111 protein-coding genes (1 of these 111 running past the window's edge) are annotated in these 115,343 nt (G+C 40.3%); 59 read left to right on the forward strand and 52 right to left on the reverse strand.

Annotated features, from left to right (window positions below):
* Positions 1-90 precede the first annotated feature (90 nt).
* Both ACF8D3_RS00010 and ACF8D3_RS00015 read left to right on the forward strand, forming a co-directional pair.
* Positions 91-765, forward strand: a complete 675-nt coding sequence (locus tag ACF8D3_RS00010; RefSeq protein ID WP_392469438.1) for a hypothetical protein — start codon at positions 91-93, stop codon at positions 763-765.
* Positions 766-798: 33 nt separating this feature from the next.
* Positions 799-1,134, forward strand: coding sequence for an ankyrin repeat domain-containing protein (locus ACF8D3_RS00015; RefSeq protein ID WP_392469440.1), 336 nt, complete (start codon positions 799-801; stop codon positions 1,132-1,134).
* 275 nt (positions 1,135-1,409) lie between these two features.
* Here ACF8D3_RS00015 and ACF8D3_RS00020 read toward each other — a convergent pair whose 3' ends face one another.
* Positions 1,410-2,105 (reverse strand): TIGR04219 family outer membrane beta-barrel protein, encoded by a 696-nt coding sequence (locus ACF8D3_RS00020; protein ID WP_392469441.1) that lies wholly within the window; start codon positions 2,103-2,105, stop codon positions 1,410-1,412.
* A 130-nt stretch (positions 2,106-2,235) separates the two neighbouring features.
* On the opposite strand from ACF8D3_RS00020, the gene ACF8D3_RS00025 reads away from it, so the two are divergent.
* The 3 genes from ACF8D3_RS00025 to ACF8D3_RS00035 all read left to right on the forward strand — a co-directional run bounded on the left by ACF8D3_RS00025 (position 2,236) and on the right by ACF8D3_RS00035 (position 5,649).
* Entirely contained in the window at positions 2,236-3,678 is a 1,443-nt protein-coding gene (locus ACF8D3_RS00025; RefSeq protein ID WP_392469443.1) for an aldehyde dehydrogenase family protein, read from the forward strand.
* A gap of 381 nt (positions 3,679-4,059) precedes the next feature.
* Positions 4,060-5,538: a sodium-dependent transporter gene (locus tag ACF8D3_RS00030; protein WP_061393158.1), complete on the forward strand. Its 1,479-nt coding sequence runs from the start codon at positions 4,060-4,062 to the stop codon at positions 5,536-5,538.
* Between the two features lie 9 nt (positions 5,539-5,547).
* Positions 5,548-5,649 (forward strand): methionine/alanine import family NSS transporter small subunit, encoded by a 102-nt coding sequence (locus ACF8D3_RS00035; RefSeq protein ID WP_004878224.1) that lies wholly within the window; start codon positions 5,548-5,550, stop codon positions 5,647-5,649.
* Between the two features lie 56 nt (positions 5,650-5,705).
* Here ACF8D3_RS00035 and rsmB read toward each other — a convergent pair whose 3' ends face one another.
* Positions 5,706-7,013, reverse strand: a complete 1,308-nt coding sequence (rsmB, locus tag ACF8D3_RS00040) for a 16S rRNA (cytosine(967)-C(5))-methyltransferase RsmB (protein WP_392469446.1) — start codon at positions 7,011-7,013, stop codon at positions 5,706-5,708.
* Complete coding sequence (gene fmt, locus ACF8D3_RS00045; RefSeq protein WP_392469448.1) at positions 7,010-7,972, reverse strand: methionyl-tRNA formyltransferase; 963 nt, start codon at positions 7,970-7,972, stop codon at positions 7,010-7,012. The genes rsmB and fmt overlap by 4 nt, the downstream gene beginning before the upstream one ends.
* A gap of 210 nt (positions 7,973-8,182) precedes the next feature.
* Between fmt and ilvD the strand changes: the two genes are divergently transcribed.
* The 3 genes from ilvD to ACF8D3_RS00060 all read left to right on the forward strand — a co-directional run bounded on the left by ilvD (position 8,183) and on the right by ACF8D3_RS00060 (position 12,293).
* Positions 8,183-10,012, forward strand: coding sequence for a dihydroxy-acid dehydratase (gene ilvD, locus ACF8D3_RS00050; RefSeq protein ID WP_007479809.1), 1,830 nt, complete (start codon positions 8,183-8,185; stop codon positions 10,010-10,012).
* A gap of 180 nt (positions 10,013-10,192) precedes the next feature.
* Positions 10,193-11,482, forward strand: coding sequence for a hypothetical protein (locus ACF8D3_RS00055; protein WP_004878218.1), 1,290 nt, complete (start codon positions 10,193-10,195; stop codon positions 11,480-11,482).
* Between the two features lie 79 nt (positions 11,483-11,561).
* Positions 11,562-12,293 (forward strand): sulfite exporter TauE/SafE family protein, encoded by a 732-nt coding sequence (locus tag ACF8D3_RS00060; protein ID WP_392469450.1) that lies wholly within the window; start codon positions 11,562-11,564, stop codon positions 12,291-12,293.
* 3 nt (positions 12,294-12,296) lie between these two features.
* On the opposite strand, the gene ACF8D3_RS00065 is transcribed toward ACF8D3_RS00060, so the two are convergent.
* A complete protein-coding gene (locus ACF8D3_RS00065) occupies positions 12,297-13,196 on the reverse strand; it encodes a LysR family transcriptional regulator (RefSeq protein ID WP_392469452.1) in 900 nt (299 codons plus the stop codon).
* A gap of 124 nt (positions 13,197-13,320) precedes the next feature.
* Complete coding sequence (locus ACF8D3_RS00070) at positions 13,321-14,223, reverse strand: LysR family transcriptional regulator (RefSeq protein ID WP_392469454.1); 903 nt, start codon at positions 14,221-14,223, stop codon at positions 13,321-13,323.
* A 128-nt stretch (positions 14,224-14,351) separates the two neighbouring features.
* On the opposite strand from ACF8D3_RS00070, the gene ACF8D3_RS00075 reads away from it, so the two are divergent.
* On the forward strand, positions 14,352-15,107 hold the full coding sequence (locus ACF8D3_RS00075) for an SDR family oxidoreductase (RefSeq protein WP_392469456.1): 756 nt from the start codon (positions 14,352-14,354) through the stop codon (positions 15,105-15,107).
* 43 nt (positions 15,108-15,150) lie between these two features.
* Here ACF8D3_RS00075 and ACF8D3_RS00080 read toward each other — a convergent pair whose 3' ends face one another.
* From ACF8D3_RS00080 to ACF8D3_RS00090, 3 genes are all read right to left on the reverse strand, one after another.
* Positions 15,151-16,446 carry a solute carrier family 23 protein gene (locus ACF8D3_RS00080; protein WP_007479805.1) on the reverse strand — a complete coding sequence of 432 codons (1,296 nt, stop codon included), beginning with the start codon at positions 16,444-16,446 and terminating at the stop codon, positions 15,151-15,153.
* A 309-nt stretch (positions 16,447-16,755) separates the two neighbouring features.
* The gene (ppc, locus tag ACF8D3_RS00085; protein WP_392469458.1) at positions 16,756-19,437 is read right to left on the reverse strand and encodes a phosphoenolpyruvate carboxylase; all 2,682 of its coding nucleotides are present in this window, start codon (positions 19,435-19,437) and stop codon (positions 16,756-16,758) included.
* An 84-nt stretch (positions 19,438-19,521) separates the two neighbouring features.
* Positions 19,522-20,145 (reverse strand): TetR/AcrR family transcriptional regulator, encoded by a 624-nt coding sequence (locus ACF8D3_RS00090; protein ID WP_392469459.1) that lies wholly within the window; start codon positions 20,143-20,145, stop codon positions 19,522-19,524.
* Between the two features lie 153 nt (positions 20,146-20,298).
* Between ACF8D3_RS00090 and ACF8D3_RS00095 the strand changes: the two genes are divergently transcribed.
* From ACF8D3_RS00095 to ACF8D3_RS00120, 6 genes are all read left to right on the forward strand, one after another.
* On the forward strand, positions 20,299-21,399 hold the full coding sequence (locus ACF8D3_RS00095) for an efflux RND transporter periplasmic adaptor subunit (RefSeq protein WP_026094225.1): 1,101 nt from the start codon (positions 20,299-20,301) through the stop codon (positions 21,397-21,399).
* Positions 21,400-21,401: 2 nt separating this feature from the next.
* Entirely contained in the window at positions 21,402-24,530 is a 3,129-nt protein-coding gene (locus ACF8D3_RS00100; protein ID WP_392469461.1) for an efflux RND transporter permease subunit, read from the forward strand.
* Positions 24,531-24,662: 132 nt separating this feature from the next.
* On the forward strand, positions 24,663-25,040 hold the full coding sequence (locus tag ACF8D3_RS00105) for a hypothetical protein (RefSeq protein WP_061397155.1): 378 nt from the start codon (positions 24,663-24,665) through the stop codon (positions 25,038-25,040).
* 143 nt (positions 25,041-25,183) lie between these two features.
* Complete coding sequence (dnaJ, locus tag ACF8D3_RS00110) at positions 25,184-26,296, forward strand: molecular chaperone DnaJ (RefSeq protein ID WP_007479798.1); 1,113 nt, start codon at positions 25,184-25,186, stop codon at positions 26,294-26,296.
* Positions 26,297-26,411: 115 nt separating this feature from the next.
* Positions 26,412-27,233, forward strand: coding sequence for a 4-hydroxy-tetrahydrodipicolinate reductase (gene dapB / locus ACF8D3_RS00115; protein WP_023012746.1), 822 nt, complete (start codon positions 26,412-26,414; stop codon positions 27,231-27,233).
* A gap of 102 nt (positions 27,234-27,335) precedes the next feature.
* The gene (locus ACF8D3_RS00120) at positions 27,336-27,983 is read left to right on the forward strand and encodes an START domain-containing protein (protein ID WP_392469464.1); all 648 of its coding nucleotides are present in this window, start codon (positions 27,336-27,338) and stop codon (positions 27,981-27,983) included.
* Positions 27,984-28,018: 35 nt separating this feature from the next.
* Here the strand turns inward: ACF8D3_RS00120 and ACF8D3_RS00125 are convergent, their stop codons facing one another.
* Positions 28,019-29,206 (reverse strand): MFS transporter, encoded by a 1,188-nt coding sequence (locus ACF8D3_RS00125; protein WP_136456903.1) that lies wholly within the window; start codon positions 29,204-29,206, stop codon positions 28,019-28,021.
* A 2-nt stretch (positions 29,207-29,208) separates the two neighbouring features.
* Positions 29,209-30,015: a 2,5-didehydrogluconate reductase DkgB gene (gene dkgB / locus ACF8D3_RS00130; RefSeq protein ID WP_392469466.1), complete on the reverse strand. Its 807-nt coding sequence runs from the start codon at positions 30,013-30,015 to the stop codon at positions 29,209-29,211.
* Positions 30,016-30,151: 136 nt separating this feature from the next.
* Between dkgB and ACF8D3_RS00135 the strand changes: the two genes are divergently transcribed.
* Positions 30,152-31,054, forward strand: a complete 903-nt coding sequence (locus ACF8D3_RS00135) for a LysR family transcriptional regulator (protein ID WP_392469468.1) — start codon at positions 30,152-30,154, stop codon at positions 31,052-31,054.
* Here ACF8D3_RS00135 and ACF8D3_RS00140 read toward each other — a convergent pair.
* Positions 31,002-31,412 carry a hypothetical protein gene (locus ACF8D3_RS00140; RefSeq protein ID WP_061524391.1) on the reverse strand — a complete coding sequence of 137 codons (411 nt, stop codon included), beginning with the start codon at positions 31,410-31,412 and terminating at the stop codon, positions 31,002-31,004. The two genes, ACF8D3_RS00135 and ACF8D3_RS00140, sit on opposite strands and share 53 nt — an antisense overlap.
* A gap of 90 nt (positions 31,413-31,502) precedes the next feature.
* Here ACF8D3_RS00140 and ACF8D3_RS00145 point away from each other — a divergent pair, with 90 nt between their 5' ends.
* Positions 31,503-32,918 carry a PLP-dependent aminotransferase family protein gene (locus ACF8D3_RS00145; protein ID WP_392469470.1) on the forward strand — a complete coding sequence of 472 codons (1,416 nt, stop codon included), beginning with the start codon at positions 31,503-31,505 and terminating at the stop codon, positions 32,916-32,918.
* On the opposite strand, the gene ACF8D3_RS00150 is transcribed toward ACF8D3_RS00145, so the two are convergent.
* From ACF8D3_RS00150 to ACF8D3_RS00180, 7 genes are all read right to left on the reverse strand, one after another.
* Positions 32,915-33,940 (reverse strand): NAD(P)-dependent alcohol dehydrogenase, encoded by a 1,026-nt coding sequence (locus ACF8D3_RS00150; RefSeq protein ID WP_004878190.1) that lies wholly within the window; start codon positions 33,938-33,940, stop codon positions 32,915-32,917. The genes ACF8D3_RS00145 and ACF8D3_RS00150 overlap by 4 nt on opposite strands.
* Before the next feature lie 36 nt (positions 33,941-33,976).
* Positions 33,977-34,531, reverse strand: a complete 555-nt coding sequence (locus ACF8D3_RS00155; RefSeq protein ID WP_061516132.1) for a DNA-3-methyladenine glycosylase I — start codon at positions 34,529-34,531, stop codon at positions 33,977-33,979.
* A gap of 37 nt (positions 34,532-34,568) precedes the next feature.
* Entirely contained in the window at positions 34,569-34,814 is a 246-nt protein-coding gene (locus ACF8D3_RS00160; protein ID WP_007480799.1) for a hypothetical protein, read from the reverse strand.
* A gap of 9 nt (positions 34,815-34,823) precedes the next feature.
* On the reverse strand, positions 34,824-35,321 hold the full coding sequence (locus ACF8D3_RS00165; protein ID WP_392469845.1) for a M23 family metallopeptidase: 498 nt from the start codon (positions 35,319-35,321) through the stop codon (positions 34,824-34,826).
* Between the two features lie 75 nt (positions 35,322-35,396).
* A complete protein-coding gene (mutY, locus tag ACF8D3_RS00170) occupies positions 35,397-36,434 on the reverse strand; it encodes an A/G-specific adenine glycosylase (RefSeq protein ID WP_392469473.1) in 1,038 nt (345 codons plus the stop codon).
* 493 nt (positions 36,435-36,927) lie between these two features.
* Positions 36,928-37,665, reverse strand: a complete 738-nt coding sequence (locus ACF8D3_RS00175; protein WP_392469475.1) for a dienelactone hydrolase family protein — start codon at positions 37,663-37,665, stop codon at positions 36,928-36,930.
* A 162-nt stretch (positions 37,666-37,827) separates the two neighbouring features.
* Complete coding sequence (locus tag ACF8D3_RS00180; protein WP_004878181.1) at positions 37,828-37,986, reverse strand: DUF1328 domain-containing protein; 159 nt, start codon at positions 37,984-37,986, stop codon at positions 37,828-37,830.
* Positions 37,987-38,177: 191 nt separating this feature from the next.
* Here ACF8D3_RS00180 and ACF8D3_RS00185 point away from each other — a divergent pair, with 191 nt between their 5' ends.
* The 6 genes from ACF8D3_RS00185 (at position 38,178) to ACF8D3_RS00210 (ending at position 45,368) form a co-directional block, all read left to right on the forward strand.
* The gene (locus ACF8D3_RS00185; RefSeq protein WP_004878180.1) at positions 38,178-38,630 is read left to right on the forward strand and encodes a YcgN family cysteine cluster protein; all 453 of its coding nucleotides are present in this window, start codon (positions 38,178-38,180) and stop codon (positions 38,628-38,630) included.
* A 103-nt stretch (positions 38,631-38,733) separates the two neighbouring features.
* Positions 38,734-39,897: a PQQ-dependent sugar dehydrogenase gene (locus tag ACF8D3_RS00190; RefSeq protein WP_392469477.1), complete on the forward strand. Its 1,164-nt coding sequence runs from the start codon at positions 38,734-38,736 to the stop codon at positions 39,895-39,897.
* A gap of 26 nt (positions 39,898-39,923) precedes the next feature.
* Positions 39,924-41,102 (forward strand): class C beta-lactamase, encoded by a 1,179-nt coding sequence (gene ampC / locus ACF8D3_RS00195; RefSeq protein ID WP_392469479.1) that lies wholly within the window; start codon positions 39,924-39,926, stop codon positions 41,100-41,102.
* 91 nt (positions 41,103-41,193) lie between these two features.
* The gene (locus tag ACF8D3_RS00200) at positions 41,194-42,468 is read left to right on the forward strand and encodes a replication-associated recombination protein A (protein ID WP_017196846.1); all 1,275 of its coding nucleotides are present in this window, start codon (positions 41,194-41,196) and stop codon (positions 42,466-42,468) included.
* A gap of 105 nt (positions 42,469-42,573) precedes the next feature.
* On the forward strand, positions 42,574-43,458 hold the full coding sequence (yddG, locus tag ACF8D3_RS00205; RefSeq protein WP_392469481.1) for an aromatic amino acid DMT transporter YddG: 885 nt from the start codon (positions 42,574-42,576) through the stop codon (positions 43,456-43,458).
* Between the two features lie 170 nt (positions 43,459-43,628).
* Positions 43,629-45,368: an amidohydrolase gene (locus tag ACF8D3_RS00210; protein WP_392469483.1), complete on the forward strand. Its 1,740-nt coding sequence runs from the start codon at positions 43,629-43,631 to the stop codon at positions 45,366-45,368.
* Between the two features lie 60 nt (positions 45,369-45,428).
* Here ACF8D3_RS00210 and purC read toward each other — a convergent pair whose 3' ends face one another.
* Genes purC through dapA form a run of 3 tightly spaced genes read right to left on the reverse strand, consistent with a single transcriptional unit; the run spans position 45,429 to position 47,696 of the window.
* Entirely contained in the window at positions 45,429-46,148 is a 720-nt protein-coding gene (gene purC / locus ACF8D3_RS00215) for a phosphoribosylaminoimidazolesuccinocarboxamide synthase (RefSeq protein WP_007480821.1), read from the reverse strand.
* A gap of 36 nt (positions 46,149-46,184) precedes the next feature.
* Positions 46,185-46,787, reverse strand: a complete 603-nt coding sequence (locus tag ACF8D3_RS00220) for a hypothetical protein (protein WP_017196845.1) — start codon at positions 46,785-46,787, stop codon at positions 46,185-46,187.
* A 15-nt stretch (positions 46,788-46,802) separates the two neighbouring features.
* Positions 46,803-47,696: a 4-hydroxy-tetrahydrodipicolinate synthase gene (gene dapA, locus ACF8D3_RS00225; RefSeq protein ID WP_004878166.1), complete on the reverse strand. Its 894-nt coding sequence runs from the start codon at positions 47,694-47,696 to the stop codon at positions 46,803-46,805.
* Between the two features lie 290 nt (positions 47,697-47,986).
* Between dapA and pncA the strand changes: the two genes are divergently transcribed.
* The 3 genes from pncA (at position 47,987) to ACF8D3_RS00240 (ending at position 50,019) form a co-directional block, all read left to right on the forward strand.
* The gene (gene pncA / locus ACF8D3_RS00230; RefSeq protein ID WP_392469485.1) at positions 47,987-48,619 is read left to right on the forward strand and encodes a bifunctional nicotinamidase/pyrazinamidase; all 633 of its coding nucleotides are present in this window, start codon (positions 47,987-47,989) and stop codon (positions 48,617-48,619) included.
* A gap of 93 nt (positions 48,620-48,712) precedes the next feature.
* Positions 48,713-49,177: an Lrp/AsnC family transcriptional regulator gene (locus ACF8D3_RS00235; RefSeq protein ID WP_004878164.1), complete on the forward strand. Its 465-nt coding sequence runs from the start codon at positions 48,713-48,715 to the stop codon at positions 49,175-49,177.
* A 203-nt stretch (positions 49,178-49,380) separates the two neighbouring features.
* Positions 49,381-50,019, forward strand: a complete 639-nt coding sequence (locus ACF8D3_RS00240; protein ID WP_007480826.1) for a YitT family protein — start codon at positions 49,381-49,383, stop codon at positions 50,017-50,019.
* A 74-nt stretch (positions 50,020-50,093) separates the two neighbouring features.
* Here the strand turns inward: ACF8D3_RS00240 and glmS are convergent, their stop codons facing one another.
* From glmS to ACF8D3_RS00280, 8 genes are all read right to left on the reverse strand, one after another.
* Positions 50,094-51,932: a glutamine--fructose-6-phosphate transaminase (isomerizing) gene (gene glmS, locus ACF8D3_RS00245; protein WP_061393137.1), complete on the reverse strand. Its 1,839-nt coding sequence runs from the start codon at positions 51,930-51,932 to the stop codon at positions 50,094-50,096.
* A 12-nt stretch (positions 51,933-51,944) separates the two neighbouring features.
* Positions 51,945-53,309: a bifunctional UDP-N-acetylglucosamine diphosphorylase/glucosamine-1-phosphate N-acetyltransferase GlmU gene (gene glmU / locus ACF8D3_RS00250; RefSeq protein ID WP_392469487.1), complete on the reverse strand. Its 1,365-nt coding sequence runs from the start codon at positions 53,307-53,309 to the stop codon at positions 51,945-51,947.
* 22 nt (positions 53,310-53,331) lie between these two features.
* Positions 53,332-53,853: a phosphatidylglycerophosphatase A gene (locus ACF8D3_RS00255; protein WP_004878160.1), complete on the reverse strand. Its 522-nt coding sequence runs from the start codon at positions 53,851-53,853 to the stop codon at positions 53,332-53,334.
* Positions 53,831-54,748 carry a thiamine-phosphate kinase gene (gene thiL / locus ACF8D3_RS00260; protein WP_392469490.1) on the reverse strand — a complete coding sequence of 306 codons (918 nt, stop codon included), beginning with the start codon at positions 54,746-54,748 and terminating at the stop codon, positions 53,831-53,833. Before thiL ends, ACF8D3_RS00255 begins: the two co-directional genes overlap by 23 nt.
* A gap of 15 nt (positions 54,749-54,763) precedes the next feature.
* Entirely contained in the window at positions 54,764-55,213 is a 450-nt protein-coding gene (gene nusB / locus ACF8D3_RS00265) for a transcription antitermination factor NusB (RefSeq protein ID WP_004878158.1), read from the reverse strand.
* Positions 55,214-55,216: 3 nt separating this feature from the next.
* Entirely contained in the window at positions 55,217-55,687 is a 471-nt protein-coding gene (gene ribE / locus ACF8D3_RS00270; protein ID WP_004878155.1) for a 6,7-dimethyl-8-ribityllumazine synthase, read from the reverse strand.
* An 11-nt stretch (positions 55,688-55,698) separates the two neighbouring features.
* The gene (ribBA, locus tag ACF8D3_RS00275) at positions 55,699-56,820 is read right to left on the reverse strand and encodes a bifunctional 3,4-dihydroxy-2-butanone-4-phosphate synthase/GTP cyclohydrolase II (RefSeq protein ID WP_004878154.1); all 1,122 of its coding nucleotides are present in this window, start codon (positions 56,818-56,820) and stop codon (positions 55,699-55,701) included.
* 161 nt (positions 56,821-56,981) lie between these two features.
* The gene (locus ACF8D3_RS00280) at positions 56,982-58,292 is read right to left on the reverse strand and encodes a hypothetical protein (RefSeq protein WP_392469492.1); all 1,311 of its coding nucleotides are present in this window, start codon (positions 58,290-58,292) and stop codon (positions 56,982-56,984) included.
* A 61-nt stretch (positions 58,293-58,353) separates the two neighbouring features.
* Here ACF8D3_RS00280 and serB point away from each other — a divergent pair, with 61 nt between their 5' ends.
* From serB to ACF8D3_RS00295, 3 genes are all read left to right on the forward strand, one after another.
* The gene (serB, locus tag ACF8D3_RS00285) at positions 58,354-59,574 is read left to right on the forward strand and encodes a phosphoserine phosphatase SerB (RefSeq protein ID WP_392469494.1); all 1,221 of its coding nucleotides are present in this window, start codon (positions 58,354-58,356) and stop codon (positions 59,572-59,574) included.
* A 405-nt stretch (positions 59,575-59,979) separates the two neighbouring features.
* On the forward strand, positions 59,980-60,315 hold the full coding sequence (gene aciT / locus ACF8D3_RS00290) for a ciprofloxacin tolerance protein AciT (protein WP_004878149.1): 336 nt from the start codon (positions 59,980-59,982) through the stop codon (positions 60,313-60,315).
* 148 nt (positions 60,316-60,463) lie between these two features.
* The gene (locus ACF8D3_RS00295; RefSeq protein WP_312101520.1) at positions 60,464-60,943 is read left to right on the forward strand and encodes an SCP-2 sterol transfer family protein; all 480 of its coding nucleotides are present in this window, start codon (positions 60,464-60,466) and stop codon (positions 60,941-60,943) included.
* A gap of 45 nt (positions 60,944-60,988) precedes the next feature.
* Here the strand turns inward: ACF8D3_RS00295 and dtd are convergent, their stop codons facing one another.
* Positions 60,989-61,429 (reverse strand): D-aminoacyl-tRNA deacylase, encoded by a 441-nt coding sequence (gene dtd, locus ACF8D3_RS00300; protein WP_257735895.1) that lies wholly within the window; start codon positions 61,427-61,429, stop codon positions 60,989-60,991.
* A 151-nt stretch (positions 61,430-61,580) separates the two neighbouring features.
* On the opposite strand from dtd, the gene pncB reads away from it, so the two are divergent.
* The 3 genes from pncB to asd all read left to right on the forward strand — a co-directional run bounded on the left by pncB (position 61,581) and on the right by asd (position 64,785).
* Positions 61,581-62,786, forward strand: a complete 1,206-nt coding sequence (gene pncB, locus ACF8D3_RS00305) for a nicotinate phosphoribosyltransferase (RefSeq protein ID WP_004878143.1) — start codon at positions 61,581-61,583, stop codon at positions 62,784-62,786.
* A gap of 302 nt (positions 62,787-63,088) precedes the next feature.
* The gene (locus ACF8D3_RS00310; protein ID WP_061397188.1) at positions 63,089-63,937 is read left to right on the forward strand and encodes a sulfurtransferase; all 849 of its coding nucleotides are present in this window, start codon (positions 63,089-63,091) and stop codon (positions 63,935-63,937) included.
* Complete coding sequence (asd, locus tag ACF8D3_RS00315) at positions 63,934-64,785, forward strand: archaetidylserine decarboxylase (protein ID WP_392469495.1); 852 nt, start codon at positions 63,934-63,936, stop codon at positions 64,783-64,785. The genes ACF8D3_RS00310 and asd overlap by 4 nt, the downstream gene beginning before the upstream one ends.
* Positions 64,786-64,868: 83 nt before the next feature.
* Here the strand turns inward: asd and ACF8D3_RS00320 are convergent, their stop codons facing one another.
* Together ACF8D3_RS00320 and ACF8D3_RS00325 are read right to left on the reverse strand one after the other, a co-directional pair.
* Complete coding sequence (locus tag ACF8D3_RS00320) at positions 64,869-66,413, reverse strand: anti-phage dCTP deaminase (RefSeq protein ID WP_392469496.1); 1,545 nt, start codon at positions 66,411-66,413, stop codon at positions 64,869-64,871.
* A 434-nt stretch (positions 66,414-66,847) separates the two neighbouring features.
* Positions 66,848-67,732 (reverse strand): LysR family transcriptional regulator, encoded by an 885-nt coding sequence (locus ACF8D3_RS00325; protein ID WP_392469497.1) that lies wholly within the window; start codon positions 67,730-67,732, stop codon positions 66,848-66,850.
* Positions 67,733-67,825: 93 nt separating this feature from the next.
* Between ACF8D3_RS00325 and ACF8D3_RS00330 the strand changes: the two genes are divergently transcribed.
* Positions 67,826-68,278 carry a PACE efflux transporter gene (locus tag ACF8D3_RS00330; RefSeq protein ID WP_007481446.1) on the forward strand — a complete coding sequence of 151 codons (453 nt, stop codon included), beginning with the start codon at positions 67,826-67,828 and terminating at the stop codon, positions 68,276-68,278.
* Between the two features lie 97 nt (positions 68,279-68,375).
* Here the strand turns inward: ACF8D3_RS00330 and ACF8D3_RS00335 are convergent, their stop codons facing one another.
* The 4 genes from ACF8D3_RS00335 to ACF8D3_RS00350 form a co-directional block, all read right to left on the reverse strand.
* Positions 68,376-68,843, reverse strand: a complete 468-nt coding sequence (locus ACF8D3_RS00335) for a DUF2147 domain-containing protein (protein ID WP_019385660.1) — start codon at positions 68,841-68,843, stop codon at positions 68,376-68,378.
* Between the two features lie 120 nt (positions 68,844-68,963).
* Positions 68,964-70,322, reverse strand: coding sequence for a phosphate regulon sensor histidine kinase PhoR (phoR, locus tag ACF8D3_RS00340; RefSeq protein ID WP_004878136.1), 1,359 nt, complete (start codon positions 70,320-70,322; stop codon positions 68,964-68,966).
* A gap of 8 nt (positions 70,323-70,330) precedes the next feature.
* Entirely contained in the window at positions 70,331-71,041 is a 711-nt protein-coding gene (phoB, locus tag ACF8D3_RS00345; protein ID WP_004659793.1) for a phosphate regulon transcriptional regulator PhoB, read from the reverse strand.
* 249 nt (positions 71,042-71,290) lie between these two features.
* Positions 71,291-71,965, reverse strand: a complete 675-nt coding sequence (locus ACF8D3_RS00350) for a TetR/AcrR family transcriptional regulator (protein WP_007481442.1) — start codon at positions 71,963-71,965, stop codon at positions 71,291-71,293.
* Between the two features lie 189 nt (positions 71,966-72,154).
* On the opposite strand from ACF8D3_RS00350, the gene ACF8D3_RS00355 reads away from it, so the two are divergent.
* Positions 72,155-72,982, forward strand: a complete 828-nt coding sequence (locus ACF8D3_RS00355; RefSeq protein ID WP_004878132.1) for an SDR family oxidoreductase — start codon at positions 72,155-72,157, stop codon at positions 72,980-72,982.
* A 65-nt stretch (positions 72,983-73,047) separates the two neighbouring features.
* Here ACF8D3_RS00355 and ACF8D3_RS00360 read toward each other — a convergent pair whose 3' ends face one another.
* Positions 73,048-74,415, reverse strand: coding sequence for an MATE family efflux transporter (locus ACF8D3_RS00360; RefSeq protein ID WP_061393128.1), 1,368 nt, complete (start codon positions 74,413-74,415; stop codon positions 73,048-73,050).
* A 98-nt stretch (positions 74,416-74,513) separates the two neighbouring features.
* The gene (locus tag ACF8D3_RS00365) at positions 74,514-75,668 is read right to left on the reverse strand and encodes a pyridoxal phosphate-dependent aminotransferase (protein ID WP_061516454.1); all 1,155 of its coding nucleotides are present in this window, start codon (positions 75,666-75,668) and stop codon (positions 74,514-74,516) included.
* 319 nt (positions 75,669-75,987) lie between these two features.
* Here ACF8D3_RS00365 and ACF8D3_RS00370 point away from each other — a divergent pair, with 319 nt between their 5' ends.
* Positions 75,988-76,425: a hypothetical protein gene (locus ACF8D3_RS00370; protein WP_061393126.1), complete on the forward strand. Its 438-nt coding sequence runs from the start codon at positions 75,988-75,990 to the stop codon at positions 76,423-76,425.
* Between the two features lie 332 nt (positions 76,426-76,757).
* Here ACF8D3_RS00370 and ACF8D3_RS00375 read toward each other — a convergent pair whose 3' ends face one another.
* The 3 genes from ACF8D3_RS00375 to ACF8D3_RS00385 are packed head-to-tail and all read right to left on the reverse strand — an operon-like array spanning position 76,758 to position 79,217.
* Positions 76,758-78,065: a DUF445 domain-containing protein gene (locus ACF8D3_RS00375; RefSeq protein ID WP_004878124.1), complete on the reverse strand. Its 1,308-nt coding sequence runs from the start codon at positions 78,063-78,065 to the stop codon at positions 76,758-76,760.
* Between the two features lie 17 nt (positions 78,066-78,082).
* The gene (locus ACF8D3_RS00380) at positions 78,083-78,640 is read right to left on the reverse strand and encodes a CC0125/CC1285 family lipoprotein (protein ID WP_061393125.1); all 558 of its coding nucleotides are present in this window, start codon (positions 78,638-78,640) and stop codon (positions 78,083-78,085) included.
* Between the two features lie 37 nt (positions 78,641-78,677).
* A complete protein-coding gene (locus tag ACF8D3_RS00385) occupies positions 78,678-79,217 on the reverse strand; it encodes a DUF924 family protein (RefSeq protein ID WP_004878121.1) in 540 nt (179 codons plus the stop codon).
* 192 nt (positions 79,218-79,409) lie between these two features.
* Between ACF8D3_RS00385 and gshA the strand changes: the two genes are divergently transcribed.
* The 5 genes from gshA (at position 79,410) to ACF8D3_RS00410 (ending at position 86,303) form a co-directional block, all read left to right on the forward strand.
* Positions 79,410-80,987, forward strand: coding sequence for a glutamate--cysteine ligase (gene gshA, locus ACF8D3_RS00390; RefSeq protein WP_061393124.1), 1,578 nt, complete (start codon positions 79,410-79,412; stop codon positions 80,985-80,987).
* Between the two features lie 18 nt (positions 80,988-81,005).
* Positions 81,006-81,503 (forward strand): disulfide bond formation protein B, encoded by a 498-nt coding sequence (locus ACF8D3_RS00395; RefSeq protein ID WP_007481429.1) that lies wholly within the window; start codon positions 81,006-81,008, stop codon positions 81,501-81,503.
* Between the two features lie 165 nt (positions 81,504-81,668).
* On the forward strand, positions 81,669-84,515 hold the full coding sequence (locus ACF8D3_RS00400; RefSeq protein WP_392469499.1) for a type VI secretion system Vgr family protein: 2,847 nt from the start codon (positions 81,669-81,671) through the stop codon (positions 84,513-84,515).
* Between the two features lie 2 nt (positions 84,516-84,517).
* Entirely contained in the window at positions 84,518-85,834 is a 1,317-nt protein-coding gene (locus tag ACF8D3_RS00405) for a LysM peptidoglycan-binding domain-containing protein (RefSeq protein ID WP_392469501.1), read from the forward strand.
* Positions 85,824-86,303, forward strand: a complete 480-nt coding sequence (locus ACF8D3_RS00410) for a hypothetical protein (protein WP_007481421.1) — start codon at positions 85,824-85,826, stop codon at positions 86,301-86,303. Before ACF8D3_RS00405 ends, ACF8D3_RS00410 begins: the two co-directional genes overlap by 11 nt.
* Before the next feature lie 285 nt (positions 86,304-86,588).
* On the opposite strand, the gene ACF8D3_RS00415 is transcribed toward ACF8D3_RS00410, so the two are convergent.
* Positions 86,589-87,935 carry a hypothetical protein gene (locus ACF8D3_RS00415; RefSeq protein WP_019385652.1) on the reverse strand — a complete coding sequence of 449 codons (1,347 nt, stop codon included), beginning with the start codon at positions 87,933-87,935 and terminating at the stop codon, positions 86,589-86,591.
* A gap of 263 nt (positions 87,936-88,198) precedes the next feature.
* Between ACF8D3_RS00415 and ACF8D3_RS00420 the strand changes: the two genes are divergently transcribed.
* From ACF8D3_RS00420 to urtE, 7 genes are all read left to right on the forward strand, one after another.
* Positions 88,199-88,789, forward strand: coding sequence for a YqiA/YcfP family alpha/beta fold hydrolase (locus tag ACF8D3_RS00420; protein WP_392469503.1), 591 nt, complete (start codon positions 88,199-88,201; stop codon positions 88,787-88,789).
* Positions 88,790-88,803: 14 nt separating this feature from the next.
* A complete protein-coding gene (gene parE, locus ACF8D3_RS00425; protein ID WP_130132802.1) occupies positions 88,804-90,687 on the forward strand; it encodes a DNA topoisomerase IV subunit B in 1,884 nt (627 codons plus the stop codon).
* Between the two features lie 261 nt (positions 90,688-90,948).
* The gene (gene urtA / locus ACF8D3_RS00430) at positions 90,949-92,229 is read left to right on the forward strand and encodes an urea ABC transporter substrate-binding protein (protein WP_004878113.1); all 1,281 of its coding nucleotides are present in this window, start codon (positions 90,949-90,951) and stop codon (positions 92,227-92,229) included.
* Positions 92,230-92,322: 93 nt separating this feature from the next.
* Positions 92,323-93,957, forward strand: a complete 1,635-nt coding sequence (gene urtB, locus ACF8D3_RS00435) for an urea ABC transporter permease subunit UrtB (protein ID WP_392469504.1) — start codon at positions 92,323-92,325, stop codon at positions 93,955-93,957.
* A gap of 4 nt (positions 93,958-93,961) precedes the next feature.
* Entirely contained in the window at positions 93,962-95,032 is a 1,071-nt protein-coding gene (gene urtC, locus ACF8D3_RS00440) for an urea ABC transporter permease subunit UrtC (RefSeq protein WP_004878108.1), read from the forward strand.
* Positions 95,033-95,860 carry an urea ABC transporter ATP-binding protein UrtD gene (urtD, locus tag ACF8D3_RS00445; RefSeq protein WP_019385647.1) on the forward strand — a complete coding sequence of 276 codons (828 nt, stop codon included), beginning with the start codon at positions 95,033-95,035 and terminating at the stop codon, positions 95,858-95,860.
* A gap of 9 nt (positions 95,861-95,869) precedes the next feature.
* Positions 95,870-96,568 carry an urea ABC transporter ATP-binding subunit UrtE gene (gene urtE, locus ACF8D3_RS00450; RefSeq protein ID WP_392469505.1) on the forward strand — a complete coding sequence of 233 codons (699 nt, stop codon included), beginning with the start codon at positions 95,870-95,872 and terminating at the stop codon, positions 96,566-96,568.
* A gap of 213 nt (positions 96,569-96,781) precedes the next feature.
* Here urtE and ACF8D3_RS00455 read toward each other — a convergent pair whose 3' ends face one another.
* The 3 genes from ACF8D3_RS00455 to ACF8D3_RS00465 all read right to left on the reverse strand — a co-directional run bounded on the left by ACF8D3_RS00455 (position 96,782) and on the right by ACF8D3_RS00465 (position 99,001).
* The gene (locus ACF8D3_RS00455; RefSeq protein ID WP_392469506.1) at positions 96,782-97,522 is read right to left on the reverse strand and encodes a hypothetical protein; all 741 of its coding nucleotides are present in this window, start codon (positions 97,520-97,522) and stop codon (positions 96,782-96,784) included.
* Between the two features lie 71 nt (positions 97,523-97,593).
* Entirely contained in the window at positions 97,594-98,139 is a 546-nt protein-coding gene (locus tag ACF8D3_RS00460) for a GNAT family N-acetyltransferase (RefSeq protein WP_392469507.1), read from the reverse strand.
* A 136-nt stretch (positions 98,140-98,275) separates the two neighbouring features.
* Complete coding sequence (locus ACF8D3_RS00465) at positions 98,276-99,001, reverse strand: outer membrane protein OmpK (RefSeq protein WP_004878102.1); 726 nt, start codon at positions 98,999-99,001, stop codon at positions 98,276-98,278.
* Positions 99,002-99,374: 373 nt separating this feature from the next.
* On the opposite strand from ACF8D3_RS00465, the gene ACF8D3_RS00470 reads away from it, so the two are divergent.
* The 5 genes from ACF8D3_RS00470 (at position 99,375) to ACF8D3_RS00490 (ending at position 103,857) form a co-directional block, all read left to right on the forward strand.
* Positions 99,375-99,737, forward strand: coding sequence for an HPF/RaiA family ribosome-associated protein (locus ACF8D3_RS00470; protein ID WP_004878101.1), 363 nt, complete (start codon positions 99,375-99,377; stop codon positions 99,735-99,737).
* A 145-nt stretch (positions 99,738-99,882) separates the two neighbouring features.
* The gene (locus ACF8D3_RS00475; protein WP_392469508.1) at positions 99,883-100,428 is read left to right on the forward strand and encodes an ankyrin repeat domain-containing protein; all 546 of its coding nucleotides are present in this window, start codon (positions 99,883-99,885) and stop codon (positions 100,426-100,428) included.
* 32 nt (positions 100,429-100,460) lie between these two features.
* A complete protein-coding gene (locus tag ACF8D3_RS00480) occupies positions 100,461-101,228 on the forward strand; it encodes a transporter (protein WP_392469510.1) in 768 nt (255 codons plus the stop codon).
* Positions 101,229-101,311: 83 nt separating this feature from the next.
* A complete protein-coding gene (gene dsbD, locus ACF8D3_RS00485; protein WP_392469512.1) occupies positions 101,312-103,162 on the forward strand; it encodes a protein-disulfide reductase DsbD in 1,851 nt (616 codons plus the stop codon).
* Complete coding sequence (locus tag ACF8D3_RS00490) at positions 103,159-103,857, forward strand: glutathione S-transferase family protein (RefSeq protein ID WP_061518130.1); 699 nt, start codon at positions 103,159-103,161, stop codon at positions 103,855-103,857. Before dsbD ends, ACF8D3_RS00490 begins: the two co-directional genes overlap by 4 nt.
* Positions 103,858-103,893: 36 nt before the next feature.
* Here ACF8D3_RS00490 and ACF8D3_RS00495 read toward each other — a convergent pair whose 3' ends face one another.
* Both ACF8D3_RS00495 and ACF8D3_RS00500 read right to left on the reverse strand, forming a co-directional pair.
* The gene (locus ACF8D3_RS00495) at positions 103,894-105,081 is read right to left on the reverse strand and encodes a GGDEF domain-containing protein (protein ID WP_061518165.1); all 1,188 of its coding nucleotides are present in this window, start codon (positions 105,079-105,081) and stop codon (positions 103,894-103,896) included.
* A gap of 282 nt (positions 105,082-105,363) precedes the next feature.
* On the reverse strand, positions 105,364-106,275 hold the full coding sequence (locus ACF8D3_RS00500; protein WP_004878088.1) for an alpha/beta hydrolase: 912 nt from the start codon (positions 106,273-106,275) through the stop codon (positions 105,364-105,366).
* 155 nt (positions 106,276-106,430) lie between these two features.
* On the opposite strand from ACF8D3_RS00500, the gene ACF8D3_RS00505 reads away from it, so the two are divergent.
* Positions 106,431-106,868: a DUF2147 domain-containing protein gene (locus ACF8D3_RS00505; RefSeq protein WP_004878087.1), complete on the forward strand. Its 438-nt coding sequence runs from the start codon at positions 106,431-106,433 to the stop codon at positions 106,866-106,868.
* Positions 106,869-106,928: 60 nt separating this feature from the next.
* Here the strand turns inward: ACF8D3_RS00505 and ACF8D3_RS00510 are convergent, their stop codons facing one another.
* Both ACF8D3_RS00510 and ACF8D3_RS00515 read right to left on the reverse strand, forming a co-directional pair.
* A complete protein-coding gene (locus ACF8D3_RS00510; protein WP_004878086.1) occupies positions 106,929-107,279 on the reverse strand; it encodes an arsenate reductase in 351 nt (116 codons plus the stop codon).
* A 432-nt stretch (positions 107,280-107,711) separates the two neighbouring features.
* Entirely contained in the window at positions 107,712-108,536 is an 825-nt protein-coding gene (locus tag ACF8D3_RS00515; RefSeq protein WP_392469515.1) for an exodeoxyribonuclease III, read from the reverse strand.
* A gap of 41 nt (positions 108,537-108,577) precedes the next feature.
* Here ACF8D3_RS00515 and pyrE point away from each other — a divergent pair, with 41 nt between their 5' ends.
* Complete coding sequence (gene pyrE, locus ACF8D3_RS00520; RefSeq protein WP_061393106.1) at positions 108,578-109,228, forward strand: orotate phosphoribosyltransferase; 651 nt, start codon at positions 108,578-108,580, stop codon at positions 109,226-109,228.
* A 227-nt stretch (positions 109,229-109,455) separates the two neighbouring features.
* Positions 109,456-110,379, forward strand: a complete 924-nt coding sequence (locus ACF8D3_RS00525; RefSeq protein WP_061393105.1) for a LysR family transcriptional regulator — start codon at positions 109,456-109,458, stop codon at positions 110,377-110,379.
* Here the strand turns inward: ACF8D3_RS00525 and ACF8D3_RS00530 are convergent.
* From ACF8D3_RS00530 to ACF8D3_RS00540, 3 genes are all read right to left on the reverse strand, one after another.
* Complete coding sequence (locus tag ACF8D3_RS00530; RefSeq protein WP_061393104.1) at positions 110,329-110,937, reverse strand: LysE family translocator; 609 nt, start codon at positions 110,935-110,937, stop codon at positions 110,329-110,331. The two genes, ACF8D3_RS00525 and ACF8D3_RS00530, sit on opposite strands and share 51 nt — an antisense overlap.
* A 128-nt stretch (positions 110,938-111,065) precedes the next feature.
* Positions 111,066-111,254 (reverse strand): DUF3565 domain-containing protein, encoded by a 189-nt coding sequence (locus ACF8D3_RS00535; protein ID WP_392469517.1) that lies wholly within the window; start codon positions 111,252-111,254, stop codon positions 111,066-111,068.
* On the reverse strand, positions 111,255-111,707 hold the full coding sequence (locus ACF8D3_RS00540) for a MarR family winged helix-turn-helix transcriptional regulator (protein WP_018679364.1): 453 nt from the start codon (positions 111,705-111,707) through the stop codon (positions 111,255-111,257).
* 179 nt (positions 111,708-111,886) lie between these two features.
* On the opposite strand from ACF8D3_RS00540, the gene ACF8D3_RS00545 reads away from it, so the two are divergent.
* The 4 genes from ACF8D3_RS00545 to murC form a co-directional block, all read left to right on the forward strand.
* Positions 111,887-112,369 (forward strand): glutathione peroxidase, encoded by a 483-nt coding sequence (locus ACF8D3_RS00545; RefSeq protein WP_392469519.1) that lies wholly within the window; start codon positions 111,887-111,889, stop codon positions 112,367-112,369.
* Positions 112,370-112,592: 223 nt separating this feature from the next.
* Positions 112,593-113,537, forward strand: coding sequence for a glutathione synthase (gshB, locus tag ACF8D3_RS00550; protein WP_392469520.1), 945 nt, complete (start codon positions 112,593-112,595; stop codon positions 113,535-113,537).
* Between the two features lie 228 nt (positions 113,538-113,765).
* Positions 113,766-114,863, forward strand: coding sequence for an undecaprenyldiphospho-muramoylpentapeptide beta-N-acetylglucosaminyltransferase (murG, locus tag ACF8D3_RS00555; protein ID WP_023012686.1), 1,098 nt, complete (start codon positions 113,766-113,768; stop codon positions 114,861-114,863).
* A gap of 13 nt (positions 114,864-114,876) precedes the next feature.
* Positions 114,877-115,343: the beginning of a UDP-N-acetylmuramate--L-alanine ligase gene (gene murC / locus ACF8D3_RS00560; RefSeq protein ID WP_392469522.1), read on the forward strand. It continues 979 nt past the right edge of the window; only the first 467 of its 1,446 coding nucleotides appear in the window; its start codon is at positions 114,877-114,879; its stop codon lies off the right edge, out of view.

Consider the following 115,343-nt stretch of genomic DNA (forward strand, 5'->3'; position numbering starts at 1 on the left):
AAACACCCCAGTCTCGAGAGAGGTTGGGGTGTTTTTTATCGGCTAAAGTTTTATATACTGCTCTTTTATTAAAATTATTATTCAAATTCTATGAAACAATTAGATTGGAAAGATGAGGCAGAATTTTTCAATAAGTTAAAAGATCGCTATGTAGATGGATTAGAATTCTGCAGAATAGCCTATGATCTATTTGAATATGTTAAAGAGCATGATCAAGATGGTTATGAGTTAAGAAAAAGACCTCGTAATATAAAAGAATTAATAGAAGAAATTCTTCCAATTTCAGTATATGTAAGAACTAAATATAGATTAGGAAATTATATTCAAGTATGTTGGACATCACGTACAGCATGTTTTGATGCTGAAATTAAAGTAATGGAGGAAAGTTATTTCCTAGAAGTAACTTGTGCTGTACACCCTAAAGAATATTTGGTAAGAGAATTGTTAAATAAACAGGGATATTGTTATGCAGCTGATGGAGTTAAGAAGATTGGTAGGGATATAATTACAGAGTGTATCAGCTATGATAATTCTAGTTTTATTGAACATTTTGTAGATTTAATTGCTCTAAGAGTCCATAAGAAAATGGGTAAAAATTACCCACAAAACACTATTTTAATCATTTGTTGTGAGCTAGATATCATATATTTTTCGCATGAGTGGAACATTTTACAAGAAAAAGTCAGAGCTTTAAATATTGAACATAATTTCAAAGAGATTTTTATATATGATAGCTCTACTGAAAAATCATTTACTATGAGTTAAATTGAGTCAATTTATAGTTTTAGGAAAATGATAATGAAACTAAACTCTTTTTCACCACTCCCAGAAGATAATAATGAATTACATCTACCTGAACTGGTGTATTGGGCATCCCTTGGTGATGTGGAACAAGTCGAACAGCTATTGGCCGCAGGAATAGATCCAAACCAAACTGATGACGAAGGCTATAGTGCATTACAGGCTGCGGCTGAGAATGATCATTTAGCGGTGGTGAAGTTACTGGTGAGTAAAGGAGCAAATGTGGCGTATAAGAGCAAATATACAGCGCTACAGCTTGCAGAAATGGCGGAGCATGTCGAAGTGGTCACCTACCTAAAAAGTCTTCAAATCGCGTTTAAAAATAATAGATAAAAAGAAGCCCCATCATCCTGACGGGGCTTCTTCATATTTCGCTTATTGTCGTTTATATTCCTTATGAACGACCGCTTCCTGCGCATCTTGTTATTTTCAATGAGACTTCCTGTCTCTCTATGATTTGTATGATAGGCGAAAAGTTTGGATTGGGATATTAGCCAATTGCTGCGATTGTTGTAGGTTTTGGCGTACACCAATAGAGAATGATGAAATGATTAGATTAGCTATAAAAAAACGGAATCAAGAGATTCCGTTTTTGCTGTATTAGAATTTTAGAAATGAACATCCAAACCGATATAAGGACCTTTAAAATTAAATTTAAGGTCATTTTTTTCGTAGTCATCTAATTTAATATCAAGAATACGATAACCTGCTTTTAAGCCGACATTGACCAATAAATTATCAATAAAGTTATATTGTAATTCGGCTTGGGCATCCGTAATTTTAGTGTCATTCACATTGCTATATAGTAATTCTGCTTTCGCACTTAGACCTGTAAATGGCAGTTTTACGCCTGCTGATCCATAGATAACAGGAATTGTTTTATCAATATCTGTTTTATTTAAGCCAAGCGTCTTAACATCACCATTGAGGTTACTCGCGCCAAAACCAATGTCTGCATCTACGATATTATCCAGTACTTCGTAATACAAAATAAAATCAGTATGGTCGATATCTAAGTCATAAACAGGTTGACCTGCAACTTCATTTTCGGTCTGTGTTTTTAAATTCACATAACGAATTTTTGCATTTGGGATCAGTGGAATTGGATGCTCAATTGCGAGTGATAATTGAGCAGAACCTTTTCGATCAAGATCTTGATCGGGTGCTGAGGTTTGTGCTGCCATATTGGCTTCACCATTGTAGTTCCAGTAGCTAAGATCGCCTTTTACACCGATCACATCGGCTTGAGCTAAACCACAAACGCTTGTCCCTAAAGCAAGTAGCGTTAATTTTAATAGTTTCATTGCATTGTCCTAATTAATATCAAAACCGTAATGAATTGTTATGAATTCACCCTAGATTGGACGCATCATATAGTGATCTTGAGCAATATGCAGTAGTCTAATTTTAAATTATGTGAAAAGAGAATAAATAATGACAGAAGTAGAATCGTGTGTGGATTACCCTTTATATGTAGCAGGGAAAGCAATTACAACAGGGCAATGGCTCGAGGTACAGCATAAATATCAACATACTGTCTATGGACGGGTTGCTTTAGCAGATGCAAAATTTTTGGAAAAGGCTATTGCTGCATCGGTAAAAGCTGAAGCAGAAATGGCAGCATTAAAGCCGTATCAAAAACAAAAAATTTTATTGCACTGTGTGAAGCGGTTTAACGAATTAAGGGAGGAACTCACCGAGATTTTAATTGCGGAAGGTGGAAAGCCTCGCGGTGCTGCGAGTGCTGAAGTAGAGCGCTTAATTAATACTTTTCAACTCGCTGCGGATGCGGTTACTCAACTTGATGATGGTCGAATGTTACCTTTGGCGGTTACACCTGCTGCGGCACGTTTTAGAGGAATGGTGAAACATGTACCTGTTGGTGCGATCTCGTTAATTAGCCCATTTAATTTTCCATTAAATTTGGTGGCGCATAAGATTGCCCCTGCGATTGCGGCAGGTTGTCCTTTTGTTTTAAAGCCTGCCAGTTTAACTCCAATTAGTGCATTAAAAATTGCCCAAGTCTTAGCTGAAACTGATCTTCCACAAGGTTCTTGGTCAGTATTGCCGTGTGATCGTCAAGCGGCGGATATTTTAGTCACAGATGATCGCTTTAAACTTTTGAGCTTTACTGGTTCAGATCAAGTCGGCTGGGACATGAAAGCACGCGCAGGTCGCAAGAAAGTTACCTTAGAACTGGGTGGAAATGCTGCGGTATTAATTGAGCCAGATACTCCCGTTGATGATGCTTTGATTGATCGTTTAGTTGGAGCGGCTTATGGTCATGCAGGTCAGATTTGTATTAGTGTGCAACGAGTTTTAGTTCATGCAGATATATACACGGAGGTTAAAAAGAAATTACTCGCGAAAGTGAAAAAAATCAAAGTTGATGATCCAAGTTTAAGCACAACCTTGGTTGGTCCGATGATTAAGGAAGCAGAAGCAGTGCGCTTGAAAAAGTGGATTGATAAAGCGGAGAAAAAAGGGGCAAAAGTACTGGTAGGAGGAACATTACAAGGTGTTCTATTTGAACCGACACTTCTGGAGAATGTAGATACAAAGCTTGAGGTGTATAAAGATGAAGCCTTTGGTCCAGTTGCGATTTTAGAAAAGTACAAAGATTTTGAACAAGGGATCGCGACGATTAATCAAAGTCGTTTTGGGCTACAAGCAGGCGTTTATACACAGAATCTAAATAAGATGCTGTATGCTTGGGATCATTTGCATGTGGGTGGTGTCATTATCAATGATGTACCGACTTTCCGTGTGGATAATATGCCTTATGGCGGTGTAAAAGACTCAGGTTTAGGTCGAGAAGGAATTCATTCGGCCATCCGAGATATGCAAGAAGAACGGTTACTCGCAATTAAACAATAAGCAATAATTTAGATAAGAGGGCGTGATGATTTTAATGATTGATTATTTTATAAACTTATCCTGTAAAACTTGACTGTCAGGTCAATATTGCAGTGAATTGAAAAATAATCAATCGTTCGAAAAATATAGTTTTTTCGTCCAGAATTTACAGTAAAAAGAAATAAAAACGGGTATTGTTCAGCTATTAAGTAGCAAAAAATGGACAAAGCTCTTTAAGGAAGAATTTTCTATTTTGCTCGTTTGTTCTGAAGAATCAATCTGCCCAAAAGGTGATGCTCTTTGACAAACAACACAAAATTTTTGTGGTACTTTTCTTGCTTGTAACAAAAAAATAAAGTGTAGGCAGCATTAAAAGTAACCTTTATCGTATTTAGGTGATTTATGACAGATACTCGTGAAAACTGGTCTGCTCGATCTGGTTTTATTATTGCGGCGGTTGGATCTGCTGTTGGTTTGGGTAATATTTGGCGCTTTCCCTATGTCGCTTATGAAAATGGCGGCGGCGCGTTCTTAATTCCTTATTTAGTTGCGCTTTTGACAGCAGGTTTACCGCTGTTATTCCTAGACTATGCCGTGGGTCATCGTAGTACAGGTGCACCTCCAAAAGCTTATGAACAATTGACTAAAAAAGCTGAGGCTTTGGGTTGGTGGCAAGCTTGTGTATGTATCATCATCGGTCTTTACTATGCCAGTGTATTGACGTGGGCTGGTAGCTATATCTATTTCTCGTTCAATCAATCTTGGGGTGCTGATCCTGAGGGTTATTTCTTTAAAGCTTTCTTAGCAACTTCAGATGCCGCTGGTTTTGACATGACTTTTATTAGTCATTTGTTATGGCCATTGATTGGTGTTTGGGCGCTTGTGCTTGTGATTCTATATGGTGGCGTTCGGAAAGGGGTTGAGCTTGCAAACCGTATTTTCATGCCGCTTTTAATCGTTCTTTTTAGCGTACTCGTGATTCAAGCATTACGTTTACCAGGTGCTTCAGAAGGCTTAAATGCATTCTTTACGCCGAACTGGGAAGCGATGAAAGACTATAAAGTATGGCTTGCTGCTTATGGTCATATCTTCTTCTCGTTATCTGTTGGTTTCGGGATTATGGTGACCTATGCCTCGTATCTCAAACCAAAAACGAATTTAACTGGTTCTGGTTTCGTTGTTGGTTTTGCAAACTCTTCGTTTGAATTACTTGCTGGGATTGGGGTATTTGCTGCATTGGGCTTTATGGCACATGCTGCGGATAAGAGTGTTCAAGATGTGGTAAGCGGTGGTATTGGTCTTGCGTTTATTGCATTCCCTAAGATCATTTCAAGCTTAGGGGCGGGTGCTGAATTATTCGGTATTTTATTCTTTACTTCATTGTTCGTTGCAGGTGTAACGTCAATGGTGAGTATTTTAGAAGTGCCAATTGCAGCGATGCAGGACAAATTAAAATGGGGCCGTGCGAAAGCCGTAACCATTATTGGCGGTGGTACTGGTATTGTTTCTATTGCACTGTTCTCAAGTGCTAATGCCATTAAATTAGTTGATATTATCGATCACTTTATCAATAACTTGGGTATTGTTTCTGGTGCACTTGTTTCGATCATCATGGTGTCTTGGTTCAAGCGCTCATTGATGCGAGAGCTTGAGTTACACGTAAACAGCATTTCAACAATCAAGTTAGGAAAAATCTGGGAATTCACGTTGACTGTGATAACGCCAGTGGTGTTGTTATCTACGCTTGGTCTTGCTTTAAGTGCTTTATTGCAAAAAGGATATGGCGATTACTCAATGAGTTTACAGCTTTGGTTTGGTTGGGGCTGTATCTTGTTCTGTGCAATCGGTGCTTTATTCATGTCTAGTTTAAAAAATCGCTAGGAGAGTGAAATGACGACTTCAGCTATTATCATGTTAGTGATTGCAATTGCTTTACTATGGGGTGGTTTATCTCTTTCGATTTTGCACTTATTGCGCAATCCTGAAGACTAGAATCACGCTGAGATACTTAAAAAGTAAAAAAAGCAGGCTTTAAGCCTGCTTTTTTATTATGCCAACTTTTTAATTAAGCAATAATAGAAACCATCACCTGATTGTGCAGTAGGGAGTAACTGACGACCATAGGTCTGTTCAATGCCCCAATCAGCTTCGATTTTAATTTCTTCTGCATCAGCATGTTCCGCAAAGAATGTCGCCATTTGCTGCTCATTCTCGACTTTTAAGATCGAGCAAGTGATATACAGCAATGTACCGTCGACTTTAAGTTGTTGCCACATCTGTTGCAAAATCTGCTGCTGTAAAGCGACTGTTTGCGCGATATCAGTGGACTGTCTGAGTAAGCGAATATCAGGATGGCGACGAATTACGCCTGTTGCTGAACATGGTGCATCTAGCACGATACAGTCGACCAGTTGCTGCGTCTGCCATGTAGTGGCATCTGCCTCGATAATCTCTACTTCAGTTTGATCTAAGCCAAGACGTTCGATATTTTCAGAAACACGCAGTAAACGTTTCGCATCATGATCAAGGGCAATCAATTTTTTAGGGTTAAAGCGCTCAAGGATATGTGCTGTTTTGCCGCCAGGTGCAGCACAGGCATCAACCACCACTTTGCCATCTAGGTTCGGTAAAAGCGTGGCACATAACTGTGCATGTTCATCCTGAACAGAAAAACCACCTTCTTCAAAACCCGGTAAATGGGTAATATTGCCCGTTTGTCCCAAAACAATACCAACATTTGAAAGCATGCAAGGACGAGCATCAATCTGTTCCTCATCCAAAATCTCTAAATATTCGTCACGACTGACTTGGCGTTCATTGACACGAAGGGTGAGCGGTGCGACTTGTTTTAAGGCTTGGCATAGAAGCTCTGTTTGCTCAGGCCAATCTTTTTTGAGTCGTTTGAATAACCAACTTGGTAAACCATGCGTATTATTCAATGCTGTTTGAAATTCATCTGTTTCACGTGAAACACGACGCAGAATCGCATTGACCAAACCACTCATTGGCTCGAAACCGAGTTGCTTGGCCGCATTTACCGTTTCTGAAATCGCGGCATGTACAGGAATACGAGTACATAAAATTTGATATAAACCAAGATATAAACAACTTTCTAGTGCTTCATTGTCCAATGGCTTTGTGAGCAATGGTAAAGTAATGGCTTTTAATGAATGCCATTGGCGTAAGCAACCTAAAGTGAGTTCGTGATATAAACCACGGTCACGTTCAGAAACCATATTGATATGTTGATTTAAAACGGAAGACAAAGATTGCCCATTTTGAACCGCCAAAAGTGTTTTGATCACTTGCGCACGCAGATTCAAATTTTTTACAGAGGATTGATTTGATTGGCTCATGGGAGAATTTGTCCAATATGTAATTTCTGGGTTTGGGCAATTTGAACTGGATTGAGGGCTTTAGCACCCGGCCATTGAAGACTGGTGAGGCAGACGGTTGTATTGTCGCCACAAGCAACGTGTACGCCTAGTTTATCCATCGCCACAATCTCACCGACTTGAGCATCGGTTTTGCTGTGGGAAGAAAGCGTAGAGCCCCATACACGCAGCGCATTGTTTTCATCCAGTTGAATAAAGGCAACTGGCCACGGGTTAAAAGCACGGATATTACGGTCGATTTGAATGGCATTTTGTGTCCAATCGATACGCGCTTCTGCTTTCACGAGTTTGTGGGCATAAACAGTGAGTGCTTCATCTTGCACTTCACGTTTGGCAATAAAATCTTGCAGGCTTTGTTCTGATTCAAGCACAGTACAAATCGCTTCTGCACCCTGATCTGCCAATTTGTCATGCAAGCTGGCAGAGGTATCTTCTGCTGTAATTGGGCAATAGGTTTTATACATCATATCGCCTGTATCTAAACCAGCTGCCATCTGCATGATGGTAATCCCTGTTTTATCATCACCCGTCGCGATTGCACGTTGAATCGGTGCAGCACCACGCCAACGCGGTAATAGCGAACCGTGAATATTCAGGCAGCCATACTTCGGTGTATCTAAAACGGCTTGCGGTAAGATCAGACCATAAGCTGCGACGACCATCACATCAGCACCCAAAGCTGCCAATTCTTGTTGAGCTGCTAGGCCTTCTTCAGTCGACGCTTTAAAATGCAAAGGTTGATAAACAGGTAAACCGTTTTCAAGCGCCAATTGTTTAACAGGAGATGGCGTTAATTTTTGCCCACGCCCTGATTTACGGTCAGGTTGGGTATAAACAGCAATGATCTGGTGTGATGTTTTTAATAATGCCGCCAATGCGGTTGCCGCAAATTCAGGCGTACCAGCAAAAATGATTTTCACAAAGATAATCCAACTAAAACTTGCTGCAAATTATAAGCGAAAAAGCCACTAGTCCCTAATTCGATGGATTGAATTGCTTTTGTGCAAAAAAGATAGGTCCACTGGTCATGAGTTAAACGATAACTTGTAGTATGATGGAAAAAGCTCAGTATCATTTCGCTAGAGAGAAAGCCCTATTTTTCTCGAGCACACACTTGTTGGGAATAAAAAATGCCTGATTATCGTTCGAAAACATCAACACATGGAAGAAATATGGCTGGCGCGCGTGGCTTATGGCGTGCGACAGGTATGAAAGATGAAGATTTTGGCAAGCCAATTATTGCGGTGGTCAACTCATTTACCCAATTCGTTCCAGGGCATGTGCATCTTAAAGATTTAGGGCAACTCGTTGCGAGAGAAATTGAAGCATCGGGTGGTGTTGCAAAAGAATTTAATACCATTGCGGTTGATGATGGTATTGCAATGGGCCATGACGGTATGTTGTATTCATTGCCTTCGCGTGATTTGATCGCTGACTCAGTTGAGTACATGGTCAATGCACACTGTGCCGATGCAATGGTTTGCATCTCAAACTGTGACAAGATCACACCGGGAATGTTGATGGCAGCAATGCGTTTAAACATTCCAGTAGTATTCGTTTCTGGTGGTCCAATGGAAGCGGGTAAAGTGAAGTTCCGTGGTGATGAAAAAGCCATTGACCTTGTGGATGCCATGGTCGTTGCTGCTGATGAAAGTTATACCGATGAAGAAGTCGCTGCTTTCGAGCGCTCTGCATGTCCGACTTGTGGTTCATGTTCAGGGATGTTTACTGCAAACTCGATGAACTGTTTGACCGAAGCGCTTGGTTTGTCTTTGCCGGGCAATGGCTCAATTGTTGCGACACATGCAAATCGTGAAAAATTATTCCTTAAAGCGGGTCGTTTAGTGGTTGAACTGGCGAAACGTTATTATGAACAAAATGATGACAGTATTTTGCCACGTTCTATTGCAACCAAAGCTGCATTTGAAAATGCCATGACTTTGGATATCGCGATGGGTGGTTCGACCAACACTGTATTGCATTTACTTGCTGCTGCGCATGAGGCAGAAGTTGACTTCACGATGGATGATATTGACCGCCTGTCACGTCAAGTGCCTGTATTGTCAAAAGTTGCGCCTGCAAAATCAGACGTACATATGGAAGACGTGCATCGTGCGGGTGGCATCATGGCGATCTTGGGTGAGTTAGATCGTGCTAAGTTACTCAACACTGAATGCCCAACTGTACATGAAAAAACACTCAAAGATGCCTTAGACAAATGGGATATTATTCGTACTGAAGACGCAGATGTGTATGAATTCTATCGTTCATCTCCGGGTGGTATTCCAACGCAAGTTGCATTCTCTCAAAACCGTTATTACTCAACTTTGGATGGTGACCGTGAGAAAGGCGTGATCCGTAATGCTGAACATGCCTTTTCTAAAGATGGTGGTTTGGCAGTACTTTACGGCAACATCGCTCTTGATGGCTGTATTGTAAAAACTGCGGGTGTCGATGAGTCAATCCTTAAATTTACAGGGACTGCACGCGTTTTTGAAAGCCAAGATGCTGCTGTAGAAGCCATTTTAGATCATAAGATCGTTGCTGGTGATATCGTGGTCATTCGCTATGAAGGCCCACGCGGTGGACCGGGTATGCAAGAAATGTTATATCCAACAAGCTATTTGAAATCTAAAGGTTTAGGTAAAGACTGCGCCTTGATTACGGATGGTCGTTTCTCTGGTGGTTCTTCAGGCCTATCGATTGGTCACGTTTCTCCAGAAGCTGCGGAAGGTGGTGCAATCGGTTTGGTTGAAGATGGTGACACCATTCAAATCGATATTCCAAATCGTACGATTCATCTTGATATTGATGATGCAACGATGGCACATCGCCGTACCGTACAAGATGCTAAAGGCTGGCACCCAGCTGAAGAGCGTAAGCGTAAAGTATCTAAGTCGTTGAAGATTTATGCGATGCATTCGACTAGTGCTGCGAAAGGTGCAGTACGCGTTTTGTAAAACTCCTTTGCTGATCTAAATGCTCAGCATCGCTCTCCTTGTAATGCCATCGTTGTGTTACAAGGAGAATTTTTTGATGTTTGATTTTTATAATATAAAATACCCTTGGTTCTCATTTAACAGTACACTTGGGAAATATATCTTCTTTTCTATCATTCATTACGCTTAGAGGCGATTGACATGTCTTTGTTACGTCGTTGGTTTGATCCCATCCGATCGAGTTGGTTCTATCAGAAACCTTCTCGTCAGGCGGTTTTACCTACGGAACAGGGTTTAAGCATTTACCTACGTCTAGACGATGTTTATAGCTATCTTGCAGTGCAACAACTTGATCAGCTCAATGAAATCTTGAGTGATGAGCTCAAGCCGCTGAAAGTGATTATTTCGAGGCAAGATGCAGAACCTCCGAATGGCATGTCTGCACAGGATTGGCAGCAATATTGTTTAAATGATGCCAAAATTTTAGCCAAACAGCATCGTTTTGGCTTTGACGATACTCCCGAAATTCCAAGCGCTGAAGCATTACAACAAGCTGAAACAATTCTAAGAAATACGCCGTTAAGAGAACAAAACTTCCTACATCTACTTGAAGATGTCTTTCATATGTTGTGGCAACAACAATATGGCAAATTGCGTACCTTGCATACCATGGCAAGCAAACATCAAACCCCACAACATTATCCCGAACGTATTTTTAGTGACGTTCCTGTAGCTGCGAGCTATTTCGAATTTGGTGAGCGTAAATATCAAGCCGTTGATGATTTATTGCGCTTAACACGTCGCCTCAAACAACAGAAGTTGCTGACAGGAAATCCAATTTTCTTGATCAATCATATCGAATGGCGTGAGCATTTGATCAATGATGGTGAGGCATTGAATGAAGTGCAAGCCATGCATCCAGAGTTAGATCTCTATATTGCACTTGAAGATCCAATGAGCTGGTTATTATTGGCATATATCAAAGAAGAACTGGCCAATTATTATAATATTCAGTTGAAAGTATATCCTCTGAGCTATCATGGTCGAGATTGGTTTGATTGGAGCTTAGCAACACGTGTATCTAAGCGAACACAAGTTGCCTTTACACCGTTCTGTCGCCCAACCAAAGAAGCCACTTATGAAATGGCTAAGCTGTTTTATAGCGTGCCTGAAGAGCAGCAAGTGGATGTTGTACATCAGATATTAGAAAGTGTTTGGACACACGGTAAAGACATGTCCTTCAAAGCACATTTCCAACGGATGCAAAAACGTTTAGAGATCGAGCAACTGACTGAGCAAGATGTTGAAGTCTTGTTAAAACAAAATGATGAACTCTGTCAGCAAAAGCATCAGCCTGATTTTCCAGTCTTAGAATTGCGAATTGACGGGCAAAGTTATGTGTTTAATAGCTTATATCGTGTTTGGATGATCGAGAGCATCATCAGTAATGTGTTAGAAGATAAATACAAAATGGCCTCAAGCTCTGCCTGAGGCTGACTTCCAAAAATAAGAATAGGGCAGTACCTCAGTTTTTCGTAGCATAACTCCGATCTATCCATGGAGTATGTCTGTGACCTTTATCGCAATTATTGTATTCGTCTTTATCTTCGCAGGGATGATTAAGGGCATGATCGGTCTCGGTTTACCTGCCGTGTCGATGGGGCTATTAACAATTGCAATGAGTCCTTTTCAAGCCGCTTCTTTACTCATAGTCCCATCCATGATGACGAACATTTGGCAGCTATTTGCAGAGGGTCGAGTTTGGACATTTGTCTGTCGCTTTTGGTCATTGCTGATTGGAATTGTGGTGGGTTCTATTTGGAGTTTCTTACCGACCTTGAATCAAAGCCATGGACAAAGTAGTGAGCTTTTATTGGGCAGTATGTTGGCACTGTATGGTATTTACGGACTGTGCGTAAAAGCATTACCTGATCTAAGTCGATATGAAACTTGGTTATCCCCTGTGGTGGGCTATATCGGGGGAGCTGTGACTGTGGCAACTGGGGTGATCATTATTCCAGTTGTGCCTTACTTGCAATCTTTGCATTTGCAACGCGATGAGTTGGTACAAGCTTTGGGATTAACCTTTACCGTATCGACGATTTGCTTAGCTGTTTTTTTACATCACAACCCAATGGCTGGTGTCACACTCGATTATCGTCTTTCCATTGTGGCTTTGGTTGCGGCCTTAGTCGGGATGTGGTTGGGTAAAAAAATTCGCTATCAACTCAATGAACAACGTTTTCGCCGCTTATTTTTTATTGGCTTGGTGGCATTAGGGGCTTATATGTTATCGCATTAAGCGCTATTCGGATAAAGGGCGATGCTGCAATAAGAATTCTGCAAATTGTTGGTAATTCAAAGAAAGTTGATTGAAATCCTGTGTGGCGAGTAATAGTTTACGGTTCGCCCATGCCCCTCGCAATTGTACCGTATGAAAATGATAGTCAGCTTGCAAGCGTTGCGCTGCACGAGCAGGCATGATGGCAATTCCAACGCCCTGATCAACGACTTCGGCAATAGCGGAAAAGTTAGGCAATCGCAAACGGTACTGAATATTAAAACCAAGTAATTTTGCTTGGGTTTCAATAGATTGTTGCAAAGAATGATGTGGCATTAAACCAATGAATCCATAGTTCAATGCATCGAGTAAATTTAATTGTTCAGAGTGTTGTAATGCATGAGCAGCAGGACATATCAAAACCAAAGGATCACTTGCAAACTCTTGTGTTTGCAGATGTTGTGGATCAAAAAAACTAGAGACTAAACCAAGTTTGGCAATCCCTTTCGTTAATGCCGCAACAATATCGGAGCTTTCAGCCTCATGTAGGTCGATATTAATTTCAGGGTGATGCATTAGATATTGGGGTAACAAGGTCGGCAAATATTCACTTTGTGCCGATGAGTTACACCATAACGTTAATGACTCAGGCACTTGCTGCCGAAAACGCTGCATGTCTTGTTCGAGTTGCTGCTTTTGAACCAATAACAACCGCGCATGTTCAGCCAAAGCGTGTCCAGCGCTGGTCAATTCAACCCCTGTACTATGTCGAATAAATAGCGGTGTATCGAAATATTGTTCGAGCTTTTTAATCCGCTCACTGGCTGCTTGCAAAGAAATAGCAGAACGCTCAGCGCCTTTGGTCAGACTGCCTGTTGTTACGATGTGTTGGAGTAATTGGATATCAAAAAAATCAAAACGCATATGAGCAACGCATTGAAATGTAAAAACTCATCATACTAAAAATGCTTGAAATAAAGATAGGGCGCTTCATTCCAAGCCAAAATAGTTTGATTGACTCAGCATTTGTCTGAAGATAAAAAAAGATTTAATCATTGTCTAAAGGATATTGTTCAAATAACTGTACGATCCAATCGATAAAGACTCGCTGTCTCGGTGACACTAAAGTTTTTGAAGGATAGAGTAAAGAAACGGGTAGAGAGGGAACTTGATATTCCGTCAATAATGGGCAGAGTTCGCCACTCTCGATGTCTTTTAAATGACCATAACGAGGGACTTGGATAATCCCAAAGCCTTCTGCGGCGGCTGATGAATAGGAATGAGCGCCATTCACTTGAATCATCGATGCTAAATCATAAGTCTCTAGCTGTTGATTGACGATAAATTCTAGAGGGAGTGGTTTTTGTCGAGCAGTCGAGTAAAAACCAATCATAAAATGCTGTTTTAAATCGTTTAATGTGTTGGGTATACCATATTTTTCTAAATATTTTGGGCTTGCGAGTGTTACTTGCTGAATATGTCCAAGATGTCGAACCACTAGTTCACTGTCATTTAAATATCCAATACGAATAACGCAATCAATGCCTTCTTTAATCACATCGACATAGCGATCACTCTCGGTGAGTTGTAGCTGGATTTGCGGATATTCAGTTAAAAATGCATGTAGCTTTGGAATAATAAAGTGAGCAGCAAAAATCCCATGTACTTCAATTTTTAATGCGCCTTGTGGCTTAGCATGTAAAAAGTCATGATCAGACTCATCAATATAACTCAGAATGTATTTACAACGTTGATAGTAAAGATTGCCCTCATCCGTAGGGTTGACCTGACGTGTCGTGCGAAACAAAAGCCGCGTATTGAGTTGCGCTTCGAGTTGTTTAATCGCATCCGTGATTGTTGAGCGAGGTAGGTTCAAGAGTTGTGCTGCTTTGGTAAAACTTCTTTGCTCGACCACATGTATAAAAACAGACATTGCATTCAATTTATCCATGTCACAGTGCTCATTATTTTGTTCGGAAAATTCGGACAAACATGCCGAAATATGATGGATTATCTTCTTTTATAAGAACAGTAGCATAGATCGTATCCAAAGATAAATTTTTTGATATGAGGTCAAATATGGATACTTTAGTAAAACTAGCTGACGACAAAAAAGTGATTTTAATTACAGGTGCATCGCGAGGTATTGGTGCTTTTACTGCTGCATTATTGGCGCAGCAAGGGCATAAAATTGTGATTAATTATGCCAATAATGATGCCGAGGCAACACGGGTCGTTACACAAATTGAAGCGCTCGGTGGTGTTGCGAGTTGCTTTAAAGCTGATGTGAGTAAGTCCCAAGATGTTAGCGCACTATTTGATTATGCCATTCAAAGCTATGGCAAAGTAGATATCCTCATTAATAATGCAGGCGTGATGTGTTTTAAAAAGATCGAGGCTTTGGATGATGAGATGATTGAACGAGTGCTCGCGATCAACCTGAAAGGTTCGCTGTATACCATGCGAGAAGCTGCAAAACGACTTGAACATGGTGGCAAGATTATAAACCTGTCGAGCAGTGTGATTGGAATGAAGCTTGAAGGCTATGGGATTTACACTGCGTCTAAAGCGGCGATAGAGTCGCTGACTGCTATTTTAGCGAAAGAATTAAGAGGTAAAAATATCACGGTGAATGCGATTGCTCCGGGGCCGACAGCAACAGAATTATTCTTTGAAGGCAAAAGTGATGAGCTAATTGCTCAGCTTAGCAAAGCGGCACCTTTAGAGCGTTTAGGTACGGTAGAAGATATTGCCGCCGTGATTCAATTTGCAGTAAGCCATCAAAGTGATTGGATTAATGCACAAGTCATCAGAGCAAATGGTGGCATTGTATAGTTCTACATTGCATAAAAAAGGCAGCTTACGCTGCCTTGGTTTTCTAGTTTTTATCTTTTAGGCTAAACAATAAGTTCAGGAAAATCGCAGCAAAAGTTGCGGTTCCGATCCCACCTAAATTGAAGTTACCAAAGAGCAGTTCGAAGTTACCTGCACCTAAAATAATGGTGACAGAAGCGATGATCAGATTTTTATTATTAGAGAAATCGACTTTATTTTCGATCCAGATTTTTGCACCAGCAATGGTAATTAAACCAAAGACGACGATAGAAGCACCTGTCAGTACCGCCGTTGGGATGGTGCTAATCACTGCGCCAAATTTTGGTGAAAGACCTAGAAAAATCGCAAAAACACCTGCAATCACAAAGATAATCGTCGAATAGACACGCGTCACCGCCATGACACCAATGTTTTCGCCATAAGTGGTCATGCCGGGTGCTCCGACACCGCCAGATAACGTGGTTGCAAGACCATCGGCAACAAAGGCTTTACCCAACTGTGGGGTTAAGTTTTCACCTGTCATTGCACCGACTGCTTTGATATGACCAAGGTTTTCAGCGACTAAAATCAAGGCAACTGGCGCAATAATCAAAATCGCGTTTAAATCAAATTTCGGATGCGAGAACGTTGGAATACCAAACCAAGGAGCAGCAGCGATTTGGGAGAAATCAATCGGCTTGCCATACCCCAGAATATTGGTTGCAATTGCATAGATCGCATAAGCAATCAATAATCCAACGAGAAGCAATAAACGCTGCAATAAACCTTTGGTAAAGACTGCGATAATGCCCATACTGAGTACAGTGATCAGTGCCATCCACATTTCAAACGGTTGACCTGCAACACCTTTAATCGTGACAGGAGCAAGGTTGAGACCAATGATCATCACGATCGCACCTGTAACCACAGGTGGCATCAATTTTTCGATCCAGCGTGTTCCTGTGAGCATCACAGCAAAGCCAATCAACGCATAAAAAATACCGCAGGCAACAATACCACCTAAGGCGATGGCTAAATTTGGATTCGCACCTGAGCCTGTGACATGACCTGTTGCGGCTGCCACAACACCAATAAACGCAAAACTTGATCCCAAATAACTTGGAACACGTCCTCCCGTAATAAGGAAGAAAATAATGGTACAGATCCCTGACATGAGGATGGCAAGGTTAGGGCTAAATCCCATCAACAGTGGTGCAAGAACAGTTGCTCCAAACATTGCGAATGCGTGTTGAACTCCGAGCACCGCGCTTTGTAAGGGCGGTAAATATTCATTTGTCGCAACAGGGCGATGATCAATCTTTCCCTGATACGGCTGCCATTTTGGAAACCAATTTGACATAGATGAGACTCATTATGTGATATCAGCGCGTATCATACTCTGTCTTAAATCACGCTTTCACCTATCCTTGTCTGAGAATATTGAGTGCTAAGGCTTTGAAGTTGATAATTTTTACCTTTTGGTAAAATAAGCATTAAAATAACTTATCGGATTTATTATTTATTTTGTGTCGATCATACGAAAAGTGAAATAACAACTTGAGAAAATAAATTTTAAAAAAATTCTAAAAATTTTTATAAAAGTGGAATATTTTGCCAATCGAGTCATCAACAGGCATCATTTCTGCTGATGACTCATTCAAAAAGACATTTAACCTGTATTACGTAAACCTGCTGCAATCCCTGCAATACTGACCATAAGCGCATGATCAATAGGGGTGTGTTCAGATTGATGAGTACTTAAATACAAACGACGACGCTTCATCAATTCTGCCTGTAATAGATGTAATGGCAACAGATAAGGTTTGCGCACCTGCATCGATTGATCAAGTACCTCATTATTACTGAGTAGCTTAGATTCACCTTTGAGACTGAGTAGCGTATCCACCGCATTTTGTAGACGTTGACGTAGCTCAATGCCCAATGCTTTTAATTCTTCATCTTGGGTGAGATGAGCTTCATAATATAAGGCAATATCCGCATCAGATTTAGACAACACCATTTCCAACATATCAATCAGGGTTTGGAAATAAGGCCATTGTTCTAACATTTCATCTAGCGTGTTTTTGTGCTGCTCATGGACTTGATTGATTGCTGTGCCTGTTCCAAGCCAAGCAGGGAGCATGAGGCGAATTTGCGTCCATGCAAACACCCAAGGGATGGCACGCAATGACTCAATGCCACCACTGACTTTACGTTTGGCAGGACGTGAGCCGAGTGGCAGCATTTGCAACTCAAGCTCAGGCGTGACTGTACGCAGATAGCTCACGAAATGAGGGTTTTCACGAACAGTCTGGCGATAGACTTTTACTGATAAATCAGTCATTTGATTCATCAATGCACACCATTCTTGTTTCGGTACAGGTGGCGGTAAGAGTGTCGCTTCTAATGTTGCAGCAGTATAGATTTCTAAGTTCTGTAAGGCGATGCCTTCTAGTCCGAATTTAAATCGAATCATCTCACCTTGTTCAGTGACGCGAATCGCACCTGAAATCGATCCAGGTGGTTGAGAGAACAAAGCTTGTTGTGTCGGCGCGCCGCCGCGACTAATCGAACCGCCACGACCATGGAATAACGTCAGTTGCACACCATGCTTTTGAGCGATCGCCGTGAGTTCTTCTTGGGCGCGATACTGTGCCCAATTTGCTGACATAAAGCCTGCATCTTTGGCTGAGTCCGAGTAACCAATCATGACCTCATGTTTTGCATGAATATGTTGCTTATACCAATGCATACTAAACAGCGTATCCATGGTTTTTGCTGCGCCGTCTAAATCTTTAAGCGTTTCAAAGAGTGGAACGACACGTAATGGTTGCTGAATCCCTGCTTCTTTTTGCAATAACAGAACAGCAAGGACATCACTTGGATATTCAGCCATAGAAATGATATATGCACCCAAACTTTCAGGCGGTTGTTCCGCTAAAGTTCGCATTGTTGCAAATACTTCCAATACATCAGGATGCTGAATCAGGCTACCTTCAGGCTCATTTAAATATTTTGGCAGCAGTGGACGCTTACTTTGTAATTCTTGGATCAGGAAATTTTGACGCGCTTGCTCAGTCCAAGATTCGAAATTGCCGAGACCTAAATACTCCGTAATCGCTGAAATGGCTTGGCGATGTCGCCCAGATTCCTGACGAATATCGAGTTTGAGTAGTTCAATCCCAAAACAATTCACCCGATAGATGAAATCTAACAATTGACCATTGGCAATTTCGGCTAAATTACTGTCAACCAAAGAGCGATAGCACAGCAATAATGGTTGTAACAATTCATCTTTATGACGAATGATATTTCGATCATCTGCTTCTAGACCTTGTAAACGTTGCCCTAAGCAATAACGAGTTGCTTTTAAACGTTCACGTGTTTCACGCAAATATTCACGATACGGTTCAGGGTGTGGCTCACCTAGTGCTTGCGCGAGTTCTTCAGAACAATGCTGAATCGACAGTTCCCAGCGTAAGTTTTCAATATCACGTAAATATAAGTCCGCTGCTTGCCAACGAGACAGCCATAATACTTCTTGCGTGATTTTATGGGTGACATTTGGATTACCGTCGCGGTCACCGCCCATCCAAGAAGCAAAGCGAATCGGTGCAACTGTCAGCGGTAAGCTTTGCTCACAATGTTGTTGTGTAAGCTCATTGAGTTCACGAACGAATTTGGGAACTGCATTCCATAAGGTCTGCTCAATGGTTGCAAAACCCCATTTAGCTTCATCCACTGGCGTTGGGCGATGTTGACGAATTTCATCTGTTTGCCATGCCGAACTAATTAATTGCTTCAATGTCGCAAGGGTTTGTTGGCGTTCTCGTGGGGTCAACTTTTGCTGATCAAGCTGAGACAGGCAATCGGTAATATCATCATATTTTTGGATTAAGGTACGACGACTGACTTCGGTTGGGTGAGCAGTGAGTACTAGCTCGATTTTGAGATCACAGAGCTGTTGAAACAGTTGTTGTTCATTGATTTGTTGGGTTTTGAATTTTTCAAATAAGTGCGGTAATGGATTCGGGCTTGGTGCTTGTTCATCAAACTCAGCCTGACGACGGCTACGAACCACATGATATTGCTCTGCGATATTGGCGAAGTTGAGAAAATGAGAGAAAGCACGGGTGAGAGGCAAAATCTCTTCATCTTTTAAGCCAAGGAAAAGTTGTTCTAATTGTTTTTCTGCTTCGATTTGACCGTCTCGTGCGCCTTTGGCGAGTGCACGGATTTGCTCAATTTGATTAAACAAATCTTGCCCAGCATGTTGCTTTAAGGTTTCACCAAGTAAATTGCCCAATAAGCGGACATCTTCACGTAATGGAGCCGTGATTTGCTGAATCATTCTATTTCTCCTGATGTTCTCATTTGACTATAGCGCGATTGAGAGACATTCCAAGTGGAGAACGTAAATAAATGTGAAATTTATTTAAATTTTAGTTTGATATTTAAGCAAAAATAGCTCAACTGCTTGTTGAATCATCTGATCGATTTCAATTGCGGTTGGTACAGTGTCTAAACCTAACAACACCCGATAGTGACGTAAGCCCAGCATTAAGGATACAATCATTTCTGATTGCTTGAGGGGATCATCTGCTTGGATAAAGTTCAAGTGGATGGCTTGTCGGAAAAAATCACACCAAACATTACTCATCCGTGTATGCGATGCATCAAAAAACTGTTGGGTCAGCGGACTCTGTTCCGCGGCGAGTTCAAACAGGACACGATCAAGTTTCAGCGCTTCAGGAAGATAAATAATACTGAGTGCACGGTGACACATCACATACAGCGCCTGTTCAAAATTACTTTCCGCTGTTAAGACAATTTCTTTGGCACAAATGGATTCCTCACAACTTTCTTCAATCGCACAAATAAACAGATTGGCTTTGTCTTGGAAATGGTTATAAACCGTCAGTTTAGTCACGCCCGCGTCTTTGGCAATTTGATTCATATTGGTGGCGTGATAACCCATTTTTAAGAAAATAGATTTTGCAGCCTGTAGGATTTTGGCTCTTTTCTCTAAATCTTTTGGGCGACCACTGTTGTTTTGCACGCTGACATTCTCTTTTAATTAAATTAAAAATCAATTAAATAACTTTAATTTCCAATTAATGTACTCATGGGTATATTAATTAAAAAATAAACAATCTATCATGATATTCATATTGTGCCTTAAAAAATCAATCTGAATAAGAGCGAAAAAGAGATGAATCTGCTAAATCATGTAATTGTGGGGTTGCTCGTACTCAGCAGTGTCACTTTATCCGCATGCCAAAAAGAGGTTCCCAAGACTGAGGAAATTCCGTATGTCATGGTGACGCAACCGAGTAGCACGCATGTTGATCAAAAGAGCTATGCTGGCGATGTGCAGGCGAGGCAAGAAACGGCTTTGGCATTCCGTGTCGGGGGACAAATTACGGAACGTTATGTTGATGTGGGTGATCGCGTTAAAGTTGGGCAAGTCTTGGCAAAGTTAGATGTTAAAGATGCACAACTGCAAATGAATGCTGCAAAAGCGCAACTAGATAGTGCGCAAGCCGCAGCAAAAATTGCAGCGCAGGAATATCAACGTTATCAGCAATTACTTCCAGTCAATGCGGTGAGCCGTTCGCAATTTGATGCGATCAAAAATCAGTACGAATCAGCGCAAGCAACTTTGCAACAAGCGCGCTCGAATTATGAGGTGTCTTCAAACCAAACAGGTTATAACCAACTTATTTCCAATAAAAATGGTGTGATTACTCAACGGCAAATTGAAATCGGACAAGTCGTCTCTGCTGGACAGCCAGCCTATCAACTGGCTATTGATGGTGAGCGTGAGGTGGTATTTGGTGTACCAGAACAAGCAGTCAGCCAAATTAAAGTCGGTCAGTCGGCTTGGGTCACGCTATGGTCACAACCTGAAGCACGTTTTGCTGCTAAAGTTCGTGAGGTTTCACCCGCAGCAGATCAGTCCAGAACATTTACGGTGAAAGTCTCGTTGTTGGAAGGGCAGTCTTCGATCCAACTCGGGCAGAGCGCTCGCGTCTTCTTTGTCACGCAACAAAACAACGTACTGAGCGTGCCTTTGTCTAGCGTCACTGCCAATGGTCAAGATGCCTATGTCTGGGTTGTGAATGCGAATAACACCTTACGTAAAGTGGCTGTGAACTTGGGGGCATATGGACGTGATAGTGTGCCGATCATTTCAGGTTTAAAAGCAAATGATTGGGTTGTGGTCGGTGGCGTACATTTACTTCGCGATCAGCAAAAGATTCATCCTGTAGATCGTGATAATCGTGAAGTCACGGTAAAAACGGGAGGTTAAACATGAAATTTAACCTGTCAGAATGGGCACTTAAGAATAAGGGCATTATTCTCTATTTTATGCTGTTACTTGGCATTGTAGGGATCATGTCCTATTCGAAACTCTCACAAAGCGAAGATCCACCATTTACCTTTAAAGTCATGGTCGTCCAAACCTATTGGCCGGGAGCAACCGCGAAAGAAGTTTCCACGCTGGTGACTGATCGCATCGAAAAAGAATTGATGACCACGGGCCAGTATGACCGCATCATGGCGTATTCTCGCCCTGGTGAATCTTTGGTGACTTTCGTTGCTAAGGATTCGCTACCATCAAGCAAAATTCCTGATGTTTGGTACAACGTCCGTAAGAAGGTCAATGACATTCGTCATCAGTTGCCGAGTGGTGTACAAGGCCCATTTTTCAATGACGAATTTGGCGATACCTTCGGCAATATCTATGTCCTCACGGGCAAGGATTTTGACTATGCGGTAATGAAAGAATATGCCGATCGTCTACAACTGCAATTGCAGCGTGTTAAAGACGTGAGCAAGGTCAATCTCGTTGGCTTACAAGATCAAAAAATCTGGATTGAACTTTCCAACACCAAAGCGGTTCAGCTCGGTGTCCCTGTCACTGCCATTCAAGAAGCGATTCAAAAGCAAAATGATATGGCATCTGCGGGTTTCTTTGAAACGGGTACAGATCGTATTCAAATTCGGGTCAGTGGACATTTACATAGTGTTGATGATCTGAAAAAACTACCATTGTTGGTGGGTGATAAAACCATTCAGTTGGGGGATGTCGCTGAGATTTACCGTGGCTTTAGTGAACCTGCGCAACCTCGTATGCGTTTTATGGGCGAGAACGGGATTGGTATTGCGGTATCGATGCGTAAAGGTGGTGACATTATTGCTTTGGGTAAAAATCTCGAAGCTGAATTTACCCAATTGCAAAAGACTTTACCTTTAGGTATGAAGCTGCAAAAAGTTTCTGATCAGCCCGTTGCGGTACAACGTAGTATTCATGAGTTTTTAAAGGTATTGGCTGAAGCAGTCATTATCGTGCTGCTAGTGAGTTTCTTCTCACTGGGTTTTCGCACAGGCTTAGTGGTGGCACTATCCATTCCACTGGTGCTTGCGATGACCTTTGCAGGCATGAATTTATTTGATGTCGGACTACATAAAATTTCTTTAGGCGCTTTGATTCTCGCTTTGGGTCTGCTGGTCGATGACGCCATTATCGCGGTCGAGATGATGGCAATCAAAATGGAGCAGGGCTATAGTCGGCTCAAAGCTGCTGGTTTTGCATGGCAAACGACTGCTTTCCCAATGCTGACAGGAACACTGATTACTGCTGCAGGTTTCTTGCCTATCGCCACTGCGCAATCTGGAACGGGAGAATATACCCGTTCTATTTTCCAAGTGGTGACGATTGCGCTGATCGTATCGTGGATTGCCGCAGTTTTGTTTGTTCCCTATCTTGGTGAAAAGCTGTTGCCTGACTTCACTAAACAACAGCAACAAGCCGCATGGTATTTACGTCTATGGGCGAAATTACGTAAGCAGCCTGCGCCTGTGGTTGAGGCACATGGCCAACACCATGACCCTTATCAATCGAAGTTTTATCAATCGTTCCGCCGTGTGGTTGAAGTATGTATCACTTATCGTAAGACGGTGATAGCAGTAACGGTTGGGATCTTCATATTTTCTGTGGCGATGTTTAAGTTTGTGCCACAACAATTTTTCCCGCCATCCAACCGTGCCGAAATTTTAGTGGACTTGAAACTAGAGGAAGGCGCATCGTTGACGGCAACCGAGCAAGCCGTTCATAAAGTCGAAAAATTCCTTTCTAAGCAGAAAGGGATTGATAACTATGTGGCTTATGTAGGGACAGGTTCACCACGATTCTACTTACCTTTGGATCAACAGTTACCTCAGGCGAGCTTTGCTCAGTTTGTAGTATTGGCATCATCTTTAGATGATCGTGATGAAATTCGTCGCTCTTTAGAAACGCAAATTAAGCAGCTCTTGCCACAAGTGCGCACGCGTGTGTCATTGCTCGAAAATGGTCCACCTGTCGGTTATCCATTGCAGTATCGAATTTCGGGTGAGGATTTAGCGACAGTACGTCAATGGGCACAAAAAGTGGCCAAAGTATTGAGTGAAGATCCAAACACCACCAATGTACATTTGGATTGGGGTGAGCCAAGTAAGATTATTGCGATTGAGATCGATCAAGATCGTGCACGTCAGATGGGTGTTTCTAGCGCTGATTTGGCAAATTTCTTAAATGCCTCAGTCACGGGTACGGTGATGAATCAATACCGTGAAAAACGTGAGTTGATTGAAATTCGTCTACGTGGTGATAAAACGGAACGTGCTGAAGTTGCCTCTCTAGCCAGTTTAGCTGTTCCAACGACTCAAGGTACGACAGTTCCATTAGCGCAAATCGCAAAAATCGAATCACGTTTTGAAGAAGGCTTAATCTGGCATCGTAATCGCTTGCCAACGATTACTGTCCGAGCAGATATTCGTACGCATTTACAACCTGCAACGGTTGTTCAACAGTTGGCTGATCAAATGCAGGCTTTACGAACTGACTTACCGAATGGTTATCTACTTGAAGTTGGCGGTACAGTTGAGGAGTCTGCGAAAGGACAAAGTTCAGTCAATGCGGGGATGCCTTTATTCCTTGCGGTGGTGATGACTTTATTGATGATCCAATTGCGCAGTATGTCGCGTGCAACCATCGTGTTGCTGACAGCACCACTTGGTTTAATTGGTGTCGTGGCGTTTTTGTTATTATTCAATAAACCCTTTGGTTTCGTCGCAATGCTTGGAACGATTGCCTTGTCTGGCATGATTATGCGGAACTCGCTGATTCTCATCGATCAGATCGAACAAGATATACATGCTGGGCAAGCGCCTTGGGATGCGGTGATTGATGCAACCATGCGCCGATTCCGTCCAATTGTTCTTACTGCATTGGCTGCTGTTTTGGCGATGATTCCGTTATCACGCAGTATTTTCTTTGGTCCAATGGCTGTTGCAATTATGGGCGGTTTGATAGTTGCGACCTTATTAACCTTATTTTTCCTACCTGCGCTCTATGCAGCTTGGTTTAAGGTGAAAAAAACAACATATCTATCGTAATTATTTTGTGAATAAAGGTGCGAAATATTGAAAATTTCAATATAGTAGCACCTATATTTACAGACCAAAAAATAATTGAATTTCATTGCATGACAAATTTGGCAAAATGCATTGGATGAGGTGATATAGAGCATGGGGCAAGACAATATTGAGCAGCATCGCCGCTATGTGGCGATTTCTTACGTGTTCATGTTTCTTGCATTATTTACAATAGTGTTTGCAGCGTTTGCATACCTGTTAGCACGCAAAGTTGCGATTGTGGATAATGCAGAGGTATGGATACATGCGCATGCACTCTGGATTATGCGTAATGTGCTGCTATTTATCTTGATGGCATTTTTTGCCGCCCTTTGGTTTATTCCTCTATTCTTTTTTTCATGGGATAGCGCAACTTGGGTGACCGCAATGACGGTTGCTGGTGTGGTATTTAGTTCAATTGCATGGTTATTTTTATTGAATGCTTGGATTCAAGGCATTGCTAAATACTTTAAAAATAAAGCAGTTTTTTAAATTTATTGCTTTTTTATTGCGATAGACCTTGTAAATTTATCATACAGCCCCTATTAAGGCTCTGTTGACTTTAGAAATAAAAAGTCAGCAGAGCTTATTTGTTTGTATAGATTTAATAAATTCCGTGAGGAGCATCGCCAACCATGGCTAAACGTGATTATTATGAGGTTTTAGGCGTATCGAAAACCGCAGGTGATGATGAGATCAAAAAAGCCTATCGTAAGTTGGCGATGAAGTATCACCCTGACCGCAACCCTGACAACGCTGAAGCTGAAGACAAGTTTAAAGAAGCGTCTGAAGCGTACGAAGTTCTTTCAGATAGTGAAAAGCGTAGTATGTATGACCGTGCAGGCCATAGCGCTTTTGAAGGTGGCTTTGGCGGTGGTGGCTTCGGTGGCGGTTTTAGCGCTGAAGATATTTTCAGCCAGTTCGGTGATATCTTTGGTGGTGCGTTTGGTGGCGGTGGTCGTCAGCAACAACGTCAGCGCCGTGGTTCAGACCTTCGTTACGTGATGGAATTGACGCTTGAAGAAGCAGTCAAAGGCGTGAAAAAAACCATTACTTTCACTGCGCCAGCGCCATGTGAAACCTGTGATGGTAAAGGATCTAAAAATCCAAATGATGTAGAAACTTGCCGTACTTGTCACGGTGCTGGCCAAGTGCGCATGCAACAAGGTTTCTTCTCTGTTCAGCAGACGTGTAGTACCTGTCGTGGTCAGGGCAAGATTATTAAAAATCCTTGTAATACCTGTCATGGATCTGGTGTATCAGACCGTCAGCAAACGCTTGAAGTTACCATTCCTGCAGGTGTAGATAATGGTGATCGCGTACGTTTAACGGGCAAAGGTGAAGCGATTCGTGATGGTCAATCAGGTGATTTATACGTAGAAGTTGTTGTTCGTGAACACGAAATCTTCCAACGTGATGGCGCTGATTTATATATGGATGTTCCTGTGAGCATTGCCGATGCTGCATTAGGAAAAGAAATTGAAATCCCGACCCTAGAAGGGCGCGTGAGCTTGAAAATTCCTGAAGGCACGCAAACAGGCAAACTGTTCCGCTTGCGTGGTAAGGGTGTTCGTCCAGTACGTAGCAGCATGGTCGGCGACCTACTGTGCCGTATCGTGGTAGAAACTCCAGTGAATTTAAATAGTCGCCAACGTGAATTGCTGAAAGAATTACAAGCTTCTTTTGATGGTGATGGTCATGCCTCATCTCCAAAGAAAAAATCATTCTTTGATCGCTTATTCGATTAATTTGCATCAACAAAAAAACCTGCTTCGGCAGGTTTTTTTGTGGGAAATTTTTTAGCGGAGCGACAGAGTTTTGCTATAGTAGCTGGATTGTTTAAATAAAAGACTGGGAAATATTATGTCAACTTCTCCACGCATTGGGATCTTGGGTGCAGGCGGACGCATGGGGCGTATTTTGATTCAAGCCGTACAACAGGCGGGTTATCAGCTTGCGGCAGCAGTTGAGCGTCCTGAAAGTAGCTTGGTGGGTGCAGATGCAGGGGAACTTGCTGGTGTAGGCAGCCTTGGCGTGAAGGTTGTGGGAAGTTTGAGTGAAGTTTTAAAAGACTGTGATGTGGTGATTGATTTCACGGCACCTGTCGCGACAGAGCAGCATCTGAAACTGTGCCGTGAAGCTGGCGTTGCGATGGTGATTGGCACCACAGGGATGTCAGATGAGCAAAAAGCATTTTTAGATGATTCTGCGACACAAACACCTGTGGTTTATGCAGCAAACTACTCAGTCGGTGTGAACGTTTCAATTAAATTACTAGAACTAGCAGCGAAAGTGTTTGGCGATACAGTTGATATTGAAATCATTGAAGCACATCATCGCCATAAAGTAGATGCTCCATCTGGTACGGCATTCATGATGGGTGAAGCAATTGCAGATACACTTGGTCGCAATTTGAAAGAAGTCGCTGTATATGGTCGTGAAGGTTATACAGGGCCTCGTGACCGTCAAACCATTGGTTTTGAAACGATTCGTGGTGGTGACATCGTGGGTGAACATACCGTGATGTTTATTGGTGAAGGCGAGCGCGTTGAAGTGACACATAAAGCGACGAATCGTATGAACTTCGCTGCGGGTGCAGTGCGCGCAGCAGCATGGGTGGTAGGACGTGAAGCTCGTAAATACGATATGAAAGATGTTTTAGGCTTTAACGATATTCAAGTATAAAAAGTTCCTTTTTTGCACTATAAAAAGAGCTTGTCGAGCTTTTTACTGGATCGTTCTAAGTGAAAACAAGCTCTCTTCATCATTAAAACAATCGAGCATGACATGAATAAAAAGCATATTGTTCTTGCTACGCTGATCAGTCTGACGAGCTTTGTCGTAACTGCTGCCGAAGCCCCAAAACTGAGTTTACATCGTAATAATATTAAGGTTTGGACGTACCAGACTGAAAATAATCCTGTTTTCCAATATAAAGCAGAAACCACATTTGATGTGCCATTAGAGCGTGCAGTTGCTGTGGTTCTTGATGTTGAACGGACACCTCAATGGGTACCTTATGTTGGAAAAGCACAGCTGCTTTCTCGAGATGAGAAGAAAGGGGAGTTTACACTTTATATGGTGCTTGATTTTCCATTTCCTCTGAAAGATCGTGATGTCGTGATTAAGGGGAAAATGACTAAGAATGCCGATGGCAGTATTAGTATTAAAAATAATGCTGTGCAAAATAATTATCCTGAACAGCCTGATATTATCCGTTTAACCAAATATGCGGGGGATTGGACATTCCAAAAACTTGCCAATAATAAAGTCAAGGTGACAACCACAGGTTATGCTGATCCAGCAGGTGCGATTCCTTTGAGTTTTGTGAATATGTTTGTGCAACAGCAACCCTATCAAATGCTGATGAAGATGAAGAAAGAAATTTATAATCCATTGTATGCGCAACCGAAGTTGCCCGATGTTTTAAAATAAAAAAATGCCTGATTCAAATCAGGCATTTTTTTCAGTTAAATTTGAGGGCATTGCTGATAATCAGTACTTTCTTGTTGAGATAATTTAATCTGAATAAAAACTAGGATTAAGCCGATCCCTGCGAGTAAAGCACCAATCATCGACACTGCGGCATAACTTAGCCCCAGACTGAGTACCGCACCACCCGCTGCTGCGCCAATCGCATTGCCCAAGTTAAAGGCACCAATATTCACGGAAGAAGCAAGGCCAGAGGCTTCGTGTGCCACCGACATCACGCGCATTTGCAGTGGAGGCACGATTGCAAACGCTGCCGCACCCCATAGGATGAGTCCTAAAGCAGCACCGACTTGTGTTTGTGCTAGCAATGGAAAAATCAGCATCAGCACGATCAATAGCAGCAAGGAACCAATCAGGGTTTTATTGAGTGATAAGTCAGCAAATTTTCCTCCAAAATGATTGCCAATAGAGAACCCAATCCCGATGAGCACGAGCATCATGGTAATAAAAGTCGGTGAAGCATGCGTAAATTCAACCAAACTTGGTGCGATATAGGTGTAAAGCGTAAACATTGCCGATGCACCAAACACCGTCGTAAGTAATGCCAAGATCACAGGTAGACGAGTAAGCACGCGAAGTTCCATTTTTACATTCGGTTTTTGGCCTACAGAGCCAACAGGAAGTGCTTTCCACAGTGCGAACATGGTAATCACACCGAGTGCTGAGATAGCAAGGAAAGACATTCGCCAGCCAATGTTTTGCCCGACCCAAGTTGCCAAAGGCACTCCACCAATATTGGCAATCGTAAGCCCCATAAACATCATCGCGACGGCACTGGCTTGTTTATTGGCAGGAACGACACTAGCAGCAACAACTGAACCAATCCCAAAGAATGCACCATGATTGAGGCTAGTGATCAATCTAGCCCCCATTAAGCTCATGTAGTTAGGTGAGAAGGCAGCAATCAAGTTCCCGATGGTAAAAATAGCCATCAATAGAATCAGCGCATTACGACGCGCAAAACCACCAAACCATAGGGTCATGATGGGAGCACCCAACATTACCCCTAAAGCATATCCCGTGATCAGCATCCCAGCACTAGGAATTGAAACACCGAGATCATTGGCAATGTTCGGTAATAAACCCATAGGTGAAAATTCAGTAGTTCCAATTGCAAACGCACCAATAGCTAATGCGAGCAAAGGAAGATTGATGCGTTGCTTCATATTTATTTATCCCATACTGGTGCAAGTTCAGAAGGATCAATTTCACGACCATTACGTTCTAATTGAGCAATCATTTGCATTTCTTCAGCACTCAGTTTTAAGTCTTGTGCCTTTAAGTTGCTGATTAGATTCTCACGTTTAGTGGATGAGGGGATCACGGCATAACCTTGTTGTAAGGCCCATGCTAAAGCGACTTGTGCGCTTGTCGCTTGGTGCTGTGCTGCGATTTCCAGTAGGGTTGGATCATTGAGTACCTTGCCATAAGCAAGGGTCATATAGGACGTTACATCAATATTTTGTTCCCGTAGATAATCGACTAAATGCTGGTTCTGCAAATAGGGACTCAGCTCAATTTGATTGGTTGCGATATGTTCAACACCAATGCTATCAATCGCTTGTTGGGTCAAGGCAATATTGAAGTTTGAGATGCCAATCTGTTGAGTTAAACCTTGTTGTTTAGCTTCTAATAATAATTGCATCACTTCTGTGATATCAGTTCCTTGCGATGGCGCGGGCCAATGAATCAAGGTCAGATCAACTGCATCGGTACGTAATTTCTGCAAACTTTCTTTTAAGCTTGGAATGAGGCGTTGTTCAGAAAAGTTATTGATCCAAATTTTCGTTGTTAAAAAAATGTCTTTACGTGCGATGCCACTTTCACGGATTGCTTGTCCTACGGCAACTTCATTTTCATAAATTTGTGCTGTATCAATAGCGCGATATCCGACATCTAACGCAGTTTTGACTGAATTAATGAGGATTTGATCATTTAAACGATAGGTGCCTAAACCAAACTGAGGGATTTGCATATTCTTCATCTCATCTTTTAAATGCTCCACGGAGCATATTTTGCTAATGATCGAAATTTTGCATGGATTATCATTGCTAAAAAATATATGGATTAGCAAAATATAGTTGACTAAATATCAATAATGGACAGCATGAATGAAATCAACAATTGAGGAGTTACTGACGTTTATCACGATTGTCGATACAGGTTCTTTTATAGCGGCGGCAGAAAAATTAGAACAAACCTCATCTGGGGTGAGCCGTGCATTGAGTCGATTAGAAGCAAAACTTGAAGTAACTTTATTAGAAAGAACCACGCGTAAATTGAAATTGACACAGGATGGCCAAAACTTTCTCAATCATGCCCGTAAAATATTAAATGACCTGAATGCTGCTGAAGAAGCACTACAAAAATCGGATCAAGATACAGCTGGACTAATTCGAATCGATTCTGCCAACCCTTTTATTCTGCATGTGATTGCACCGTTGATGCATGCATTTCAACAGCGTTATCCGAATATTGAACTTGAGTTGAATAGCAATGATCAAGTGATTGATCTATTGGAGCATAAAACGGATGTCGCATTTCGGTTTGGTGAGTTACATGACTCAAGCTTACACGCCAAACTGTTGTGCAAAAGTCGCATATATATCGTGGCAAGCCCTGACTATTTGGCGCGTGAAGGAATGCCTCAACAAGCTTCAGAACTTTTGACACATGAAGTGATCGGTTTCTCTCGACCAGTTAGGGTGAATCAGTGGCCGATAAAAGTCGAGGGTGAGTACTTTTTCGCGAAGTCTAAAATAAAAGCCTCAAGCGGTGAAACGGTTAGACAGTTGTGCTTACGAGGCTTAGGGATAGCACGATTATCTGAGTTTGAGATTTGGAAAGATTTACAAGAAGGTCGTTTAGTTGCGCTGTTTGAAGATCAAATTGAGCACGCTTATCAAAGCATCCATGCTGTTTATTATCAACAAGAGCATTTACCCAAACGTGTGCGGTTGTTTATTGAGTTTCTGAGCGAGCAACTAAGTCAGGGTTTCTCGGTGTGTCGTTAGTTGGCTTAGGTAAAATAACTTCCAAAACTTGAAGGTTTTTCCCTGTCGGTTGCGCGACAGAAACGACAATATGTTGTTGTTTCAATGTGCATTCAAGTTCTACTGTTGGCAGTAATAAACCCGTTAAAACCAGTCCGTTTTCATTTGGCTTTTTATAGATCAGCTTTAATGTGTTTTGCTCAGTTTGGTTTGGAATCTGCTCTAATTTCCAAAACTCATAGGTCTGCTGATTTTGTGTTTTGAGATACCCTTCAGAAAGTGTCTTACATATTTCCTGTTGCTGATGTGTTTTTTGATCAGTGATTTGGCATCCAGTAAATACAAGGCTGCATAATATAAATAAGACTTTATTTTTCATTGCTTTATCCTCCTGTAGTTGATTTTTATAGCTTAACGGTGTTGTATAAACCAATACAGATACAGAAATTTATAAAAAAGCAGTACAGAAATGAGTTTTCAATATCAAAGATTGGCAGATCAACTTGCCCATAAGATTTATCAACATGAGCTTCAGCCTCAACAAAAGCTGAGTTCTCTAAGAGAATTTGCTCGTCAGCAAGAGGTGAGTTTGAGCACAGCTCAACAGTGCTATGAGTTGTTGGAGGCAAAAGGGCTAATTTATGTCAAAGCAAAATCAGGTTATTTTGTTAGCCCTCGACAATATCAAAGTGCTATTCCTGATAGTCCTCAATTCGAATCAATGCCAAGACAAGTATCAAATTTAGACCTGCAAAATCAGATTCAGACCGCTTCGATACAAAGCCATTTGACACCTCTGGGTGCGATTCAGTTGTCACCACATCTGATTCCAGTGGATGGTTTGCGCCGCTCTTTACAACGTGCGCTCAAGCATTGTCAGCCTGAGGATTTCTTATATTGCAATAAGCAAGGGCATATGCAATTGCGTCAGGCACTGTCTGATCATTGGCGTGAAGATGGGATTTATGTGGCGATTGAGGATATTTTTATTACCAATGGTTGTATGCCTGCTCTTTCATTGCTGATTCAGCAAATGACCAAAGAGGGCGATAGCATTCTTATTCCTACGCCAACGTTTAATGGTCAACTGCAAATGTTGGCGGGGTTAAAGCGAAAAATTATTGAAATCCCTGCGGATCATCAAGGGATTGATCTTGAGCGACTGGAATCGTTTATGCGACAGGGTGCTGCGAAATTATGCTTACTCACCGCTAATTTTCAAAATCCATCGGGTTATTGCCTAAGCAATGAACAAAAGCAGCATATCGCTCAGCTGGCCGAGAAATACCAATGCTTTATTTTAGAAGATGATATTTATGGAGAATGTAGTTTTCAAAAAGAACGACCATTGCCGATTCGCTATTGGGATCAACAAGGCTATGTGATTTGGTGTGGCTCGGTGTCTAAATCGCTATCCAGTGCTTATCGCGTTGGATGGTTTTGTTTAGGACAACAGTTGCAGCATTTACGTCCACAGTTGATGGCAAATAATGTTGGTGTGAATACACCGTTGCAATTGGGTTTGGCAGATTTTATTTATAGCCGTGGTTATCGCGAGCATTTGGAGCGCTTACGTCCAAAATTGATGCAGCAGGTTGAACAGTATCGAGCCTATATCTTAGAAGCTTTCCAAGGGCTGCCAATTGCCTTGAGTCAGTCTGAAGGGGGATATGCACTGTGGTTACAGTTACCGAAATCAATTTCAGGCTTAGAACTCTATTATTTAGCTCAAGCAAAAGGGATTAATATCGTGCCTGGTGAAGTGTTTGGTGAAGATAAACGTTATCAGCATTTTGTGCGTTTAAATGCAGGACATGCCTTAACAGAAGAAATCCGCCAAGCGCTTCAGCAGTTGGCGGATTGGGTTCGGAAAAGCTTAAATTAATCAAAATCTGCTTTGAGGACGATACGATAACGTGCTTGTCCTGAATGCAGTCGCTCAATCGCGTCATTGAGCTGAGACATTGGGTAAAGTTCGATTTGCGGTGCGATATTGCGTCGTGCAGCAAATTGCAACAGTTGGCGCAGTGCCAAAGGAGAACCTGTCGGTGAGCCTGTGACAGACTTTGCGCCATCGATCAATGCACCGACCGATACAGGCACAGGTTCTAATGTAAGACCTAGAAAATGTAATGTTCCATTCGGCGCTAAGGTACTTAAATATGCCTGCCAGTTCAACGTCACATTGACCGTACTGAGCAGTAAATCGAATTTACCTCGTTGTGCTTTGATGGCTTGAGCATCACGGCTATTGACCACATGGTCAGCCCCCATCGCTTTGAGTTCATCTGTTTTATCAGGGTTTGAACTAAACGCCGTAATCTCACAGCCCCATGCTTTGAGCAGTTTAATTGCCATATGACCCAAGCCACCGATGCCGATGACAGCAACATGATGCGTCGCTTGGATTTTATGTTTGAGCAAAGGATCAAACACCGTAATGCCACCACAGAGAAGAGGACCTGCACTTTCTGGATCTAAATCATCGGGTAGGGGAATGATCCACTGCCAGCCTGCACGGACTTTATCTGCAAAGCCTCCTGCATGTCCGACGATTGTGGCAATACTTTCGCCTGTACATAAGACTTGATTGCCACCGATACATGGATCACAGGCTTGGCAGGTTTCTGCTGTCCATCCAATCCCAACACGTTGTCCCAATTTCAGTCCTTTTGCTTCAGAACCGAGTGCAACGATCGTTCCGATAATTTCGTGTCCTGCAATCACTGGGTAACTCGACGAGCGCCAGTCATTATTGATCACAGAAATATCGGAATGGCAAAGACCACAATATTCAACTTTAACTTCAACTTGATGGGCTTGTAATTCACCTGCATCGAATTGATAAGGAACCAGTTGCTCACCAGCTTGCATGGCTGCATAAGCACGTATTTGGTTGTTACTCATGGACAGACTCCTATGGAAGGAAAATCGAGAGAGAGTTTATTTGAAATGACAGTGATTTTCATGGTCATTTACCATTCCAACCGCTTGCATAAATGCATAGCATGTCGTTGGCCCAACAAATTTAAAACCACGCTTTTTGAGCGTCTTGGATAAAAGCTGACTGATCTCAGTTTGGGCAGGTGCAGCACGATAATTTTCAACATCATTATCTAGTGCTTGATGATCTACAAAATTCCATAACCAAGCGGATACATTGCCGACTTCTTGCTTTAATGCTTGCCAAGCAATCGCATTATCACGAATGGCTTTGAGTTTTCCTAAATGGCGAATCAATCCAGCATCTGTGAGTTTGAATTCAAGTTGATCATCGGTCAGCGCCGCGACCTGCTCAATGGGATGTTGGAAAAAATGAGAACGATAGCCTTCACGTTTTTTAAGAACCGTAATCCATGATAAGCCTGCTTGCTGCCCCTCAAGACAAAGCATTTCAAATAAGCGAGCTTCATCGTGTTCAGCTTTGCCCCATTCTTCATCATGGTAAGCAATATACAGTGGATCATCTGAACACCATCCACAGCGTTGAATGGTCATATGTTGAAGCTCCTTATTGTTATTTGAAAGTGATTATTTAAAGTGTAAAAGATACCCATTCATTTGGGCGAGTATCCCAAAAATAGAGTTCAGCTGTTTCTAAGTCTGTAAATTTAAGCCAAAAGTCTTTACCTGATTTGTCTGCAAAGCCCGTACTAATCAACAATGCATCCTCTGTGATTTCCATGATCCAACCTTGGTAGCTTGTTCCATTGATGATGATTTTTTGTTGATTTCCAGACTCTGCAAACGTCACCAGACGTTCAATCAATGCTTCTGACATTGTGGATTCCTAACGTAAATATGGGTATGGATTAACAGCTCCACGCCCTTTGCCATTTAAATAAATGCCATAGTGTAAATGTGGTGCAGTGTGGCGTGCATTACCTGTATTTCCCACATACCCAATCAAATCACCTTTGCGGACAGTGTCGCCGACGCTTAAACCACGTTTGTGTCCATCAAGATGTGCGTAATAATGCCAAGTCCCCGCTGGACCAAGAATCCAAATGACCTTACCGCCTAAATTATTATTGCGTAAATCTGCAACGAGACCTTCGGTAGCACTATACACTTTCGTGCCACGCTCTGCCATGATATCAATCCCTTCGTGGTTTCGCCCTTGACTACGGGCAGCTCCCCACGTATCGCGAAGTTGACTTCGACTGACGCCTTTGACAGGAACAGGCAGGCGATTATCCAAGCGCATATTTTTAAGCTTATTGACTTGGGCATTGGGTAAAGGTGTTGGTTTCTTAGGGGTGGTGGCGCATGCTGATAATAAAATCATCACTACACCAAGAACCGTATAAGAAATTGAATGTCGCACGCAAACTCCTTGCAGTTGATATTCAGCGTTCGAGTTCTAAGCCTTCTGTTTTGCTGTTATCAACTTTTTCATGGCTGTTGGAATGCCTTTGGCAATGGCATTTTCAGGACTTAACCATATGCCATTTAACTCGATACTGAGTTGTTCTTTTTGGTCGTGTTCCACGTGGAACAGTTTTTCATTCAGCAACCAAGTAAAGTGTGTGAAGCTATGGCTAATCTGCAATGATGATACTTGAGCTTGTAGTTTAAAGTGCTGTTCAATCTGTTGTAATTCGGTTGCTTGCTCAGTGATTGGCAGGCAATACAAACCGCCCCAAAGTCCATGAGATTCTCTTTGTTGCCATAGCCACTCGTCATCCGATTGGATTAGCAATACATCGGCAGTTTTGATGGGTACAGGTTTTTTTGCTTTTTTAAATGGTAGTTCTTGCTCTAAACCTTGTTGATACGCTTGGCAATGTTGCTGCATTGGGCAGTATAAACATAGCGGTTTTTTCGGGGTACACACGGTTGCGCCTAAGTCCATGATCGCTTGGGTATAATCATGGTTACGCTGTTGTGGGCATAGTTCCTCTGCGATATTCCACAAGGCGCGTTCATGTTGTGGTTTAGAGAGGTCATCTTCAATGGCAAAGAAGCGTGCTAAAACACGTTTCACGTTACCATCCATAATCACACCATATTGACGTAACCCCAGCGACATTAATGCGCCAGCGGTAGAACGTCCGATCCCAGGCAGTTCGATCCATTGTTCTAGAGTTTCAGGAAAATGACCCTGTTGGCTAACGATGCTTGCTGCTTTGTGTAGATTTCGCGCACGTGCGTAATAGCCTAATCCTGCCCAATAGGGGGCAACGTCATCCCAACTAGCTTTACCCAAATCTTGTACGGTTGGGAAGCGCTCAATAAAGCGGTCGAAGTATTGTAGAACTGTTTTGACTTGGGTCTGTTGTAGCATGATTTCTGAGACCCAAACTTTATAGGGATCGTCGGCAACTTGCCATGGTAAGTCGTGACGACCATGTTGGTCGAACCATGTGAGGAGTGCATCAGAAAATGAAAAATCAGACATGAATCAGAACAGTAAAAAGCAGAAGTGTAGTATAGCGGAAATGGAGAGGCGAGTTGGTGAATGCAAACAAATTCGTTATTAAATTCTCATTAATATTCGCTGGTGCACAGGCGGCATGGATGCTGCCCATTGAGCTGTGGTGTCAGGGATGTACCATCAGCTAAATAGAGGTGTTTTGTTACTTTTGACCCATCAAAAGTAGGTGCTATTCTGCACGAAAATATTTGCATTTAGGGATGAAAGTGTGAGCAGTGATAGTATTACGGAATTCTCATCCAGTTTCAGGATATGCCTTTGGCAAGTTACTTTGGTTTTGCCCAAAGTAACCAAAGGCATTTGTTGGACTGACATTACATCCATGTAATGCAGTCCAACAGGCGACATCCATGTCGCCTTAGCACCAGTAATATTTACAAGATTTTAATGTTCGGACTTCCTAGTAGCCAAGTAAATGTTTTCAAGGTTTTTTGAGTGCAGTTTAGAGTTCGACTTTTTATTTTAAATTCTTATCTAACAACTCATACATGGCTTCAAGACCCTGACGTTCAGCCTCAGCGTTAAAGCCTAAATCCACGTTATTCGCTTTAGCACGTTCATCCGCAAGCGGATTACTAAAACCATGTTTTGCATCTTCAAAAATCACGACTTCATGATCAACGTCAGCATCGTGCATTTCCTGACGGAAACTTGCCACATTGTCCAAAGTCACCATGCTATCTAGTTCGCCATGTAACACAAGAATCTCAGCTTTCACTTTGCCTTTTTCCGCTGGGGCGCTTGCTGCCAACACAGCATGGAACGTTACAACGGCTTTAATATCAGCACCTGAACGTGTTAAATCAAGAACCACTTTACCACCGTAGCAAAAACCAATCGCGGCTAACTTTTCAGTATTCACTTCGGGTTGCGCAGCTAAAGTTGCTAAACCTGCTTGTGCTCGATTAACGATGGTGTCCGCTTGTTCAAAAGTTTGATTCATCCATGCCGATGCTTGAGGAACTTCTGTAGTGACTCGTTTATCGCCATACATATCAATTGCGAGTGCAGCGAAGCCATGCTCAGCAAGCTCACGAGCACGTTGTTCTGTGTATTCATTACGTCCCCACCATTCAGGTGCAACAATCACACCTGCGACAGGCTGATCAGTCGTTGGTGTAGCAAAGTAACCAATTAAGCGTTGACCATCTGGGGCAGTGTATTCAATTTCACGTGTGGTAATCGGGAAGCTCATGATGTAAGTCCTAATCTGTTCTTTTAGAATGTATTGATTAAAGCATAAAAAAGAAAAATTGATGACACCACAAAATTATAAATGGTGGATTGTTGGTATCTGAAAATAAAAAAGAAGAATACGAGGATTCTTCTTTTTTATAATGTTTTTAAGCGGAAGTCGTTAGACTTTACCTCTTGAGAGGAAGCCCACAACAGCCAAAATAGCAGCAACAACAAGTAGGATAACGGCAAAGTCTTTGGATAAACCTGCGACACCACCAAAACCGAGTAAACTGGCGATTAATGCAATTACTGCAAAAATAATAGCCCAACGGAACATTTTGTACCCTCCTAATTTTTTCATTATGTTTCCACTATAGCGTGTGTTTTTTGAACAAAATGTGGTGTTTATGTGGTTGAAGTGTTCAATCCTTAAAGAAATGTTAATCGGATAAGCCATTTAAAAACGGAGATTATTGCGAAGCAATGCTATAATTTAGAACTGTTTCTGATGTCTCAAAAAAGCCTTTTATGTCCACTGAATTACGCCCAAATTTTTGGAAAAAATATTCACTCGATCAACTCAGCAATACTGAGTGGGAAGCGTTGTGTGATGGTTGTGGGCTCTGCTGTTTAGTGAAATTAGAGGATGAAGAAACCGCTGAAGTTGCTTACACCAAAGTATCTTGTAAATTGTTGGATTGTAAGACTGCACGTTGTTCAGATTATGCCAATCGTCAGGAACAGGTTCCTGATTGTATTCAGCTAACACCTGAACGTTTACAAACAATTACGTGGTTACCACCAAGTTGCGCATACCGACGTTTAAGTGAAGGAAAAAATTTACCTTCATGGCACTATCTCAATACAGGATCTCGTCAGAGCGTGATCAAAGCCAAGAAATCAGCTGCGGGTCGCTGTATCTCTGAAACCGAAGTAGATGAAGAACAAATCGAGGATTATGTCGTTCGTTGGGTTCGTTGAGAGCCATTTAACTCATCTATTTGTTAATTATAAGCACAACACTTTTACAGTATTTTTATTTGCTTAACCCCTTAAGATAAAGACTCAAATAGGGAGATAAGCAATGAATAAACTGTTAGTAGCACCTGTGCTGTGTAGTGGCTTTTTATTATTGTTGGCTTGCGGTTCAAATAATAGTAATTCTAAAACCTTGGAACAAAATACAACGCAGCAAACTGAAAATAACAAGATTGCACAAAGCTATCAGATTGAGACCGTCACCGCATTCAATGAACCTTGGGCAATCACAAGCTTACCTGATCAACGTCTATTGATTACAGAGCGCAAAGGGCGATTAAAACTGTTTGATCCGAAAGCAAAGACCACAATCAATGTGTTAGGCGTGCCGAATGTGAGTTACGGGGGACAGGGTGGCTTGGGCGATGTCATTTTGCATCCTGATTTTGCCAAAAATCATTGGATTTATTTAAGTTATGCTGAACGTGGGGCGAGTGGAGATGGTGCTGTTATTTCACGTGCAACATTAGATCTCGCTGATCCTGCACAGCCCAAACTGGTTGATGTAAAGCGTATATGGGAACAAGTCCCAAAAGTTTCAGGGCAAGGGCATTATGGACATCGGATGCAATTTGGTCCTGAGGCACAGCTTTGGGTGAGTTCAGGGGAACGACAAAAATTTGATCCTGCTCAGGATTTAAAAAGTAATTTAGGAAAAGTTTTACGTTTAAATGATGATGGTACGCCAGCAAAGGGAAATCCGTTTGAACAACAAGGTGGTGTCACTGCTGAGATTTGGTCACTGGGACACCGTAATCCACTGGGAATGGCATTTGATGCTCAAGGGCAACTTTGGGTTGTAGAAATGGGGCCAAAGGGTGGCGATGAATTAAATCGCATCGTAAAAGGGGAAAATTATGGCTATCCAGTGGTTTCAAATGGCGACCATTATTCAGGATTGCCTATTCCAGACCATCAGACCCGCCCAGAATTTAAAGCCCCTGAAATTGATTGGACTCCTGTTATCTCACCATCGAGTCTTATCATTTATTCAGGAAAACAATTTCCGCTTTGGAAAGATAAAGCTTTGATTGGTGGTCTTTCCTCTAAATCAATTGTTGTTGTCGATCTTAAATCAAAACCTGTACGTGAAGTTCAGCGTTTGGATATGAAACAGCGTATTCGTGGTTTGCATCAAGCTCAAGATGGCTCGATTTGGGTGATTGAAGATGGTTCTCGAGCAAAATTACTCAAGCTCAGTGCTGAGTAAAGTATTAACTAGAAGTGAAATGATAAATGACTAAACCGAAACACCTTTCGATGAATTTGAAAAAATTGCTGATCGTTGCTGGCGTATTTTCTGTTAGCTCAACGCTTTGGGCAAAAGACTTGACAGAGCAGCAAGTCAAAGCTGTGATTGATCAGCAATTTAAACCCTTATTAGCACAATACAATATTCCGGGTTTAGCTGTTGCTGTCACGCTGAATGGTCAGCATTATTTTGTTAATTATGGTGTTGCATCCAAGCAAAGCCAGCAACCTGTTCGCAATGATACGCTATTTGAACTTGGATCCGTCAGTAAAACTTTTAATGCTACTTTAGCTGGATACGCGCAAGCACAAGGGAAATTGTCTTTTTCAGATCACCCTGCGAAGTATTTTCCTGAGCTAAACAATACCGCAGTTAATCGTGCGACTATTTTAAATCTCGGTACTTATACTGCAGGTGGCTTTCCATTGCAGTTTCCTGATGAGGTGGTTACTCAGCAGGATATGGTCAAGTATTTTCAAAAATGGCAGCCTAAGACAAAAATTAGCGTCGCTCGTCAATATTCCAATCCAAGTATTGGCTTAATGGGCTATGTCACAGCGTTAGCAATGAAAAAGCCATATTCCGAGCTGATTGAAAAAACACTGTTCCCTGAGCTTGGGTTGAAGCAAAGTTTCATTCATGTTCCAGAGTCACAGATGAAGAATTATGCATGGGGTTATAAAAATGATCAGGCAATGCGTGTCTCCGCTGGAATGTTTGATGCAGAAGCCTATGGGGTGAAAAGTAGCAGTGCGGATATGTTGAAATTCATAGACGCTCAACTGAACCCTCAACAATTAAAACAGCCGATGCGTAAAACGATTGAAAATACCCATGTCGGTTACTTTAAGGTTGGTGTAATGACGCAAGGTTTGGGATGGGAGCAATATACTTATCCTGTAAGTTTAGCGACTTTATTGCAGGGCAATTCAAGCAAAATGGCTTTGGAAAGTCATACAGTTACACCAATCAAACAACCTAAGCTTGCTTCAGCAGCGACTTTGTTTAATAAAACAGGAGCGACCAACGGTTTTGGTGCTTATGTGGCCTTTATTCCGCAGCAGAAGATCGGGATCGTGATGCTCGCTAATACTAATTTTCCGAATGAAGCACGTATTACTGCGAGTTATCAAACCATACAACAGTTGCTCAAACAGCAATAAAGCTAAACAATCATGTTGTGATCACAGATTCAAATTGTAGATTTGAATCAGACACAATAGACTACGTTAAAAGACCATAAAGCCAGTGATGATGTCAGATACGCATATTCCTTTACCCGAACGTTTACGTCCTCGTGATTTGTCTGAAATTATTGGACAAGATCATCTATTGGGTGAACATGCACCGTTACGTCAAATGATTGATCAGGGGCATTTGCCCTCGATTATCTTTTGGGGGCCACCAGGGGTAGGTAAAACCACGATCGCATTGTTGCTGGCGCAAGCCGTGGATCGTCCTTTTATTAGCTTATCTGCCCTGAATACAGGGGTTAAAGAGCTGCGAGAGGTCATTGCAGAAAGCGGTGATTTACTGACGCCTGTGGTGTTCATTGATGAGATTCATCGCTTCAATAAGTCACAACAAGATGCCTTACTCAACGCAGTCGAGAAAGGCAAAATCACTTTGATTGGTGCGACGACTGAAAATCCATCTTTTGAGGTAAATAGCGCGCTGTTGTCGCGTTGTCAGGTGTATACCCTGAATAGCTTGGATGCGGATGCAATTCAAACGTTGCTCAATAAAGCCATTCAAACGGATAAATTTCTAAAAGAACGTTTTATTCACATCGAAGAATATGATGCATTGATTCAGTTCGCTGCGGGTGATGCACGTAAAGCGCTAAATCTGATTGACTTGATCGCAAGTACATTTGAGCCTGATGTTGAAAACATTGTGACCAACGCGATAGTCGTTAAAGTTGCACAGCAGAATATTGCACGTTACGACAAATCTGGTGAACAACATTACGATCTGGTTTCGGCATTTATTAAATCCATTCGCGGTAGTGATCCTGATGCGACCTTGTATTGGATGGCTCGAATGTTGAAAGGTGGTGAAGATCCTGTCTTTATCGCACGTCGCATGTTGATTGCTGCGTCAGAAGATATTGGTAATTCGAATCCGAATGCATTGTTGCTAGCTGGTGAATGTTTCCGTTCAGTTCAGGCCGTTGGAATGCCTGAGGCGCGTATTATTTTAGGGCAATGTGCTGTGTATTTGGCGACGAGTCCAAAAAGCAATAGTACATATTTAGCAATTAACAAAGCCTTAGAGCTTGCAGAAAAAACGGCAAATTTACCTGTACCGTTGCATCTACGCAATGCGCCGACCAAGTTAATGAAGCAGCAAGGTTATGGTGTGGATTATCTCTACCCACACAATTATCCAGAGCATTTCGTGCTACAGGAATATTTACCACCTGAGCTGCGTGGAACCAAGTTATACGAGCGAGCCTTAAATAAACGAGAAGTAGAGGCTGAACGCTTACAACAGCGTCGTTGGCAGCAAGAACAGCAACAGCAATAGGTTTCACTCGGATAATTTGCCGATTAGATTAAAATTTTCAAAGTTGTCATTCCTATTCAAATATTTAGGAATTTACTTTGTGCAGAACGATGTGTTGATTTGAAAATGAATGCAAAAAAAGCAACGCTAATTGGGTTGGTTGCGATCTTATTATGGAGTTTGATCGTTGCTTTAATTAAAGATGTTAGTAGTCATTTTGGGGCAGTCGGTGGAGCTGCATTGATTTATACACTGGCATCCATTTTTTTACTTGTATCGGTTGGCTGGACGCAACTTAGAACTTTTCCCAAAACTTATTTAATTTGGGGCAGCATTTTATTTGTTGCTTATGAAGTGTGTTTATCACTATCGATTGGCTACAGTGATAATAATCGTCAAGCGATTGAGGTGGGTATGGTGAATTATTTGTGGCCAACCTTTACCATGGTTGCTGCGATTGTTTTCAACCAACAAAAAGCCAATCTTTTAATTATTCCTGGATTTATCTTATCGATATTGGGCATCTGTTGGGTGCTTGGTGGCGAACAAGGTTTCGACCTTGCTAGTATGCTCAACAATATACAGGCAAATCCTCTTAGCTATGGTTTGGCATTTATTGGCACGTTATTATGGGCGGCTTACTGTACTTTAACTGCAAGGATTGCCAAAGGTGTAAATGGTATCACCCTGTTTTTTATACTTGTTGCGATTGTGCTTTGGCTTAAATATCTACTTATGGGCGGAGGCGCGTTCCATTTTGATATGCAGTCATCTATCTCGTTGATTTTTGCAGCAGCGGCAATGGGTTTTGGTTATGCTGCTTGGAATATTGGTATCCTGCATGGCAATGTGACCTTACTGGCGGGCGCTTCTTATTTTATTCCTGTTTTGTCTGCTTTTTTCTCTGCGATTATCCTCAGTACCTCTTTGGCGATTTCTTTTTGGTACGGTGCTTTTCTAGTGTGTATTGGTTCGATTTTGTGTTGGATTTCAACCAAAGCAAAAAGCTAAATAAATGTGATAGAAACACCAAGTATATTGAATGGTGGGTGTTTCTGAGCTAAATAATGAATCACGTTGCTCTTTACCAAAAATTATAAAAAGCAATCAATCTAGCCTTTCTATTCCTCACAGAATAGGCTTTAATCATAATGGCATAATAAAAATATGGGATTTAATTCATGACGCACAAATATATCAATAAACTTACACTCGCATCAGCAATTACCATCGCTTTAGCTGGCTGTGCGACCACGACTATGCCCGTTTCCTCAACAGAGAAACTATTCTATGGTGGGCCGATTTTAACGATGGAAGGCAGTGAACCGCATTATGCAGAAGCTTTATTGGTTAAAGATGGAAAAATTATATTTGTAGGCACTAAAAAAGAAGCGGAGCAGCGAACAGATCGCCAAGTACAGCATATTGATTTAAAAAATAAAACACTTTTACCGGGACTGATCGATGCCCATAGTCACGTCAACATGGTGGGTTTTCAGCAGACCGTTGCCAATCTATATCCAGAACCCGATGGTACGGTATCGGATATTGATTCGTTGATTGATGCTCTCAAAACATGGAAAGCACAAAATCCAGAATTTGTTAGCACAATGAATGGTTGGATTTTAGGAAATGGCTATGATGACGCACAATTAAAAGAACAGCGTCATCCGACCGCAACGGATTTGGATCGAGTATCAAAAGATCAGCCTGTCATGATTTTACATCAATCTGGTCACCTTGCTTCTGTCAATCACAAAGCCTTAGAGTTACTCAAATTTGATAAAAACACAGCAAATCCTGATGGTGGTGTGATTCGTCGTGAACCAAATTCAAATGTACCAAATGGAGTGCTCGAAGAGTCAGCTTTATTTTCAGCAGTTGGTGCGATTTTCAACGGTGCTCCACCTGACGTATTGTTGGGTATGGCAAAAAAAGGGATTCAAGTCTATGTGAAGAATGGATTTACAACGGTGCAAGAGGGGCGTGCTGATCAGGGGACAACAGACATGTGGCGTGCCTTGGGACAACAAAACCAATTGCCTGTTGATGTGGTTTCTTATCCTGATATTACCACCAGTAAAGACTATATGTTAAAGCATGGTAGTAGTCTGCAATATGATCATCACTTCCGTATCGGGGGTATCAAGATTAGTTTAGATGGCTCACCCCAAGGCAAGACGGCATGGTTGTCACAGCCTTATGTTGTACCACCTGAGGGTGAGACCAAAGATTACAAAGGCTATCCTGCCTTTAAGCATAGTCAGGATGTAAACAACTATGTGAATCTTGCCTTCAAACAAGGCTGGCAAGTGCTTGCGCATGCCAATGGTGACGCCGCGATAGATCAATTTATTCAGGCCGTTCGCTATGCAACCAATCAACAAGGCAAAGCAGATCGTCGAAGTGTATTGATTCACTCTCAAACGATCCGTGAAGATCAATTAGATCAGCTTAAAGCATTAGATATTATCCCTTCCTTTTTCTCATTACATACCTTTTATTGGGGTGATTGGCATAGGCAGCAAACAGTTGGGGAGCAGAAAGCACAACATATCTCTCCGACAGGAATGGCATTCAGAAAGAACATTATTTTTACCGAGCATCACGATGCACCTGTCATTCCGCCAAATAGCATGATGATGCTCGATGCATCTGTGAATAGAACGACACGAAGTGGTTATGTGTTAGGTGCGGATGAGCGAATTAGTCCATATATCGCACTGAAGTCGATGACCGACTGGGCTGCATATCAATATTTTGAAGAAAAAAATAAAGGAACCTTGACGCAAGGTAAGCTGGCTGATTTAGTGATCCTAGATAAGAATCCACTGAGCATTCCAAGCAAAGAGATTAAAAATATTAAAATTATTGCGACTTATAAAGAGGGCAATTTGATTTATCAGCAACCGACAAGATAAAAATGGCCACTATAAAAAAACCAGCCGAATTGGCTGGTTTTTTTATTTGATTTTACTGAATTAGATATCAGATAAATCTACGCCTAAACGTGTTGCAACTTCTTCATAAGCTTCAACAACGCCGCCTAAACCTTGGCGGAAACGATCTTTATCTAATTTTTTCTTGGTATCTTTATCCCATAAACGGCAGCCATCTGGAGAGAATTCATCACCCAAAACGATGCGGTCATGGAATACACCAAACTCAAGTTTGAAGTCGACCAAAATCATATTACCAGCATCAAATAATGCTTTAAGTACATCATTGACTTGGTAAGTGAGTTCTTTCATCTTGGCAAGTTGGTCTGCATTTGCCCAACCTAAAGCAATTGCTTGAGACTCGTTCACCATTGGATCGCCAAGTGCATCATCTTTGAAGAATAATTCAAATGTTGGAGGCGTTAACTCTTTACCTTCTTCAACACCTAAGCGACGGCAAAGTGAACCCGCTGCATAGTTACGAATCACGCATTCTACAGGGATCATTTGTAATTTTTTAACCAATACTTCAGTTGGAGAAAGCAATTTTTCAAAATGCGTTTCGATACCCGCTTCAGCCAATTTTTCCATGATGAAGGCGTTAAAACGGTTGTTCACCTTACCTTTACGATCTAGCTGCTCGATTTTTTCGCCATTGAACGCAGAGGCATCATCACGAAAGACTAAAATCAGGTGGTCAGCATTGTCTGTTTCATATACAGATTTTGCTTTACCAGTATAGAGCAAGGTTTGTTTTAACATGGGGGAACCTTTTTGAAAAATGTGCCTAGTAAACGACTAGGCTGGCCAATTTTGGTAAATCTGGGATAACACTTCGGTTGCAACCGCTGGGTCTGCAAAGGTGGTGTCAAGTTTGAATAGCGCGACAGTATTGCTTGAGCCTACAGCAGAAAGCTTGAGCAGATAATTCTGATCGTTCACAGTAATGGTTGCTTCATAACCATGATCTGCTTGAGAAATAACTTTGTAATTTAGGCTGTTTAATGTCGCAAAAGTATATTGCCAAGCGGCAGCAGTAGGACCTTCCACTTTTAGTAATGGGTTTTTGTTCCCATCCATAACCAGTTGTGGACGACCCAATGTTGTCGTCGTATTTTCAGTGCTACTTGCTGTTGTTTGCAATGCCTCTGGACGAGGTAAAGCATAACGGTTGCCACTTTTGTTTTCGAATGACGGTGCATGTTCGATCGCAAGTGGATCAACCGATGGAGCTGGATACAATGGAGTAAATGGTCTGACCGTTGCATTGTCAGGGAATTTGAGAGGTTCAAGCGCTTTTGCTTTTTTGTAATCCAATGAATGATTATTGAGGGCAAAACGACCACAACCAGCCAAACTTAAAGCTGAAATGACAAGGACAACACCAAGACGTAATTGCATCATAAATTGCTCGTATTAAATAATTCCCGCAACTTTTAAGTCGTTGCGAAGAGGTTCACGATATTGTTCTGCTAGAGCGGTTAAAGGCAGGCGTAGGCCTGTGCTAATGTATCCCATCTCATGCAATGCCCATTTCACAGGAATTGGGTTTGATTCGCAAAACAAAATATTGTGTAGATTTGCAATTTGTTGATTCAAGCTTTGCGCTTTTGCTTTATCACCAGCCAATGCTGCTTCACAAACTTCGCTCATTTGTTTTGGCGCTACGTTTGCAGTGACCGAGATATTACCTTTAGCACCAAGTAAAATCAGCTCCCATGCCGTTTCATCATCACCTGAATAAACAGCCATTTTACCGTTTAAGCCTTCGATGAGTGCTTGACCACGAGGAACATCGCCTGTTGCATCTTTAATACCAATAATGTTTTTAACATCAGCAAGGCGAATGACCGTATCATTTTGCATGTCAACGCCAGTACGACCTGGAACATTATAAAGGATTTGAGGAATATCAACAGCTTCTGCAATTGCTTTATAGTGTTGATATAAGCCTTCTTGCGTTGGTTTATTATAATATGGCGTAACCAATAGCGCTGCGTCAGCACCTAACTCTTTTGCTGCTTTGGTCAGTTCAATCGCTTCACGCGTTGAGTTAGCGCCTGTACCCGCAATAATAGGAATACGTTTATTCGCGACACGAATCACTTCTTTAATGACTTGTGTATGTTCTTCCATGCTGAGTGTAGAAGCTTCGCCCGTTGTGCCGACAGCAACAATGCTATTAGTACCTTGTTGGATGTGCCACTCAACGAGCTTCTCAAGACCCTTCCAATCTACGCTGCCATCTTCAAACATTGGGGTGACGATTGCGACAATTGAGCCTTGAATATTCTGTGCTAGCTGAGTCATTTTAAAAAAATATCCTATTTTCCCATCCGAGATTGAAGTAATTTAAACGAAATATTGGATGGTTGCAGTATTTTGATTCGTCGTCCAACAGTAAGTCGAGTTGAATGACAATTATGCAAATTATGACTGATCAGAGACATAAGAACAATATGCTTTGGTCAAACTGTAGAAAACTTTAATTCATCTTTAACTTGAATAGTTTTCATCTTAATTAAAAGTTTTGCTATCTCTAGTCAGAATAACGCAGGCAGGGTATTGTAAAACCAGATGGTTTAGAGGGAAAGACAGCGATGTCAGTGAATTCAAAGAATATCGCATTGATTGTGGTGGATGTTCAGAATGGTTTTACACCGGGTGGAAACTTAGCCGTCGACCAAGCTGATCAGATCATTCCTTTAATTAATCAGCTCTCTACAAAATTTGGTCATGTGGTGTTGACCCAAGACTGGCATCCAGAACAGCATATCTCTTTTGCTGAAAATCATCCGCATAAACAGCCATTTGAAACCATAGAGTTGAATTATGGTACTCAAGTGTTATGGCCGAAACACTGTGTGCAGGGGAGTCATGATGCAGCATTTCATCCTGATTTGAATATTCCAACCGCTCAACTCATTATTCGTAAAGGCTTTCATCCCGATATTGATAGTTATTCTGCATTTATGGAGGCAGATCGAAAAACTCCTACAGGATTAAATGGGTATTTGAAAGAACATCAAGTTGATACGGTATATATCGTGGGGATTGCGACAGATTTTTGTGTGGCGTGGACGGCACTTGATGCCGCAGCCTTTGGATTTAAGACCTATGTGATTGAAGATGCATGTAAAGCAATTGATTTAAATGGGTCTCTACAACAGGCTTGGCAGCAGATGTTGGATCAAGGGGTAGAGCGCATTCACTCAACGACGATTCTACCTTGAGCTTGTTACAATTAATCTAAAGACGTTACACTTTTCGATCATGACCAGCTTTCATGATTGTTACTATGCCGCGCTATTACCACAGAGAGTTTTATGACTGACCAACTTGATGATTTTGACCGTAAGATTATTCATCATTTACAGCGAAATGGACGTTTAGCCAATCAAGAGTTGGCAGAATTGGTTGGCTTATCAACTTCACAATGTTCTCGTCGTCGTATTTATCTCGAACAGCAAAATATTATCACTGGTTATTATGCCCAAATCGCATTGAGTGCTGATCCAGCACCAATTATGGGTATTATTGAAGTGAAGCTACAAAATTATAATGATGCAACACACGATCGTTTTGTTGAGTTTCTGATGCATGAGCCTGCGGTCAAAGATATTTACAAACTCACAGGGAGTTATGATTTTGCCCTCAAAGTTGCAGTCAAAAACTTAGATGAAATGGTTAAATTGATCGGTATTTTATCTTCCCAAAACTTTGGGGTGAGTAATTTAAATACCTCAATCGTGCTTGAAAAATTAAAAGAAAATGGTATTGCGATTAAATAGAACAACGCTTTCCTAAGCTGGGTGTTATCGCTCGGCTTTTTTTGGTTTTGATTATACCAATTGGATTATTTTGAATATAAATTGCATTTATGGTGAAAATATAAGAAAAAATTGCGAAAATCAAATAAAAATGATCAAATATGTCATATCTTTTTTTAAAGATTTCTCTCCCTTCTGTTGTTCTCCTATTAAGTTGTAGCGTTATGAATACCGATCAAAAAGTATCTTTGGTAAGCCCAGTCATGCCTGTAATTGATCAACACTCAAAGATTGAAGATGCACTTGCCATGTTAATCGGCACTTTTATTCTTTCATTTGCGATGACATTGTTAAAGCAAGCAGGAATTATGACGGGTGGAACAGCTGGCCTGTCATTGTTGATTCATTACATCACAGATATTAAGTTTGGTATTTTATTTTTCCTGATTAATATTCCATTTTACTATTTTGCTTATAAAAAAATGGGCGTTGGTTTAGTCGTAAAGACGTTTATTGCCGTGGCTTTACTGGCAGGTTTTACGGAAATGATTCCCCATTTTTTTCACCTGTCAGACGTAAATCCATTTTATGCGACGATCTTCGCGAATGTGCTGATGGGTGTGAGTTTTCTGATTCTTTTCAGACATCGCTCTAGTTTGGGTGGTATTAATTTATTGGTTCTTTATTTACAAGAGCAGTTTAAGATTCCAGCAGGCAAGGTACAGATGGGAATTGATGTTGCGATCTTATTGATTTCATTATTTTTTGTGGATTGGAAATTGATTCTGATTTCTATACTGGGAGCTGTGATTCTGAATTCTATTATTTTGTTAAATCATAAAACCAATCGTTACGTGGCTTAAAGTCAGATACTTCTCATTTTTCTATTGGCATTTGAGAATGGAAGAAAGGTGAACCTTTCTTCCATTTTTTTTAATTATTCCACAGTAACACTTTTCGCAAGGTTACGAGGTTGGTCGACATCTGTACCGCGTAATACTGCAACATGATAAGAAAGCAACTGTACAGGTACGCTGTAAACGATTGGCGCTAACCATTCATTCACTGCTGGGATGTGTACAACGTGTTGACGATCTTTCTCTTGAATGCCGCTGTTTTCATCTGCAAATACAAAAAGTTCGCCGCCACGCGCTTGAACTTCTTCCATATTCGATTTTAACTTATCGAGCATTTCGTCATTTGGCGCTAAGATCACCACAGGCATTTCATTATCGACTAATGCCAACGGACCATGCTTCAATTCACCTGCAGCATATCCTTCTGCATGAATATATGAAATTTCTTTCAGTTTCAAAGCACCTTCCAATGCGATAGGGAAGTGTGTGCCACGGCCTAAGAATAAGCAGTGGTTCTTTTCTACAAACTGTGCAGATAAACGAAGAATCGCTGTGTTGTGCTGTAGCGTATCTAAAATTACTTTCGGGCAGTGCCATAACGCTTCAGTAATTTCAGTGAGCTGAGCTGCTGCGAGACGCTGCTTAACTTGACCGATTTTTAGAATCAATAACATCAAAGCAGCCAGCTGAGTTGTGAATGCTTTGGTTGAGGCAACACCAATTTCAGGGCCAGCAAGTGTCAGCAAATGATGATCTGTTTCACGTACCATTGATGACGTTGCAACGTTACAAATCGTCATGGTGCGGATATTGATGTTATTCGCTTTGGCACGTTTTTGAGTTTCACGTAACGCTGCCAATGTATCCGCTGTTTCTCCAGACTGAGAAATACAGATATAAAGTGTATTTTCAACAATAACAGGCGTGCGGTAACGGAATTCGCTGGCAATTTCAACTTGGCAAGGAACACCAATTAGCTGTTCAAACCAGTATTTCGCAATCATACCTGCATGGTAGCTGGTACCGCAGGCAATGATTTGTACTTGCTGAATTTTGTCAAAATCCGCATTGGCATGTTGAAGAAAATCTTCACGCAAATTATTGCCATTCAATGCTTGTGAAATCGTTTGTTGAATCGCTTCAGGTTGCTCATAAATTTCTTTGAGCATGAAGTGTTTATATTCGCCTTTCGATGCATTACTTACAGTCGCATCAAGCTCTTTCACTGGGCGATCAACACGTTCACCATTTACAAAAACTTCAATGCTGGTACGTGTTAAACGTGCAATATCACCTTCTTCTAAATAAACGAAGCGATTGGTCACAGGTAATAAAGCAAGTTGATCTGAACTAATAAAGTTCTCACCAATACCAACACCAATCACAAGCGGAGAACCTTCGCGAACGGTGATGAGTTCATCAGCATGTTCAGTATGAATAATACCTAAAGCATAAGCACCTTTAAGGCGTGGTGTTACCTTTTGAACAGCTTCTAATAAGCTATCTGTTTGCTTTAAGGCATCGTTGACAAGGTGAGCAACAACTTCTGTGTCAGTTTGAGAGGTAAAGATATAGCCTAGTGCTTGGAGTTCATCTTTGAGTTCTTGGTAATTCTCAATAATACCGTTGTGAACAACTGCAACATTGCCTGAAACATGCGGATGTGCATTATTTTCAGTTGGCTTACCATGAGTTGCCCAACGTGTGTGTGCAATACCGATATTACCCGTCAAATGCTGTTCTGAAACCGCTTCGGCTAAGTTTGCAACTTTACCAACACGACGTTCACGTAAAATTTGTTCTTTATTTAAGAGTGCTAAACCCGCAGAGTCATAACCACGATATTCAAGGCGCTTTAGACCTTCGATCAAGATCTCAGTTACACAACGTTCAGCAACGCCTCCAACAATACCACACATAATTATATCCTCTTATTTTTTCAGCTTTTGGGGACGTTGATAATTTGCTTTTTCAAATTGTTTAGCGCGTTCCACAGCTAAACTATGATCAGCGACGTCTCTCGTTAGGGTTGAGCCAGCACCAGTGGTCGCACCCTGACCAATCTTGATCGGTGCAACCAAGGAATTGTTTGTGCCAATGAAGACATTGTCCTCAATCACAGTCCGGTGTTTGTTTGCACCATCATAATTACAAGTAATCGTGCCTGCGCCAATATTACAATCTGCACCGATATCAGCATCACCTAAATAGGTAAAATGATTGGCTTTGGACCCTTGGCCAATGTTTGAATTTTTCACTTCAACAAAGTTGCCAATATGCACATCATTACCCAAGTTTGCACCTGGACGTAAACGAGCAAAAGGTCCAATTTGGGTATTTTCGCCCACGATAGCATTTTCAAAAACGCTGTAGGCTTGAACTTTTGTTCCAGCGGCAATGCGTGTGTTTTTCAAGATACAGCCAGCGCCAAGTTGAACGTTATCGCCAAGCTCACAATCACCTTCAATAATGACATTGATATCAATCTGCACGTCTTGACCACATTTGAGATGACCACGTAGATCAAAACGACTTGGATCAATCAGGTGTACGCCTTGTTGCATCAATTCTTTGGCTTGTTGTTGCTGAAATTCACGTTCCAATGCCGCTAATTGCAAACGGTCATTTACACCTTCTACTTCAAACTCAAGTTCAGGTTGGATCGATGCAATTTCTAAACCATCGGCAACGGCCATTGCAACAATATCAGTCAGGTAGTATTCACCTTGCACATTATTGTTAGACAGTTTTGGTAACCATTGATGTAGCTTTGCATTACTTACGCAATAAATGCCTGTATTGATTTCTTTAATTTGTCGTTGTTCTTCATTGGCATCTTTATGCTCAACAATCGCTTGGATTTTTCCAGCTTGGCGTACGATACGACCATAACCTGTTGGGTTTTCAACATTTAAAGTAATCATCCCAATGCCTGATTGGCTTGATGCTTCAAGTAGTTGTTCAAGCGTACTTTGGCGAACCAGAGGAACATCACCATATAAGATAAGTGAAATACCATCCTGAGCTAAGACAGGTAAAGTCATTTGGACGGCATGACCTGTGCCCAACTGCTCCGCTTGCTCCACCCACTCGATTTGTTCAGTGGCAAAGCGATTTTTAACCAGTTCTCCACCATGCCCATAAATGGTAATAATATTCTGAGCTTGTAGTTTTTTTGCTGTTTCAATCACATGACCTAAAAGTGGACGACCAGCAAGCGGTTGTAACACTTTTGGTAGTTGTGAACGCATTCGCGTTCCTTTCCCTGCAGCAAGAATAATGACTGTTGTTGACATAATTAACCCTAATATTAATGTGTTAGGTCAAAAAATAAAAATGGATTATAAAAATACAGAGTGCGGCCCAAAGTCCAGCAATAATGTCATCGAGCATAATACCAAAGCCACCTGACACTTTTTGATCAGCCCAACTAATAGGGAATGGCTTCCAGACATCAAATATACGAAATAAGATAAATCCCACAATGACCCACAACCAATTCATTTGTTGTAGATAAAGCAAAGGCAATAGAGTAATAGATTGACCTGCAAACTCATCCCAAACGATACGTCCATCATCATGAACGTGGATGACTTTTGCCGTATGTCCACAAATATAAATACCGACCAGTGACATGAGGACAATTGCAACGATACTGCCTAGCAATCCAAGTTGTAACCAGAATGGAACAAACAGCAGTGCAAAGGCAGAACCAAACGTTCCGGGCGCTTTCGGGCTGAGTCCTGAACCAAAGCCGACACCACAAAAAACGATAAAGCGGTCGTACCAACTCATTTGGTTGAAGTGGATGGGAGGTTTATGCAAAGTGTTGGTATCCATGAACATGTAATGGGTAAATATCGCCCATATACTCAAATAACAATCCAGATTGTTGGGTAATTTCGCCGATTATTGTAAGCGGAACATCGAGTTGCTGTTGCTGTAGTTTCTCATAGTTTTGCGGTGATATTGTAAAGCATAATTCGTAATCATCGCCACCTGCGAGTGCATATTGCCAAGCATGTCGTGGTTCAATTTGTTTTAGTGATGGATCTAACGGAAGCTGTTCAAGTTGTAATTTTGCCCCAACCTTGGATGCTTTGAGAATATGACCTAAGTCTTGTGCTAGTCCATCAGAGACATCGATCATGCTGGATGCCAAGCCTTTTAATTGTTGACCGAGTTGGCAGCGTGGCGTTGGATAATCTAAGCGATGTTGTAATGGATGTCCTAGATGTTTCAGCCCATATGCAGCATCTCCGACTTGTCCACTCACACAAATATAATCACCGATTTGAGCGCCTGATCGAGTCACAGCTTGTCCGTGATCAATCCAACCCAATGCTGTCACGCTAATGGTGAGTTGAGAGCTTTGAGTTGTGTCGCCACCAATCAGCGAAACATTGAACTGGTCACAACAGTCAAACAAGCCTCGACTGAATTCAGCCAACCAAGCTTCATCCACATGAGGGAGGCTCAAGGCGAGTAAAATACTGTGAGGTTTTGCTCCCATTGCAGCAATATCAGATAAATTGACTGCGACGCTTTTCCAGCCAATCGCATGCGCTGAGGTTTCTAATGGGAAATGACGACCAGCAACCAATGTATCTGTGCAGATCACTAGTTGTTGTGAGGGAAGAGGGGTAATAATAGCTGAGTCATCGCCAATGCCTAAACTTACATCAACTTTAGGCGTTCGTTTAAAATAACGGTCAATAATCGAAAACTCAGCCATACAACATCAAGCCTATTATTTTGCTTGTTGTTTTTCAGCTTCACGAAGCTTTGATGATAAACGGTCTAATACACCATTGATGTATTTATGACTATCTGCACCACCAAAGTGTTTTGCTAATTCAATTGCTTCATCCAGTACCACGCGATATGGAATTTCGAGATGATCTCGTAATTCATAAGCACCTAGGCGTAAAGCTGCAAGCTCTACACCATCAAGTGCAGTCAATTCACGGTCAAGTACAGGAATAAGGAGCTCATCTAAAGCTTCATGTTGAGCAACCACTTGAGTGAGCAATTCATGGTAATAATTTAAGTCAACTTTGTGCATTGCATTTTCAACACGCGTACGTGCTTCAATCTCATGTACAGGATTTTGACTCATTTGCCATTCATAAATCCCTTGTACAGCAAAACGACGTGCTTTGCGTTTCGCTGCATAAGCGGCCTGAAGTGTTTGCGACATGCTTTAAATTGCCTTTAATAAGTTAACCATTTCGATTGCAGTAAGTGCAGCTTCGCTACCTTTATTTCCTGCTTTCGTACCAGAACGTTCAATAGCTTGTTCAATGCTATCCGTTGTTAAGACACCATTGATCACTGGCATTGTGCTTTCAAGTGCAACAACACCTAAACCTTTTGCACATTCACCTGCAACAAAGTCGAAGTGTGGTGTGCTGCCACGAATGACTGCACCGAGTGCAATGATGGCATCAAATTGATTTGAAGCTGCTAATTTTTTCGCAACGATTGGGAGTTCCCACGCACCTGGTGCATGAATAACAGTAATCGCTTCTTCTGAAACGCCGTGACGTTTTAAAGTGTCGATCGCACCTTCAAGTAAATGCTCAACGACGAAGCTGTTGAAACGACCCACTAAGATCGCATAACGACCTTCGCTTGCGAGATGTAATAAACCTTCAATTCGGCGAATTGCCATAGCAACCTCGATTATTTTGCTGTGATTTGATCGGCAGTGATGTATTCCACTACCTCTAAATTAAATCCTGATAAGGCATTGAAACGAAGCGGAGAACTTAATAGCTTCATTTTCTCTACACCAAGATCACGTAAAATTTGCGCACCGACACCAATCGTTTGATATTGTTGGGAGAGAGCTGCATTTGATTTTAATGGTTTTGGTTGATTCATGTGATGCAAAGCATGACCTAAGTCTTCCAAATGATCCTGACCAATCCATACCAACACGCCACGATCACTTTCAGCAATCGTTTTCATCGCAAGGTCTAGATTCCAAGCAGGAGAACCATCTGCTTTATTGAGCTTTAATAAGTCACGAACTGGATTGAAGCCATGCACGCGAACAGTAGTGATACCATCTTTTGGCTCACCTTTCACTAAAGCTAAATGAATATCTGGGTTACCGATTTCACGGTATTTATACAGTTCAAACGTACCATATTGGGTTTGAATGCTTTCCTGTGATAAACGTTCAACAGTTTGCTCGTTGGTCATACGGTAATGGATTAGATCTGCGATCGTACCAATTTTAAGACCATGTTTTTCTGCGAAAACTTCTAAATCTGGACGACGCGCCATTGTGCCGTCTTCATTGATGATTTCACAAATCACAGATGCTGGTTCAAGACCAGCAAGGCGAGTTAAATCACAACCAGCTTCAGTATGACCTGCACGATGCAGTACACCACCAGGTTGCGCCATCAATGGGAAAATATGACCCGGTTGCACAATGTCACTTGGTTTGGCATGTGCCGCAACCGCAGTACGAATTGTATGCGCACGTTCGGCAGCAGAAATACCAGTACTAATTCCTTCAGCAGCTTCAATCGAAAGGGTGAAGTTTGTTGCATGCTGTGCGCCATTTTGATCAACCATTAATGGAAGATTGAGTTGCTTACAGCGTTCACGGCTCAGTGTGAGACAGACCAAACCACGTGCATGGGTAATCATGAAGTTAATATCTTCAGGACGAACATGCGTCGCAGCGATGACTAAGTCACCTTCATTTTCACGATCTTCATCATCCATCAGGATGACCATTTTGCCTGCACGAATATCTGCGACAAGCTCTTCAACACGACTCAGCGGCATTCGCTTTCACCTTTTAAGCTGCCAGTAACGGCATTAGTATTCGATAAATCTGGCATAGTTTACCGCATTTTAATAAATTTCGCCTGTGTGCTTGATCATCAATTAAAAAACCTAGTTCTATAACAAAGAACTAGGTTAGTTTTACAGTCATGATGAACGCGTTATGGCGTTGAAATATCGATAGATTCAGCAGATGATTTTGCTTTTTTACCCATCAAAATCTCAGTGCGAAGGTTTTGAGCAACCGTTGCACATGCTTCATTCATACCATTAATCATAAAGGCATGACGGGTCATAATATTGCTTGGATTTGGCATTGCGACCAATTCATAATTATTTTGAATCTCTTTGAGTTGATCATGATTCAAATGCAATGCTGCTTCTTTAGCATGTAAATGTTGAGTTAAACGTTTGGATGCTTCAATCGCATCGAGTTGCATTGCATCGACTGCACAAGCAACAGCACCGCGAGTTTGCAGTGCAAAGCGTTTATCTTCACGGTAGCGTTTATATAGAACATCTGCCAATAATTGGAAAACGCCCCCAACCATCATCAAACATTCAAGCGCATGTGGTTGATCTGCACTTGTTGATAATGTCGCACCATCCGCATTAAATTCTTGAACAACTTGAATTTTCTCTGCATCGATTTGGTAGTGCTTCGTACATAGATCAATACTTTTATCTAAGAATAATTGGCACAATTTAAAATAAGGCAAAGAAACCGATTGATTGACGCTGCTCAATAACTGTTTTGGATCATAAAACTGAATATTAAGCGCCAATGATTGGTCATCTAACGGTGCTTGATCGCTCACACTTTTTTCAATACGTGGTTTCGGTTGAGCTTTCGCTTGCTGCTGTGCTTGAGCAACCAAGGTGACAGTATTTTGCTTTTCTAAAGCTAAAGCTTGTGTTAAACGTTGAATTTCATGCTTAAGATGATTTTCTTGATTGATCTGCGCAAGATATTCACTGCGTGTTGGTCGCGCGATTGCACGATACGCAAGCCAAATTAAGACATGAATAAACAATGAAACTAGAATCGCCAACCATTGTGTTCTTAAGATTTCTCCGATGCTTGGTTCGATCAGCGTAATTTCAACCGTTCCGACTTTCTTTTCATTTTGTAATGCATCACGGACAAAGACCTCACCTTGACGTGTCTTTGCCATACCACTAGTCGCAAGGACTTGTTTATTGGCATCCAAAATACGAATCGAGGCAACGCTCGGATTGGTTGCATAACGATTGGCGACCAATGCCAAAGAGACTGTATTTGCAGGCTCTAATTCTGAAAGACTATCTGCCACCAACTGACTGGTCATCAGTTGTCCTTGGCTAGCGCGATTTTCATTAAGCTGATGGGTTGTTGCAATCACCAATAAAAAGGTATGCAATGCAAAACTTACGGTGAGTAGGCTAGCAAATAGCCCTTGTCGAGGCGCATTCAAGTTAAACTTCCAAGGCAAATAGATTCATGGGTTATGTTATGATTCTTACAATAGTTGTCGCTCAACCACGAGTCAATTCATGCGAGAAATCATTCTTATATCCTTTTTAGGACCAGATCAACCGAATCAGTTTACTCGATTAATGCAGGTACTCTCCGTACATTCTTTGCAAATACTCGATGTTGGTCAGGCTGTTATCCATAATCAACTTACCCTTGGGATCGTTATTGCTTCGGATAATGAGACTGCAACAGCATTAGCAATGAAAGAAATACTGATTTTAGCACATGATATTGGCTTAACTGTGCGATTTAAACCAATCTCCAACGCAGAATATGATCAATGGGTGAGTGAAGGTGGGCGTACACGTTATATCGTGACAGCATTGGCACCTGAATTAACGGCTGAACATTTGCAAGCCGTCACAAAAATTGTTTCTAGTCAAGGCTTTAACATTGAGACGGTTACACGTTTGTCAGGTCGTTTGGATTTAGATGCGGAGCAAAGTTCTCCTCGTCGTGCCTGTGTACAATTTGGTCTCAGTGGGCAAATGCTGGATGCGCAAGCCATGCGTGCCGCTTGTTTAAGTTTATCGGGTGAGTTAAATATCGATGTGGCCGTACAAGAAGACAATGCTTATCGTCGTAATCGTCGTTTAGTGTGCTTTGATATGGACTCTACGTTGATTGAACAAGAAGTCATTGATGAATTAGCGCTAGAGGCAGGTGTTGGTGCTCAAGTCGCTGAAATTACTGAACGTGCTATGCAGGGTGAACTTGATTTCCAACAAAGTTTTAGAGCACGTGTCGCTTTATTAAAAGGATTGGATGCATCTGTTTTACCGAAGATTGCTGAACGCTTAACCATTACTGAAGGCGCAGCTCGATTGATTTCAACCTTAAAAGCATTGGGTTATCGTACAGCAATTTTATCTGGTGGTTTCCAGTATTTTGCTGAATACCTTCAAGAGAAATTAGGCATTGATGAAGTTCACGCCAATATTTTAGATGTCGAAAATGGTGTTGTAACTGGTGAGGTCAAAGGCGCAATTGTCGATGGTGCACGTAAAGCTGAATTATTACGTCAGTTAGCCGATAAAATGGGGATTTCTTTAGAGCAGGCGATGGCTGTAGGGGATGGCGCAAACGATTTACCGATGCTTTCGATTGCAGGTTTAGGCGTGGCTTTCCGAGCGAAACCATTGGTTCGCCAAAATGCCAACCAAGCGATCTCAAGCGTTGGTTTAGATGGCGTGCTGTACTTATTAGGTATGCATGATAAAGATTTAAATCGTGCTTAAAATATAATCTTGGGTGTTAAATTATGCCGTGATTTGTCACGGCATACTCCATTTTGGTGCGTCATTAATCCGTCATATTTATGTCTAAATGTATAGAAAAACAACGATAAAAAAATTCAGGAAAAAGTTTTTTCTCAGCGAAAATGAGGCATGTTTTTTTGTAATGACACGCGGAAATTGACGCTATATAGAGATTCAGGTTTTTTGTAGATTAAAAAAATGTAATGACAAAAGCATATTGCGACATCTTATGTCGTATGATTAATTTTAGGCTCTTTTTTTCTAAAAAAAACCCTCCATAATGCATAAAGACGTTAATGCAATACGAATCACTGTTTAGAGATTACAGAACAATATGAGGTCTGATGATTGATACAGACCACCTTATTTAAGACGGAGGTTTCTATGGAAGCAGCGAATTTCACCATGTGGGTTGGATTTGGCTTAATCGCTGTCGCAGTTATTGCTGTTTTCTTTTCTCCTTATCGTCGTTGGTTAGGTTTTATGTTGGCAGGTATGTTGAGCTGGGGACTGTTAGAAGTGGTGCGCTTTGGTGTGCAAACCGCGTTCGAAATGTCAGTCGCCTATAGTTATCTGACGGCACTGAGCCTCGCGATGGTGACGGTTACATTCATTCTTTTACGTGAAGACAAACAAGCACAAAAACAACTGGCAAATCGTCAGTATATTGAACATACACCTGTATATAAGGATGACCAACAACAATGTTCTAGCCGATAAATCATAATAATTCGAACAACATCAAAGGCATGCTAAGCATGCCTTTTTTGTATCAACTTTCTGCAACAAAGCTTTTACCGACTCCGCTACAATTGTGCTAGGATACGGTTGTCTTAATTTTCATCATTATACTGTGGGCATAATTGTCATGAAGCTTTCTTCTTTACCTGTGGTTAAGTTACCTATTGTTGATGTAAGCACTGATCCACTTGATTTGCTGGTGGCAGGTTTGGCGTTGCGTATGAAGCAATTGGCACGTACTAGCCCTAAGTTTATTGAGTTGGTACATGACCGCGAGTTCCGTATTCAAATTGGTACAGATTTGGGTATGGCACGTCAGATTATTGTGAACCATGGCAAGATTGATACCGTTGCAGGTAACCCTGGAAAAGCAGACTTTATTTTACAGTTTGCAGATAGTGAACAAGGTGTGAAAACACTAGTTAAAGGTGATCCAACTGCGTTCATGACAGGTATGCAAGATGGTAGTATTAAAATGGAAGGCGATTTCAGCTTACTCGTGTGGTTCAACCAAGCTGCGAAACTGATTCCACCTAAAGTGCCAAAACCTGTAAAAGAGAAAATTCGTCAGGCGCGTGCATTTATCAAAGAAAAAACAGGCAAATAAGCCCAATAAAAAAACTCCCAAAAGGGAGTTTTTTATTCGTATGTATTATTCAATTTCTAAGTTAAATGTGACGGGTCCATCATTGATAAGATGGACTTTCATGTCAGCTGCAAAAATTCCCGTCTGAACATTTGTGAACTGTTGCTGAGCATATTCAACCAGTTGTTCGTAAAGTGCTTTGGCTTCTCCTGGTGGCATCGCTGGTCCAAAGTCTGGACGTAAACCTTTCTGTGTTTGTGCCATTAGCGTAAATTGAGATACCAGTAATAGACCGCCATTGGCTTGGCTGATATTCCAGCCCATTTTTCCTTGTTCATCATCAAAGATGCGGTATTTTAAAATCTTATCAATCAGCTTTTTGCCTTTCTCTAAATCATCTTCTTTCCCTAATCCTAAAAAGACCAACAGACCTTGTTGAATTTCACCTGTAGTTTGACCATCAACAACTACTTTAGCTTCAAGAACTCGTTGTATTAATGCGCGCATAAGAGGAAATGATCGATTGAAAAAAGACAGACCAGTTTAACAGAGAGTTGGGTAAAAATGAGCTGTGCAGCAAAAGTCTACTATTCAAGATTGGCTATTTGGTTGTATAACTAGAAATATTATGCAAAAGAATTGGTTAAAACCATCATCCATGTCTGCGATTATTCGATCTTTACTTGATACTGACTTATATAAATTCACCATGTTGCAAGTGGTGTTACATCAGTTTCCACAAGCGCACAGCGTTTATTTATTTCGTTGCCGAAATTTAGACGATACGGTTTATCCTCTGGTTGAGATATTGGATGATTTGAATCATCAATTGGATGTGTTATGTGAGCTTCGTTTTGCTGAGGATGAGCTGCAATATTTACGCTCATTGCGTTTTATTAAAAGTGACTTTGTCGATTATTTAGAGCTATTCCAGCTCAAGCGCCGTTTTATCAAAGCCAGTATAGATGAAGCGGGTCGTTTAGATATTCGTATCGAAGGGCCGATGGTTCAAGCGATGATGTTTGAGATTTTTGTGTTGGCGATCGTCAACGAGTTGTATTTCCGTAGAATTCGTCATGATGAGGTTTTTGTTGAAGGTGAACGACGTTTACAGCAAAAACTGCTACAACTGCAAAAATATGCAGAACAACAGCAAGAAAATGATCCTCCATTTTTAGTTTCGGATTTTGGGACACGTCGTCGTTATAGTTTTGAATGGCAAAAACATGTCGTACAAGCATTTCATTCAGCAGCACCGAAAGTTTTTCGTGGTACCAGTAATGTGCTATTGGCAAAACAATTGGGAATCAGTCCGATTGGAACCATGGCACATGAGTTTTTACAGGCTTTTCAGGCGCTTGATGTTCGATTGCGTAATTTCCAAAAGGCTGCATTAGAAGCATGGGTGCAAGAATACCGAGGGGATTTAGGGATAGCGTTGACAGATGTGGTCGGCATGGATGCATTCTTGCGTGATTTTGATTTGTACTTTGCCAAGCTGTTTGATGGTTTGCGCCATGATAGTGGCGATCCTTATGAGTGGGGTGATAAAGCCTATGCACACTATTGTAAGTTGAAAATTGATAGTAAAACCAAGATGTTGACCTTTAGTGATGGTTTGAATTTAGAGAAAGCATGGCAGTTACATCAATATTTTAAAGATCGTTTCCAAGTAAGCTTTGGGATTGGTACGAATCTGACCAATGATATGGGCCAAACGCCTTTGAATATCGTGTTGAAGTTGGTGGAGTGTAATGGTCAGTCTGTGGCGAAGATTTCGGATAGTTCGGGCAAGACCATGAGCGATAATGAAACGTTTTTGGCGTATTTGCGTCAGGTGTTTGAGATTGAGGAGGTTGAGTAGAGACATTACAGTGTCTTACCTAATTCTCATCAATTTTCAGGATAGACCTTCGGTGAGTTACTTTGGTTTTGCCCAAAGTAACCAAAGGCATTTGTTGAACTGACGGCACATCCTTGATGCCGCAGTTCAACGGGCGGCATCCATGCCGCCTCCGCACCAGTAAATTTTATACTTTTAGTCCATAATCTTTAAACTTTTTGCTATATCTCCTTTTCTGCTAAATCAATGCAAAAAATCAGACAAAGATAAAAAGTCGGCTATGCTAAAATTACGCATAAGGCGGATGATAAAACAGCATAACAATGACTGACGTAGATTTTAAACTTGATTTACTGATTGAACCTGAACAGCTCGTTCCCTATTTGGGGCATGAGTTGATCCGTGTGGTCGATCTCAGCCGAGCATCGGTATATGAGCAACTTCATATTCCCCATGCTATTCATTTACAACCTAAGTATTTGGTTGCTCAACAAGAAAATGCCAATGGTGTATTGCCTGATATTGAAGGGCTTCAGGCACTTATTGAAAAGTTGAATATTTCGCCACAGCATCATGTTGTTGTGTATGACGATGAAGGCGGAGCTTGGGCAGGGCGTTTAATTTGGAATTTACATTGTCTTGGTTTCCATCGTACCAGTTTAATCAATGGTGGAATTCATGGTTGGCTGGGGGCAAGTTTGCCAACGACGGCAGAAGTTGAGACTGTCGTACCTGTTGCTGATCCTTTACAAGTTGATTTAGATACAGTTCAACAGCATCGGATTGAATACAACGAATTATTAGAACACGTCCAAACTCAGAATATTCAGCTATGGGACTGTCGTACCAATGAAGAATATACGGGGTTACGTTTGGCTGCGCGACGCGGCGGTCACATTCCAAATGCACTGCATTTTGAGTGGAGCACTGCCCTTAATCGTGAAAATCATCTAAAATTACACCCGCTTGAACGCACACAACAACGTTTAGAACAATTAGGCTTTAATTTACAACAACCTGTGGTGGTGTACTGTCAGTCTCATCATCGTTCGGGCTTAGCGTATATTTTGGCAAGATTGCTCAATTGGCAAGTGAGAGCCTACGATGGTGCGTGGAGTGAATGGGGCAATCGCCTCGATAGTCCTATTATTTCAGGGGAGTCACCATCTTGAGTTTTGCAGCAGATTTAAAAAAACAATTGTTTATCAAAGCACAAAATCTTGTGCCACAACATCAACTGAGCCGTGTAGTGGGTAAAGTTGCTGCAAGCGAAAATTTTGTGGTGAAAACTGCTGTGATTCAAGCGTTCAAAGCAAAGTACGGCATTGACATGAGTATTGCTGAGCAAACAAATCCAAATCAATATAAATCATTTAATGAGTTTTTTACTCGTGCTCTGAAAAATGGTGTGCGTGGTATTGATGAACAAGCAGATAGTATTGTTTGCCCTGCGGATGGTGCGATTTCTCAGTTAGGTAAGATTGAAGCAGGTGATATTTTTCAAGCCAAAGGTCAGAGCTTTTCTGTTGAGAAATTAATTGGTGATCCACAACTGGCAAAGCCATTTGTAGATGGTCAGTTTGCAACAGTTTATTTATCACCAAAAGATTATCACCGTGTACATATGCCTTTAGCGGGTACTTTGACTGAAACTTTATATATTCCAGGTGAATTGTTTTCAGTCAACCAAACGACTGCTGAAAATGTACCGGGTTTATTTGCGCGTAATGAGCGTATGGTGTGTTTGTTTGATACAGAACTTGGTCGCATGGCGGTGGTTTTAGTCGGTGCAATGATTGTGGCTGGGATTGAAACTGTTGCGACAGGTAAAGTGAAACCATCGGGTAAAGTTGAATTACAACATCACCAAATGCAGTTGGATAAAGGGGCTGAGTTAGGTCGTTTCTACTTAGGTTCTACTGCTGTGGTTTTATTTGAAAAAGATAAAATGGTATGGGAACAGCAGTTTAAAGCGAACTCGACCGTGGTCATGGGTGAGCGGTTGGGGCAGAAGGTTTAATTTAAAATGAGTTTAAAAAGCCCTTTAAAGTTTAAAGGGCTTTTTTATTCTTGGGTGATTCGCTAAAGATATATTATGTAAAATTATCTACCGATCTTATCTTTAATTTGCCTAACCTTATCTTCAGCCTCTTTTTCATAATATTTATATGAAGAAGGGGTGCCTTTTATCCTTAATTTTTCCGTTTTAGGATTCCACTGACTTTCAAGACTTTTTCCTTGCGAATCTTTTCTTTCTAATTCGGTTCCAATACCTAAAGACAATGAAAATAAATTAATAAAATTCCTTGGGCCAACCCCAACGAATGGTTTAAATCTTAATTTATTATGACTTTTTTCTAATGAAATTGAATCTTCATGAAACTCTAATGCTTTGCTTTTAGGATAAGGTTCTACAAACATAACCTCCTTAATTCCTGCTGCGACAATGTGTTTTGCACAATTATGACAGGGAAAGGTTGTCACATACAAAGTTGCACCTTCAGTTGAATTATTAGATCTAGCGCAGCTTAAAATAGCATCCATTTCAGCATGTACCATGCGACCATATTCTGTAATGTCTTTAATTTCACTATTTTGAATTGCTTTTTTAATACTCACTAAAACATCATTTTGACTAGGTATATTTTCAGAAAGAATACCATCTAATTGTTCATTAATAGCACTATAAATTTCCTCTATTAATCTATTACGTTGGATGTGATTACAATCATACCCACCTTTATATTTATAATCTCGTCCATCTTCCTGATCTTCTATTTTTCCGTCATTTTCGTAATATTTAGGTGTATAAAGACCACCCCCAAACTTTGGAACGTCATTTGTTCCTGTAGCCAAAATGCTATCGTTTTTAGCAATAACAGCTCCTACTTGTCTAGACAAATCAGATGAACTTAAACTACTCATAAAAGCCATATAAATTGCTGATTCTGAAAATGTAGGAGTGACAAAAGGGTTTCCTAAAATCAGTTTAATAAATCTTGTAATAGCATTTTTAATATGGATACTAGATTTATCATCTAGCTTCAAAAAATAATCGGCTCTTGGAAATGCAACACTAGTTCTTTGCCCCCATTTTTCACTTTCTTTCTCATCTCTTTTTATTAATAAATTAGCCTCCTCTATAGACATCCCTACAGTATTATTTAAGGTTTCTTTTCTTTTATCTTTTGACTCGAATACGGAAATTTGAAAAAAACTATGTCCATATAATTTTTTTAAAGAAATAACTTCTGCATCATGCTTTAAAGAATTAATAATATAAGCGACTCTCTTATTTTTCCCTTGATAAGACTTTCTCAGTTCTCTAATTTTCGCTGCAATTTCTAATACTATATAATCCTCGCCATAGAATTCTCTTAATTTATTTCCTAAGTCCATTAATGAAGAAATTCTTTTATATTTGGTTGATGTGTCAAAATTCTCAACATCTTTAACATTCGGGTGACAAGTTAAAATATCTTCAGATATCTTAATAATAAAAGTATCAAAACTAAAAGTATCCTCTAATTCTGTTTTTAAAATATTCTGCACTGTAGATAAATTACTACCAATTGCTCCCACAAGGCCAATGATAACTTCTTCTATACCATCGGTATTTTTTTCTAATAACCCGTCAATAATATTCATAATTAATCCCCTTAACTCCCATCTGATTATAAATAAAATTTTAGGAAATGTTCTATATATTTAGCATAATAGGTTATTTTTAAAATGATCAGAGATGTTTGTTTAAAAATCAATACTTTATTTTTTTGTTAGGAAATCTTAATAATAGTTAAAAATTCTGATTTGAAAAAATTATATTTCTTATAAATTTTCTGGCATGTTTTGCCATGCATAAAACTAATCCTGTAAGCCATTTCCTACATAGATTAACGTCAATGTCCCATTTTCAGTCTAAGTTAAATTGCCTAATATGAACTCATCAGGAACAGGAAGTTCCAAAACATAAAACAAAAATAATAAGTTTGAGCATCAGGACGTGAGGTACGACAGGAGTTATACCTAAAGTGCGAAATACGAAAAAGCCCGACAGGATGTCGGGCTTTTTTTATGATGCTTTAAATTTGCTTTTCCCAAAGTTGAATTAAACGCTGAAGTGTTTTACTCAGCGGTTTGTAACTCGGCCAAATTGCATGAATGGGCATATCGAGACCATTGGTGGTATCACTAAACTCTAAACGAATCAAACTTTGCTTAGAAAAATGTTCACTCACGATGGAAAGCGGGAAATTACCCCAGCCCATACCTTGCTCAACCATATTGATGGCCATCGCTAAATTATCGCTATACCAATATGCATCTGAAACCAAGACACGACGATCAGGCAAAGGATAATGCTTACTTGCGACGATGATTTGCCGTAACTCGGATAGCATGGTCAGTTCATTTTTATCGTGATCTTTGAGTTGTTGCGCATCTTTTGGAGAAATGGCAGCAACAAATTTCTCTACACCCAATAAACGGAAACGTTCATTTTTATCGAGTTCAGAAGAACTATAGGCAACATAGAGATCAATTTCATTATTTTGCAAACGTGCTTTAAGTTCTTGTTGTGGCGCACACACCATTTCAATATTTAACAGAGGATAAAGTTGTATCAATTGTTCAACACCAGCCAGTAAATATCGTTGATTCATATCAGCAGCAATACCGATTGAAATACGGGTTTCTAAACCAGTGGAAAGTTCTGTTAAATGCATGTCGAGCTGGCGCATTTTTATCACGATCAATCGTGCATGTGGTTCAATCGAAAGGGCAATCTCTGTCGGTTCGAGATGATTTTTACTGCGTTCAAAAAGTTTTAAATTCAGTTCTGCTTCTAAATTGGCAATCGCCATACTCACTGCTGAAGGAACGCGATTCAATGCGCGTGCGGCTGCCGAAAAATTACCGCGATCAATAATTTCAAGGATCAGTTCAAGCTGTTCACGATTGAGTCTCATGTAATTCCTTGTCAGTAAACCTGATAACGATTAACTTTTTTTATCAAAATTAAGGCGTAAAATCCAATTTTTTATTGATTGCTAGGTGTTCTCATGCAAGGAACGAAAAGAAGAGTTATCTATGTATTTTTCTACGAAGTACTCAGCTTTTTTATCTGTGCCATGATTTTGGCTGCACTGTCAGGAACCACACTCAGCCATACAGGCCCTTTGTCGATTTTGATTGCCGTGATCGCCGTGACGGTCAACTTTTTCTATAACTACGTTTTCGAGTTATGGGAAAAAAGACAAGTCTCTAAAACTAGAACGGTGAAAAGACGAGTGGCACATGCGATTGGCTTTCAGTTGGTGTTAATTACGATTTTAATTCCATTGATTGCATGGTGGATGCAGATTAGTTTAAGCAAAGCATTTTTATTGGATTTTAGTTTAATGATTATTATCCCATGCTTTACATTTATTTATAATTATTTTTTTGATTTAATCTTTGGTTTACCGAGTCATCTTTTAGAGTCTAAAGAATTAAATACTAAGCCGAGTCATTGATTTAGCATTTGATTTTTCTGAATAGAACTTGAGTCAGTTTATTCAATAAAAATGAGTGTATTTAATCACTCATTTTTATTGTTTTAGTACTAAAAAATTATAAGCGAATCCATGTCATATTACGAAAGGTATTATTGCTTGGATTTTTTGCATTAATATTGAGCATCTTGCCTGTTTTACTCAAACGTCCATTGATGCTGTATTTATAACCATCATAAGGATTGACCCAAACCCCTTGCCCAAACTCTTCATTTTGAGTCAGCATTTTTAAGCCTGTCAAAACTTCCATTCCAATAATAGGTTGGTCTTTTAATGAGCCTGAACATGGCGTACATGTGGTTGGAACAGTTTCCTGAGCTGAAGGGTACATTTTGACAATCACAGCACTGTATTGCTCAGTCTTGGAATTTCTTCGAATCACAATATCAGATAGGTATGAACCTGTACGTGAATCAACGACTTTCCAAGTTCCAATCAGCGGGTCAAAGGGTGTTGCGTGAACAGTAAAGGGAGTACTTAGTCCAAGAAATAGGACAAAATTACGGAGAAAACGAGTATTCATCATGAGTTTTTAGATCGAGATAAAGTATAGAAATAGCGAAATGAAACAACGAGTTATTATATTCTTATTATTTTGTAATGATAGCGTAATATTCAAAGGGAACTGAGCAGTTCCCTTTATTTTTTAGACCATGCGGTATAAACGCTCTTTTGGAAAAACTGCGGTAAAGGTTGAACCTTCATTTTCTTTTGAACTGATTTCAAGATGCGCACCATGCTGCATTAACACATGTTTGACGATAGCAAGACCTAAGCCTGTTCCGCCAGTTTGTCGGCTGCGTGCACTGTCAACACGGTAAAAGCGTTCTGTTAAGCGGGGCAAATGCTTAGGGTTGATCCCAATACCATTGTCTTGAACGCTGAAATAGGCTTGATCACCATCTTCATGCCAGCCGATGGTAATAATTCCACCTTTGGGTGTGTATTTGATGGCATTGGTTATTAAATTGCTAAATGCGCTTGCGATTTCCATATCCGAACCAATCAGATCGCAGTGGCTATCAATATCTAAATTAAGGGTATGGCCATAATCTAAATTGTAAGCACGGGCGTCATCAAACAATTGATTCATCAGATTTGCCATATCAATGATCTGATTTTTCGCAATTTTTTTATTATTTTCTAGGTTAGATAACAACAATAAATCATTGACCAATGCATTCATACGTTTGGTTTGAGATTGCATTTGGGTAAACGCACGCTTCCAACGCGGGGTAATGTCATCTTGGTCAGTAAAGGTTTCGATATAACCACTTAACACCGTGAGAGGGGTGCGTAATTCATGTGAAATGTTGTCGACAAAGTCTTTACGCATTTGCTCAAGGTTGTGCATACGGGTAATGTCGTGCGCGACCAAAAGACGGCTTTCACCGCCAAAGCGGGTCAATTTCACCTGAACATAGCGTTCTTCATCCATCAGTGCTTGTAGACGAATGCCATCAGGTGCTTGATCACTATTTTTGAAATATTCAATGAAGTGAGGCTGGCGCAATATCGACAATAAATTCCGTCCACGATCGGAAGGATTGATGCCCAATAGCTTCTCTGCTGCTGGATTCCACCATTCAATTTGATGTTGATCATCGATCAAAACCACAGCTTCTGCTAAAGCAACTAAAGAAGACTGAGCACGATCAATTAAGCCGACCATTTCTGCTTGAACAATACGCTCTTGGCGTTGTGCTCGATAGACATTGAACAGTAGTGCACCCCAAATCCCACTTAAATTCGGTGGGGCATCATAGGGGCGGTTAGAAATCCAGTCATTGACGAGATAGAGTGAGCGAAGCTGCAATAGGAAAAACAGCACAAATGCAGCAAAAATACAGCTCCAAAAGTATTCAATACCAAATCCAATTAAGCTCGCAATCAATAAGAAAAACAGCAGTAATCTTAAATCTTGTTTTGCAAACGTCCATAAACTACTGTAGCGAAACTGTTGATGTTCACGTGCCAGTTCAGGGACGGGATAGGGTTCATACATATAGGATTTTAACCTGCTGCTAAATCAGCGCGTGTAGAGAAACGATAACCTGTGCCACGTACCGTTTGTACAAAGCGATCAACGCCGAAAGGTTCTAACACTTTGCGTAAACGACGAATATGCACGTCAATGGTACGATCTTCAATATAGACATTTCCACCCCAAACTTGATCAAGTAGTTGGGCGCGTGTGTAAGCACGTTCTGGATGGGTCATAAAGAAAGCAAGTAAGCGATATTCCGTTGGTCCCATGTCTAAAATACTGTTCCCAAAGCTCACGCGTTGGCTGACAGGATCAAGCATTAAACCATTGGCATCAATCACTTTTTCACCGCTGAGCGCATTGGCACGACGGAGTACAGCTTTGATACGCGAAACCAGCTCACGTGTTGAAAATGGTTTGGTCATATAATCATCTGCACCAGCATCAAGACCTTGAACTTTATGGTCTTCTTCGCCACGTGCAGTCAGCATAATCACAGGGATTTCAGCTAAATTTTCATCTCTTTTTAGGCGACGACAAAGATCTACACCACTGACACCACCCGGCAGCATCCAATCCAGCAAAATAAGTGCAGGACGCTGATCAACGATAATCTGATGCGCTTGTTTTGCATCCTCAGCTTGTAAACATTGGAAGCCTGCCATATCCAAAGAGGTATGGATCATTTCACGAATCGGTAGCTCATCATCGACAATTAAAATATAGTCATCTTTCACAGCGCAATACCCTTAAATCTGTAACGGTTAACCGTTTTGTTGTTATGACAGGCTTATTACAAAGATTAATTATGACAATATCATTGCAAAAGAGTTAATAAAGTCGAATTTAGCAATAAATTGTGACAATTATGCGTCACAGTGGTGACCAGATGATGACAAGTTGTTTAACAATAATGCAAATAAATTCATTTGGTTAATATCAATGCATTTTAACAGTTTTGATTGTCACAAAACTGTAAAACGATTTTAATTTTTTTGTGATGTTGTCTCGATGAAAGATAAAAATACCGCACAACATGCCGATAAAACATCTGCTAAGGGCTGTTTAAAGCCTTCAGAGACCCAACGAATAATAATATGTGTTACATAACCATTCAGTCCTGTAGCCATCAATGACACTTCTTCGGCACTTTGAGGTGCATTCGGCATGGTGATCATGACAAAGCCTTGAATAATCCGATCAAACTGGGTCAACGTCTCTTGGATGGTTGCTTGGTTATGTAAATCCTGTACCAGCATTGCATCAATATAAATAATACGTGCCATGCGAGGGTCATCTTTAATTGCATTCAATAATGCAGATAATCCAGCTGTGACCATATTTTTAGGTTCAGGTGCCGCCATAAGAACAGCTTGAGTGAGGCAATTTTGCATTTTCTCAATCATTTTTAAAAAAACGGTTTGGAAAAGCTCCTCACTTTTCTTAAAAGATTCATAAAAATAACGTTCAGTCAGTTTGGCTTCATTACAAACATCTTTCACGGTGACTGAAAAAAAGCCATTTGTCCCATATAGATGAATCCCTGCTTCGATCAGCTTTTCTCGGCGCACTTCTTTGCGCTCAGTTAAAGATAAGCCCTTAAATTGACGTTCTTTTGGCGCTTTTGGTTTTTTTTGCACATTATCAGTTGAAATTGTCATTGAATTAACCGTCACCTAAAAATATAACTACCGAGTTTGAGGAAATAAATGTATTTGATCAAATGATTTAGTAGAAAGCTATAGTGTACTATATTGACAAGCATCATTGTCAAAACTATATTGACTATAACTTAAACTGCACATGATTTATGCAAATATGTGCATATCATTCGTAACAAGGGATAGGCAATGAAAAATTTTAAAAATAAAGTCGCAGCGATCACAGGTGCAGGTTCTGGGATTGGACAACAGCTTGCAATTTTATTGGCTAAACAAGGCTGCCACTTATCGATTAGTGATATCAATGAAAAAGGCTTAGCACAAACTGTTGAGATCCTTAAAGAATATCCAGTGACAGTAACAACAAAAGTACTCGATGTTTCGAACTGCGATGCAGTAAAACAGTGGGCACAAGAAACTGTGCAAGATCATGGTTGTGTCAATATGATCTTCAATAATGCAGGGGTTGCATTAGGCTCAACAGTAGAGGGCGCGAGCTATCAAGATTTAGAATGGATCGTAGGAATTAATTTCTGGGGTGTGGTATACGGCACGAAAGAGTTCCTTCCATTTATCAAACAAACCAAAGATGGTCATATCATCAACATCTCGAGTATTTTTGGTTTAACGTCACAACCAACGCAATCTGCGTATAACGCAACTAAGTTTGCTGTGCGTGGTTTCACTGAATCATTACGCCAAGAGTTAGATATTGAGAAAAGCGGCGTAAGTTCGCTTTGTGTTCACCCAGGTGGTATCCGTACCAATATCGCAAAAGCTGCAAAAATGAATGACAGTTTGAAGAGCTTAGGTATGGACCCGAATAAATCAATTAAACAATTTGATAAGTTCCTTCGTACACCACCAGAAGAAGCAGCTCGTCAAATTCTCAATGCTGTATTGAAAAACAAACGTCGCCTCTTGATTGGTACGGATGCTCGCATTGTTGATACTTGCCAACGTTTATTCCCAACGGGATATCAACGCATTGCTGCACTTGCAACTAAAATGATGTAAGTTGCCATCATTAAAAAAAGCCATTCTCTGTGAATGGCTTTTTTATTTTTGGTGGAAGTGAATAATTAAATCAGAACTTTAATTTTTGATTTCTTCCAAAAGAATTGATAATAACTGGCTTGAAATATACATAAGCAGACGAAGGAAAGCGCATAGGCAATCCAAATGCCCGTTAAGCCCCAAAGTGAGCTAAACCAATAAGCACATGGCACTTCGATTAAAATAATCGTGAAAATATTAATCAGCATCGGTACATTAACGGTTCCGCTGGCACGCATAATCGAAGCGAAGATCGCACTCGCGCCAAAGAATAAAATTGACCACAACACTATAAATAAGAGCTGCTGACCTAATTCAATCACGCTGTGTTCGGTAATAAATAATGCCATTAAATACTTTGAGAACAGATAAGCAAGCGTGATTAAACTTCCAGTGAATAACAGATTCATGCCTAAAGCTGTACGCGTCACCTTTGCGAGCAAATCGGGTTTACCTGCGCCAATTGCCTGAGCTGCAAAAATAGAAGCCGCGATGGAAATGGATAAGGCTGGAAATTGAATATAGTTCAAGACTTGGTTCACTGCACCATAAGCAGCAGTGGCATGTGCGCCATAACGATTGACGAGTCCAATGATGACCAGACCTGCTAAAGAGGTCGTCACCATTTGAATACCCGTCGGGATGCCTAATTTTAAGATTAACTTACACAATTCGGCATCATAATGAATATGCTGCAAAAGTTGACGGTCAATTTTCAGCGGATGATTTTTATAGTTAAGATAAAAAGCCAAGAAAATTAAAACTGCCGCATAGCCCATAATGGTTGCGATGGCTGGTGCAATAATGCCGAGAGCAGGAAAGCCAAAATAGCCTTTCAGTAACACAGGCGTAACAGCTAAGCCAATTAAACTGGTAAGGCTCAAAGCAATCAGTGGGGTGACACTATCCCCAACGCCTCGCAGAATCGACGTATAAATAATATAGACAAATAATAACGGGCTGCCGACGAGCATCCATTCTACATAGGGTAATGAGAGATGCATGACGGTTGGATCTGTGCCCAATAAATTCAAAATATGTTTGGCGAAGATCAGGCCGAGAACAGCAATAATACTGCCGCCGATCAAGGTCATAAATAATGTTGAGCCGATAACAGCACGCACTTTTTGTAAGTTTTGTGCGCCCCATGCCTGACCCACTAACACCGTTGTACCTGCTGAAATCCCGATCACGAATGCCAACAAGAAGAACAAAATTGGAAAGAACACTGATACAGCGGCAATCGCATCAACCCCCATCATTTGCCCGACAAAAATGGTATTAATCGTGCCTGACAGATTTTGCAGAATATTGGTGGCGATCAACGGTACAAGGAAAACAAAAAAGGTTTTCCATAAATTGGGTTGCATGACGAGGGGTTGACGAGGTGTCATTCAAATTCCTTAACGCTTCATCCTAGAATGAACAGCTTTTGTTCAACATAGCACAAGCAGCGTTGAAGTGATGGTAATTCAATTTTATTTTTTGTTGATTAGCAACGCTCTAGGATTTCACCCGCTCGTTGTAAGGTTTGATCCGTTTTTGCAAAGCAGAATCGGATTAATCGCAGTGAACTCGGTGCGTGCTGGTAAAATACAGAAATTGGAATCGCAACAATTTTGTGTTGTTCGGCCAAGAATTGACACATTTCAATATCGTTTAAATCGGGGCGAATCTTACTGTAATCGAGATTTTGAAAATAAGTGCCTTGTGATGGCACAAACTGGAATCGAGAGTTTTGGATCTGTTGATTAAACAGGTCTCGTTTGTGCTGATAAAAGTTTGGCAGCTCTAAAATATGCTCAGGATGCTGTTGCATATAATTTGCTAAAGCGATTTGACAAGGTGTTGTGCCACAGAAATTGGCAAATTGATAAATTTGTCTAAACAGCTGCATCAAGGCTGGAGAGGCAACACAATAACCCGTTTTCCATCCAGTGACATGGTAGGTTTTTCCAAAAGAACCGATGACAAAACTACGATCACGAAGTTCTGGAAAATGGAGTGCGCTGTAGTGCATTTGTCCATCAAAGACCAAATGTTCATATACCTCATCGGATAGCACTACAATATTTTTATCTTGAATGAGTTCAATCAGTCGCTTCCAATCTTGTTCTGACCAAATTGCACCTGTTGGATTGTGAGGAGTATTGACAATAATCATGCGAGTTTTTTCGTTAATACTGTCTTTTACTTTTTGCCAATCTACGTGAAAAGTAGGCGCTTCCAAATGGATATGGATCGATTGACCACCTGCCAGTTGAACTGCTGGGTCGTAACTGTCATAGCTTGGATCAAAGATAATGACTTCATCACCTGCATGGATACAGGCTTGGATCGCGCAAAAAATCGCAATGGTTGCGCCAGGTGTGATGGTTATTTCAGTAACAGGATCAAGTTGTTGTTGATCGCGTGCAAAGAACTGTTTCGCGAGTTGTTCTCTTAATGCCAGTACTCCATCACCAGCAGGGTATTGATTATAGCCATCCAGTGTTGCTTGGCTAAGTGCTTCAAGCAGTGCCGGTGGTGCAGGAAAATCAGGAAAACCTTGTGAAAGATTCAGGGCTTTGAGTCGCTGTGCAAGCTCAGTCATGACACTAAAAATCGTAACGCCTTGGCTTGGGAGTTTTGACTGAAGTTGCAACATGATGATTAACCTCATTCCATTTTATTTTGATGTGATTGTAGCGATAAAAAATGGCTTTTTCCAAATTGTCGATCTCAAAAATAAAAAGTGATCTGTCTCTCTCGATCTTTCGAAAAATGTGTTTCTGATCAATAGAAATACTGGAATTGTGTCTTAATAAAAACAATACTGACAGAATTGGTCGGTTTTGATTTAAATTTGTCAAATTAATCGTTAATTTTCAACAATATACAGTGTTTTAATTTTATTTTTTAAGCGATATAATTTATAGCGAGTGATTAAAAGAAATACAAGTTATTGTGAAATGGGACATTCAGTAATGGACAGTTTCGATCTGAAAATACGCTATCCACATCATATTGATTTAAAAGATGTAGAGCAGCTTGGGGCACTCAATACCATTGGGGTGTTAACTCGTTTTGATAAAATGGGTTGGAAGCAGCAACTTAGTCGGTGGCTGCAATTAGATGGTGCAAGTCCAACTTTTACTATCACAGATGGAAAGACGGAACGGACGATAGAAATTGTTTTGAATACTTATGGCTCAGCGCAAGAGCTGAAGTTTATTGTAAAGACAGATATTCCAGTAGTTGTTGCTAAAAAACAGATATTTGGACTAATTACGCGTCAGGCAAAAGAAAAGATTCATTTCAATCAATTGTCATTAGTGCAAGTGAAAGCTTATCTCACTGCATTTTTAAAGCAAGACACAGATGCTTTAGCGCGCTATTACCAAGAAAGTAAATACGTGGTCTGATCTTTTGAAAGGGGCGAAGTATCTCTTCTCTAAATTTGGTCTAATTCTGATTGTATTTTATTTAAGTTACACCAATCTCAACTTTAAGTGAAAATCTATAGAATCCCCCTAAATCCCCCTTTGATAAAGGGGGGCTAATTCTGAAATTACTAGAGGTATTGAATTTTTGATGTTCCTCCCTTTTTAAAGGGAGGTTAGGAGGGATTTTTAAACATATCAAAAAGTATGTATGAAATTGATATTAAATTATTTTTATATAAGGGTGGGATTGGCTTTTAAATTATAAAAAGAGCGGCAACACATCATGGTCTTGCCACTCTTAATCACATCACTTACAAAACATTTTCAACAATCGCGCGAATGACACCGAGCGCCAAACCGATAAATGCACCTACGATCACACCATTCACACGAATCATATGTAAATCACCACCAACCTCACTTTCGATTTTGGCAATCATTTCTCTTGAGTCCCATTCATGGATACGTTCGCTGATATAACGAATGATCTTGTCGCTATATTGCTCACTAAAATTGATCGCCAAGCCGACCATTTTTTCATTCAAAACTTGGCGAACTTTTTCATTCTGAATCAAGCTTTCTCCAAGCTGTTGAATCGCAGCCTGCAAGTTGGTTGCTATGCCTGAATCTTCCTGCATTAAATCAGTTTTGATCGCATCACATAAGATAGCGATGGCGCCACTGATAAAATTGAGCACTTGTGGACTATCCAAAAGTGCATCTTTACCATCATTTAAACGTTGGCTCGCTTCACTATTGCCATCTGCAAGTTGTAACATCAGTGAATGTGTTGTTGCTTCAATATCTTGTCGCCATGGATGCTCTGGATTTGCCAACATGGATTCTACTTTTTCAATCAGTGAATCAATGGTTCTTTGTTGTACATCAATACCGATCCAACTTGCACCTTTTGCCAGTTTCCAAACCCCCAATTCTTGAAAGAGTTTACGGGATAAATCGCGAGCTTCTTCTGGATGTGAAACCATCCATTCATGTGCAAGATCAAGACCTCGTTGTAGAACATCTTGATGGAAATCATTTTCCAAAACGGCACGTAACATTTCACTGGCAAGCTTATTGATTTTGGTACTACGCACCCATTGCACACTGTTATTTTGAACGAAATGGGCGATTTGATCTTGGCTGACAAATTCAAAAATTCTGGGCACAGTATGCTGGATCATCTGCACCACTTGTTTATTATTCTTTGGATTGGCAAGCCATTCGCCCACAGCCAAACTTAAATCTGCATTTTGCAAACTGCGTTGAACAACTTGTGGTGATAGGAAATTTTCCTGTACAAAGCGACCCATAGATTCAGCGATACGGGCTTTGTTACGTGGAATAATTTCCGTATGGTCACGCAACAGCTTCGGTAACGGCATTTTCCCAAATGGGTTACGAAATAGAACGGTAACGGCATACCAGTCAGCTAAACCACCAACAACACCTGCCTCAGCGGCAAGCATGAAAATATGGATGATCCACTTATATTCAGGGAGAAAATGTGCCGCGACCATTAAGCCAATCCATGACACCACAGCGATGATTAAGGCCATAGTGGCAAAGTATTTACTTCTTTGCAGGCTAGGTACGTGGATCTCTTCAGCTGAACTCATCTAGTCATCCTTTAAATTCATTTTTTGTTTTCAGGTGGCGCAGGTGGTTGTAGAACTTCACCTGTTGGACTCAACCCATATTTTTGTCCCAAGGATTGCAAGATCAACTGAGCATCAAATGCATCAGGGGATAGTTCCTGAGTCTTGAAACATTCAATAGTATACGACACTTGGATTGGATCAATATTGACCACTTGTGGCATATCATAGAATGGATCAGGCCAAAAGGCAGGATGACGACGATAATAACCATAAGGGTAGTAATTAGGTGTTGGATAAATAACGGCCTGACGTTGAGCCTTGTGGCGTGTATTACTTGGGTCATCCATAACGGTGAAGTATCGGAAGCCATTTTTCACCGTGGTTTGTGCAGCTTTTAATAAGGTAATTTCCTCTGCTGTACCATAGCTCAAATTATTATCAGCTTGAAAACCGACTCGGAAAGTTTTGTTATTTAATGGATAAGCGGTAAATTGGCCGAGCTGATCAAAGGTTCTGGGTTGAGTGGGTAAGCTTGCACATCCTACCATTGTCAAAGCGACAAGGAGTGGGGTGCACATTAATAAACGTTTCATATGCAATTCCTATGGTTTAAAGCCGTGGGAGTAAGGCTTAAAAACTACTATTCGGTTGTGTTAAAAATTCAAGTTCTTCTGCTGAAGAGTCGCGTCCTAAAATTTTATTCCGATGTGGATATCGACCAAAACGGTCAATAATCACCTTATGTTTTTTCTCAAAACTGAGATTAATTTCATTGCCTAAGCGTTGAAACAGTTGCAATGCAAATTCATGAATGACTTTTGATTCACTATGCATAAACGGCATATATAAAAAAGAGCGTTGATCAGGGCTTAACTGAGCATCAAGTTGTAAACTAATTGCTTCTTGTGCCAGTATCAGGGCAATTCCATCATAAGCAAAGGCTTGAGCCTGATCTCGATATAGATTACGAGAGAACTGATCAAGGATAATAATTTCAGCGAGCCGTCCTTCTGCTGTTTTGCGCCATGACCAAAGTTCCCCTTGGCTTGCTTGTTGGTGAATTGTTTGAAAAAGCGCATGAATTTTTGCATCAAATTCATCACTTTTCGCATACCAAAGTGAGCGATGATCTGGATCAAACCAAAAATCTAGAATATCTTGCGCTTGCATGGGTGAGTACTCTTCGGAAGGTTTATTTTCAATAAAATCACAATTTCAGCGTGTCTTATGTAACAAGATTGTGATAAAAATTGCCAAACTAAATCAGATGACTAGCGCAGAATTGTCGTTATAATTGGCATCACAATGCAGTCGTTCCCTTTGATTTAGTCGGCTGATCTTGAATAAGCGAGCATATAAATTATGAATCAACCCAGCACACATTCTTCCTCTGTGATACCAAATTGGGTAGATGCTTCGCTATTAACAGGGATGCTGCGTGGTATAGAGCGTGAAAGTTTACGCATGCAAAGCAATGGATTTTTATCACAAAAAAATCACCCTAAAGCTTTAGGTTCAGCGCTGACGCATCCACATATCACCACAGATTATTCTGAAGCGTTGATGGAGTTTATTACCACGCCACACAACACGATTGCTGCTGCATTAAATGAATTACGCGATATTCATACGGTTGTGCATCAACATTTGGAAGCAGGTGAAAAGCTGTGGCCATTATCAATGCCATGTATGCTGGATGATGATGAAGAAAATATTAAATTAGCCCAATACGGCACATCTAATATTGGACGTTTTAAGACCTTGTATCGTCATGGTTTAGGTGTGCGTTATGGTCGCCGTATGCAGACAATCTCAGGCGTACACTATAATTTATCTTTCCCTGAAGAATTATTTGCCGAATTAAAGCAACATGAAAGCAATCCTGAGCTAAAGCAACTTAGCCTACAAGATTATCGCAGTCATCGTTACTTTGGTTTGATTCGTAACTTTATTCGTTTAACGCCATTGGTTATGTATTTATTGGGGGCAAGTCCTTCAGTTTGTCGTTGTTTTTTAACCAATCGCCAACATCATTTACAGCCGTTGGTCAAAGGTACACTTTATTTACCAGAGGCAACGGCATTGCGAATGGGGCGTCTGGGGTATCAGAATTCAGCTCAGAAACAATTAGGAATTCATTATAACGACTTGCATGATTATTTAGAGGGATTGCAAAAGGCAGTGCATACGCCGTATCCACCCTTTACTGATTTAGGTTTGAATGATCAAAATGGCGAACCTATTCAGATTAATGACCATGTTTTACAGATTGAAAACGAGTACTACAGCCTTGTCCGTCCAAAGCAAGTGCCTGAAGCTGGAGAGACACCGTCACAAGCATTGAAAAATCGTGGCGTGGGATATGTCGAACTTCGTGCAGTGGATGTGAACCCTTACAGTGAAATTGGGATCGACGAAATAACTGCAGGTTTCTTGGAAAGTTTAGCGCTTTATTGCTTACTGCAAGATAGTCCAGATTTGTTTGATGAAGAACAAGAGCAAGTTGATCGTAACCAAACTGAAGTGGTCAATCGTGGTCGCGCAGCTGATGCCAAAATTGAAGAAGGGCATACAACAACTTCATTACAAGCTTGGGCGCAAAAGCATTTAGATGCTATCAAAGATTGTGCTGTTTTATTAGATCAGATGTCGGCGACATCATTGTATCAAGATGCGCTGCATATTATGCAACAGCGTTTAGATCATGTTGATGCAACACTTTCATCGCATGTGATTGAAGATACTTTGAAGCATGGCGGTACTTGGAATTTTGGTAGCATGATGGCTGAGCAGCATGTTCATCGCTATGATCAACATCAGTTAAGCCAAGAACGAGCTGAATATTTTGAACAGTTAGCGCAAACTTCGTTGCAAAAACAGTCGCAACTTGAACAAGATAACGACACGAGTTTTGAGCAATATCTTGCACAATACCGTTAAAATTTTAGAGGACTTCCCATGCGATGGAATTACCGTTTAGTTAGTGCACTTCTGGTACTGACCAGCATTATTGGTATCTCGTTTGCGTTGTATTTAGAGCATGTTCAAGGTTTAGAACCTTGCCCGCTGTGTATTTTCCAACGTATTGGTCTCATTGGAATGGGGCTAGTGGCGCTGATTGCATTTATTCATAATCCTATTTCAAATGGTTTTAAGCGGTTTTATGCATTATTGGCAACTTTATCAATTGGTTGGTCTGTTGGTGTTGCCGCTCGCCATGTTTGGTTGCAGCATTTGCCACCAGATAAGGTGCCTAGCTGTGGTCCAGGCTTAGACTATTTAGTTGAAGCATTGCCAATGAAAGCAGTTTTCCAAGAAGTGCTTTCAGGTTCTGGTGAATGTGCTGCAATAGATTGGACTTTCTTAGGTCAATCGCTACCTGTTTGGTCGTTTATCTATTTCCTTTTGATTTTATTGGTTTGCTTATGGCAGTTATTTAGAAAGTATCCAAAATAAATATGATTTAGATATTTTAAAGCCCTAGAGATCATGGTGTTTCTAGGGTTTTATTTTTGGTTGAAGATTGAGATCTAGAATTAAAAAAACTACGCATAAGATGTAGACAGATAGGTCTGTTTTTTGTAAAGTGCCGCTGATTATTTACACTATTGATTATAAAAAATGCTTTTTAATATATTTAATGTATTAGAAAAAATGGGGCTAAGTGCACAGAAGCGTGCGATACACGTACAATTTTCTAATAACCTTCTGAATAGTCAGATTTTTCTTCAGAGAGTACAAGGGCAGCACCAACTTAATTCAGGTTTAGAGGCTGAATTAATTTGCCTTTCAACCAATGCTCTAATTCCCTTAAAACAATTTATTGGGACGCAGGTTGCAGTTGATCAGGTTACCGACTCAGGACAACTGTTTCGAACCACGGGAATTGTGACAGAGGCCAGTTATGGACAAAGTGATGGTGCTTTAACGCTATATAAATTGACCATAAAAGATGCGACTAGTTTATGGCATAAACGTCGTAATAGCCGAGTTTTTATGAATAAAACGATTGTGGAAATCACAGAAGTTTTATTCAAGGAGTGGCAAGGACGAAGTCCACTTTTTGCAACAAGTTTAAGTCTTGATTTGAGTGGCTTAAGCCAAAATTACGACATTCGTCCATTTGCGATGCAACATAATGAGTCAGATTACGACTTTCTTACACGTTTATGGCGCAGTGAGGGTGTGAGTTGGCTCGTTGATGAAGCTGAACTTTTTGTACTTCATTCGAATATACCTATCAAAGCCCAAAAGCTGCGATTGATTGATGATAATAGTCATTATGAAGCTTTAGCTCGACGTAGTATTCGTTTTCACCGTAGCAGTGCAACAGAATTCCAAGACAGCATTACGGATTTTGTTGCGATACGCAGCTTGCAACCGACTGCGGTGCATGTGCAACGTTGGCAGCCCGATGCTTTAGCACAAGACGAAGGTGCAGGCTCAGTGGTTACAACTCATAATCATTCGGAAAGCTTTGATTCTGCCAGCTTAAGCCTTGAGCAAGCATGGCATATTAGCCCAGCTTGGATGCAAGACTTGCAGGGGGAAGACCAAGCCACTCCTTCTGGGAACAGCCAGTTAGAAAAACTGAATCAACAATTCAATGACATGTATGCCAGCCAAGCCAAATGCTTTAAGGCTTATAGTACGGTGCGGGATAGCCAAGTTGGTTATTGGTTCAATTTTAGGGAGCATCCTGAAATTGATCTGCATAATGGGGTTGATCAAGAGTTCCTAATTATCGCCAAAAATTTCTATAACCAAAATAATTTACCGAAAGATATTCAGCAACAAGTTAACCAATTATTAAGTCATAGTCGTTGGGAACAACAACGTTATGAGGATGCTGAACGTCAAGGTAATGAACTGACTTTAATTCGTCGTCAAATCAAAATTATTCCTGAATATGATCCAGAACAGCATCGTGCTATAGCCTATCCACAACGTGCCAAAGTGGTTGGCCCTGAAGGCGAAACCATTTATGTAGATGAGTGGGGGCGTATCAAAGTCCGCTTTCTATTTACCCGTATTGACGATCATGGACATGATGGTGGGGCAGGTAGCAATGACAATGACACTGATTCAGCATGGATCGATGTCCTCACGCCTTGGGCTGGGGAGGGGTATGGTGCACGTTTCTTACCGCGTATTGGTGAGGTGGTAGTCATAGACTTCTTTGATGGCAATATTGACCGTCCTTTTGTCACCGGGCGAATTCATGAAGCGCAGCGTTCACCGACCAAGTTTGATATTAAAGGACAGCTTCCAGATACCAAAAAACTCAGTGGTATCCGTAGTCAGGAAGTTAATGGTGGTGATTTTAACCAGTTACGTTTTGATGATACGACAGGACAAATTAGTACCCAGTTACAAAGTAGTCATGCTGCGACACAATTGAATTTAGGTAATTTAAGTCATCCTAAAATTCAAGAAAATAGTAATGGTCGTGGAGAGGGCTTTGAGCTTAGGACTGATGCTTGGGGCGCTGTACGTGCTGGCAAGGGTATGCTGATTAGTACTTATGCCCAAGAACAGGCAATTGCTGATCATTTGGAAGCCCAATCTGTGAAACAACAATTGCAAGCTAGCCAAGGTAATGCCAAGGCACTTAGTGAAGTTGCCAAGAATCAGCAGACTGATGAAATTGAATCATTAGAACAATTAAAAGAATTTGCCGCGGGGATTGAGGAGAAGATTGCTAAGTTTAATAAGGCAATGCTGTTACTCAGCTCACCAAATGGTATTGGTTTAAGTAGTGATGAAGATATTCATATCTCTGCGGATGGGCAAATCAATCAGACCGCCAGCGGCAGTATTAATCTAAGTTCACAAAAAAATCTGATTGCTCATATACAAAACAAGATTAGTTGGTTTGCAGCTGAAAATGGCATTAAGCAGGTTGCAGCGAAAGGAAAGTTTGAAATGCATGCACAGTCAGATGGAATTGATTTCTTCGCCAAGAGAGCTATTCAGATAATTTCAACAGAAGATAAAATTTATATTACTAGCCCTAAGGAAATTAGCTTTACGGCTGATGGATCTGCATTAAAAATCAATGAGTCTGGTATCTTTCTTATTACTAGTGGTAAGTTTGAAGTTAAAGCCGGACAACACAAATTTAAGGCTGGGCAGCAAGTTAAAGTAGAGGTTCCCACTTTACCTATCGTTGACGAAATCAAAACATTCACTAATAAATGGGATTTTTATGACTTATTTTATGAGTCTAATTTTTCAGAAGTAAAATATAAATTAATCAATAATAAAAATAACTCCTATGTTTCAGGAACTTTGGATGCGCATGGACGAACTCAGCGTATTAATACATCTAACAACGATGATCATGACATTCTCATCGGTACCGATGGTGACTGGACAGTTTCATTGGATGATGGAATAGAGGTTGAAAATTTTGAATACAACTGTAGTTGTTCGCATGAAGATCATCTGGATCAGGAAGAAATATAAGTATGGATTGTTTAGCTAATATAAAATTTTTGGATGCGCTTAATCAGCCTATTAATGGTTTAGTTCACCAACTTTGGATCGGTTCAATACTCATTTCTGATCATGTTACTTCTACTAGTGGAGAATCTGTATGGATTAAACGTCCAGTTGGAACAATTATTGATGTTCGGGTAAAAAGTCTTACATCTGGAGAATATAAATCAAAAGTTAAAATACAGCTTATTGGTGAAAAGACCATATTCATTGTACGTAGCCCAAAAGTTTTATTAAAAGGTGTAAAACTTTCGGCAAAAGATGTAGCTACGGGCACTTATGTAAGATCAACCTATATTGTTGCAGAAGGAGACTATCTAGGTAGAATTGCGGATGATAATCATACTACTATAAATGAATTGATAAGAATTAATAACTTAGACAGTGATTCAGATATTCGGCCTGGGCAAATTTTAAAGATCCCTATTAAAAAAACAGAAGCGCAAACACCATCATCTGAAGTTAAGCAAAAAATACAAATAGTAAATCCAAGTCAGCAAGAAAAAACAAAAATTATTGTTGTTCAACAGAATGATTCTTTAGCCTTAATTGCTAAACTGACTAGTAATACAGTTGATGAAATAAAAAAACTCAATGGTCTAAGTAGTGAGAAGCTTAGTCAAACGCAAAAATTAAAGGTCTATGATCGTCAAGTAGCATCTATAGTAAAAAAAACGCAAATATTAAAGAACAAAGATGAGGAAAAGCCAGTAACGCTACCAAAAGTTACGCAAGATGCATCAAAGAATAAGGAAAAGGCTCCTATAGTAAAAATAGAGTCTAAGGCTCAGGCCACCTCTAAAGTTTCTCAAAGGAATGAAAAGGCAATTGCAAGGTTGCATCCCCAAGTGAGGGGATTAATTAGGAAGTTTATTAATGATGTATATCTGAAGCATCAAATACAGCTTGTTATTGTTCAAGATTATAGAACATATGAACAACAAGATGCTTTATATGCAAAGGGTAGAACAACTTCCGGTCGGATTGTGACAAAAGCTAAAGGTGGTCAAAGTAATCATAATTTTGCCTTAGCTGTTGATATTTTTCCATTGTGGGCAGATGGTAAACTTCATATGGATGCAAAGTCAGATGCTGAAAATATTAAAATTTTGAAAAAGGTTGCACCTATAGGAAAGAGTATTGGGTTGGAGTGGGGCGGAGACTGGAAGTCAATTACTGATAATCCACACTTTCAATTAAAAACAGGCAAGACTATGTCTCAGCTTAGACAATTAACTAAAGATGCTGGTGGAGACCCTTTAAAGGTGAAATATGATGTTAAATAAGAAGCTTTTTCTCGTAAAAATTACTACTATTATTTTTATATTCTTAACGGGTTGTAATCTATCAGCTAAAACAAATCCATCTTCTGAAAAGGTTTTTGAGCTCGATTTAACAAATCAAGGAATTAGCTCCGAAGGTGGGGGGATAGAATTGGAAAAGAGCGGGAAGAACTGTTTCCTTATACTTAGTATTTATGGAGAAACAGGTCAAGAAAAATACAAGTTTAAATTTAATAAAAATAATTTGATATCAACTAATTATGTGAATTACAGATATAGAAATGGATTGATAAATATCGATGACGATCTTAAAGATCTTATTGCAGATGATCATAGTGAGCTAAGTGATAGTGATATGGAGTTGGTTGTCGATAAAGTATTTATTGGAAGCGAAAACATAAATATTACCCAAAAGTTTAATACATATAAGCGGAAAGTACCTTCCAACATTTTAATTAAGAACTGTAACTAAACTTTAAGAAAACCATTTAGTTATCGAATTTAAATGGTTTTTATCTGTAATGGCTTATGCAGCTCAAATCTATTCTGAGTTCGCGATACACTATGACGGGGTTCTTTTTGAGATATATGCAGTCATATCCTACTAAAAAGTGAAGCTTTGAAATAGTAGAAGAGCTTATGCGCTAAAAAAATGTGCTGCTTGGAGTGATTAGGTACTTAGGTACCAATGTAACAACTTATCTTTTAAATATTTTTTTAAAAAAAAGCTCAGCTATACAGCTGAGCTTTTTAAATTTTAAGTCTCAACAATTCCTTCTAGATCATCAAAGGTATAATTATTCGGCACATTAATCATATGTGTTTGAACACCATTCTCAATAACTTCACCGACTTCTGGATACAACCAACGGGTGATTTGTTCGGCTACACTTGAATGATATTGAATTTCAAAATGATTCAAACCATAGAAAACAGCTTTATGCGTATCTGGCAATTTAAGCTGAAAACGAGGGTTTGGATGTTCACCCAAAGCACTCTTAACACTGACGAGATAATCCCCAATTACTTTAAGTGCTTTATTTTTAACTTTCTCAAATTCTAATGTTCCCGCAATCAGGAATGTGTTGATATGTGAGGGTAATGGCGCTGGCTTACGATTGTCATCTGCAAAGCCGATACGTGCGTCATTATGTTCCCAGTCATCATCACGAACACTACCATAACGCAGATCGAGTATCCCATTACTACGCACATTCACCAATTGGCCGATCAGACTAATAAAAGGGAAAGCACCTAGTTTATCTTGTAAAATAAAACCAAAGCGTTCAAGCACTGCACCATGATGAGGCGAACCAATACAGACGAGGTTCTCAACCATATGAACCCATTGATATAAGTTCTGTTTGCCATAAAATAATGCACTACGAGAGACTAATCCGCCCATACTGTGACCGATTAAATCAATACTGGTAATACGTGGATTTCGTTGTACTAAGTCTTCCAATACATTGGCAAAACTACGACCATTCGCAGAAATACGACGGCCTGTGTTGTAGTTAAGGTACAGCATCGTATTATTGTCACGTTGTGCTAAAAGACGTTCACCAATTCCACCATAACGTTGATTTGACCAACTTAAATGGTTCATACATAAACCATGTGTCAAAATCACAATACGACCAGTTAGCTCACCTTGTTGTAATGATCCATAATGGTCATAAAGCACCATTGGTAAAGCCATTGGATTGTGTTGTTTTAAAAAGAAATCACCAAAGATTCCATTGAGTGCACCAACTACAAAATGAAGGGTTGGATTCAATGGTTTATCATGCAAAACAGGAAATTTCTCAACGATGTGACGTAAACTTGGTGCAAGAAAACTGCTACCGTATTTTTGCAGTGCATCATAAGAAAATTGATAAAATTTCTGTAGTTGCGGCAATTTTTGTAATTTTTTTGCTTTTTGTGCGCTTAAACCAAGTGTAGTCCTTAACACTTCAGTTTGCACCAATTGCACCAATTCGTGAACACCGCTTAAACTTGTGCTCACAAGTTGTGCCAAACCTTCCAAAACATCTGCCTGACTTGGGGGCGTACTGTCCCATTTGCAGTAGGTTTCATGCAGAGGTGTTAAACTTGGCATTTTTATTTCCCCATCCTTGATATATATACCGAAGGTTTGAAGTTATTAACTTATCATTGTTTAGATAAACTACAACAAACTCTTACATCTTATGTCTTTCATAAGTAATTTTTTTAGAATACTGATGAACGGAGTACAGTATCGTTATTTGTGTCGGACAATATCGAGCTTAAATGTAATTTATATTGTTATATGTTTATCTATTAAACAGAATAATGTGATTTATTTCACAGCAAGTCAAGTTGTTGTCTATTTTGGTGCGTATGGAAATTATATATTTACACGGCTTCCGTAGTAGTCCGATGTCTATAAAAGGGCAACAATTGAAACATTATTGTGCAAAATTAGGCGATGTGCATGTTCATCTCCCTGATTTAAATCTTTCTCCAGATCAAGTGATTAAACAAGTTTCTGCCTTGATTGAGACATTACAAAATCAAAAAGTTGTGTTGGTAGGGAGTAGCTTGGGAGGTTTTTATGCGACATACTTTGTCGCCAAATATGCTTGTCCAGCTGTACTGATCAATCCTGCTATGCAACCATGGCAATTATTTCAAGATTTATTTGGGATTGAGCAAATACCACTCAAAGTCACCGAATCATGGACACTTGATCATGATCAATTGCAGCAATTACAATCGATTGCTGACACGAAGTTACATCATGCTGATAAAATTCTCATGCTATTGCAGCAAGGCGATGAGGTCTTGGATTATCGTCAAGCACAACGTTATTATAGTGCATCACGTCCATCCTCATTGATTTTAACCGACGCTAATGGTAATCATGCAATGGATGATTTTGAAGAAAAATTACCCTTAATTCTCGAGTTTTTATCGGCAGCCATCCAATAAGGAAGTCAGACCCAGTGACACAATACACGGCACAATCCCTTGAAGTTCTTTCTGGTTTAGATCCTGTTCGTCGTCGACCAGGCATGTATACCGATACCTCGCGTCCAAACCATTTGGCGCAAGAAGTGATCGATAATGCTGTGGATGAAGCACTCGCAGGACATGCAAGCCAGATTTGTGTCACGGTTTATGAAGATGGTTCTTTATCAGTAGAGGATAATGGGCGTGGCATGCCTGTTGATATTCATCCTGAATATGGGCAAAGTGGTATTGAGATTATTCTGACCAAGCTGCATGCAGGTGGCAAATTTAGTACCGATAATTATCAATTCTCGGGTGGTCTACACGGTGTTGGGATTTCCGTGGTCAATGCTTTATCTACGCGTGTTGAAGTTGCCGTTCAACGACAAGGCAATTTGTATCAGATGGCCTTTGAGCAAGGCGAACCTGTTGCCCCTTTATCCGTATTGGAAGGTAAAGTTGCAAAACGTGCGACGGGAACAACAGTACGTTTCTGGCCAGAAGCCAAATATTTTGATAGTCCAAAATTTGCATTAAAAGCACTAAAACATAATTTAAAGGCTAAAGCCGTTTTAGCGGCAGGTCTCAAAATTACTTACGACGATAAGATTAATAAAGAAAAGATTGAGTGGCAGTTTGAAAATGGTCTAGTTGACTATTTAATGGATGAGTTGGAAGACCGAGAGATTTTACCAAGTCCTGCATTTGTGAGCAGTGGGCAAGCAGAACGTGCTGCATGTGAATTTGCGATCTGTTGGAATGTCGAAGGTGGTGAACAAATTCAAGAAAGTTACGTCAACTTGATTCCAACAGCACAAGGTGGTACTCATGTGAATGGGTTACGTTCAGGTGTAACCGAAGCTTTACGTGAGTTTTGTGAGTTACGCAGTTTGTTACCACGGAACGTCAAACTTTCTGCTGAAGATGTTTGGGATGGTGTGAATTTCATTTTATCTTTGAAATTTCAAGAACCTCAGTTTTCGGGTCAAACCAAAGAGCGTCTATCGAGTCGTGAAGCATCGAATATTGTTTTGAATATTGCCAAAGATGCCTTTGCTTTATGGTTAAACCAACACGCCGAGATTGCGACACAATTGGCTGAGATGGCGATTGCTAAAGCTGGGCGTCGTCTAAAAGCTGCAAAGAAAGTTGAGCGTAAGAAAATTGTTGCAGGGCCAGCCTTACCTGGAAAATTAGCAGATTGTGTGGGCTTAACGCGTGAAGACAGTGAATTATTTATTGTCGAGGGAGATTCTGCGGGTGGGAGTGCCAAGCAAGCGCGTGACAAGAATTTCCAAGCGATTATGCCGATTCGAGGAAAAATCCTAAATACATGGGAAGTTTCTTCAGATGAAGTATTAGCTTCACAAGAGGTACATGATATTGCCATCGCAATCGGTGTTGATCCAGGAAGTGATGATCTTTCGGAATTACGTTACGGTAAGATTTGTATCCTTGCTGATGCAGACTCGGACGGTTTACATATTGCGACGTTGCTTTGTGCCTTATTTGTGAAACATTTCCCTGCCTTAGTCGAAGAAGGTCATCTTTTTGTGGCGATGCCACCGCTGTTCCGTATCGATATTGGTAAAGATGTGCACTATGCCTTGGATGATGACGAACTTGAAAACATCTTGAAAAAGATCAAGGGTAATAAGAATCCACAAATCACACGATTTAAAGGATTAGGTGAGATGAATGCCAGTCAATTACGTGAAACGACAATGGACCCGAATACACGTCGTTTGGTGCAATTGGATTTAGATGATGCACATTTAACTGCTGGTTTGTTGGATAAGTTACTTGCGAAAAAACGTTCAGCCGATCGTAAGCATTGGTTAGAACAAAAGGGTAATTTAGCGGATATCGTGGTGTGATACCGGATCAAAAATAATTTTTAAAAGCCAAGCATATGCTTGGCTTTTTTTCTTATTAATATTATTGAGTCTTTTATTGAATAAATTTGCATCATTTTAGTTCATCACGTATTTTTTTGTATGCAGTGTTGTATACAAGATTGGATTTTCATCCAAAACTTATAGTTAATATTAATATAAAACAATAACTTAAATTGTTGGCATAGAAATTGAATAACTCCATCCAGTAAAGATCAAAATATCAATGGGTGGAGAAAAAAGATGCAAAATAAATTCATGTCAATGTCTGTGTTAATGGCAGCGATGATGGGGGTAGGCTTGGTCGGTTGTTCTAAGCCAGCGGAAAAAACAGAACAAACAAAAACAGAATCCACAGCGACACCAGCAGCTGATGGTGACACGATTAAAGTGGGTATTCTTCATTCACTTTCAGGTACGATGGCAATTTCTGAGACATCACTTAAAGATACTGCCCTCATGACCATCAATGAAATTAATGCCAATGGTGGAGTATTAGGCAAAAAATTAGAACCTGTGGTGGTTGATCCTGCATCTGATTGGCCGTTGTTTGCTGAGAAAGCGCGTCAGTTAATTACTCAAGATAAAGTTGCTGTAATTTTCGGTTGTTGGACTTCAGTTTCTCGTAAATCTGTTTTACCTGTTGTCGAAGAACTCAATGGGTTGCTGTTCTATCCAGTGCAATATGAAGGTCAAGAACAATCTAAAAATATTTTCTATACAGGTGCTGCACCGAACCAACAAGCGATTCCAGCTGTTGAATATTTAATGAGTGACGAAGGCGGTAAGGCTGAGCGTTTTGTTTTACTCGGTACGGACTACGTTTATCCGCGTACCACCAACAAGATTTTACGTGCTTTCTTGAAGTCTAAAGGCGTTGCCGATGCAGACATCATGGAAGAATATACGCCATTTGGTCATAGCAACTATCAAACCATTGTTTCAAATATCAAAAAATTCTCTGCGGGTAAAAAGACTGCGGTGATTTCAACCATCAATGGTGATTCAAACGTTCCTTTCTATCGTGAGTTGGGTAACCAAGGCATCAAAGCATCAGATATTCCAGTGATGGCTTTCTCTGTCGGCGAAGAAGAGCTACGTGGTATTGATACTAAACCGTTGGTCGGTCATTTAGCATCATGGAACTATTTCATGTCAGTTAAAAATCCGAAAAATACGGATTTTGTGAATAAATTTAAGCAATACGCAGTCGAATATAAATTGCCAAACGCAGACAAAGTTGTGACCAACGATCCAATGGAAGCGACTTATGTCGGAATCAATATGTGGAAACAAGCGGTTGAAAAAGCAGGCACAACCGATGTTGATAAAGTCCGTGATGCAATGGCCGGTCAAACCTTCGCAGCACCATCTGGCTATACTTTAAAAATGGATGAGAGCAATCACCATTTACACAAGCCTGTGATGATTGGGCAAATCCGAGCAGATGGACAATTTGATGTGGTGTATAAAACCCCTGAGACCATCAAAGCAGAGCCTTGGAGTCCATATATCCCTAAATAATTTCTTTCAAACCTGCTGTTTTAAGCAGCAGGTTTCTTTATTTTCATTTTCCGCTTCAATCATTTCAAAAATACAGTAAATAAGGGGAGTCATATGGCGAAACAATATGTTTTGGCGCTGCTCTGTGTCATGGCGCAAGTGATTTTTAGCCCTGTATGGGCAGAGCAAGCCACATCGACGATAACACCAACAACAGTGACGCCTACAGCTTCTCAAGATGCAATTCAAACCTTTGTTCAAGCAGATTTTGCAACACGCCGAGCGATGTTGAATCAATGGCCTGCAAGTATTGAGGAGCTTGATCAATTGGTTGCTTATATTGATCAAAATCAGCTCTATACTGATAGCACGGGACATACTTATATTCTGCAAGATGATGAAAAATTATTAAGCTATCCACAACAACAAGTTATTGAAAATTGGCCAGCGGACTTATCACAAGTGACGTTGGTCAATACTTTGCGCAAAGCTTTAAATTTTGGACAAGCCAAAGTTAAGCTCAATTCAAATGACGCATCGCAACGTTTAGCAGCGGTTGATATTTTAGAAAATAATTTGAATGAGCTAGATCTTGCGACAGTAAAACAACTTTATCTGAATGAGAAAAATGATCAGGTCAAAGCACGTTTGGCGCAATTGAAAGCGCGTTTAGATTTTAACAGTACCGATGAGTTCACCAAGATTGAAGCAGTTAAAGTTCTTTCAGATTCTAATCGTCCTGATGTGTTGGCATTGATCGAACAGAGCTTAGCCCAACCCCAAAATAACGCAGTATTAAAAACAGCTTTAGTCGATGCGCAAAAGAAAATTAAAACACGTATTCAAATGAGTGAATGGTCTGGACATGTATTTTCGGGTCTAAGTACAGCAAGTATTTTACTTCTAGCGGCGTTGGGACTTGCGATTACTTATGGTTTGCTTGGTGTCATCAATATGGCGCATGGCGAGCTGATCATGATCGGCGCGTATACCACTTATGTAGTGCAAAGCTTCTTTAAAACCCATTTTGCTGGCTTAGTCGATTGGTATTTATTGGCTGCGATTCCTGCTGCATTTTTAGTGAGTGCTTTAATTGGTATGTTGATTGAACGCACTGTGATTCGTCCGCTTTATGGTCGTCAACTTGAAACATTATTGGCAACTTTCGGGGTCAGTCTGATCCTCATGCAAGCGGTACGCATGATTTTTGGTGCTCAGAATGTTGAAGTTTCCAATGTGGCATGGCTCAGTGGCGGGATTGCTGTTACTCCAAGTTTAATGCTGCCGTATAACCGTATTGCCATTATTGGCTTTACTGTTGCGGTGTTACTGTTGTTGCTGTTCTTACTTAATAAAACTCGTTTTGGTTTATTCGTGCGTGCAGTGACGCAAAACCGTCAAATGGCGCGTGCGGTGGGGATTCGTTCAGCGCGTATTGACATGATGGCATTTGGTTTGGGTTCTGGTTTAGCAGGTCTTGCTGGTTGTGCTTTAGCTCAAGTGGGCAATGTCGGGCCTGACTTGGGACAAAACTACATTATTGATGCCTTCCTTGTTGTTGTGGTGGGTGGTGTCGGTCAAGTTTGGGGTGCAGTACTTGCTGCGTTAGGTCTAGGGATCAGTGGTACGGTCTTGGAAATCGGGCTAGGTGCTGTTCTTGCAAAAATTATTCTCTTGGTTCTTGTGATTTTGTTTATCCAAAAGCGTCCACAAGGTTTGTTTGCCATCAAAGGTCGTTTCGTGGAGTAAGCCAATGAAAATCACTTCTCTCTTTGCAGATAAACCGTATAGCGCCGTCGCGATTGCAATTTGTTTTGCAGTGTTGATGGCACTACCGTGGTTACATTTACTTTCTCCAGATTCTGCATTTTATTTGTCTGCTTACTGGATCACCTTGATTGGCAAAATCATGTGCTTGGCCTTAGTCGCATTGGCATTGGATTTGGTTTGGGGCTATGCAGGCATTTTGAGCTTAGGACATGGTTTGTATTTCGCTTTAGGTGGTTATGCGTTTGGCATGTACTTAATGCGTGAATCAGCAGGTGATGGCTTGCCTGATTTCATGCGCTTTTTGAGCTGGACAGAATTACCTTGGTATTGGATTGGAACAGAGCATTTTTTATGGGCCTTGGCTTTAGTCGTACTGGTTCCAGGCTTAATTGCTTTTATCTTTGGCTTCTTTGCTTTCCGCTCAAAAATTAAAGGCGTGTATTTCTCAATTATTACCCAAGCCATGACCTTTGCGGCAGCGCTATTGTTCTTCCGTAATGAAACAGGCTTTGGTGGCAATAATGGTTTTACTGGTTTTAAAACGATTTTAGGTTTTGACATCACCTCAGCACCGATGCGTGCCAGCTTATGTTTTATGACTGCTTTGGTTCTGATGTTGTGTTTTATTGGTTTACGTCAATTGATGAATCGCCCTTATGGTCGTGTGCTTGGCGCGATTCGAGACAGTGAAAATCGTTTGCAATATCTGGGTTATCGCACGCTTTGGTACAAGTTGTCTGCATGGGTGCTTTCTGCGGTGATTGCAGGCATTGCAGGTGCTTTGTATGTACCACAGGCAGGCATTATCAATCCAAGTGAAATGAATCCTGTGAATTCGATTGAAATGGCGGTTTGGGTGGCAGCAGGTGGTCGTGGCACATTAATTGGACCAATTTTAGGTGCTGGTTTGATTAATGCGGTGAAAACTTATTTTACCGTGGCAGCACCAGAAGCATGGTTACTCATCCTTGGCGCATTGTTCATTGTGGTGACTTTATTCTTACCAAAAGGTGTGATTGGTTTATTTGACCGTTTTAAAAAGGAGAGCAATTAAATGAGTGATTTATTAACAAACTCTGCTCAACATGGCGGTCAACTCGGTGAAGGCTATGGTCGCACCAAACCTCAAGGCGCTGATTTTAGTCATGGTATCGCGCTTTATTTAGAAAAAGTCAGTGTTTGGTTTGATTCGTTCCGTGCCTTGAATGATTTATCGCTGTATATCGCAGAGGGTGAATTACGCTGCATCATTGGTCCAAATGGTGCAGGCAAGACTACCTTAATGGACGTGATCACAGGTAAAACTCGCCCGACGACAGGCACGGCTTTTTTTGGGCAGAATTATGATCTTGCCAAAATGAGTACTGAACAGATTGCGGAAGCAGGAATTGGTCGTAAATTTCAAAAACCAACGGTATTTGAAAATTTCACGGTGATGGAGAATTTACTTCTCGCAGCACCGCGAGACAAAAGAGTGAAGAAAAGCTTTTTTAGTCGTTTAGATCCAGAAGCGCAGTTGGCATTAGATGAGAGTTTGCAGCAAATTCGTCTGCAAGAGTTCATTCATAAACCCGCAGGCTTGTTATCACATGGTCAAAAGCAATGGTTGGAAATCGGTATGTTGTTGATGCAACGTCCGAAACTGATTTTGTTAGATGAACCCGTCGCTGGTATGACCGATGCAGAGACAGAGCGGACTGCTGAATTGTGTTTAGAATTAAAAAAGAATCATACCTTGGTGGTAGTAGAGCACGATATGAGCTTTATCGACACTATTAGTGAAAAAGTCACAGTCTTGGCACAAGGTGCAATTTTGGCAGAAGGCACATTGGCAGAGGTTCAAGCCAATGAAGATGTAATTGAAAAATATTTAGGACGATAGGAGACTGCTATGTTAGAAGTTAAACAAGTCAACCAGTTTTATGGTGGCAGTCATATTCTTCGTGATGTGTCTTTGTCTGCCCCAGTCGGCGAATGTAGTGTTGTGCTGGGACGTAATGGTGTGGGGAAAACCACATTGCTCAAGTGCTTGATGGGGATTCTGCCGATTAAGTCGGGCGAAATATTATTGGATGGAAAAGACATTGCAAAAATGACACCTGAGCAACGTGTTCGAGCTGGTTTAGCTTATGTCCCCCAAGGTCGTGATATTTTTTCGACATTAACCGTTGAGGAAAATATTTTAATTGGTATGGCTAAATTTTCAGGGGCTAAAACACGTAAAGTTCCAAGCCATTTATATGAGATTTTTCCTGTTCTTGAGGAAATGAAACATCGCCGTGGTGGTGATTTATCGGGTGGTCAGCAACAACAACTTGCGATTGCGAGGGCTTTGGCATCAGAACCTCGTGTGTTGATTTTGGATGAACCCACAGAGGGTATTCAGCCATCCATCATTAAAGATATTGGTCGAGTGATTCGTAAGCTCGCAGATCAAGGTGAAATGGCGATCATTTTGGTGGAGCAGTTTTATGATTTTGCCGAAGAGCTCGCGGATGCCTATATGGTAATGGCGCGTGGGCAAGTCGTTGCTCATGGGAGAGGTGAGGAAATGCCTGAAAAAGGGATTCGCGAGTTGGTGGCGATTTAATATTCTTCAACTAATGATTTTTTAGCTGTTTTCTAAATCATGTGCCTGAGTGATATATTTTACTTTTGAAAGATCAAAAGTAACAAAAATCTTTTGTTCGACTGACGGTACTTCCTTGTAACCGCAGTCGAACAAGGCGACATCCATGTCGCCTGTCACAATAGTGAATGGTGGGTAAATACAATTTAGAAAATTAAATGGTTGGTACTAGATTTATTTGCCTTCAACCTTATAAAACGTGCCACCTGCATAAACATTATGTCCAAAGCCACAGGTTGAATCACCGTTGTTTTGCTCAACCTCGATTTTTTGACCATTTTGTAGGTCATTTAAAAACTGTAGTTTGATGGTGCAATCTTCATAACGATAGCTGGCTTGCTTTGATGTAACAGGCATGTTGGTGTCAAATTGTCCCATATTTGGACCATAAATTAGACCTCTAAGCCCAAAGTAATAACCATCAAAATCGATTTCATATTTATTTTTCTTTTTACTCACCTTGATGTAGTCCCATTGCCCAAAACCATTGGCTCGGACATAAGTACCTTGTAAATCTTTGGTGATCTGAGGTTTTGGGAGCTGTTTTAAGTTGTATTGACTGGTTTTCGAGTCTTTATCTCTTAGAAACCAAACTCTGGCCCATTGAGGTTTTCCAAGTTTGGCATAGCTTAAACCGACATTATTATTGGCGATTTCTATATCACGATCACTTACTTCGATACCGCTTTCATCAGCATTTAATTTACAGAAATGTGCCCATGCTGCTTGGTCTTCAAATTGTTTTACTGCTTCAGCATACTGTTTTTGATCGTAGAACTTTTTACCTTGCTGGGCGTATTGTTTTACTTTGGCACAACCTTGCTGTAACTCTTCTGCAAAAGAAGATTCAGCAAAACTGCTTGCGGAAATAATGGCAGTGATGGCGATTAAACTGAGCTGAGATATTTTAATCATTTTCAATATTTTTAAAGTTGCTATGACAACAGTGTATCCAATGACGATGAATTTGTGCTGTGATGAAATTGTTAGTTGCTGAGCTGTAGCTGCATCCAAACTAAGTCTCGCCAAGTTCCCTTTTTTTGTCCAACTTGGGGCATATAACCCGTTTTTACAAAACCAAGCTGTTCGTGTAGCACAATTGAACCTATATTTTCACTATCAATTGCGGCAACCATGATATGCATCTGTTGCTGTTTTGCTAGATGAACCAATTGTTGCATGAGCGCTTTTCCCATCCCTTTACGGGCATAACTTGGATCGATAAACACAGAGTGTTCAATTGTTTGACGATAACCCGAAATACTCCGAAAACTTGCATAATAGGCATAGCCTGCAATTTTTTTGAGTTGCAAATCCTCAACCACAATCATTGGAAATTGTTGTTCTTGTAAGGTTAGAAAACGTTGTTGGTAGTCTACAAAGGAAACCGCTTGATCGTTCCAGTTCGCTGTTCCATTTAAAATCTCTGCATTATATATCGCGAGAATTTGTTCGAGATCATGCAAGTTAGCAAAACGAATTTGATAATCTGATGAGAGTGTTATTGGAGCAAGTGAAAGCAGAGCTGACATGGGTGTGACCATCAAAGCAGATTAAAAATATAGATTAAATCATATCTCAATACGAGAAATATCAAGTGATTCCAATATGATCTCTACAAACAAAAACAGCAAGGAATTCCTTGCTGTTTTTTTCATTCTAATTGGCTTAGAAATGATATTTGATCAAAGCACTGACGTTGTTTTCGTCACGGTTTTTAAGACCAAATTTGTTATTCCAAACAGAATGTTCAACACCTAAATATAAACGAGTGTCAGGTGAAATGTGTTTACCGACATTCCACTTATATTGTGTTGTCCAGTTGAGTTCGCTCGCGTGATCTTTCTCACCCGTAGACCAGTCAAGGAAACCATCAACCAAGAAATCTTCGTTAGATACTTTAAATGGCAATGCATATGCGATCGTCATTTGATAGTCATCAGCAGTTTTTTCGTTGTTTGCGCGATAGAAATTCACATTCGCATATTGGAAATATGGAATTGCAAGATCGAAACCTACGCCGTATAAGAAGTTATCAAAACTAGAGAAATCATCATTGTTGCTTTCCCAAGTTGTTGAGATTAAAACATCTTTCACTGGACCAAAAGCAAGTTTTTGACCTGAAATTTCGCCTAGGCTTAAACGTGGAGAAAGTTCGAAATAAGTGCTTTTATGATCGTCGCTACCACGCATGCGATCCATAAAAAAGAATACATCGGCATATTTAACTTTTGCCGCATATTCAACAGTCAAAGTTGTTTGTTTTTCATCAACAACTTCGTAATTTTCACCATATAAACCAGTTAAGCTGAAATCCTGCCAAATTGGTTTCGCCTGAGCGAAAGCTGCTGTAGATACCAATAGACATGTAGCCGCAAGTTGCTTCAATTGCATTTAAAAAATCTCCCCCACAAAAGGCGTGTAAAGCATACAAGTTATGAAGCAAAAATAAAGCCAAATTTGACCAAATGCTCAAAAGAATTGTATACGGCAAAAATCAACTTAAAAGACAAGGCTTGAGCGCTGACTTTTTAATCATATTTCGATGAAAATCTGCAAAATCAGCTTGCATATTTATAAGGAAAGACAGATATTGGAATGAGAGAAGATCTTCTAAATGACTGAAACGCAACAGATGTGAAGCAAGGAGACGACAAGCATTTACATAATCAAAATATACAACTGCACTGAATGAATGCATGCTCAAAGTGTGCTGAATAAATAAAGTTTCGTAGAACCGTCTCACAGAAAAGAGAGGAAGATATTTATGAATATTGAAATCCGTACAGATAAAAACATTCAAGGTAGTGAACGTTTAATTAGTTATGTCCGTGCAGAACTTACGCAAGAATTTCAACGCTATAGCGAGCGTATTACACATTTTTCGGTTCATATTAGTGATGAGAATGGGGAGAAAACGGGCGATCATGACAAACGTTGTATGATCGAAGCTCGTCCAGCTGGAATGAAGCCAATTGCTGTGACTCATAAAGCAGCCAATATTGATGCATCTATTCATGGTGCAATCGATAAGCTGAAACGTAGTTTGGAACATTTATATGAGAAAAAAGACCATCATCGTGGTGGCTTACCAGAATATGTCGATGTTGAGGTCGATGACGAAGCGTAAATGTCGGTAAAGACATAAAAAAAGCCCTTAGTTGGGCTTTTTTTATGTGTGTATCAAATTTATACATGATTTTTGGGTCGTTTTATAAAAACCTGTCAGGATATTCGGCATAATAGAACCATTAAAAATATTGAGAGAATTGGTCATGTTAAGTAACCAACAGCAGACCTTGGTGCAAGCCATACAACAACTCGACTTAAACCAAGTGCAATCTTTGCTTGCTGAAGGACTCGACCCAAATTTTATTGATCCTGAACAAGGTCCTCCTGTCTCAGTGATTTGTGATGGTTTATTTGCTTGGTGGGAAAAGATTTGCGAAGCATATGAAGCTGGTGAACCACTCAGTGAGACAGAAAAACAACAAGAACTCCAAGTCTATTTAGATATTTTAGATGCACTGATTAAAGCAAAAGCAAACCTGCATTTATGGGATGCCGAAGAGTTTTATGGCCCACTTTGGGATGCAGCAAGTTCAGCATGTGTACCAGTTGTACAACGTTTGTTGGATGAAAAAGTTGATCCAAATACCCGCGATGAAGAGGGCTTAACTATTTTATCGTCTATTAGTCAGCTATTCTTTGATTGTGAATTTGATGAAATTGATTGGTCAGAGTCATTAAAAGAAGAGCGCGAAACGCTAGAGTTGCTCCGTCAAAATGGTGCGAAAATGTCAAAAGAGCTAACGGCATAAGCTTAGCCAACAGAATGAAACAGGGGATAATGATGAAAAAAATTCAGACATTGGGCGTTGTAGCCGTATCAATGATGGCAAGCACAGCTTTTGCGGCAGACTTTTCTTTTGACCGTCCAGGTTCAGGGATCAGCACGGGCATTACACCTGTAGGTCAACTCGCTTGGGAGCAAGGTCTACCATCTGCGAGTTACCAAGAAGATACGATTGATGGTGAGAAAACCAAAACAGTTACTTTAAATGGCGATATGTTGCTACGTACAGGTCTTGCGGATGGGCTTGAGTTACAACTTGGTTGGCAAGGTCCAGTTTGGCAACAGTATAAACGTGCGGGTAAAACCAAAGAAACGAATGGTTTAGGCGATGTAAGTGTTGGTCTAAAAAAGGCGATTGATTTAAAAGATGATCGTTTAACGATGGCTTTGTTGGCTGAAGCAATTATTGCGACAGGGAACGATGAATTTACAGCGCATGATGACATTTATAGCTTAACGTCTGCGGTCGCTTATAAGTTTAGCGATCTCATCGGAACATCAATTACCATGCGTTACGAAGCACAAAATAGTGATTGGGCTGTAACCGCAATTCCAACGATTGATTATAAAATTGCAGGTAAATTATCAGGTTATTCTGAGTTCGTTTATCGAAAAGCTGAAAGCCAAGATTATGAATATGGCTTAGGTACAGGACTTATTTACGCGATCAATAACCGTGCACAATTAGATGCAAGCGTTGGTGTCGATTTAAATGGTGACGAGCGCAGCTACAATGGTGGCTTAGGCGTATCTGTTTTGTTTTAATGAAAAAATGCTCTGAGTTATTCCTGTTTCTATGATTTTTGAAGCACTGAAATAAGGTCTCGGAGCACATCAGAGAGAAAATAATGAAAATGTGTGTTCAGGGTGAACGCAGTTCCCAATGGATAAGTTATTTTATTGGAACGTTGCTATTACTCTGCGGGTCTTTGACCTATGCGCAAGACAATTCAGCAACCTTACTAAGCCCTGAAGATGCATTTACATTTTCAGTTGAATCGACCAAGACCAATCAAGCGCGTTTACATTGGACGATTCAGCCGAACTATTATTTATATCAGCACAAATTTGAAGTACAGCAAGGCAATCAAGCGGTTGCACTTAATTTTCCAAAAGCTGTTGATCAGTATGATGAAAACTATGGTCATAGCCAAGTTTATTATCAACAAGTCGAATTTGATATTCCCACACAAGCATCACAACATTATCGTGTCACATGGCAGGGCTGCGCCAAAGATCGTATTTGTTATCCTCCGCAAAATATTGAATTTCAAACTGATGTAGATGGTTTGGTCAGTGTACAAAACACCAATCCAAATGCACAAAAACGATTTTTGGATCTCGCACGATCGTCCAATGCTTTAGATACTCAAACCACTTCGTTAGAAACAACTGAACAAGCACCTAATGTAACCTCATCTGAGCAAGCTGACGGTACGGTTATGGCTCAAGACCAAAAATGGTCAAGCCGTCTGGAACAACACTCTTTGGCTTATAGCCTATTATTATTTCTTGGCTTAGGCATATTGCTGGCTTTTACCCCATGTTCATTGCCGATGCTGCCAATTCTCACGTCGTTGCTTGTTCGTGAGCATAGAGGCGTTCGCGCTTGGTCGATTGCACTTACTTTTGTGGTGAGTATGGCGCTGGTTTACGCTGTTTTAGGTATGATCGCATCAGCAGCAGGTTTGAATTTTCAGCGTTGGTTACAGCAACCCGCAACCCTCATTGCTTTTAGCTTATTGTTTGTGGTGTTTGCACTAAATTTGTTTGGTTTGTTTGAAATCAAATTACCGCAAAAATGGGTCAATCGACTGGATCAAATGCAGTCAGCACAACAGGGTGGTACCTTGGTGGGCGCAGGCATCATGGGGATGATTTCGGCGCTATTGGTCGGACCCTGTATGACCGCACCTTTGGCAGGTGTACTGCTATTTATTTCCCAAACTCAAAATCAATGGCAGGGAGCTTTACTGCTTTTTGCACTGGGTTTTGGAATGGGGATTCCTTTGCTGTTGGCAAGTGTGCTTGGCTCTCGTGTGTTGCCAAAAGCAGGCGATTGGATGAATCAAATCAAGATCATTTTTGCCTTTTTGATGTTGGCACTTAGTCTCTATTTCATTCGTCCAATCCTGCCAGAATTAGCGATCCAAATTTTGAGTCTGATTGTAGGCCTCGCCTTTATTATTTATGCAGTTTATCGCTTATTTGGTCAAAAAAACAAACTGCAATGGTTATATGCTGTATTGCTGGTTTTAGTAATTCCAGCACTCGCATTCAATCAATATCAACATTACCAAAATCTGAGTTCGGTACAAGCAGACAAGTTAGCCGAATGGCATGTTGCCAACAGTGCTGATCAATTTAATCAAATTCTTGCTTCAGCACCGACTGATCGTATGATTGTGATTGATGTTTATGCAGATTGGTGTGTGGCATGTCAGCCGATTGAGCATCGTATTTTAAAAGATGCAGAAGTCCAAAACGCGCTTGCGCCGTATTATCTGATTAAGCTTGATCTGAGCCACTATGATGCATCACATCAAGCTTTATTGAGTCAGTGGGATATTCTAGGACCACCTACTTATTTGTTCTTGGATCAGCAACATAAAGAAATACGTACTTTACGTTTAACAGGTGCATTCCAGAAATCTGAATTACTGCAACAGCTTGCACAATTAAAAGAGAAATCATCATGAGTTATCAGCTATTTATAGGAAATAAAAACTACTCAACATGGTCGATGCGTCCGTGGATTTTATTAACACAAGCCAATATTGCATTTGAAGAACATTTGATTCGCTTTGATAGCTTTGAGCCAGACAGTGAATTCAAAACGGAAATTTTAAAGCTCAATCCCACTGGTAAAGTGCCCGCTTTGGTTGATGGTGACATAGTAGTTTGGGATAGTCTGTCGATTTGTGAATATGTCGCAGAACAAAATCCTGAAAAAGCATTATTGCCAACAGACCAAAAATTACGTGCAAGAGCGCGGACAATTAGCGCTGAAATGCACAGCAGCTTCCAAAACCTACGTAATTTCTGTCCGATGAATGTCGAAGCTGATTTGGCGCATATTGGACAACAATTGTGGAATGAAAATGCTGAATTACGTGCAGAAGTTGCACGGATCGATCAAATTTGGTCTGAACGTCCAAGTGAAGACAGCTTCTTGTGTGGTGATTTTAGTATTGCCGATGCATTTTATGCACCAGTGGTCATGCGTTTTGTGTGCTATCAGCTACCGATTTCTCAGTCGAGCCAAATGTATATGCAAAAAATATTAGCGCTTGCATCAGTGCAACAATGGATTGACGAAGCCAAACAAGAGCAAATGTACGTACCTTTTGACGAACCCTACCGTCAGAATCGTGAGGAATATCTCATCGATTAGTTGAACCGATAAAGCGAAGATACAACGATCTTCGCTTTAATTCGCCACTAAATCCGTAAATATTTTTACTTGATTACGCCCAGCGGCTTTTACCGCATAAAGGGCTTGATCTGCCTGACTGATCACTAAATGCGGCTCGTCTGCACTCAATGAGCTACTAATACCAAAACTCGCACTCACTGAAAACTCCTGATGATCTTCGGTAGTGAAAATTAGCTGGGAAATCGCCATGCGGCAGCGCTCAGCAACATTTTGTGCATGGGGTGTGGTGGTATTTGGAAGTAACAAAATAAATTCCTCACCGCCAAAGCGACCAATCATATCTTGATCACGAATATTATCTGAAAGACATTTGGCTACTTGGACTAACACTTGATCTCCCATATTGTGACCAAAATGATCATTAATACTTTTAAAATGATCTAAGTCCAACAAAACAACGGAATACAGTTGATCTGGCTGTTGATATAACTTCTCCAAGTGATTGCTAATACTTCTGCGATTCATCACGTTGGTCAGTGGATCAAGGCGACTTAACACCTGAATAGCTGTTTCGCGAGTACGCCACTGGGTGAGTAAGCTTTCAAAAAGATATAAACAAGCAATTAAAATAGGCAGTAAAAAGAAAAACATGCTGCCGACCCAAAACGGATGCATTTGCGCTTGATTTAACACTTCAGGCCTAAAGATTGGCGCGTAAGTTAATATGCCAAAAATACTTAAAAAACTACAAAATAAGAGCGCTATAGTTGCAGGTACGAGGGCGCAATAAATCATTCTACGATCAAACAAGACCAATCCAACACCCACTACACTGACATAAGCAACCATGGTTGCTGGACTAAAACTACCGATCAAATAGCCTGTGTGGCAGAGCAGAACAGTAAAAACCTGTACGCTTAGAATAGGAATAATATTCTGAACCCATTTTTTATCTTTATAGAAATAACAAGGGATAATCATGCTCAGAAATACGCAGAGCATAATAAGATTGGTCCATAATTTAGAACGAACCAAAGGTAAATTAACCCATTGCCATGTCGCAGAATTCAGTAGAACAAAACTGTCCCAAATAATCCCAAAAAGGCTCATTAATGAAGCAAGGATTAGCAGCAAGATTGTTTTTCTTAACATGTTCCAATTGATTAATGGTTCATGTTCCCAAAGCTGCGAAAAATTCCATTTTTCTGTATTTGCTAAATCCTTAAATCGAATCTTTATCATTGGCATGCATCCTTATATGCAATGAGATTCCTAAGAAACTTTATAAGTGTAAATTCGTCATCAAAATTATCGAGAAATGACTGTTAAAATAACAATAACATCTTTGGAATGAGAATGAAGTCTAGCTAAAGACTTTTTAATGCAAAATAGAAAGGGAAAAATTCTTTGAAAAACGGTCTATTATCTAAATATCCGATGATTTTTATTTTATAATGACAAAAATAAATTAAGAGTGACAATGGTCAGACATAGCTGACCATTTTTGCATATATTTTGATCAGATTAGTCTAGATCAAGCGAATGTGCGAATTCAGCAATATCAGCCAATGCCTGTTTAGCTTCAGGAAACCATGCATTAAACATTTGGAAGTTGTGCCACATCCCTGTGTAGAGTTTGAAGTGAACTTTGACATCTGCTTGTTCAGCTTTTTCTCTAAAACGCTTTGAGTCATCCAGCAGAATTTCTTTAGAACCGACCTGAACCAGTGTTGGTGGTAAGCCATCAAGATCATCAAACAGGGGAGAAACTCTCGGATCGCCAGGTTGGATATCATCGGTTAGATAATGCTTGATACCTGCTTGTAGAGCTTCAATCGATAACAATGCATCGTGTTTCTGATTGAAACGTAGCGATTCACTGGTCAGTGTCAGATCCAAATAAGGCGACATCAATATCAAACCACTCGGCATGAGTTCGGGTTGCTGTTTCAGGCGTAGACAGAGTGCAAGCGCGAGATTGGCACCACAAGAATCACCTGAAATAATAATATCCTTTGGTTTAATCCCTTGAACGAGTAGTGCTTGATAGACATCAAAAATCGCATCAATCGCTTCAGGGTAAGGATGTTCAGGTGCAAGAGGGTAATCCACATGAATCACTTGCATCTGAGTACGCGCAGCAAGATCAGTCATCAGAGCACGATGAGTATTTAAGCTACCAAGAAAAAATGCACCGCCATGAATATGAAAGATCAATTGCGTTGCAGATGCTTGCGCTTTAATTTCTTCACCACGTACACCAGCCAAACGAATTGGTCGAATTTGTACTGTTGGATTTTGTGGAAATAAGCGACAAAGTTGATCGAGAACTGGTCGTAAAGCATTCGGTGCTAAATTCAACTGACTTGGCGTGCGAATGGTCGCCTTTAGTAACGATTCAGTAAAATAATATTTCCAAACAGTACCAAATTTCATAATTTTTCCATATTGTTAGATCAGTATAATAATAAGTAGAGTTAGTTCATGAACTCGTCAGGTTATACCAAATAGTCATAATCAAGAATTGCAATATTGATTGAAGTTCCCAATACTCTTGGTCTTGAAAAGACCCCCTTAAGGATATTACAAAAATGAAGAAAATTGCTTTAGCATTTGGATTGCTCGGTTTAACAACTTTTGCCAATGCGGCGGATGCGCTGAATGGTACAGTTTGGCAAACAATTGATGATGAAACAAAACAACCAAAGGCAATTGTAAAGTTTACGGAACAAAAAGATGGATCGTTAACCGCATCGATTCAAAAATATTTAGTTGCTGGTCAAGAAAATGCCTGCTCTAAATGTGAAGGCACTTACCACAACAAACCACTAAAAGGCGTGACGATTGTTCATAGCTTGAAAAATGTCGGTGGTACGAACTACGACAATGGTTCAATCATTGATCCTAAAAATGGTAAGACATACAAGTTAAAAGCTGAAATGATTGAAGGCGGTAAAAAACTGAAATTACGTGGTTATATCGGTATTGCAGCTTTAGGTCGTAACCAAACATGGATTCGCGTGAACTAAGATTTCATAGCACTAAAAAACCGAGCTAAAAAGCTCGGTTTTTTTATCTTTATATTCAGCTTAGGCTGATAATGCCTCATAGCTCGCCTCATCAAAGCCAATCACAAAACCTTGTGGTGTTTGTAATACAGGACGTTTGATTAGGCTTGGCTGCGACATAAGCGTTTCAATGAGGTTCTGTTCATTGCTGGTAGCGTGAGCTTGCTCATCTGCTGTTAGTTTACGCCATGTTGTGCCCTTTTTATTCAGAACTTTGTCAGCGCCAATCTCTTTTAACCAAACTGCTAAAGTGTCTGCATCAATGCCTTGCTTTTTATAATCATGAAATTCGTAGTTGATGCCTTTTGCCTGCAATGCATCAAAGGCTTTTTTCATTGAATTACAATTTTTAATACCATAAATTTTAAACATGCGAAAACCACAGAAAATAACAAAAAGATATGCCCAAAGCCTAACGTAAAAAGGCTGCGCTGTGCCAGTTGAAATTTTTTATTCAGTTGATCGATGAAAGAGATAAAAGGGGTGACCAAATTGATCAGTTGAATTGAATAAAAATGCGATGGATAAAGTCAGTAAAAAATATTTAGTATCTAAAAAAGAGAAAACCCGCATTTAATCTTCCTGATCATGCGGGTCTCATTTCAACGTCCAATGTCTCATCCTTGCAAATAAACTTAAACTAAGTTTATTTTTCCTTCCTACGGCGTCCTATCCCTTTGTGGTCATCCTGACCGCTTCCCTGTGCCGTGGTGCTATAATGCCGTTACAGGGGGTAAATAAAAATACACAAAAAACGACACGGGATGTAAGCTAAAGAAGCGGTCAAAGTGAACACTTGTTCACTTATTCGTGTATTTTATAGTCGATAATCACAGGTGCATGGTCACTAAACCATTGTTCTTTATAGACCCATGCGTTTGCGGTACGCGATTTCCAGTCCGGTGAGCAAGCATGGTAGTCGATACGCCAACCTACATTTTTCGCACGCGCTTGACCACGATTTGACCACCATGAATACAATTCAGATTCAGGTCGTACCTCACGGAAGGTGTCGACATAGCCTAACTCATCATAAATGTGGTCGAGCCATGCACGTTCATGCGGCAAAACACCTGATGACTTCTGGTTGCCTGACCAGTTTTTAATATCGATACGCTTATGTACGATATTGTAGTCACCACACACAATGATTGATTTATTTTCATCTCGCCATTTTTTTAGTATTTCCGCATATTCTTGTAGAAATAAATCTTTGCGTGCTTGTGCTTCGTCACCACTTGAACCTGATGGCAAGTATAAAGAAGCAATATGAACAGGATGTGACAGACCTAAATCAAATTCTGCAGTAACAAAACGACCTTGAGAGTCCGCAAGTTCAAAACCTAAACCATCTTTGACTGAGACAAAGGGCAAGCGGCTATAAATCGCCGTACCTGCATAACCTGCACGTTCAGCAGGGAAAAGGTGAGTGTACCAACCTTCAGGTTTAAATTTATCGGTCCATTGTTCGTGGGTAATGCGGCTTTCTTGCATACATACGACATCCGCATCGGACTGTTCTAACCATTCGAGTAGACCTTTGGTTACTGATGAACGTAGCCCATTTACGTTAATTGAAACGACTCGAAGAATTTTTACATCACTTGGATAGCTATCCTTTGGTATCATACGTCTGTTTAACCTCAATTGAAGAATTTGGAGCACCTTATATGACAACGCCTGTGTCATTTCATCCGCAAGCTTTTATCGAACTCGCATTATCACGTGGTGTGCTTAAATTTGGTGAGTTTACCTTAAAATCAGGTCGTGTCAGTCCTTATTTCTTTAACGCAGGTTTGCTCAATGATGGCGAAGCGTTGTCTTTGTTAGCACAAGGTTATGCCGATAAATTGGTTCAGTGTGAAAACGTTGGTGTGATTTTTGGTCCTGCATACAAAGGTATTCCTTTTGTCGCGGCGACTGCGGTGGCGTTGTCTCAAGTACATGGCAAGAGCGTTCCTTGGGGTTTTAATCGTAAAGAAGCTAAAGATCATGGGGAAGGTGGTGTGTTGGTGGGTGCATCGGTTGCAGGTCAAAAAGTTTGGATCATTGATGATGTGATCACTGCGGGGACTGCGATTCGCGAAGTTGTGACCATCTTAAAAAATGCAGGTGCGACGATTGCGGGGGTATTGGTTGCGTTAGATCGTCAAGAACGTGGTCAAGGTGAACTTTCTGCGATTCAGGAAGTACAAAAAGAACTCGAAATCCCTGTGCATGCTTTAATCACGATGAAAGATTTGATGGATTATTTGGATGCAAAAGGCGAGAAAGAAGCTTTAGCAAATATGCAGGCGTATCGTGAAAAATATGGCATCTAAATTTTAAGCGTAAGAGAAAAGGAAGCGAAAGCTTCCTTTTTTTGTTGAGTTAATAGATTATTGTAAATAATGTTTAAAAATAAGCGTGAAAACTGAAAAAGCCGTTATAGTGCGCTGAATCCTAGGGCGGCTTAATTTAAGATATTGATACTTATAGAAAGATTTTAAACATTTTTTATAAAACTTATTATGTCGATTTTAGATATTCTTTAATATTATGGTATGAAATGATTGAAGACATTAGATACTTAATAGTTTTTGCTAAGATTGCTGAAATAGGTTCCATTAGTAAAGGGGCTAAAGCGCTTGGCTTATCTAGTGCAACAGCTAGTCAACACCTTACAAAATTAGAAAAAAATTTGGGGTGTGCATTGTTCTATCGAAATACTAGAAAAATAACTCTAACTCATGATGGAGAAAAACTTTTAGAAACAGCTAAATCTATATTAGAAACTTATGAGCAAGGTATCAACGACTTAAGAAAAAGTTCAATAATTAGAAGTAAAAAGTTAAATATATCAATTCCTGCTATTTTTATTCACGGGAGTTTTATGAAACATATAACAGATTTCATAAAAGATTTTCCTGATTTAATAATAAATATTACTTGTGATGATGAAAAAAATGACCTTGTTTTTGAAAATATAGACGTGGCTTTTAGAATAGGAGAGCCTTTGGATAGCTCGCTAAAATCTAAGTATTTATTTGATATACCTAGAAGTATTGTTGCGACAAAAAACTATCTTAAAACTCATGAAGAGCCACAAACTCCATATGATTTGGAAACAATGAGCTGGATTGGTTTAAGTATGCGCCCACATTCAAGAATATTGAGAAACAAAAATAATGCCGATGAAGTAAAAATTACTTATAATCCAAGTGTTTGTGTAAATAACGTGGAAGCATCTTATCAGCTAGCAAAACTTGATGTTGGCTTGGCTGCTCCTCCTAATTATTTAATTAAAAATGACATTATTAGTGGAGATATTGTAAAAGTTTTACCTCAATGGGAATTACAACCTTTAAACGTATATGCTATTTGGCAAGCTAATTTACCTATCAATAGTATTGCCTATTTGTTAATTAATAAAATTTATAGTTCATTTGAAAGTAAAAATACTAAATATCATATATATAGAAATGAATATTAAAGAAAAGCCCATCAACTTATTGAATAGTAAGATACGCTTACTATTACTCAATATCATAGTTAACTTTTCCCCTAAAGCTCCCCATAAGGCTAAAGATAAATAACAAATTAGAAAGTAAATACAGATAAAAACTATGAATGGAGTGTTAGTGTTTGGAGCTGAAAATAAAGCAGCTCCTGAAGCACACGCTATCCATGCTTTAGGATTTAACCATTGTAATAGGAATCCATCTAAGAAATTAGGTATCGAATTATTATGATGGATTTCAATTTTTGGTTTTGATGATAGTATTTTATAGCCTATATAGATAATAAAAATGGATCCTAAAAACTCTAATGACTTAAAGATGATAGGGTAAGTATTTATAATTTTAGAAAAGCCGAATCCTACACATATTAAAAGTAATATAAATCCAATAGTAGCTCCCGATATGAAAGGAAATGCTTTAATAAAACCATGATTTAGGCTAGTTGATAGTATTGTTATATTTACTGGACCAGGGGAAATAGACATGCTCAAAGAAAACATGAACATGCTTAAAATTACTGCTAATGACATCTTGAATATAATCTATATATATTTTTAGGTAGCTAAAGATTACAATCATAAGACATATAGAATTAGCCTATTTTTATCAAAAACAGTTTTAGAAATTTTTCACATTTAACATAAATCTCTAATGCGAATTACTTATCTTCGCACTTCTTACATTCCAAAATCACACCTAATTTTTCTTTACGCCCTAGTTTAGTTAAAACCCAAGGGCGATTTTGCCACGGTGGGTCGTGGCGCACATGTTGCGTATGACCACAAGCGAGATCAGCAACCCAATGATTCTCATCATCGAGATGAAATCCAACAATCGCTTGTTGCATTTATTCACTCAAACTTTCGAGTTTAGAATCCTCCAAACCCTTTAAAAAACGATGGCATAGATTATGAATCGCCACCAAATCATTTGGATCAACACCCAAAGAGCAGGCGAGTTTAAACGGAATTAAAGTAATTTCATCTTTTGCAGACAGTGCTTTTTCCAGCAAGATCACCTTTTTCATACGCTCATCTTCTTTGACCGCAACGCGCTTTAAGAACTGCTTTTCTTCAAGTTTTTTAATAATTGGCGTCAGCGTTCCCGAATCAAAAAAGGTCTTTTGACCAATTTCGGACAAAGTCACATTGTCTTTTTCATACAAAGCCAACAGTACGATAAATTGCGGATAGGTCAGGTCGTATTCCTGAAGCAAGGGACGATATTGACGAATCATCGCATTGGTCGCGGAATACATCGCAAAACACACTTGATTATCTAAGTAAGAAAATTCAGTCATGCTCTGCTCCTCAACATCATCTTTGCGAAATCACAGTATAGTTTGATTAATAGCAAAAGTATATTGTGCATAATTAACTTGTGCACAATATAATTGTGTGCAATATTAATCTGCGTAGCTGAACAAATAAACAAAGCTATTAGGCAAATAAGATTGATTGAATCAGAGCGAGATGTTGTATGACCACAATTTATGATTTTCAGGCTGAACTTTTAGAAGGTGAGCAAAAGAACTTTGCGGACTATCAAGGCAAAGTTTTATTGGTAGTGAACACTGCAAGTCAATGTGGCTTAACCCCACAGTTCGAGGGACTTGAGAAGCTATATCAGGACTATCAACAACAAGGTTTAGTGATTTTAGGTTTTCCATGTAACCAGTTTGCTAACCAAGATCCATCAAGCAATGAAGAAATTGGCAGCTTCTGTCAGCGCAACTATGGCGTATCATTTCCAATGTTTGCCAAAGTTGATGTGAATGGCTCAAATGCACATCCGATTTATAAATATCTCACTTCAGAAGCCAAAGGTATTTTAGGTAGTGAAAGCATCAAATGGAATTTCACCAAGTTTTTGATTAACCAAAATGGTGAAGTGATTAAACGTTATTCTCCAACAACCAAACCTGAAAAAATTGTCAAAGATATTGAAAAACTTTTGGCTTAATTCGATGTTGAAATTGAATGTTGCACGAATTACTGGTGATGGATTCATTTGCCAGTAATTTTTTAATTTTTATCACTCAGAAAATCGTCTATTTAAATAAATCGAATCTAGTGATTTGAATAAATTAGAATTTTTTAGATTTAATAATTACATAACTTGTTTAAACATCATCCTTAAACTTCGCTATACTTTTTGCCAAGATTAAAAATACGAGCGTCAAATTATGCGTGTACTTGTAGTGATGGACCCAATTGAAACGGTGAATCTCAAGAAAGATTCAACCATGGCAATGTTATGGGCGGCAAGCCGTCGTGGGCATGAATTGGGTTATGCATTACAACACGATTTATATATTGATCAAGGCAAAGCCTTTGGTTTGATTTCGCCGCTTAAAGTCTTTGAAGATTACGATCATTATTATGAGTTGGGTGACAAGCAAAAAGAATCATTGGCTGATTACGATATGGTATTGATGCGCAAAGACCCACCATTCGACATGAACTTTGTCTATACCACTTATATTTTAGAGCAAGCCGAACGTGAAGGCGCATGGATTATTAACAAACCACAATCGCTACGTGACTGTAATGAAAAGCTGTTCGCAACCCAGTTCCCAGAGTTACAAGTACCCACTTTGGTCACGTCTCAACAAAGCCTAATTCGTGAATTTATCAAAGAACATGGTGATGTGATTGTGAAACCACTTGATGGTATGGGCGGGATGGGGATTTTCCGCTTGTATCAAGATGGGGTAAACATTGGTTCGACTTTGGAAATGCTCACTGAAATGGGCACACGTCCAATCATGGCACAACGTTATATTCCTGAAATCGTGGAAGGTGATAAACGCATTTTGATGGTCAATGGCGAGCCGATTCCATATTGCTTGGCGCGAATTCCACAAAATGGTGAAGTGCGTGGAAACTTGGCGGCAGGTGGCTTGGGTCAAGCACGTCCATTGACTGAAAATGATAAATTAATTGCTGCAAAAGTGGGTCCTTTTTTACGTGAAAAAGGTTTGGTCTTTGTTGGTTTGGATGTGATCGGTAACTATGTGACTGAAATTAACGTGACTAGTCCAACCTGTATTCGTGAGATTGATGCCCAGTTTGGAACTTCGATTGCAGATGATTTATTTAATGTGTTAGAAGCAGGTCGCTCAAGCTAAATAAGAATCATTATTTGACCGAATTGCCCGTTTAAATTTGTACCAAATTGACAAGCAAATGGGCAATTGGATATCGACAGAACCTTGTTTTTAACAAAGAATCGAAAAAAGCACTGCTTTCTGTTGTAAACAAGTGAAATTCGCTTTTCGTGAATGAAGCTTTAGGATTAAAATAACTCCCGAAAACAATAGACGATAACCTTCTTTTTTGAGTTGAAGAATTAGACCGTGACCAATTCACCACAGAACAAACCCAAACATGTCATGATGATGGCCGCTGGTACAGGTGGGCATGTTTTTCCTGCGCTTGCTGTTGCCAAACAACTGCAACAAGAAGGCTGCCAAGTGTCTTGGTTAGCGACGCCTACAGGAATGGAAAATCGGTTACTCAAAGATCAAAATATTCCGATTTATCAGATTGATATCCAAGGTGTGCGTGGCAATGGTTTATTACGTAAACTGAGTGCACCCTTTAAAATTTTAAAAGCCACTTTAAGCGCGATGCGCTATATGAAACAACTCAAGATTGATGCTGTTGCTGGCTTTGGTGGTTATGTTGCAGGGCCGGGTGGTTTAGCTGCACGTTTATTGGGTATCCCTGTATTGATCCATGAACAAAATGCTGTCGCAGGATTTACCAATACCCAACTGGCACGTGTCGCAACAACAGTTTGTCAGGCTTTTCCAAATACTTTCGCAAATAGTGATAAAGTCGTGACCACAGGCAACCCTGTGCGCGCGGAAATCACTGCGATTTTAAATCCATCTTGGCGTTATCAAACGCGTGAACAAGCGCAGTTGCCGTTGAATATTTTGATTGTAGGCGGTTCATTAGGCGCTCAAGCGCTCAATGAGCGTTTGCCAGAAGCTCTGAAAAAGGTCAATTTGCCACTGAATGTTTTTCATCAATGTGGTCAAAATCAGCAAGAGATTACGCGTGAACGTTATCAGGGTGCATCTGCAAATTTAAATATTCAGGTTGAGCCATTTATTCACGATATGGCAAAGGCCTATAGTGAAGCAGATTTAATTATTTGTCGTGCTGGTGCTTTGACGGTGACAGAGGTTGCAACAGCAGGTTTAGCCGCAGTGTTTGTACCTTTGCCGATTGCCGTAGACGATCATCAAACTGCAAATGCAAAATTCCTTGCCAATGTCGGCGCTGCAAAGATTTGCCAACAAGCAGAAATGACACCCGCTGTTTTAGATGAGTTGTTAGCCACATTATTAAATCGCCAACTGCTCTCTGAAATGGCAATCAAAGCACGCCAACAAGCACAACCGAATGCAACTCAGCATGTGGTTGATCTGATTAAAAAATTGTAATTCGAGTTTATCTATGTCTCCAACGAATCCAAACCAAGCCAAAAAGCTGATCAAAGTGCCTGAAATGCGCCGTATTAAACATATCCACTTTGTTGGTATTGGTGGTGCGGGGATGTGTGGTATTGCCGAAGTATTAAGTAACCAAGGTTATAAAGTTTCAGGTTCTGATATTAAAGCGTCAAAAACCACATCTCAGCTTGAAGCAAATGGTATTAAAGTATTTATTGGACACTCTGCTGACAATATTAAAAATGCCAATGTACTGGTTGTTTCAACGGCAATTGACCCTGAAAACCCAGAAATTAAAGCCGCCATCGAACAACGTACGCCAATCGTGCGTCGTGCAGAAATGTTGGGTGAGTTAATGCGCTACCGTCATGGTATTGCAGTTGCGGGAACGCATGGTAAAACTACGACCACAAGTTTACTAACAACCATGTTGGCAGAAGAAAACCTTGATCCAACTTATGTAATCGGTGG

Origin of the sequence: Acinetobacter sp. YQ_14 (assembly GCF_043102985.1) — a bacterium.
Taxonomy (GTDB): domain Bacteria; phylum Pseudomonadota; class Gammaproteobacteria; order Pseudomonadales; family Moraxellaceae; genus Acinetobacter; species Acinetobacter venetianus.

Bases quoted from the DNA above. Each gene is read 5' to 3' on its own strand.
- ACF8D3_RS00385 (WP_004878121.1), bottom strand. From the start codon at position 79,217: ATGCAAGCGCAAGATATTCTAGATTTTTGGTTTGATCCAGATCATCGC.
- urtA (WP_004878113.1), top strand. From the start codon at position 90,949: ATGCAAAATAAATTCATGTCAATGTCTGTGTTAATGGCAGCGATGATG.
- dnaJ (WP_007479798.1), top strand. From the start codon at position 25,184: ATGGCTAAACGTGATTATTATGAGGTTTTAGGCGTATCGAAAACCGCA.
- ACF8D3_RS00020 (WP_392469441.1), bottom strand. From the start codon at position 2,105: ATGAAACTATTAAAATTAACGCTACTTGCTTTAGGGACAAGCGTTTGT.
- ACF8D3_RS00465 (WP_004878102.1), bottom strand. From the start codon at position 99,001: ATGCAATTGAAGCAACTTGCGGCTACATGTCTATTGGTATCTACAGCA.
- ACF8D3_RS00500 (WP_004878088.1), bottom strand. From the start codon at position 106,275: ATGAAATTTGGTACTGTTTGGAAATATTATTTTACTGAATCGTTACTA.
- pncB (WP_004878143.1), top strand. From the start codon at position 61,581: ATGTCTGCGATTATTCGATCTTTACTTGATACTGACTTATATAAATTC.
- ACF8D3_RS00400 (WP_392469499.1), top strand. From the start codon at position 81,669: ATGCTTTTTAATATATTTAATGTATTAGAAAAAATGGGGCTAAGTGCA.
- ACF8D3_RS00155 (WP_061516132.1), bottom strand. From the start codon at position 34,531: ATGACCATTCAACGCTGTGGATGGTGTTCAGATGATCCACTGTATATT.
- ACF8D3_RS00200 (WP_017196846.1), top strand. From the start codon at position 41,194: ATGTCAGATACGCATATTCCTTTACCCGAACGTTTACGTCCTCGTGAT.
- ACF8D3_RS00395 (WP_007481429.1), top strand. From the start codon at position 81,006: ATGCGATGGAATTACCGTTTAGTTAGTGCACTTCTGGTACTGACCAGC.
- ACF8D3_RS00510 (WP_004878086.1), bottom strand. From the start codon at position 107,279: ATGTTTAAAATTTATGGTATTAAAAATTGTAATTCAATGAAAAAAGCC.
- ACF8D3_RS00410 (WP_007481421.1), top strand. From the start codon at position 85,824: ATGTTAAATAAGAAGCTTTTTCTCGTAAAAATTACTACTATTATTTTT.
- ribBA (WP_004878154.1), bottom strand. From the start codon at position 56,820: ATGCCGCTGAGTCGTGTTGAAGAGCTTGTCGCAGATATTCGTGCAGGC.
- ACF8D3_RS00515 (WP_392469515.1), bottom strand. From the start codon at position 108,536: ATGATACCAAAGGATAGCTATCCAAGTGATGTAAAAATTCTTCGAGTC.
- urtC (WP_004878108.1), top strand. From the start codon at position 93,962: ATGAAAATCACTTCTCTCTTTGCAGATAAACCGTATAGCGCCGTCGCG.
- pncA (WP_392469485.1), top strand. From the start codon at position 47,987: ATGTCAGTGAATTCAAAGAATATCGCATTGATTGTGGTGGATGTTCAG.
- phoR (WP_004878136.1), bottom strand. From the start codon at position 70,322: ATGTATGAACCCTATCCCGTCCCTGAACTGGCACGTGAACATCAACAG.
- dsbD (WP_392469512.1), top strand. From the start codon at position 101,312: ATGAAAATGTGTGTTCAGGGTGAACGCAGTTCCCAATGGATAAGTTAT.
- ACF8D3_RS00360 (WP_061393128.1), bottom strand. From the start codon at position 74,415: ATGACACCTCGTCAACCCCTCGTCATGCAACCCAATTTATGGAAAACC.
- ACF8D3_RS00420 (WP_392469503.1), top strand. From the start codon at position 88,199: ATGGAAATTATATATTTACACGGCTTCCGTAGTAGTCCGATGTCTATA.
- ACF8D3_RS00105 (WP_061397155.1), top strand. From the start codon at position 24,663: ATGGGGCAAGACAATATTGAGCAGCATCGCCGCTATGTGGCGATTTCT.
- ACF8D3_RS00080 (WP_007479805.1), bottom strand. From the start codon at position 16,446: ATGTCAAATTGGTTTCCAAAATGGCAGCCGTATCAGGGAAAGATTGAT.
- ACF8D3_RS00335 (WP_019385660.1), bottom strand. From the start codon at position 68,843: ATGATGAATACTCGTTTTCTCCGTAATTTTGTCCTATTTCTTGGACTA.
- ACF8D3_RS00030 (WP_061393158.1), top strand. From the start codon at position 4,060: ATGACAGATACTCGTGAAAACTGGTCTGCTCGATCTGGTTTTATTATT.
- ACF8D3_RS00095 (WP_026094225.1), top strand. From the start codon at position 20,299: ATGAATCTGCTAAATCATGTAATTGTGGGGTTGCTCGTACTCAGCAGT.
- ACF8D3_RS00365 (WP_061516454.1), bottom strand. From the start codon at position 75,668: ATGTTGCAACTTCAGTCAAAACTCCCAAGCCAAGGCGTTACGATTTTT.
- ACF8D3_RS00505 (WP_004878087.1), top strand. From the start codon at position 106,431: ATGAAGAAAATTGCTTTAGCATTTGGATTGCTCGGTTTAACAACTTTT.
- ACF8D3_RS00375 (WP_004878124.1), bottom strand. From the start codon at position 78,065: ATGAGTTCAGCTGAAGAGATCCACGTACCTAGCCTGCAAAGAAGTAAA.
- ACF8D3_RS00015 (WP_392469440.1), top strand. From the start codon at position 799: ATGAAACTAAACTCTTTTTCACCACTCCCAGAAGATAATAATGAATTA.
- ACF8D3_RS00150 (WP_004878190.1), bottom strand. From the start codon at position 33,940: ATGAGTAACAACCAAATACGTGCTTATGCAGCCATGCAAGCTGGTGAG.
- ACF8D3_RS00535 (WP_392469517.1), bottom strand. From the start codon at position 111,254: ATGCAACAAGCGATTGTTGGATTTCATCTCGATGATGAGAATCATTGG.
- ACF8D3_RS00180 (WP_004878181.1), bottom strand. From the start codon at position 37,986: ATGTTCCGTTGGGCTATTATTTTTGCAGTAATTGCATTAATCGCCAGT.
- ACF8D3_RS00310 (WP_061397188.1), top strand. From the start codon at position 63,089: ATGACTGACGTAGATTTTAAACTTGATTTACTGATTGAACCTGAACAG.
- ACF8D3_RS00190 (WP_392469477.1), top strand. From the start codon at position 38,734: ATGAATAAACTGTTAGTAGCACCTGTGCTGTGTAGTGGCTTTTTATTA.
- gshB (WP_392469520.1), top strand. From the start codon at position 112,593: ATGCGTGTACTTGTAGTGATGGACCCAATTGAAACGGTGAATCTCAAG.
- ACF8D3_RS00475 (WP_392469508.1), top strand. From the start codon at position 99,883: ATGTTAAGTAACCAACAGCAGACCTTGGTGCAAGCCATACAACAACTC.
- dkgB (WP_392469466.1), bottom strand. From the start codon at position 30,015: ATGCAAATCCCTCAGTTTGGTTTAGGCACCTATCGTTTAAATGATCAA.
- urtB (WP_392469504.1), top strand. From the start codon at position 92,323: ATGGCGAAACAATATGTTTTGGCGCTGCTCTGTGTCATGGCGCAAGTG.
- dapB (WP_023012746.1), top strand. From the start codon at position 26,412: ATGTCAACTTCTCCACGCATTGGGATCTTGGGTGCAGGCGGACGCATG.
- aciT (WP_004878149.1), top strand. From the start codon at position 59,980: ATGGAAGCAGCGAATTTCACCATGTGGGTTGGATTTGGCTTAATCGCT.
- ACF8D3_RS00210 (WP_392469483.1), top strand. From the start codon at position 43,629: ATGACGCACAAATATATCAATAAACTTACACTCGCATCAGCAATTACC.
- ACF8D3_RS00010 (WP_392469438.1), top strand. From the start codon at position 91: ATGAAACAATTAGATTGGAAAGATGAGGCAGAATTTTTCAATAAGTTA.
- purC (WP_007480821.1), bottom strand. From the start codon at position 46,148: ATGTTAAAACAAACCTTGCTCTATACTGGTAAAGCAAAATCTGTATAT.
- ACF8D3_RS00140 (WP_061524391.1), bottom strand. From the start codon at position 31,412: ATGAAAAATAAAGTCTTATTTATATTATGCAGCCTTGTATTTACTGGA.
- ACF8D3_RS00355 (WP_004878132.1), top strand. From the start codon at position 72,155: ATGAAAAATTTTAAAAATAAAGTCGCAGCGATCACAGGTGCAGGTTCT.
- serB (WP_392469494.1), top strand. From the start codon at position 58,354: ATGCGAGAAATCATTCTTATATCCTTTTTAGGACCAGATCAACCGAAT.
- ACF8D3_RS00350 (WP_007481442.1), bottom strand. From the start codon at position 71,965: ATGACAATTTCAACTGATAATGTGCAAAAAAAACCAAAAGCGCCAAAA.
- ACF8D3_RS00120 (WP_392469464.1), top strand. From the start codon at position 27,336: ATGAATAAAAAGCATATTGTTCTTGCTACGCTGATCAGTCTGACGAGC.
- ACF8D3_RS00165 (WP_392469845.1), bottom strand. From the start codon at position 35,321: ATGATTTTATTATCAGCATGCGCCACCACCCCTAAGAAACCAACACCT.
- ACF8D3_RS00415 (WP_019385652.1), bottom strand. From the start codon at position 87,935: ATGCCAAGTTTAACACCTCTGCATGAAACCTACTGCAAATGGGACAGT.
- ACF8D3_RS00145 (WP_392469470.1), top strand. From the start codon at position 31,503: ATGAGTTTTCAATATCAAAGATTGGCAGATCAACTTGCCCATAAGATT.
- glmU (WP_392469487.1), bottom strand. From the start codon at position 53,309: ATGTCAACAACAGTCATTATTCTTGCTGCAGGGAAAGGAACGCGAATG.
- ACF8D3_RS00175 (WP_392469475.1), bottom strand. From the start codon at position 37,665: ATGAGCTTCCCGATTACCACACGTGAAATTGAATACACTGCCCCAGAT.
- ACF8D3_RS00480 (WP_392469510.1), top strand. From the start codon at position 100,461: ATGAAAAAAATTCAGACATTGGGCGTTGTAGCCGTATCAATGATGGCA.
- ACF8D3_RS00525 (WP_061393105.1), top strand. From the start codon at position 109,456: ATGATTGAAGACATTAGATACTTAATAGTTTTTGCTAAGATTGCTGAA.
- ACF8D3_RS00220 (WP_017196845.1), bottom strand. From the start codon at position 46,787: ATGCAATTACGTCTTGGTGTTGTCCTTGTCATTTCAGCTTTAAGTTTG.
- ampC (WP_392469479.1), top strand. From the start codon at position 39,924: ATGACTAAACCGAAACACCTTTCGATGAATTTGAAAAAATTGCTGATC.
- glmS (WP_061393137.1), bottom strand. From the start codon at position 51,932: ATGTGTGGTATTGTTGGAGGCGTTGCTGAACGTTGTGTAACTGAGATC.
- ACF8D3_RS00055 (WP_004878218.1), top strand. From the start codon at position 10,193: ATGTCTTTGTTACGTCGTTGGTTTGATCCCATCCGATCGAGTTGGTTC.
- ACF8D3_RS00065 (WP_392469452.1), bottom strand. From the start codon at position 13,196: ATGCGTTTTGATTTTTTTGATATCCAATTACTCCAACACATCGTAACA.
- urtD (WP_019385647.1), top strand. From the start codon at position 95,033: ATGAGTGATTTATTAACAAACTCTGCTCAACATGGCGGTCAACTCGGT.
- ACF8D3_RS00185 (WP_004878180.1), top strand. From the start codon at position 38,178: ATGTCCACTGAATTACGCCCAAATTTTTGGAAAAAATATTCACTCGAT.
- ACF8D3_RS00330 (WP_007481446.1), top strand. From the start codon at position 67,826: ATGCAAGGAACGAAAAGAAGAGTTATCTATGTATTTTTCTACGAAGTA.
- ACF8D3_RS00295 (WP_312101520.1), top strand. From the start codon at position 60,464: ATGAAGCTTTCTTCTTTACCTGTGGTTAAGTTACCTATTGTTGATGTA.
- yddG (WP_392469481.1), top strand. From the start codon at position 42,574: ATGAATGCAAAAAAAGCAACGCTAATTGGGTTGGTTGCGATCTTATTA.
- ACF8D3_RS00545 (WP_392469519.1), top strand. From the start codon at position 111,887: ATGACCACAATTTATGATTTTCAGGCTGAACTTTTAGAAGGTGAGCAA.
- ACF8D3_RS00495 (WP_061518165.1), bottom strand. From the start codon at position 105,081: ATGATAAAGATTCGATTTAAGGATTTAGCAAATACAGAAAAATGGAAT.
- ACF8D3_RS00370 (WP_061393126.1), top strand. From the start codon at position 75,988: ATGGACAGTTTCGATCTGAAAATACGCTATCCACATCATATTGATTTA.
- ACF8D3_RS00490 (WP_061518130.1), top strand. From the start codon at position 103,159: ATGAGTTATCAGCTATTTATAGGAAATAAAAACTACTCAACATGGTCG.
- gshA (WP_061393124.1), top strand. From the start codon at position 79,410: ATGAATCAACCCAGCACACATTCTTCCTCTGTGATACCAAATTGGGTA.
- ACF8D3_RS00025 (WP_392469443.1), top strand. From the start codon at position 2,236: ATGACAGAAGTAGAATCGTGTGTGGATTACCCTTTATATGTAGCAGGG.
- ACF8D3_RS00380 (WP_061393125.1), bottom strand. From the start codon at position 78,640: ATGAAACGTTTATTAATGTGCACCCCACTCCTTGTCGCTTTGACAATG.
- ppc (WP_392469458.1), bottom strand. From the start codon at position 19,437: ATGATTCAGCAAATCACGGCTCCATTACGTGAAGATGTCCGCTTATTG.
- rsmB (WP_392469446.1), bottom strand. From the start codon at position 7,013: ATGAGCCAATCAAATCAATCCTCTGTAAAAAATTTGAATCTGCGTGCG.
- ACF8D3_RS00070 (WP_392469454.1), bottom strand. From the start codon at position 14,223: ATGGATAAATTGAATGCAATGTCTGTTTTTATACATGTGGTCGAGCAA.
- ACF8D3_RS00100 (WP_392469461.1), top strand. From the start codon at position 21,402: ATGAAATTTAACCTGTCAGAATGGGCACTTAAGAATAAGGGCATTATT.
- ACF8D3_RS00125 (WP_136456903.1), bottom strand. From the start codon at position 29,206: ATGAAGCAACGCATCAATCTTCCTTTGCTCGCATTAGCTATTGGTGCG.
- pyrE (WP_061393106.1), top strand. From the start codon at position 108,578: ATGACAACGCCTGTGTCATTTCATCCGCAAGCTTTTATCGAACTCGCA.
- nusB (WP_004878158.1), bottom strand. From the start codon at position 55,213: ATGTCGCAAACACTTCAGGCCGCTTATGCAGCGAAACGCAAAGCACGT.
- ACF8D3_RS00235 (WP_004878164.1), top strand. From the start codon at position 48,713: ATGACTGACCAACTTGATGATTTTGACCGTAAGATTATTCATCATTTA.
- ACF8D3_RS00255 (WP_004878160.1), bottom strand. From the start codon at position 53,853: ATGGATACCAACACTTTGCATAAACCTCCCATCCACTTCAACCAAATG.
- ACF8D3_RS00405 (WP_392469501.1), top strand. From the start codon at position 84,518: ATGGATTGTTTAGCTAATATAAAATTTTTGGATGCGCTTAATCAGCCT.
- ACF8D3_RS00135 (WP_392469468.1), top strand. From the start codon at position 30,152: ATGAAATCAACAATTGAGGAGTTACTGACGTTTATCACGATTGTCGAT.
- ACF8D3_RS00240 (WP_007480826.1), top strand. From the start codon at position 49,381: ATGAATACCGATCAAAAAGTATCTTTGGTAAGCCCAGTCATGCCTGTA.
- ACF8D3_RS00075 (WP_392469456.1), top strand. From the start codon at position 14,352: ATGGATACTTTAGTAAAACTAGCTGACGACAAAAAAGTGATTTTAATT.
- ACF8D3_RS00325 (WP_392469497.1), bottom strand. From the start codon at position 67,732: ATGAGACTCAATCGTGAACAGCTTGAACTGATCCTTGAAATTATTGAT.
- mutY (WP_392469473.1), bottom strand. From the start codon at position 36,434: ATGTCTGATTTTTCATTTTCTGATGCACTCCTCACATGGTTCGACCAA.
- ACF8D3_RS00470 (WP_004878101.1), top strand. From the start codon at position 99,375: ATGAATATTGAAATCCGTACAGATAAAAACATTCAAGGTAGTGAACGT.
- dtd (WP_257735895.1), bottom strand. From the start codon at position 61,429: ATGCGCGCATTAATACAACGAGTTCTTGAAGCTAAAGTAGTTGTTGAT.
- thiL (WP_392469490.1), bottom strand. From the start codon at position 54,748: ATGGCTGAGTTTTCGATTATTGACCGTTATTTTAAACGAACGCCTAAA.
- ACF8D3_RS00320 (WP_392469496.1), bottom strand. From the start codon at position 66,413: ATGAATATTATTGACGGGTTATTAGAAAAAAATACCGATGGTATAGAA.
- ACF8D3_RS00160 (WP_007480799.1), bottom strand. From the start codon at position 34,814: ATGTCAGAAGCATTGATTGAACGTCTGGTGACGTTTGCAGAGTCTGGA.
- ACF8D3_RS00530 (WP_061393104.1), bottom strand. From the start codon at position 110,937: ATGTCATTAGCAGTAATTTTAAGCATGTTCATGTTTTCTTTGAGCATG.
- dapA (WP_004878166.1), bottom strand. From the start codon at position 47,696: ATGACTCAGCTAGCACAGAATATTCAAGGCTCAATTGTCGCAATCGTC.
- ACF8D3_RS00540 (WP_018679364.1), bottom strand. From the start codon at position 111,707: ATGACTGAATTTTCTTACTTAGATAATCAAGTGTGTTTTGCGATGTAT.
- ACF8D3_RS00455 (WP_392469506.1), bottom strand. From the start codon at position 97,522: ATGATTAAAATATCTCAGCTCAGTTTAATCGCCATCACTGCCATTATT.
- ilvD (WP_007479809.1), top strand. From the start codon at position 8,183: ATGCCTGATTATCGTTCGAAAACATCAACACATGGAAGAAATATGGCT.
- ACF8D3_RS00035 (WP_004878224.1), top strand. From the start codon at position 5,548: ATGACGACTTCAGCTATTATCATGTTAGTGATTGCAATTGCTTTACTA.
- ribE (WP_004878155.1), bottom strand. From the start codon at position 55,687: ATGGCAATTCGCCGAATTGAAGGTTTATTACATCTCGCAAGCGAAGGT.
- ACF8D3_RS00460 (WP_392469507.1), bottom strand. From the start codon at position 98,139: ATGTCAGCTCTGCTTTCACTTGCTCCAATAACACTCTCATCAGATTAT.
- urtE (WP_392469505.1), top strand. From the start codon at position 95,870: ATGTTAGAAGTTAAACAAGTCAACCAGTTTTATGGTGGCAGTCATATT.